114 protein-coding genes and 3 pseudogenes (2 of these 117 running past the window's edge) are annotated in these 115,343 nt (G+C 41.1%); 60 read left to right on the top strand and 57 right to left on the bottom strand.

The features are described from left to right. Window positions 1–14 carry the 3' end of a helix-turn-helix domain-containing protein gene (locus tag I6N90_RS16745; RefSeq protein ID WP_197936774.1) on the top strand. Its footprint begins 202 nt before the window's first position, so 14 of the gene's 216 nt are visible here — the last part of the coding sequence; its start codon lies off the left edge, out of view; the stop codon is at window positions 12–14. A 117-nt stretch (window positions 15–131) separates the two neighbouring features. On the opposite strand, the gene I6N90_RS16750 is transcribed toward I6N90_RS16745, so the two are convergent. From I6N90_RS16750 to I6N90_RS16760, 3 genes are all read right to left on the bottom strand, one after another. Beyond that, on the bottom strand, window positions 132–533 hold the full coding sequence (locus tag I6N90_RS16750; RefSeq protein WP_197936775.1) for a RidA family protein: 402 nt from the start codon (window positions 531–533) through the stop codon (window positions 132–134). A gap of 279 nt (window positions 534–812) precedes the next feature. Further along, complete coding sequence (locus I6N90_RS16755; protein WP_197936776.1) at window positions 813–1,631, bottom strand: CPBP family intramembrane glutamic endopeptidase; 819 nt, start codon at window positions 1,629–1,631, stop codon at window positions 813–815. A gap of 18 nt (window positions 1,632–1,649) precedes the next feature. After that, window positions 1,650–3,557 (bottom strand): serine hydrolase domain-containing protein, encoded by a 1,908-nt coding sequence (locus I6N90_RS16760; RefSeq protein WP_232243067.1) that lies wholly within the window; start codon window positions 3,555–3,557, stop codon window positions 1,650–1,652. 138 nt (window positions 3,558–3,695) lie between these two features. On the opposite strand from I6N90_RS16760, the gene I6N90_RS16765 reads away from it, so the two are divergent. The 7 genes and pseudogenes from I6N90_RS16765 to I6N90_RS25475 all read left to right on the top strand — a co-directional run bounded on the left by I6N90_RS16765 (window position 3,696) and on the right by I6N90_RS25475 (window position 11,177). Next, entirely contained in the window at window positions 3,696–5,552 is a 1,857-nt protein-coding gene (locus tag I6N90_RS16765) for a helix-turn-helix transcriptional regulator (RefSeq protein WP_197936777.1), read from the top strand. A 116-nt stretch (window positions 5,553–5,668) separates the two neighbouring features. Then, on the top strand, window positions 5,669–6,409 hold the full coding sequence (locus I6N90_RS16770) for a LytR/AlgR family response regulator transcription factor (protein ID WP_197936778.1): 741 nt from the start codon (window positions 5,669–5,671) through the stop codon (window positions 6,407–6,409). Between the two features lies 1 nt (window position 6,410). Next, a complete protein-coding gene (locus tag I6N90_RS16775; RefSeq protein ID WP_197936779.1) occupies window positions 6,411–7,700 on the top strand; it encodes a sensor histidine kinase in 1,290 nt (429 codons plus the stop codon). Window positions 7,701–7,825: 125 nt separating this feature from the next. Continuing rightward, complete coding sequence (locus I6N90_RS16780; RefSeq protein WP_197936780.1) at window positions 7,826–9,877, top strand: serine hydrolase domain-containing protein; 2,052 nt, start codon at window positions 7,826–7,828, stop codon at window positions 9,875–9,877. Between the two features lie 145 nt (window positions 9,878–10,022). Further along, window positions 10,023–10,604 carry a hypothetical protein gene (locus I6N90_RS16785; RefSeq protein ID WP_197936781.1) on the top strand — a complete coding sequence of 194 codons (582 nt, stop codon included), beginning with the start codon at window positions 10,023–10,025 and terminating at the stop codon, window positions 10,602–10,604. A 96-nt stretch (window positions 10,605–10,700) separates the two neighbouring features. After that, a pseudogene (locus I6N90_RS25470) lies at window positions 10,701–10,883 on the top strand (YiaA/YiaB family inner membrane protein); the annotation flags it as partial. Between the two features lie 57 nt (window positions 10,884–10,940). After that, window positions 10,941–11,177, top strand: coding sequence for a YiaA/YiaB family inner membrane protein (locus tag I6N90_RS25475; protein ID WP_442950968.1), 237 nt, complete (start codon window positions 10,941–10,943; stop codon window positions 11,175–11,177). Between the two features lie 378 nt (window positions 11,178–11,555). On the opposite strand, the gene gnd is transcribed toward I6N90_RS25475, so the two are convergent. The 4 genes from gnd to I6N90_RS16810 all read right to left on the bottom strand — a co-directional run bounded on the left by gnd (window position 11,556) and on the right by I6N90_RS16810 (window position 16,699). Continuing rightward, entirely contained in the window at window positions 11,556–12,959 is a 1,404-nt protein-coding gene (gene gnd / locus I6N90_RS16795) for a decarboxylating NADP(+)-dependent phosphogluconate dehydrogenase (RefSeq protein WP_197936783.1), read from the bottom strand. A 103-nt stretch (window positions 12,960–13,062) separates the two neighbouring features. After that, window positions 13,063–14,409 carry a GntP family permease gene (locus I6N90_RS16800; protein ID WP_197936784.1) on the bottom strand — a complete coding sequence of 449 codons (1,347 nt, stop codon included), beginning with the start codon at window positions 14,407–14,409 and terminating at the stop codon, window positions 13,063–13,065. A gap of 27 nt (window positions 14,410–14,436) precedes the next feature. After that, window positions 14,437–15,975 carry a gluconokinase gene (gene gntK, locus I6N90_RS16805; RefSeq protein ID WP_197936785.1) on the bottom strand — a complete coding sequence of 513 codons (1,539 nt, stop codon included), beginning with the start codon at window positions 15,973–15,975 and terminating at the stop codon, window positions 14,437–14,439. Beyond that, window positions 15,968–16,699: a GntR family transcriptional regulator gene (locus I6N90_RS16810; RefSeq protein WP_197936786.1), complete on the bottom strand. Its 732-nt coding sequence runs from the start codon at window positions 16,697–16,699 to the stop codon at window positions 15,968–15,970. Before I6N90_RS16810 ends, gntK begins: the two co-directional genes overlap by 8 nt. A gap of 377 nt (window positions 16,700–17,076) precedes the next feature. Between I6N90_RS16810 and I6N90_RS16815 the strand changes: the two genes are divergently transcribed. From I6N90_RS16815 to I6N90_RS16825, 3 genes are read left to right on the top strand one after another with little or no spacing between them, the layout of a single operon-like run. Beyond that, entirely contained in the window at window positions 17,077–20,754 is a 3,678-nt protein-coding gene (locus I6N90_RS16815) for an AAA family ATPase (protein WP_197936787.1), read from the top strand. A gap of 14 nt (window positions 20,755–20,768) precedes the next feature. Continuing rightward, entirely contained in the window at window positions 20,769–21,209 is a 441-nt protein-coding gene (locus I6N90_RS16820) for a hypothetical protein (protein ID WP_197936788.1), read from the top strand. 26 nt (window positions 21,210–21,235) lie between these two features. Next, window positions 21,236–21,868 (top strand): hypothetical protein, encoded by a 633-nt coding sequence (locus tag I6N90_RS16825; RefSeq protein ID WP_197936789.1) that lies wholly within the window; start codon window positions 21,236–21,238, stop codon window positions 21,866–21,868. A gap of 117 nt (window positions 21,869–21,985) precedes the next feature. On the opposite strand, the gene I6N90_RS16830 is transcribed toward I6N90_RS16825, so the two are convergent. Both I6N90_RS16830 and I6N90_RS16835 read right to left on the bottom strand, forming a co-directional pair. Next, complete coding sequence (locus tag I6N90_RS16830; protein ID WP_197936790.1) at window positions 21,986–22,726, bottom strand: YggS family pyridoxal phosphate-dependent enzyme; 741 nt, start codon at window positions 22,724–22,726, stop codon at window positions 21,986–21,988. Window positions 22,727–22,758: 32 nt separating this feature from the next. Beyond that, the gene (locus I6N90_RS16835; protein WP_197936791.1) at window positions 22,759–23,478 is read right to left on the bottom strand and encodes a glutamine amidotransferase-related protein; all 720 of its coding nucleotides are present in this window, start codon (window positions 23,476–23,478) and stop codon (window positions 22,759–22,761) included. A 256-nt stretch (window positions 23,479–23,734) separates the two neighbouring features. On the opposite strand from I6N90_RS16835, the gene I6N90_RS16840 reads away from it, so the two are divergent. Continuing rightward, complete coding sequence (locus tag I6N90_RS16840; protein WP_197936792.1) at window positions 23,735–24,619, top strand: LysR family transcriptional regulator; 885 nt, start codon at window positions 23,735–23,737, stop codon at window positions 24,617–24,619. A gap of 555 nt (window positions 24,620–25,174) precedes the next feature. Further along, window positions 25,175–26,260 (top strand): ribosome small subunit-dependent GTPase A, encoded by a 1,086-nt coding sequence (rsgA, locus tag I6N90_RS16845; RefSeq protein ID WP_197936793.1) that lies wholly within the window; start codon window positions 25,175–25,177, stop codon window positions 26,258–26,260. A gap of 76 nt (window positions 26,261–26,336) precedes the next feature. Here the strand turns inward: rsgA and I6N90_RS16850 are convergent, their stop codons facing one another. Beyond that, window positions 26,337–26,975 carry an NADPH-dependent F420 reductase gene (locus I6N90_RS16850; RefSeq protein WP_197936794.1) on the bottom strand — a complete coding sequence of 213 codons (639 nt, stop codon included), beginning with the start codon at window positions 26,973–26,975 and terminating at the stop codon, window positions 26,337–26,339. Window positions 26,976–27,103: 128 nt separating this feature from the next. Between I6N90_RS16850 and I6N90_RS16855 the strand changes: the two genes are divergently transcribed. Then, complete coding sequence (locus I6N90_RS16855; protein WP_197936795.1) at window positions 27,104–27,433, top strand: winged helix-turn-helix transcriptional regulator; 330 nt, start codon at window positions 27,104–27,106, stop codon at window positions 27,431–27,433. On the opposite strand, the gene I6N90_RS16860 is transcribed toward I6N90_RS16855, so the two are convergent. Beyond that, a complete protein-coding gene (locus tag I6N90_RS16860; RefSeq protein ID WP_197936796.1) occupies window positions 27,428–28,186 on the bottom strand; it encodes an alpha/beta fold hydrolase in 759 nt (252 codons plus the stop codon). The genes I6N90_RS16855 and I6N90_RS16860 overlap by 6 nt on opposite strands. A gap of 212 nt (window positions 28,187–28,398) precedes the next feature. Between I6N90_RS16860 and I6N90_RS16865 the strand changes: the two genes are divergently transcribed. Together I6N90_RS16865 and I6N90_RS16870 are read left to right on the top strand one after the other, a co-directional pair. Beyond that, window positions 28,399–29,124 (top strand): response regulator transcription factor, encoded by a 726-nt coding sequence (locus I6N90_RS16865; RefSeq protein WP_197936797.1) that lies wholly within the window; start codon window positions 28,399–28,401, stop codon window positions 29,122–29,124. Further along, window positions 29,114–30,829, top strand: a complete 1,716-nt coding sequence (locus I6N90_RS16870) for a sensor histidine kinase (RefSeq protein WP_197936798.1) — start codon at window positions 29,114–29,116, stop codon at window positions 30,827–30,829. Before I6N90_RS16865 ends, I6N90_RS16870 begins: the two co-directional genes overlap by 11 nt. A 211-nt stretch (window positions 30,830–31,040) precedes the next feature. Here I6N90_RS16870 and I6N90_RS16875 read toward each other — a convergent pair whose 3' ends face one another. After that, a complete protein-coding gene (locus tag I6N90_RS16875; protein WP_232243068.1) occupies window positions 31,041–31,427 on the bottom strand; it encodes a hypothetical protein in 387 nt (128 codons plus the stop codon). A 193-nt stretch (window positions 31,428–31,620) separates the two neighbouring features. Between I6N90_RS16875 and I6N90_RS16880 the strand changes: the two genes are divergently transcribed. Then, window positions 31,621–32,205, top strand: a complete 585-nt coding sequence (locus I6N90_RS16880) for a Crp/Fnr family transcriptional regulator (protein WP_197936799.1) — start codon at window positions 31,621–31,623, stop codon at window positions 32,203–32,205. A gap of 22 nt (window positions 32,206–32,227) precedes the next feature. Here the strand turns inward: I6N90_RS16880 and I6N90_RS16885 are convergent, their stop codons facing one another. Continuing rightward, on the bottom strand, window positions 32,228–32,947 hold the full coding sequence (locus I6N90_RS16885) for a DUF4386 domain-containing protein (protein ID WP_197936800.1): 720 nt from the start codon (window positions 32,945–32,947) through the stop codon (window positions 32,228–32,230). A 225-nt stretch (window positions 32,948–33,172) separates the two neighbouring features. On the opposite strand from I6N90_RS16885, the gene I6N90_RS16890 reads away from it, so the two are divergent. The 4 genes from I6N90_RS16890 (at window position 33,173) to I6N90_RS16905 (ending at window position 35,432) form a co-directional block, all read left to right on the top strand. Beyond that, window positions 33,173–33,571, top strand: coding sequence for a VOC family protein (locus tag I6N90_RS16890; RefSeq protein WP_197936801.1), 399 nt, complete (start codon window positions 33,173–33,175; stop codon window positions 33,569–33,571). Between the two features lie 244 nt (window positions 33,572–33,815). Beyond that, complete coding sequence (locus tag I6N90_RS16895; protein ID WP_197936802.1) at window positions 33,816–34,241, top strand: DMT family transporter; 426 nt, start codon at window positions 33,816–33,818, stop codon at window positions 34,239–34,241. A 34-nt stretch (window positions 34,242–34,275) separates the two neighbouring features. After that, complete coding sequence (locus I6N90_RS16900; protein ID WP_197936803.1) at window positions 34,276–34,992, top strand: Crp/Fnr family transcriptional regulator; 717 nt, start codon at window positions 34,276–34,278, stop codon at window positions 34,990–34,992. Beyond that, window positions 34,989–35,432 (top strand): DMT family transporter, encoded by a 444-nt coding sequence (locus tag I6N90_RS16905; RefSeq protein WP_197936804.1) that lies wholly within the window; start codon window positions 34,989–34,991, stop codon window positions 35,430–35,432. Before I6N90_RS16900 ends, I6N90_RS16905 begins: the two co-directional genes overlap by 4 nt. A gap of 97 nt (window positions 35,433–35,529) precedes the next feature. On the opposite strand, the gene I6N90_RS16910 is transcribed toward I6N90_RS16905, so the two are convergent. Next, window positions 35,530–36,075 (bottom strand): guanylate kinase, encoded by a 546-nt coding sequence (locus tag I6N90_RS16910; RefSeq protein ID WP_197936805.1) that lies wholly within the window; start codon window positions 36,073–36,075, stop codon window positions 35,530–35,532. Between the two features lie 115 nt (window positions 36,076–36,190). Here I6N90_RS16910 and I6N90_RS16915 point away from each other — a divergent pair, with 115 nt between their 5' ends. Further along, on the top strand, window positions 36,191–37,495 hold the full coding sequence (locus I6N90_RS16915; protein WP_197936806.1) for an anti-phage deoxyguanosine triphosphatase: 1,305 nt from the start codon (window positions 36,191–36,193) through the stop codon (window positions 37,493–37,495). A gap of 116 nt (window positions 37,496–37,611) precedes the next feature. Here I6N90_RS16915 and I6N90_RS16920 read toward each other — a convergent pair whose 3' ends face one another. Next, a complete protein-coding gene (locus tag I6N90_RS16920; RefSeq protein WP_197936807.1) occupies window positions 37,612–38,625 on the bottom strand; it encodes a hypothetical protein in 1,014 nt (337 codons plus the stop codon). A 254-nt stretch (window positions 38,626–38,879) separates the two neighbouring features. Between I6N90_RS16920 and I6N90_RS16925 the strand changes: the two genes are divergently transcribed. Then, complete coding sequence (locus I6N90_RS16925; RefSeq protein WP_232243120.1) at window positions 38,880–39,707, top strand: alpha/beta fold hydrolase; 828 nt, start codon at window positions 38,880–38,882, stop codon at window positions 39,705–39,707. Between the two features lie 90 nt (window positions 39,708–39,797). Here the strand turns inward: I6N90_RS16925 and I6N90_RS16930 are convergent, their stop codons facing one another. Beyond that, a complete protein-coding gene (locus tag I6N90_RS16930; protein ID WP_197936809.1) occupies window positions 39,798–40,142 on the bottom strand; it encodes a hypothetical protein in 345 nt (114 codons plus the stop codon). A gap of 323 nt (window positions 40,143–40,465) precedes the next feature. On the opposite strand from I6N90_RS16930, the gene I6N90_RS16935 reads away from it, so the two are divergent. After that, window positions 40,466–41,281: a GNAT family N-acetyltransferase gene (locus tag I6N90_RS16935; RefSeq protein WP_197936810.1), complete on the top strand. Its 816-nt coding sequence runs from the start codon at window positions 40,466–40,468 to the stop codon at window positions 41,279–41,281. Between the two features lie 17 nt (window positions 41,282–41,298). Here the strand turns inward: I6N90_RS16935 and I6N90_RS16940 are convergent, their stop codons facing one another. From I6N90_RS16940 to I6N90_RS25115, 3 genes are all read right to left on the bottom strand, one after another. After that, window positions 41,299–41,772, bottom strand: coding sequence for a GNAT family N-acetyltransferase (locus I6N90_RS16940; RefSeq protein ID WP_232243069.1), 474 nt, complete (start codon window positions 41,770–41,772; stop codon window positions 41,299–41,301). Between the two features lie 32 nt (window positions 41,773–41,804). After that, entirely contained in the window at window positions 41,805–44,933 is a 3,129-nt protein-coding gene (locus tag I6N90_RS16945; protein WP_197937182.1) for an ATP-binding protein, read from the bottom strand. Between the two features lie 303 nt (window positions 44,934–45,236). Next, the gene (locus I6N90_RS25115; RefSeq protein WP_269669517.1) at window positions 45,237–45,371 is read right to left on the bottom strand and encodes a hypothetical protein; all 135 of its coding nucleotides are present in this window, start codon (window positions 45,369–45,371) and stop codon (window positions 45,237–45,239) included. Window positions 45,372–45,632: 261 nt separating this feature from the next. Here I6N90_RS25115 and I6N90_RS16955 point away from each other — a divergent pair, with 261 nt between their 5' ends. From I6N90_RS16955 to I6N90_RS16965, 3 genes are read left to right on the top strand one after another with little or no spacing between them, the layout of a single operon-like run. Continuing rightward, entirely contained in the window at window positions 45,633–47,594 is a 1,962-nt protein-coding gene (locus I6N90_RS16955; RefSeq protein WP_197936812.1) for a putative thiazole-containing bacteriocin maturation protein, read from the top strand. Then, the gene (locus I6N90_RS16960; RefSeq protein WP_197936813.1) at window positions 47,591–49,534 is read left to right on the top strand and encodes a TOMM precursor leader peptide-binding protein; all 1,944 of its coding nucleotides are present in this window, start codon (window positions 47,591–47,593) and stop codon (window positions 49,532–49,534) included. The genes I6N90_RS16955 and I6N90_RS16960 overlap by 4 nt, the downstream gene beginning before the upstream one ends. Before the next feature lie 22 nt (window positions 49,535–49,556). Further along, on the top strand, window positions 49,557–51,128 hold the full coding sequence (locus I6N90_RS16965) for a SagB family peptide dehydrogenase (protein ID WP_197936814.1): 1,572 nt from the start codon (window positions 49,557–49,559) through the stop codon (window positions 51,126–51,128). A 232-nt stretch (window positions 51,129–51,360) separates the two neighbouring features. Here the strand turns inward: I6N90_RS16965 and I6N90_RS16970 are convergent, their stop codons facing one another. The 4 genes from I6N90_RS16970 to ku are packed head-to-tail and all read right to left on the bottom strand — an operon-like array spanning window position 51,361 to window position 53,457. Next, on the bottom strand, window positions 51,361–51,564 hold the full coding sequence (locus I6N90_RS16970; protein ID WP_197936815.1) for a hypothetical protein: 204 nt from the start codon (window positions 51,562–51,564) through the stop codon (window positions 51,361–51,363). A 2-nt stretch (window positions 51,565–51,566) separates the two neighbouring features. Continuing rightward, window positions 51,567–51,734: a hypothetical protein gene (locus tag I6N90_RS16975; protein ID WP_197936816.1), complete on the bottom strand. Its 168-nt coding sequence runs from the start codon at window positions 51,732–51,734 to the stop codon at window positions 51,567–51,569. Beyond that, entirely contained in the window at window positions 51,731–52,606 is an 876-nt protein-coding gene (locus tag I6N90_RS16980) for an ATP-dependent DNA ligase (RefSeq protein ID WP_232243122.1), read from the bottom strand. The genes I6N90_RS16975 and I6N90_RS16980 overlap by 4 nt, the downstream gene beginning before the upstream one ends. Further along, complete coding sequence (gene ku, locus I6N90_RS16985) at window positions 52,606–53,457, bottom strand: non-homologous end joining protein Ku (protein ID WP_197936818.1); 852 nt, start codon at window positions 53,455–53,457, stop codon at window positions 52,606–52,608. Before ku ends, I6N90_RS16980 begins: the two co-directional genes overlap by 1 nt. A 114-nt stretch (window positions 53,458–53,571) precedes the next feature. Between ku and I6N90_RS16990 the strand changes: the two are divergent. Beyond that, a pseudogene (locus tag I6N90_RS16990) lies at window positions 53,572–53,913 on the top strand (SDR family NAD(P)-dependent oxidoreductase); the annotation flags it as partial. Next, window positions 53,888–54,343 (top strand): SRPBCC family protein, encoded by a 456-nt coding sequence (locus I6N90_RS16995; protein ID WP_197936819.1) that lies wholly within the window; start codon window positions 53,888–53,890, stop codon window positions 54,341–54,343. The pseudogene I6N90_RS16990 and the gene I6N90_RS16995, both read left to right, overlap by 26 nt. A gap of 80 nt (window positions 54,344–54,423) precedes the next feature. Here the strand turns inward: I6N90_RS16995 and I6N90_RS17000 are convergent, their stop codons facing one another. Genes I6N90_RS17000 through I6N90_RS17015 form a run of 4 tightly spaced genes read right to left on the bottom strand, consistent with a single transcriptional unit; the run spans window position 54,424 to window position 57,537 of the window. Continuing rightward, window positions 54,424–54,990, bottom strand: a complete 567-nt coding sequence (locus I6N90_RS17000; protein ID WP_197936820.1) for an NADPH-dependent FMN reductase — start codon at window positions 54,988–54,990, stop codon at window positions 54,424–54,426. Between the two features lie 12 nt (window positions 54,991–55,002). Next, window positions 55,003–56,061: an LLM class flavin-dependent oxidoreductase gene (locus tag I6N90_RS17005; protein ID WP_197936821.1), complete on the bottom strand. Its 1,059-nt coding sequence runs from the start codon at window positions 56,059–56,061 to the stop codon at window positions 55,003–55,005. A gap of 38 nt (window positions 56,062–56,099) precedes the next feature. After that, window positions 56,100–57,041: a ring-cleaving dioxygenase gene (locus I6N90_RS17010; protein ID WP_197936822.1), complete on the bottom strand. Its 942-nt coding sequence runs from the start codon at window positions 57,039–57,041 to the stop codon at window positions 56,100–56,102. A 52-nt stretch (window positions 57,042–57,093) separates the two neighbouring features. Beyond that, complete coding sequence (locus I6N90_RS17015) at window positions 57,094–57,537, bottom strand: MarR family winged helix-turn-helix transcriptional regulator (protein WP_197936823.1); 444 nt, start codon at window positions 57,535–57,537, stop codon at window positions 57,094–57,096. Window positions 57,538–57,807: 270 nt separating this feature from the next. On the opposite strand from I6N90_RS17015, the gene I6N90_RS17020 reads away from it, so the two are divergent. Next, on the top strand, window positions 57,808–58,536 hold the full coding sequence (locus tag I6N90_RS17020) for a YceI family protein (RefSeq protein ID WP_232243072.1): 729 nt from the start codon (window positions 57,808–57,810) through the stop codon (window positions 58,534–58,536). A 108-nt stretch (window positions 58,537–58,644) separates the two neighbouring features. Here the strand turns inward: I6N90_RS17020 and I6N90_RS17025 are convergent, their stop codons facing one another. Beyond that, the gene (locus tag I6N90_RS17025; RefSeq protein WP_197936825.1) at window positions 58,645–59,352 is read right to left on the bottom strand and encodes a diphthine--ammonia ligase; all 708 of its coding nucleotides are present in this window, start codon (window positions 59,350–59,352) and stop codon (window positions 58,645–58,647) included. 103 nt (window positions 59,353–59,455) lie between these two features. On the opposite strand from I6N90_RS17025, the gene I6N90_RS17030 reads away from it, so the two are divergent. Further along, window positions 59,456–59,977, top strand: coding sequence for a hypothetical protein (locus tag I6N90_RS17030; protein WP_197936826.1), 522 nt, complete (start codon window positions 59,456–59,458; stop codon window positions 59,975–59,977). A gap of 67 nt (window positions 59,978–60,044) precedes the next feature. Here the strand turns inward: I6N90_RS17030 and I6N90_RS17035 are convergent, their stop codons facing one another. Next, on the bottom strand, window positions 60,045–60,596 hold the full coding sequence (locus I6N90_RS17035; RefSeq protein WP_197936827.1) for a helix-turn-helix domain-containing protein: 552 nt from the start codon (window positions 60,594–60,596) through the stop codon (window positions 60,045–60,047). A gap of 149 nt (window positions 60,597–60,745) precedes the next feature. On the opposite strand from I6N90_RS17035, the gene I6N90_RS17040 reads away from it, so the two are divergent. Genes I6N90_RS17040 through I6N90_RS17050 form a run of 3 tightly spaced genes read left to right on the top strand, consistent with a single transcriptional unit; the run spans window position 60,746 to window position 62,609 of the window. After that, the gene (locus tag I6N90_RS17040; protein WP_197936828.1) at window positions 60,746–61,150 is read left to right on the top strand and encodes a DoxX family protein; all 405 of its coding nucleotides are present in this window, start codon (window positions 60,746–60,748) and stop codon (window positions 61,148–61,150) included. 20 nt (window positions 61,151–61,170) lie between these two features. Next, window positions 61,171–61,830 (top strand): alpha/beta hydrolase, encoded by a 660-nt coding sequence (locus tag I6N90_RS17045; RefSeq protein WP_197936829.1) that lies wholly within the window; start codon window positions 61,171–61,173, stop codon window positions 61,828–61,830. 8 nt (window positions 61,831–61,838) lie between these two features. Further along, a complete protein-coding gene (locus tag I6N90_RS17050) occupies window positions 61,839–62,609 on the top strand; it encodes a DODA-type extradiol aromatic ring-opening family dioxygenase (protein ID WP_197936830.1) in 771 nt (256 codons plus the stop codon). An 85-nt stretch (window positions 62,610–62,694) separates the two neighbouring features. Here I6N90_RS17050 and I6N90_RS17055 read toward each other — a convergent pair whose 3' ends face one another. Beyond that, window positions 62,695–63,375: an HTH domain-containing protein gene (locus tag I6N90_RS17055; protein WP_332262468.1), complete on the bottom strand. Its 681-nt coding sequence runs from the start codon at window positions 63,373–63,375 to the stop codon at window positions 62,695–62,697. A gap of 91 nt (window positions 63,376–63,466) precedes the next feature. On the opposite strand from I6N90_RS17055, the gene I6N90_RS17060 reads away from it, so the two are divergent. Together I6N90_RS17060 and I6N90_RS17065 are read left to right on the top strand one after the other, a co-directional pair. Continuing rightward, window positions 63,467–63,943: a GyrI-like domain-containing protein gene (locus I6N90_RS17060; protein WP_197936831.1), complete on the top strand. Its 477-nt coding sequence runs from the start codon at window positions 63,467–63,469 to the stop codon at window positions 63,941–63,943. Between the two features lie 93 nt (window positions 63,944–64,036). Next, the gene (locus I6N90_RS17065; protein WP_197936832.1) at window positions 64,037–65,257 is read left to right on the top strand and encodes a GNAT family N-acetyltransferase; all 1,221 of its coding nucleotides are present in this window, start codon (window positions 64,037–64,039) and stop codon (window positions 65,255–65,257) included. A gap of 105 nt (window positions 65,258–65,362) precedes the next feature. Here the strand turns inward: I6N90_RS17065 and I6N90_RS17070 are convergent, their stop codons facing one another. Beyond that, window positions 65,363–66,382: a hypothetical protein gene (locus tag I6N90_RS17070; RefSeq protein ID WP_197936833.1), complete on the bottom strand. Its 1,020-nt coding sequence runs from the start codon at window positions 66,380–66,382 to the stop codon at window positions 65,363–65,365. 61 nt (window positions 66,383–66,443) lie between these two features. Then, window positions 66,444–66,827 (bottom strand): hypothetical protein, encoded by a 384-nt coding sequence (locus I6N90_RS17075; RefSeq protein WP_232243073.1) that lies wholly within the window; start codon window positions 66,825–66,827, stop codon window positions 66,444–66,446. Window positions 66,828–67,093: 266 nt separating this feature from the next. On the opposite strand from I6N90_RS17075, the gene I6N90_RS17080 reads away from it, so the two are divergent. The 3 genes from I6N90_RS17080 to I6N90_RS17090 are packed head-to-tail and all read left to right on the top strand — an operon-like array spanning window position 67,094 to window position 70,002. Continuing rightward, window positions 67,094–68,242, top strand: a complete 1,149-nt coding sequence (locus tag I6N90_RS17080; protein ID WP_197936835.1) for a DUF418 domain-containing protein — start codon at window positions 67,094–67,096, stop codon at window positions 68,240–68,242. Window positions 68,243–68,276: 34 nt separating this feature from the next. After that, window positions 68,277–69,389, top strand: a complete 1,113-nt coding sequence (locus tag I6N90_RS17085) for a sensor histidine kinase (RefSeq protein WP_197936836.1) — start codon at window positions 68,277–68,279, stop codon at window positions 69,387–69,389. 4 nt (window positions 69,390–69,393) lie between these two features. Continuing rightward, entirely contained in the window at window positions 69,394–70,002 is a 609-nt protein-coding gene (locus I6N90_RS17090; RefSeq protein ID WP_197936837.1) for a response regulator, read from the top strand. Window positions 70,003–70,265: 263 nt separating this feature from the next. Here the strand turns inward: I6N90_RS17090 and I6N90_RS17095 are convergent, their stop codons facing one another. The 6 genes from I6N90_RS17095 to I6N90_RS17120 all read right to left on the bottom strand — a co-directional run bounded on the left by I6N90_RS17095 (window position 70,266) and on the right by I6N90_RS17120 (window position 75,416). Next, the gene (locus I6N90_RS17095; RefSeq protein ID WP_197936838.1) at window positions 70,266–71,081 is read right to left on the bottom strand and encodes a class I SAM-dependent methyltransferase; all 816 of its coding nucleotides are present in this window, start codon (window positions 71,079–71,081) and stop codon (window positions 70,266–70,268) included. Window position 71,082: 1 nt separating this feature from the next. Continuing rightward, complete coding sequence (locus I6N90_RS17100; protein WP_197936839.1) at window positions 71,083–71,931, bottom strand: polysaccharide deacetylase family protein; 849 nt, start codon at window positions 71,929–71,931, stop codon at window positions 71,083–71,085. An 89-nt stretch (window positions 71,932–72,020) separates the two neighbouring features. Beyond that, window positions 72,021–72,836: a sensor histidine kinase gene (locus I6N90_RS17105; protein WP_232243074.1), complete on the bottom strand. Its 816-nt coding sequence runs from the start codon at window positions 72,834–72,836 to the stop codon at window positions 72,021–72,023. Between the two features lie 94 nt (window positions 72,837–72,930). Continuing rightward, the gene (locus I6N90_RS17110; RefSeq protein ID WP_197936840.1) at window positions 72,931–73,728 is read right to left on the bottom strand and encodes an ABC transporter permease; all 798 of its coding nucleotides are present in this window, start codon (window positions 73,726–73,728) and stop codon (window positions 72,931–72,933) included. Further along, a complete protein-coding gene (locus I6N90_RS17115) occupies window positions 73,721–74,644 on the bottom strand; it encodes an ABC transporter ATP-binding protein (RefSeq protein WP_197936841.1) in 924 nt (307 codons plus the stop codon). The genes I6N90_RS17110 and I6N90_RS17115 overlap by 8 nt, the downstream gene beginning before the upstream one ends. Window positions 74,645–74,735: 91 nt before the next feature. Further along, the gene (locus I6N90_RS17120) at window positions 74,736–75,416 is read right to left on the bottom strand and encodes a response regulator transcription factor (protein WP_197936842.1); all 681 of its coding nucleotides are present in this window, start codon (window positions 75,414–75,416) and stop codon (window positions 74,736–74,738) included. Between the two features lie 192 nt (window positions 75,417–75,608). On the opposite strand from I6N90_RS17120, the gene I6N90_RS17125 reads away from it, so the two are divergent. The 5 genes from I6N90_RS17125 to I6N90_RS17145 all read left to right on the top strand — a co-directional run bounded on the left by I6N90_RS17125 (window position 75,609) and on the right by I6N90_RS17145 (window position 80,468). Continuing rightward, window positions 75,609–76,220 (top strand): RNA polymerase sigma factor, encoded by a 612-nt coding sequence (locus tag I6N90_RS17125; protein ID WP_197936843.1) that lies wholly within the window; start codon window positions 75,609–75,611, stop codon window positions 76,218–76,220. Beyond that, a complete protein-coding gene (locus tag I6N90_RS17130) occupies window positions 76,177–77,115 on the top strand; it encodes a hypothetical protein (protein ID WP_197936844.1) in 939 nt (312 codons plus the stop codon). The genes I6N90_RS17125 and I6N90_RS17130 overlap by 44 nt, the downstream gene beginning before the upstream one ends. Window positions 77,116–77,133: 18 nt before the next feature. Further along, window positions 77,134–77,961, top strand: coding sequence for a hypothetical protein (locus tag I6N90_RS17135; RefSeq protein ID WP_197936845.1), 828 nt, complete (start codon window positions 77,134–77,136; stop codon window positions 77,959–77,961). A 149-nt stretch (window positions 77,962–78,110) separates the two neighbouring features. Continuing rightward, the gene (locus I6N90_RS17140) at window positions 78,111–79,439 is read left to right on the top strand and encodes a cytochrome ubiquinol oxidase subunit I (RefSeq protein ID WP_197936846.1); all 1,329 of its coding nucleotides are present in this window, start codon (window positions 78,111–78,113) and stop codon (window positions 79,437–79,439) included. Window positions 79,440–79,451: 12 nt separating this feature from the next. After that, a complete protein-coding gene (locus tag I6N90_RS17145; RefSeq protein ID WP_197936847.1) occupies window positions 79,452–80,468 on the top strand; it encodes a cytochrome d ubiquinol oxidase subunit II in 1,017 nt (338 codons plus the stop codon). Between the two features lie 202 nt (window positions 80,469–80,670). On the opposite strand, the gene I6N90_RS17150 is transcribed toward I6N90_RS17145, so the two are convergent. After that, window positions 80,671–82,791 carry a hypothetical protein gene (locus I6N90_RS17150; protein ID WP_197936848.1) on the bottom strand — a complete coding sequence of 707 codons (2,121 nt, stop codon included), beginning with the start codon at window positions 82,789–82,791 and terminating at the stop codon, window positions 80,671–80,673. 227 nt (window positions 82,792–83,018) lie between these two features. On the opposite strand from I6N90_RS17150, the gene I6N90_RS17155 reads away from it, so the two are divergent. Beyond that, complete coding sequence (locus I6N90_RS17155) at window positions 83,019–84,431, top strand: alanine/glycine:cation symporter family protein (RefSeq protein ID WP_197936849.1); 1,413 nt, start codon at window positions 83,019–83,021, stop codon at window positions 84,429–84,431. A gap of 164 nt (window positions 84,432–84,595) precedes the next feature. On the opposite strand, the gene I6N90_RS17160 is transcribed toward I6N90_RS17155, so the two are convergent. Continuing rightward, a complete protein-coding gene (locus I6N90_RS17160) occupies window positions 84,596–85,480 on the bottom strand; it encodes a pirin family protein (RefSeq protein WP_197936850.1) in 885 nt (294 codons plus the stop codon). Window positions 85,481–85,641: 161 nt separating this feature from the next. Further along, window positions 85,642–86,658, bottom strand: a pseudogene (locus I6N90_RS17165) (serine hydrolase domain-containing protein); the annotation flags it as partial. Window positions 86,659–87,137: 479 nt separating this feature from the next. Between I6N90_RS17165 and I6N90_RS17170 the strand changes: the two are divergent. Next, on the top strand, window positions 87,138–88,922 hold the full coding sequence (locus I6N90_RS17170; protein ID WP_197936852.1) for a helix-turn-helix transcriptional regulator: 1,785 nt from the start codon (window positions 87,138–87,140) through the stop codon (window positions 88,920–88,922). 125 nt (window positions 88,923–89,047) lie between these two features. Here the strand turns inward: I6N90_RS17170 and I6N90_RS17175 are convergent, their stop codons facing one another. Both I6N90_RS17175 and I6N90_RS17180 read right to left on the bottom strand, forming a co-directional pair. Next, a complete protein-coding gene (locus tag I6N90_RS17175; RefSeq protein WP_197936853.1) occupies window positions 89,048–89,674 on the bottom strand; it encodes a TetR/AcrR family transcriptional regulator in 627 nt (208 codons plus the stop codon). 189 nt (window positions 89,675–89,863) lie between these two features. Beyond that, window positions 89,864–90,439: a metal-dependent hydrolase gene (locus I6N90_RS17180; RefSeq protein WP_197936854.1), complete on the bottom strand. Its 576-nt coding sequence runs from the start codon at window positions 90,437–90,439 to the stop codon at window positions 89,864–89,866. Window positions 90,440–90,691: 252 nt separating this feature from the next. On the opposite strand from I6N90_RS17180, the gene I6N90_RS17185 reads away from it, so the two are divergent. After that, window positions 90,692–91,480 (top strand): VOC family protein, encoded by a 789-nt coding sequence (locus I6N90_RS17185; RefSeq protein ID WP_197936855.1) that lies wholly within the window; start codon window positions 90,692–90,694, stop codon window positions 91,478–91,480. Between the two features lie 3 nt (window positions 91,481–91,483). On the opposite strand, the gene I6N90_RS17190 is transcribed toward I6N90_RS17185, so the two are convergent. Continuing rightward, complete coding sequence (locus tag I6N90_RS17190) at window positions 91,484–92,554, bottom strand: bifunctional transcriptional activator/DNA repair enzyme AdaA (protein WP_197936856.1); 1,071 nt, start codon at window positions 92,552–92,554, stop codon at window positions 91,484–91,486. A 181-nt stretch (window positions 92,555–92,735) separates the two neighbouring features. Between I6N90_RS17190 and I6N90_RS17195 the strand changes: the two genes are divergently transcribed. Further along, entirely contained in the window at window positions 92,736–94,196 is a 1,461-nt protein-coding gene (locus I6N90_RS17195; protein ID WP_197936857.1) for an amino acid permease, read from the top strand. Between the two features lie 203 nt (window positions 94,197–94,399). Here the strand turns inward: I6N90_RS17195 and I6N90_RS17200 are convergent, their stop codons facing one another. The 5 genes from I6N90_RS17200 to I6N90_RS17220 all read right to left on the bottom strand — a co-directional run bounded on the left by I6N90_RS17200 (window position 94,400) and on the right by I6N90_RS17220 (window position 97,612). Then, window positions 94,400–95,134, bottom strand: coding sequence for an adenosine deaminase (locus tag I6N90_RS17200; RefSeq protein WP_197936858.1), 735 nt, complete (start codon window positions 95,132–95,134; stop codon window positions 94,400–94,402). Between the two features lie 30 nt (window positions 95,135–95,164). Continuing rightward, on the bottom strand, window positions 95,165–95,374 hold the full coding sequence (locus I6N90_RS17205) for a hypothetical protein (RefSeq protein WP_197936859.1): 210 nt from the start codon (window positions 95,372–95,374) through the stop codon (window positions 95,165–95,167). A gap of 173 nt (window positions 95,375–95,547) precedes the next feature. Then, a complete protein-coding gene (locus I6N90_RS17210) occupies window positions 95,548–95,766 on the bottom strand; it encodes a hypothetical protein (RefSeq protein ID WP_197936860.1) in 219 nt (72 codons plus the stop codon). Further along, window positions 95,730–95,942, bottom strand: coding sequence for a hypothetical protein (locus I6N90_RS17215; RefSeq protein ID WP_197936861.1), 213 nt, complete (start codon window positions 95,940–95,942; stop codon window positions 95,730–95,732). Before I6N90_RS17215 ends, I6N90_RS17210 begins: the two co-directional genes overlap by 37 nt. A gap of 221 nt (window positions 95,943–96,163) precedes the next feature. Beyond that, window positions 96,164–97,612, bottom strand: a complete 1,449-nt coding sequence (locus I6N90_RS17220) for a DEAD/DEAH box helicase (protein WP_197936862.1) — start codon at window positions 97,610–97,612, stop codon at window positions 96,164–96,166. 260 nt (window positions 97,613–97,872) lie between these two features. Between I6N90_RS17220 and I6N90_RS17225 the strand changes: the two genes are divergently transcribed. After that, a complete protein-coding gene (locus tag I6N90_RS17225) occupies window positions 97,873–99,579 on the top strand; it encodes a stalk domain-containing protein (protein WP_332262474.1) in 1,707 nt (568 codons plus the stop codon). A 168-nt stretch (window positions 99,580–99,747) separates the two neighbouring features. Here I6N90_RS17225 and I6N90_RS17230 read toward each other — a convergent pair whose 3' ends face one another. Next, on the bottom strand, window positions 99,748–100,215 hold the full coding sequence (locus I6N90_RS17230; RefSeq protein ID WP_197936864.1) for a MarR family winged helix-turn-helix transcriptional regulator: 468 nt from the start codon (window positions 100,213–100,215) through the stop codon (window positions 99,748–99,750). 158 nt (window positions 100,216–100,373) lie between these two features. On the opposite strand from I6N90_RS17230, the gene I6N90_RS17235 reads away from it, so the two are divergent. The 7 genes from I6N90_RS17235 to I6N90_RS17265 all read left to right on the top strand — a co-directional run bounded on the left by I6N90_RS17235 (window position 100,374) and on the right by I6N90_RS17265 (window position 106,523). Further along, window positions 100,374–100,727, top strand: a complete 354-nt coding sequence (locus I6N90_RS17235; protein ID WP_197936865.1) for a DoxX family protein — start codon at window positions 100,374–100,376, stop codon at window positions 100,725–100,727. A 19-nt stretch (window positions 100,728–100,746) separates the two neighbouring features. Continuing rightward, window positions 100,747–102,123 (top strand): MFS transporter, encoded by a 1,377-nt coding sequence (locus I6N90_RS17240; RefSeq protein WP_197936866.1) that lies wholly within the window; start codon window positions 100,747–100,749, stop codon window positions 102,121–102,123. 301 nt (window positions 102,124–102,424) lie between these two features. Continuing rightward, complete coding sequence (locus tag I6N90_RS17245) at window positions 102,425–103,075, top strand: chitinase N-terminal domain-containing protein (RefSeq protein WP_197936867.1); 651 nt, start codon at window positions 102,425–102,427, stop codon at window positions 103,073–103,075. 188 nt (window positions 103,076–103,263) lie between these two features. Continuing rightward, window positions 103,264–103,647 (top strand): GntR family transcriptional regulator, encoded by a 384-nt coding sequence (locus I6N90_RS17250; protein ID WP_197936868.1) that lies wholly within the window; start codon window positions 103,264–103,266, stop codon window positions 103,645–103,647. Continuing rightward, window positions 103,644–104,522: an ABC transporter ATP-binding protein gene (locus I6N90_RS17255; RefSeq protein WP_197936869.1), complete on the top strand. Its 879-nt coding sequence runs from the start codon at window positions 103,644–103,646 to the stop codon at window positions 104,520–104,522. Before I6N90_RS17250 ends, I6N90_RS17255 begins: the two co-directional genes overlap by 4 nt. Next, window positions 104,503–105,129: an ABC-2 transporter permease gene (locus tag I6N90_RS17260; RefSeq protein ID WP_197936870.1), complete on the top strand. Its 627-nt coding sequence runs from the start codon at window positions 104,503–104,505 to the stop codon at window positions 105,127–105,129. The genes I6N90_RS17255 and I6N90_RS17260 overlap by 20 nt, the downstream gene beginning before the upstream one ends. A 2-nt stretch (window positions 105,130–105,131) precedes the next feature. After that, complete coding sequence (locus tag I6N90_RS17265; RefSeq protein ID WP_197936871.1) at window positions 105,132–106,523, top strand: erythromycin esterase family protein; 1,392 nt, start codon at window positions 105,132–105,134, stop codon at window positions 106,521–106,523. Between the two features lie 58 nt (window positions 106,524–106,581). Here I6N90_RS17265 and I6N90_RS17270 read toward each other — a convergent pair whose 3' ends face one another. Beyond that, on the bottom strand, window positions 106,582–107,139 hold the full coding sequence (locus I6N90_RS17270) for a Crp/Fnr family transcriptional regulator (protein ID WP_442950965.1): 558 nt from the start codon (window positions 107,137–107,139) through the stop codon (window positions 106,582–106,584). A gap of 273 nt (window positions 107,140–107,412) precedes the next feature. Here I6N90_RS17270 and I6N90_RS17275 point away from each other — a divergent pair, with 273 nt between their 5' ends. Beyond that, the gene (locus I6N90_RS17275) at window positions 107,413–107,766 is read left to right on the top strand and encodes a DoxX family protein (RefSeq protein ID WP_269669518.1); all 354 of its coding nucleotides are present in this window, start codon (window positions 107,413–107,415) and stop codon (window positions 107,764–107,766) included. Window positions 107,767–107,854: 88 nt separating this feature from the next. Here I6N90_RS17275 and I6N90_RS17280 read toward each other — a convergent pair whose 3' ends face one another. Further along, complete coding sequence (locus tag I6N90_RS17280; protein ID WP_197936872.1) at window positions 107,855–108,289, bottom strand: hypothetical protein; 435 nt, start codon at window positions 108,287–108,289, stop codon at window positions 107,855–107,857. 188 nt (window positions 108,290–108,477) lie between these two features. On the opposite strand from I6N90_RS17280, the gene I6N90_RS17285 reads away from it, so the two are divergent. The 3 genes from I6N90_RS17285 (at window position 108,478) to I6N90_RS17295 (ending at window position 109,832) form a co-directional block, all read left to right on the top strand. After that, entirely contained in the window at window positions 108,478–109,161 is a 684-nt protein-coding gene (locus I6N90_RS17285; RefSeq protein ID WP_197936873.1) for a Crp/Fnr family transcriptional regulator, read from the top strand. 82 nt (window positions 109,162–109,243) lie between these two features. After that, the gene (locus I6N90_RS17290) at window positions 109,244–109,438 is read left to right on the top strand and encodes a YgaP family membrane protein (protein WP_197936874.1); all 195 of its coding nucleotides are present in this window, start codon (window positions 109,244–109,246) and stop codon (window positions 109,436–109,438) included. Between the two features lie 13 nt (window positions 109,439–109,451). Beyond that, the gene (locus tag I6N90_RS17295) at window positions 109,452–109,832 is read left to right on the top strand and encodes a carboxymuconolactone decarboxylase family protein (RefSeq protein ID WP_197936875.1); all 381 of its coding nucleotides are present in this window, start codon (window positions 109,452–109,454) and stop codon (window positions 109,830–109,832) included. Window positions 109,833–109,901: 69 nt separating this feature from the next. Here I6N90_RS17295 and I6N90_RS17300 read toward each other — a convergent pair whose 3' ends face one another. The 5 genes from I6N90_RS17300 to I6N90_RS17320 all read right to left on the bottom strand — a co-directional run. Next, window positions 109,902–110,444 carry a glycerol-3-phosphate responsive antiterminator gene (locus I6N90_RS17300; protein ID WP_197936876.1) on the bottom strand — a complete coding sequence of 181 codons (543 nt, stop codon included), beginning with the start codon at window positions 110,442–110,444 and terminating at the stop codon, window positions 109,902–109,904. A gap of 37 nt (window positions 110,445–110,481) precedes the next feature. After that, window positions 110,482–112,146, bottom strand: coding sequence for a glycerol-3-phosphate dehydrogenase/oxidase (locus I6N90_RS17305; RefSeq protein ID WP_197936877.1), 1,665 nt, complete (start codon window positions 112,144–112,146; stop codon window positions 110,482–110,484). Window positions 112,147–112,351: 205 nt separating this feature from the next. Next, on the bottom strand, window positions 112,352–113,854 hold the full coding sequence (glpK, locus tag I6N90_RS17310) for a glycerol kinase GlpK (RefSeq protein ID WP_197936878.1): 1,503 nt from the start codon (window positions 113,852–113,854) through the stop codon (window positions 112,352–112,354). Window positions 113,855–113,886: 32 nt separating this feature from the next. Continuing rightward, entirely contained in the window at window positions 113,887–114,597 is a 711-nt protein-coding gene (locus I6N90_RS17315; protein ID WP_197936879.1) for an MIP/aquaporin family protein, read from the bottom strand. A 471-nt stretch (window positions 114,598–115,068) separates the two neighbouring features. Next, window positions 115,069–115,343 carry the 3' end of an SDR family oxidoreductase gene (locus I6N90_RS17320; RefSeq protein ID WP_197936880.1) on the bottom strand. It continues 583 nt past the right edge of the window, so 275 of the gene's 858 nt are visible here — the last part of the coding sequence; its start codon lies beyond the right edge, outside the window — the gene reads right to left on this strand; the stop codon is at window positions 115,069–115,071.

Below are 115,343 nucleotides of genomic sequence, written 5' to 3' on the forward strand. Positions count from 1 at the left end.
ACGAAGATGCTTAATGATTTCTGATATGCAAAATTAATTTCAACACAGAAAAAAACGAGCCTTAGAAGCGATTCTAAGACTCGTTTTTCGTAGCGGCTATCAAACAAACTTTAGATACTTTCTTTAAAGTGTTAACCTGCCGCCCAAACATCTAATTCAATCTTTAATTCCGGTAGACCTAATGCTGTAATATATGCAACCGTCATGGAAGGTGGTGTGGGACCGAATACGTTATCCCAAATAGCATAGAAATGATCCCAATCGATTTCTTCTGTTGCCCATATATTGATTTTGATGACATGGTCAGGTGTCAGCTGTTGAGATGCTAGGATATCAACGATATTGTTCATTGTATTTGTTACTTGTTCATTAAAGGCTGTCGGAATATTATTGTTTTGATCGATCCCAATTTGACCGGAGAAAACATACATTTCAGCATTTCTACTTATCTTCGTCACATGGCTGTAGCTTCCAACTGGTTTTGCTATATTTTCCGGGTTATATCTCTGAATAACATTATTGTTTAAGTTCATTGTTTACGTCTCCTTATAAATAGAAAATATATACCTATCGATAGGTTACATACTTTCGCTGTTTTTTTTGATTCTTCTTGATAGTTGACAGACTGATCCCGTCACTTTTCATTTTAGAAAAAAACAGCAGTAGAATACCCTATACCACAAGACAACGATTTAAGAGATCTTTTCTTCATCGGGTATTCCTCCTTCTTATTTATAAGTAAATTAACGTACCTTCCAATAATAGCATTTATTCAGGAAGAATAAAAGTCGAGCTAAATTGACTAGTAGTGTTCAGGAAACGTTGTTCATGCTATTCGCAGCCATCGTTCCCATTCGTTTAATCAGATACATAAAGATCCCGCCCATTATTAGTATAACTGTGATAATCCAAGTATAGTACAGGGCAGCGCTCCCTTTATAGTCGGTTAAGAGGAATGAGAAATCAAAGAGAACATTTGTAATTCCATGAGCCACGGCAGCAGGCCATACGGAGCCGGACTTCAGAGTCAACCATGCAAACATAAATGACATACCGATACATGCCAGTGGCATCAATACAAGTGCCGATAGTAGTGGCGCACCTTGAAAGGTAGGTCCAGTAAGGGTAACCCCGACATGCCAATACCCCCATACGATACCCAAAATGACAATCCCTTTCACTGTACCGAAAGAAGTCATCATCCTACTTTGTGCATATCCTCTCCAGCCAAGCTCCTCGCCAAGCGCGGCAAGGCAAGCTTTAGCTACGACTACTATGACGGTGATGAGGAGATTCAGCTCAAAGCTGTCCGTCATAGTCATAAGGCCGTAATCCCCCCATCGGATGCTACCCTCGAACAATAGTGCTGAGCCCCCAGCTGTAATGGCAAACGTTAAGGCGGGTATTGCAACTGCCATAACTAAATAGAAGGGGCGACGAAGCCGCAAACCAAGCGTTCCGAAACGCTTCTCCTTATCAAGCAGGGTGAATGCTATGGCAACTAAGCCTGGTAGCCACATCATCAAGAGAATATTCGTGGAAGTGTAATCCGAACCTATATACGCTTGCATGATAAAAGTAATACCTAGCGTTATACCCAGATAATAAGTAATCTTTTGTTTAAGAGACATTGTCGCAACCTCCTATTTCTAAGAAAAATGTATCGAAAGAAAGTTCCAATAAAATAAGTAAGCCGTATAAAAGATCGTAAGCACGGCGATAACCATGTTCACGGCCTTCCATCGATCCTGCTCTTTGCCATTAAATATTCGGATCAATAAATAAATAGCTAATGCCGACGAAATAAGAGGCATTGAAGTTGCAACTAGCCTATAAAACAGTGAGTATCCATATAGAATCTCTCCATTCCCGTAGGTAAATTGAGCGATAAAGAATATAACCTGAAGGAGAGTGGCAATGGGAACAATACCAGATATGTGATTTGATTGCTTACGCCATTTCTGTATCGCATACCTTATAATCCATAAGAGTAGAATTAGCATGAACAAAATGACAGGTGCGATATACAGCGCCATTAGGACAGTTCCTGATTCAAACGAAGCCTTACGTTCAAGCGAGAAATTCATCGGCCCTGTCATCGTCCATGTACCTTGTTCTTTATGGAAGTATAGCTGTTCTTCTCCGCCGACTTCTTGGAAAAATCGTTCATCTATTTGGGTAAATTCTTTCTTTAGCATCTGTTGGCCGTCATTTTGGAATAATCCAGTCACTACTAATGTTTGATCATCTTTGGCCTCTACCGTGTAGGGTATGCTGCCTAGCAAACGAAGTCCCTTGGCCCAGCCATGCTTTGCAGCCAAATACAACTCGTATCGTCCTTCTAGTTCCTTAATCATGCTCCCTGAATCTTTAAAGGGTGCAAGAGTCTTGGGAGCCGTATTCAAATCAAGCTTCTGGAATATGGCGTCAACAACTTTACCATGCATCTCCATTCCACCCTGCCCGGAGTTGACAGTAATGAAGATGCCGATGGACTTCGAAGGAATGAGCACCATTTTCGAATTAAATCCGTCAATTCCTCCATTCGCCCACAAGTAGGGAACCCCATTTACTGTCTCCGACCGAAAAAAACCATATCCGATTCCATACATGCGTTCATGAGAAGAGAACTGCTTCGCATGCATCATCTTTATTGTCTCTGGTTTAAGCAAGGGCTTGCCGTTAACATTACCACTCGATAAATGTGCAATCATATAAGGGGCGAAGTCATTCGGCGTCAGATTAGCGGCTCCTCCTCCGGGGAAATGGATGCCCGCATAAGGAAACTCCTGATGTCCGTTGTCCGTATAGACATAGCTCTTAGCTAGCTTGGCCCTATCCTGTGGTAGATTCAAGGTTGCACTACTCATGCCGAGCGGTTGAAACAAGTGTTGCTGCATGTAATCATTTAATGGAAGTCCAGAGACTTGTTCAACTACACTTCCCACAAGTCCTGACCCAGCATTACTGTATTGAAATTTACTACCAGGCGTAAATATCGTCGGTTGTCTTTTCAAATATGTTCTAACTGCATCGGTCGACCATTCTGGAATTAACCCCTCGCGATTATCTCTTTCATACGACAGTTCATCCAGACCTGCCGTATGCGTGAGCAGATGATGCAGTGAGATTGGACCTTGTTTGCCATTAACCTGATAATCTTTTAGTGCTGTATTGATATCATCATGGAGCGAAAGCTTTCCTTCCTCAACCAGTTGCATAGCAGCCGTAGCGGTGAATGATTTGGTTAGGGAGCCTATGCGAAACAACGTACTTTCTGGTTTAACGGGAACTTGTTGTTCCAGATCAGCAAAGCCATATCCTTGGCTATATATGATGTGTTCTCCTTGGGTAATCACAACCGCTGCTCCGGGAATATGAAGCTTGCTCATCTCCTCTTTCATAATTGGATCAATCAATTGTTCTAGAACTTCTGTAGAGACTGGCGAGGTCTCATTTGTATTCGCATTTACTTGCGGCATGCACATGATGAATAACAAGCAAGAAGCGAGCAGACCAGCGAACCATTTGTGTGTAAAAGACATCTTCAACATCATCTTCACCTTTCATTTAAGAGCGATTTATTTCGCCAGGTTATAGCGATAAGGCCCAGTATGAGGCCCAAACTGTCATATTGGGAAGTTGTAATCTATCATGATTATTCGTGATATCGCTTCATGGAGGCACATGCTATAATGGTCGCAGTTAAATGTGGAAATGAGGTTTTATTCCTGATGTTGTTTACTAAACAGTGGACATGGTTCGATTGGACGATCTTCACTCTCCGCTTTATGTGGTGGATAACAATTGTCTTTGGTCTTGTTCAACATTATGACCGTTTGCCGTATCCTATTTGGGCAGCAATAGCTATTTCGGTATTTGCATTTGCACTTCCTTACTGGTTTAACCGTTATTCACGGAGTGCTTATTTAATTGCTGAACTTTTGCTGAATGGGAGCTTATACATTGCATTAAATTATTATTTTGAAGAGACCCAATGGCAGTTTGTAATCATTGCTTTTGTCATTGGTTTCCATAGTATAGAACGAACATACCGTTGGACGGGACCTATTACGATTCTTCTTATCCCTTTTCTAGCTTGGAATACCGCTCGTCTGGATTTCGATAGTGTCGCCTTTCAAGCGGTTTTGTACCACTTAGGGATGTATGGTTTCGGTTTGGCGTTTCAACTATTGAGTCGGACACAAAAACAGAGCTTGATTATAAAGGAACAGAATCAGGTGTTGGAGCAGTATGTGAGTCAAGTGGAGCAAATAACGTTGCTAGAAGAAAGAGACAAAATATACAGGGAGTTGCATGACACGATCGGGTTCACGATGACAACGATCATTATGGGATTGGAGACACTTCGACCTCATGTGTCTACTACTGAAATAAATCGATTAGACACCTTGCTTCATATGGCGCGTGGTGGATTGAATGAAACCAGGGGAATCGTTCACAACTGGGCACAAACCAATCAGGATGCGTCCGCGACTGTCGAATCCTCTTTCCATCAATTAATAGAACAATTTCATCAGTCGACAGGGGCAAAGGTTAAGTTACGAATTTACGGTAAAGAGTGTGAATTAAGCCGTTCCCGGAAGTTGACCCTATATCGTTGCTTACAGGAATCGTTAACCAATGCTGTACGCCATGGCGGTGCTTCATTTATACAGGTAGGATTGTACTTTGAAGAAGGCCAAATTAGAATGCAGGTTGAAGATAACGGGAATGGAAACAAGGACATTGCATTCGGATTCGGTCTAAAGTCGATGAGGGATCGGCTTGAAGCCCTTCATGGACAGTTAGTCCTTCATCGTCTAGATGATGGAGGTGTAGCAGTTATTTGCTGTCTGCCCCATCAGACGGTCCTGCCGCAAGAAACAAGCATTCGGGTACTTGTTGTTGATGATCAGCCAATCTTTAGAGAAAGCTTGCAGTTGATCTTACAACAACATAAGGATATGAACGTCGTCGGGCTTGCAGCAAACGGACAAGAAGCACTCGACATGATTCCAACCGAGAATCCTGACGTGGTGCTTCTGGACGTTCGAATGCCTATATTAGACGGGCCTAGTACGCTGCAAGTCATACGAGAGCGATGGCCAACTATACGTATTATTATGGTGACGACGATAGAGGAGGCTTCGCAAGCAGCCAATACACTGGGGAGCGGAGCCAGTGGTTATTTACTCAAATCTGTTTCTCCTATTGAGTTAGTAGAGGCGATAAGAATCGTTCATCAAGGGGAGACGCTAATTACTCAGTCTATCGCAGATGTCCTCTTCCGTGAGATGAAGGATCAGCAGAAGGAACTGGATGGGTTGCGTAAATTACAAGTGCGTGTTTGCCCTTATGGATTGACGGAGCGTGAAAGAGGAATTTTGGCGTCCCTCGTGCAGGGGCTTCGTATAAAAGCGATTGCCGACAAAATATTTCTTTCAGAAGGTACCGTTCGTAACTGTACGACGATGATTTATGCTAAACTCGGCGTGAATAATCGGGATGACGCGGTGAAGAAAGCGCAGGAGGAAGGGCTTGTTGTTTAGGTGAGCGCTACTATATGCAAGACAAAGTGTGCTGAAGTACATGAAAGTTACATTGTTGCATTATTATTACATTTGGTTCTAGAATAAGTGTAATGAATATGTGAGGTGTATCGTCTATGTACAGAGTCGCGATTTGTGATGATGAGGATAAACAAAGGGAGCTTGTAAAAAGTAGCTTAATTGCGTTGTCAATTAAAACAAATATAGAGTTTGAAATTCAATTATTCAGCTCGGGAGAGCAGTTAGTAGCTCATTATGAGCGCCATGAAACGCCATTCCATCTATTCATTTTGGACATTGAAATGGGTGGAATGAACGGCATTCAAACAGCTCGGAAAATAAGAGGGTTAAACAAACTAGACGAACAGATTATATTTCTGACCAGTTACCCCCACTATATGGTAGAGAGTTTTGACGTCATGACGTTTCAATATTTAATAAAACCGATTGCTCCTGCGACCTTGGAGGAGAAAGTCATCAAAGTATGCCAATACTTTAAGGCGCTTGATAAAAAGTTCATGATCATTAAATCAGGCTACGAGGAAATTATTTTAAAACATGATGACCTCATTAGTATTGAAGCTGCCAAAAGTTTTACGATAAAAAGCAAACTCCACTTAATAACCTCTACTGGAACCTATGAAAGCAAAGGCATCATTTCAGATTATGCTGTCACGTTAAAAGACTGTAACTTCTTGCAAATCCATCGTTCTATTATTATTAATCTATTACATGTAAAAAAATTTGCTAGCGGAGTTGTCCTAATGTCGAATGGAATGGAACTGCCAATTGGCCGCTCAAAAGTAAAAGAGGTAAAAGATATCTACACTAAATTTATGATTATGAAGATTAATTGATATGATTTTAATCCATGTTATTCAAATTAGTATGGTTATTATATTGGTAGTCCAAACTAATTTTTACTTCAACTCGTTTTTTGATAAAGCAACTAAAAAACCTAACCGATTTATCTACTTTATTATCGTTGGTTTGCTAGGTTACCTATATTACATTAATTCACAAACCTCATTCATTCTGCAATGGATATTAGGCTTGCTTGTTATATTTAGTTTTGCACAATCTTATAAAGTAGAAATGAAAACAAAGATCATTTTCACAACTCTTTATGGTGTTTTAGTGTCTACTACAAGTTTTATATCCAATTTTTTATTATACAGATTAGATCCGGTTGGCTATAGTAGCTCTGATTCTTTAGATTTGAGAGATCATATATTGGATATGAAGGTTGGTTTATTTTCGTATTTTCTTATGTTTGTTATCATTCAGCTCATTAGACTATTTGCCAAACGTAGAAGGTTGTCTTTGCACTATCGTTATTATGTTCTGTTTTTGATTACGCCTATTGCAAGTATAGTGCAATTGAATATTCTCAATTATAAAGACGTTGCTTCTTTCCTTTCAGCCATTGGAATTCTCTTCATAAACGTGATCACTTTTTATATTATTGATAATATTATTGATAAATTTCAATTTATGAATAAGAACAATCAGTTGCAACAACAGATGGATTATCAAGATGCAAACTATGAAAAAGTCGTCCATAGCTTCAAATCAGTTAAAAGAATTATTCATGATACAAATCAACAGTTTCTATATATAGAAGAATGTATTAAGCGAAATGAGCTGGCAACAGCACTGGAACATATTAAGACGACATTAAATAAGGTTGAAGGCGCCTATCAACGAGTTAATACGGGTAATTTAGTTATAGATGCACTCGTAACAAATACACTTAACATTGGGCAAGCGAATGGAATACGAATAGATACAAAACTTAACTTAAATTCAGAAGTCGTCCAAATTGACCGATACGACTTGTGTGTTGTGGTTGGCAATATGTTGGATAACGCAATCGAAGCTTCAAAAAAGGTGAAGATCGCAGAAGATCGGTATATTTTAGTTAAGATATATGCTACAGAGTCTACGCTTCTCATTCACATTCTAAATCATATGGAAAACGAAGTTGTTCATTTACAAAGCCAAAAACAAAACCCCGAACTTCATGGAATTGGATTAACAAATGTAGCAAGAATATGTGACAAATACGGCGGACATATGACCATTGAAGTGAAAAATAAAGCTTTTAATAATATGGTCCTGCTACCATTTCTAATAAACAATCCTTAGACAACTATGTTGTTTAGGGATTGTTTTTTGCGTTTCAAGGTTCTTTTTTATATAACGACGAACTTCCTTTTATGCTGGATGTAGCGCAAAAAACATTTGAATGTAGCTATAAGGAGGAAGTAACAGTGAAGAAGACAGTTTCTATATTAATTGCCACAATGCTCATTACAATAACGGTAACACCTGCTTTTGCTAAAACGAATCTTGATCCTGTAAAAGAAAAGGCACACCAATTGGCGTCTACGATGGTATCCAATTATGGGGTAAGCGGAATACAGTATGCCATTATGGATAAAGGCTCTATCGTTTTATCGAGCAGTGCGGGTGTATTCGATAAAGCTACCAATGAACCGATAACAAAAGATACGATGTTTGCGATAGCCTCAATAAGTAAAGTGTACACTGCTGCTGCAACGATGATGTTAGCTGACTCTAAGAAGATTGATATTGATAAACCGCTCGTCACCTATTTGAAAGAGTTTAAAATGAACGATGAACGATATATGTTAATTACGCCTCGTATGTTAATGAACCACTCATCAGGACTTTATGGTTCACATTACGGAAATAGCTCGTTGTTTGATGATAATGATACAAGAAATCAAGATGGATTATTATTAAGTTTACAATCACAACGTTTAAAGTCGAGCCCAGGCGAATATTCAGTATATTGTAATGATGGATTTCAGTTACTTGAATTATTGATTGAACGAGTTAGTGGTTTAAGTTATAGCAAATTTATTGAGACCTATATTAGTAAGCCTCTTCAGTTGACCTCTACCAAAACCCCACTTGATTCATTTGATAGAGGTAAGCTCGCAAAAACGTATTATCCTACAATAGATCAGGCTTTACCAGTAGAAAACTCAGTTACAATTGGTACGGGTGGCTTATATTCAACCGCAGAAGAAGTTGCTAAGTTCGCTGAAGTAGTAATAGGAAACCGAACAGATATATTATCTGAAAAGTCGGCAACAGCGATGCAAGCTCATGAGTATAGAAAAGGGATGTGGGTTTCTGAAGAGTTTAATTACATTAATTTTGGCCTTGGCTGGGATGCAGTTAGTCTAGCCCCATTTAGTAATTATGGTATAACGGCATTGTCTAAAGGTGGAGATTTGCAATTGTATCACTCAGCGTTGATTACTCTTCCAGAACATAATATTTCTATGGCTGTACTTTCATCAGGAGGGACTTCAGTTTTTAATACGGCATATGCCTCTTCCATTTTATTGGAATATGTGAAAGCGAAAGGTATCATTAAAGAGATCCTTCCTCCAAAAACATTTGAACCTGCCTTAAAAGTTGATATGCCATCAGATCTGTTATCTTACTCTGGAGTATACGGATTGGTAGGTGAAACGTTTAATTTCGAAATAAAAAATGGAGAGATTAATTTACCTGCTCTAATAGGGGGCATGATTCCATCTCAAACATATGTGTATACCGGCAATGGACAGTTTAAAAACAAAGATGGAGATGTAGCGATAAGCTTTGACAAACAGAAGAATGGAAAGATTTATATAAAGCTTAATGCTCAGTTGAATTTCCCGGGATTAGGATATGGGGTTGCCGCACTGTATGAATATCAAAAATTAGATCCCAATCCTCTAAGTCAAGCAACAAAATCAGTATGGGAAAGTAGAGACGGGAAAAGTTACTACACTGTAGATGAGAAAATAACTTCATTAGCGTATCTACAATCAAGTTTGACCCAATATATATCCGTTGATATCGATCATGGCTATGCATCGGGTGCTAAAATTGTCGACAACAATCTTGCAGTAAACGTCGTTGAAATTCCTGTATTATTTGGAAGGGATACATTTGATTTGAACTTTTATAACGAGAACGATAGGGAGTATTTAAAAGCTGCTGGACGAACCTATGTGAGCGAAGACGCTATTCATTCGATTTATAACGGTAACTCATCAACTGCCACCATTCCATCAAATGGTCACACGGTTTGGTATAAACTTGATAAAAAATTATCAAATCGAGTTATGAGTGTGGATGCTCCGACAAGTGGAGGATTTGCCGTTTATGACGCAAAGGGAATGGTTGTGAATTTCTCAAAGGCTACAAACAATTATTCAGTAGTTCTGCCTGAAGGTGGAATGATTGTATTTGGCGGTAATGCGGGGGATGTATTCAAAATTAAGTTGAAGAATAAATAGGCTCGTCCAATAGAGAAGATAAAGTGAAGCAGGCGAATTATATTCGCCTGTTTTTTACGGATAGATATTGATCAGCTTTGTAACAATATAGAAGAGAGATAGTATGATTTATTAACACAAGTTCAGTCAGAAGAAGGGAACTACTATGCAAAATAGGGTTAGAAATCATAGGTTTATTCATGCCTTTGAAATTGTTTTGTACGTCATATGCGGATTATCCATTATTTATTTTGGCACGATCGGAGCATATGGAAAATGTTTTCAAGCTGCTCTCATCATTACCGTTCTTTTGCTCTTTAGAGGATTAATCATTTGGACGAAGAGTGAATTGCCTCCCGCACTGCGATTGTCGGTACTGATCTTTATCGTAATCACGATGATGCTTGCCAACTTATTTAATATGTATGCTGTCATTCCCTATCTAGATAAAATTGAACATCTGATGTCTGGTGTTATTTTATTTTTTGTAGGACAATTCATCGTGAACAAAATGGCTAAGCGTAAAGGATTAAACAAATTGCCTGCAACGATCATCATTTGGTTCGCCTTCTACTTCTCAATTGCAATGGCTGGAGTTTGGGAAATCTATGAGTTCACAGTGGACCAGCTATTCGGACTTGTTTCGCAAAATGGCAGTTTAACGGATACGATGATTGATATCATTTGCGGGACGGTGGGGGCGGTCTGTGCAGTCATATATCAACTTTTAAATCCTGATTTTTCCTAAAACAATCCAAAACATGGTAGAATTATTCACTTTTCCACGGTATAGTGGAGAAGGATATAGTGCTATTTAATTCTGTATTGGGAGAGGAATTGTCAGATGAACCAGAGATATCGCAAACGGAATACGTCTGCTTTTACAGCGGCATCGTATTTTGCACTCGCTTCAGGTCTTTTTCTATACTGTTTAGGTGTGTATAACGCTGATTGGGAATTAAATGTAAAAGGGTATTATTTGCTTTGTATGGTGTTAATAACGATTACCTGTATCGTTGTGCAAAAGGTCGTAAGGGACAATACGGAAGATAAAGAAATTCGTTTGGAAAATCCGAAACATCGAATGAGAAATACAGGAGCTTTTTCTGCGATGGCTATTGCAGGTTTAGTTATCGGGTACGTGATGTTTTTAATTGGCCTTTATAACGCTCCATTTGAGTTAAATGTTAAAGGATATTACATAGCTGTTATTTTGTTGATATCATATAGCGCCATTGGCGTCCAGAAAGTAACAAGAGATAACGCAGAAGACAAAGAAATTATTGCCGAAGAAGATGCGAAAAGGACTTTTCAGGGGTAACCTTCGATCTTTAAATTAATCTGAGTCTACTTTTCAGTAGAATACTGATTCGTTAACGAATCGTATTGTGCTTATATTGAAGGAAATGACTTGTAATTAGGTCTAACGAACTCCAGTAACGTTATCGAGTAGTTTTTGAGTGAAATAAAGTCACTTTGCTCGGAATAAGCATTCTGGGGTTCGTTAAAAGTTTTAAACGATACAATTTATTCAAATAAGATTTACTGGGTTCGTTAGCCAAAAGCTCGGGAACGTGCGCTAATACTAATAACGATTTGAAAGCCCCAATGAAGAAGAAGCTTATCTTCATTGGGGCTTTGGTTATTTATTGGTCATTTTGCGGAATGACGAAGTTACGAAATGACTTCAACTAATCGATTACTGCCAGTTTGTATGGAAAGAACCTGTTACATCAGTCCGTTCATACGTATGGGCGCCGAAATAATCCCGTTGTGCTTGCAAAAGGTTAGCATTTGACATGCCTGTCCGATAAGAATCGTAATAAGTTACGGATGAACTTAAACATGGAAGCCCGATACCGTTAGTGACGCCGTCACAAACAACCTTTCGTAGTCCAGCTTGATACTCTTTGACCTTTTCAGCAAAGTAAGGAGCGATTAATAGATTCGCAAGACCCGGCTGTGCTTCATGCGCATCGCTGATTACGTTCAAAAATTGTGCACGAATAATACAACCACCGCGGAAAATGCGAGCAATATCCTTTAAAGGTAAACCCCATCCGTAAAGCTCAGAACTCTTTTTATATTGTGTAAATCCTTGTGTGTAAGCACAAACTTTGCCCATATATAAGGCTTGTCTAACGTGCTCTATCCACAAATCTTTATCTAAACTTGGCTGATCCGAATCCGGGCCGGATAGAATTTCTGCTGCAATAACCCTCTCTTCTTTCAAAGAGGAGATATAACGCGCAAACAGAGACTCTGTAATGATTGATGAAGCAATACCGTTATCGATTGCTTGCATGCTTGTCCATTTGCCTGTGCCTTTTTGTCCTGTTTTATCAAGAATGACATCAATCAGCGGCAGACCTGTTAAGTCATCCTTTTTTCGTAAAATTTGGGCTGTAATTTCGATCAAATAACTTTTCAGCTCACCCTGATTCCATGTTTCAAAAATAGCAGCAATTTCATTAACCGCTAAGTTCAACCGTTTTCTCAAAAAAGTATAGGCTTCTGCGATTAATTGCATATCAGCATATTCGATGCCGTTATGAACCATCTTTACAAAGTGGCCCGAACCTTTTGGACCAAGATAAGCACAACAAGGTTCTCCGTCCACTTGGGCTGCTATCTTTGTAAGAATAGGAGCTACTTTTTCATAAACGTCTCTATCTCCACCAGGCATGATCGAAGGTCCCTCTAAAGCACCAACCTCGCCTCCAGAAATACCGATTCCTAAATAACCGATTCCTTGTGCTTTCAACTCATCATATCTACGTTCTGTATCTTCGTAATGGGAGTTTCCACCGTCCATAATGACATCGCCAGCTTCAAGGAAAGGCACTAGTGCAGCTATTACCGAATCAATCGGTTTGCCTGCTGTGACCATAAGGAAAATTTTCCGTGGTACTTCTAAAGATTGAACAAAATCTTGAACTTCGTAGTAGGGCTGAATGGATTGACCTTCAAGTTTAATAATAAGTTTATCAGTTAAATCTCTCGTATAATTATAGACAGCGACACGCTCACCTTTATTAGCCATGTTCAAAGCGATATTACTGCCCATAACTCCTAATCCAATGACGCCGATTGTATTCAACATATCTGTCTGCACCTCTTTGCAAGATTAATAGACAGTAAGCCCTCACTTATACACCTAGAAAATACTAAGTCTATAAGCAGGGCCACTGCCTGGAAATGATGGTTTATACGACTAGACTTAGCAATAGAACAAATCCTAATCCACATACAGAAACGATTGTTTCAAGCACTGTCCATGTTGCAAATGTTTCTTTCATCGTTAGACCAAAGTACTCTTTGAACATCCAGAAGCCAGCATCGTTAACATGGGAAGCGATCAAGCTGCCCGCGCCTGTTGCAAGCACGACCAAAGCAAGATTAACGTCCGTTTGTCCAAGAAGTGGAATAACTAGACCAGCAGTTGTAAGAGCTGCAACTGTAGCAGAACCTAATGAAATACGTAAGATTGCAGCGATCATCCAAGCAAGCAAGATTGGTGATAATGATGTTCCGTTGAATATTTCAGCTACATAGTCACCTACGCCGCCATTAATCAATACTTGTTTGAAGGCTCCGCCACCCCCGATAATCAAAAGCATCATACCAATATGAGTAATCGCAGTTGTACAAGATTCCATAATTGTTTTAATTGGAATTTTTCTTGCTAATCCCATCGTGTAGATAGCCACTAGCAAGGAAATCAACATAGAAGTTGATGCATCACCGATGAAACGGATAGCTGCAAGCAAACTATTATCTGCGAAGCCCATCGTTTTTTGAAGCAAAGTAATAGTAGTACCAATCGCCATTAGAATAACAGGAAGCATTGCAGTAAATACACTGATACCAAACCCAGGTGTATCTTCTAATTTAAATACTTTTTGTTCACCTAAAGAGGCGATGTTGCCCGTTTTCGTAAATGATGCAGGTACGAATTTTTTTGCAAGCTTAGTAAATAGAGGTCCAGCAATAAGAACGGTTGGAATGGAAATAATGAAACCGTAAAGTAAAACTTCACCAATGTCCGCACCATATTCACCTGAAATAACAGTAGGACCTGGATGAGGAGGCAAGAAACCATGAGTTACGGACAAAGCCGCAGCCATCGGAATACCAAGATAAAGGATAGAAATTTTAAGTTCTCTTGAAATCGCGAATACGATTGGAATCAACAACACTAGTCCTACTTCGAAAAATAACGCAACACCGATAATGAATGAAGCAGCTACGACTGCCCATTGAATATTTTTTTCGCCAAACTTATGAACGAGGGTCATCGCGATACGTTGAGCACCGCCAGAGTCAGCGATGAGCTTACCCAACATTGCTCCAAGACCAAAGACTAACGCTAAGTGACCAAGTGTTCCGCCTATTCCGGTTTCAATGGTTTTGACAATTTCGTTTACAGGCATTCCAAGTGCTAAAGCGACACCAATTGATACGATAATTAATGAAATAAAGGTGTTTAATTTGAATCCCATTATTAAAATTAATAATGCTAAAACCCCAATGGCTACAATAACTAATGGCATTGTCGTTTCCCCCTGATGTTTATCTAGTTAGTTCTTGATTAAACTTCTTTGGTAATTAGCAATCTTTGTGTAGTCCTCTTCTAGTACTCTGGATAGACTAATGAAAATCGCAAGCAGCTGCCTATATTCCTTTGTTGCTTCTTCATTTGGTGTATGTTTGACGGTAGTGCCCACCATTTCAGAAACGACTTCGAACGAATCGATTTTCCCTGTCGCATACAGACCTAAAATACAAGCACCTAGGCAAGAGCTTTCGTAGCTTTCTGGAACAACAACTTCAGATGCGAATATGTCGGACATCATTTGCCGCCACACATCAGATCTTGCGAAACCTCCAGTAGCTTGAATGCGAGTTACAGGTGAGTCCATACATTCGATTAATGCTAAAAAGACGGTGTATAGATTGTATATAACCCCTTCTAGCGCTGCACGAATCATATGTTCTTTCTTATGTGACATCGTCAAACCGAAGAATGAGCCGCGTACGTCCGGATTCCATAATGGAGCACGTTCACCAGCAAGGTATGGATGGAATAACAATCCATCAGAACCTGGTCTGACACGTTCTGCAATCTTCGTTAATACCTCATAAGGATCAATTCCTAGTCTTTTTGCTGTTTCTACTTCCGAAGAAGCAAATTCATCACGAATCCAGCGAAGGACCATACCGCCATTGTTTACCGGTCCGCCAATTACCCAATGATTTTCTGTTAAGGCATAACAGAAAGTTCTGCCCTTATCATTTGTTTTTGGCTTGTCGATAATGGTACGAATGGCACCGCTTGTCCCGATAGTGACAGCAATTTCTCCTTTACGTATCGCATTGACACCCAAATTAGAAAGAACGCCATCGCTTGCGCCAATAACAAATGGTGTTTGCGGATCGATGCCAATCTGTTTAGCTAAGCTTGCATCACAACCTGTAAATATTTTGGTTGTTGGTACGAGCTGGGATAATTGGTCAGGTGTTACGCCAGCAATCGTTAAAGCTTCTTCATCCCAATCCAGTGTATGGAGATTCATCATACCCATAGCTGAAGCAAGGGAATGATCCACCACATATTGATCAAAGAACTTTTTGAAAATGTATTCTTTAATTCCAATATACTTTTTGGTCTTAGCTGCGATCTCTGGCAAATCATTCACAATCCATGTGATTTTACTTAATGGCGACATGGGGTGAATCGGTGTTCCCGTACGCTTATAGACCTCATGACCATTTAATTCTTTTTTAATTTTATGTGCCCATGCTTCACTTCGGTTGTCTGCCCAAGTAATACAAGGTGTTAGTGGTTGATCATCTTCATCCATTGCAATGACACTATGCATTGCACTGCTGAATGAAATAAACAACAACTTTTTCTGGGAATGATTTTTCATAATATTTGAAACGGCTTGCAAGGCTGCTTGGAAAATTTCTTCTGGGTCTTGCTCAGCTGTCGACATATCCGGTGTATAAAGCGGGTATCCAATATTTTCGTTTTGAATGACATCGCCTTTTTCACTAAATAAAACGGCTTTTGTACTTGTTGTGCCGATATCTACAGCTAACATATAGTTAGTCAATTTTTTGCCCAACTCCTTTTGAAAGCATTTGTTGTGATGTCCACAGATCTTCTACCTTCCCCTGAACATCATCAAAGTTTTCATGTAATGACTGAATCATGAGGTCTCTATCTTTTGTTTTGATTGCTTCTATATAAAGTTCATGATTTTTTATAATTCGGTTAAAGTCTTCTTGCTTTTCTTTTAAGCGCTTACGCATGGACAAAAGAATCATACTTTCCATAACAGGCTTCAAATTGTTCCAGATCATCACGATGTGTGAATGATTTACTGAACGAATAATCGTTTCATGGAACAAGACATCTTGGTATGAAAACTCATCAGCGTCACTATATTTGATCGAGACTTTCATCATTTCTAGTATTTTACTAAGTTCCTTTACTAATTCATGAATGTCCATCTTTACAATTCGTTCAAATACAAATGATTCTATGAGCAAGCGGACATCATATATTTCTTCTATTTCTTTTTCTGATAAACCAACAACAACCGCACCCATTCTTTCTAAACGGATCATATTTTCAGTTGCCAGTATTTTTAACGCTTCACGAATCGGTGAGCGACTGACAGCAAAATCGGCAGCTAATTTATTTTCTGAAAGAATGGTTCCGCTTTCAATCTCGCCGGAAATAATGCGCATTCTTAATTCGCAAGCTACACGATCACCAGAAGAAGCTTTCGAAAGCCATTTGGTGGGATATAGAAACTCCCGTGATTGGGTCATCTGTTCACCTTCTCAATCGAATTAGTATACTTGTATACAAGTATTATAACTAATAATAAAAATATTGCAAGCGCTTTAATTTGGTTGCTGTTAAAGCCTAATATTTCAGATTATGCTCTAGCATTATTCGCTTGCTATCACAGGTAAATTACACGAAGTAAATGATTTATTAGCTATTTCAGGAGTCTTGATTATCAAGTGCTCCTTTTTACAGTCTATTGTGATATGTATTCTGTGTAGATAGGTATAAGAGTATCCTATTAGAAATAAGGCGTTTCTTTTATCATTAACGTAGTCAAATAATGACATTCGTATAGTATAATATAGTAATTGTGAACTAGGATTGTCATGCATCTTTAGGAGGGGTAACAGGTAGTATGGGAATCAAACGGAAAAAGCTCGTGAATGTGCTAAAATTTCTTTTTCCTGAAACTCAGATGGTGAGTTTAGTTAGAGAAAAGGGGTTTTTCACTAAAAAGGAAACCCCTCCGGCTCCATCAGGAGCGGGGCAGTACTCGCAACCAATGCAGTATAGTGGAAATGTTGGTCATCCAAGTACAGGTCATGGTTATGCAAATGCAGGATATCCCGCACCACATGCAGCAAATCAGGGTCAGCAGCCACAACATTCTCAATCTAAGCAAATGCCAATGAATCCTTCTTCTGAGATATCTCAAGGAAAAACGGATAAAGCTGTAGCTCCAAAGCAGTTGGATCAGCTTTTTCAGGAAGTGGAGAAAAACGTTAATAGTAAAGTAATCGGGCAGCAATTATTCACTCAAGACTTGGTAGCTGGGTATAAACAGGGGTACATAAATAACAATTTAAATAGAGTGAAGAATGTTATTTTGCTCGCCGGTGCAGCCGGGACGGGTAAAAAAACAGCTTTGGAAAAAATAGTGAGGGAGCTACATACGAACGAGTTAACCACCAGTCCACGCATTTCGGATATCAATCTGAAACGTTATGAAGCTGATGAAATAACAGGAAACTTCATTAAAGATATGGCTGAAGCCTTTCAGCATCCAGCAGGTACAGTAATATTTAGAGGAATTAAGGAAGCTGACCCTACTATTATTAACTTGGTCGCACAGCTGGCTAAGGAAGACAGCTTCCGAACCAAAGAAGGCGTTCGGATAAGCGCAGCGGGCTATTTCATCATTTTCTATATCGATGAGCCTGTAGAAAGAACGGGTCAGTATGGTCAGCTTCCCTCTGAGCTTACAAGGCATCTACCCGCAAATATCTTACAAACGATTCAAGCAACTGCTATTGCCTCTCCACTAGATCGGGTGACGATGCGGCGGATTGCTGAGATATTATTAGGGGCAGCGGTAAATGATTTGTCACGGCAGTTGCAAATGACGATTACAATCCATCCTTCTACGTATGATGCTTTGGCCGATATAGCAGCCATGAATAAAACGTTTGGAGAGGCAGTAAAGGACTGGATTGAAGGCGAACTTACGGTCGTATTGTCAGGTTTACGGGCACGGAATGAAATTGAGCGCAATGCTTATGTTAATATCCAATATAAAAATGCCACTTTTGTTGTAGAGTCGAACACACTTGAAATTCCTATAAGAGCTGTATCGTTCGTTCAACAAGAGTCTATTGAAGATGTTTTGAAAGAATTAAACGCGCTAACTGGTCTAGAATCTGTGAAAAAGTTTGTGTATGAGCTTATGGAAACGGTTCAGATCAACAAGTTAAGAGCTAGAGAAGGTGATAGAGCTATTGCGATGTCGCTTCACATGGTATTCACAGGGAACCCCGGAACGGGAAAAACGACGGTTGCCCGCTTGATTGGTAGAATTCTAAAGTCGCTAGGGCTGCTTCCACAAGGCCAGTTAATTGAAGTGACCAGACAAGATCTAGTTGGCCAGTATGTAGGCTCTACCGCTCCGAAGACGATGGCTCGGGTTAATGAGGCACTCGGAGGTGTATTGTTCATCGACGAAGCATATACGCTCGCGCGTCATGATAATGATACATTCGGGATAGAAGCAATCGACACAGTAGTTAAAGCAATGGAAGACAATAGAAATAATTTGGTTGTAGTGCTGGCAGGGTACACGCAAGAGATGGAGACGTTTCTACGTTCTAACCCTGGTCTGCGTTCAAGGTTCCCATTCATTGTAGAATTCCCAGATTACAAGGCAGAAGATATGCTTGAAATCATGACACAAATGGTGGGCAGAAATGGTTTTAGGATTGAGCCTAGCATTAATGAAGGTTTAGTAGAATTGTTTGATCAAAAGCAAATTCCGGGCCGCAATGACAGTGGTAATGGGCGACTCGTTCGTAACTTATTTGAAGAGGCTGTTCGTAAGCAAGCAACTCGTATTGGTGGGATGTTGGCGGACAAAATAACAGATACGGACTTGCAATTATTGATCGAGGCTGACTTTGGAATTGGAGAAAAGGAAGCCTTTAATATCGAAAATGAGCTTGCTGGAATCGTTGGCTTGGATTCCGTCAAAATGTTCGTCCGAACGCTAGAGAAGCAACTTATCGTGGATCGGATGCGGAAAGAAGCAGGCGTTTTAGTAAATACGGGACAAACGCTCAATATGATTTTCTCAGGTAACCCTGGAACTGGAAAAACAACAATGGCTCGTTTACTTGCAGGTATGCTTCGGTCAATGGGGTATTTGAAAAAAGGACAATTAATTGAGGTAGACCGCTCTGATCTAGTCGGTCAATATGTCGGTCAGACTGCTAATAAAACGAAGCTTGTTGTTGAATCAGCTCTTGGTGGGGTGCTGTTCATCGATGAAGCCTATGCGCTGGCGCAAGATGGTGTGCAAGGCGGGGGCTTCGGCAAGGAAGCAATTGATACGTTGGTTCGATTAATTGAGCTCCATAAAGACAATTTAGTTGTTATTTTGGCTGGTTATACCGAAGATATGCAGCGGTTTGTCCAAATCAACCCGGGGTTGTCCTCACGTTTCCCACTACATATAGAGTTTCCTGATTATACGGCAGAGGAAATGCAACAGATTGCCTCAATTATGATTAAGGCACGTGGTTTTGTTCTGGCTCCTTTCGAAGCGGGATTGCTTACTTCATATTTCAATGAGAAGCAGATTCCAGGTAAAAAGGACGGCGGAAACGGTCGTCTTGTTCGCAACATGTTAGAGAATGCTATACGCAAGCAAGCTGAACGTCTTACAGAACACTCAGATGTTCCGAAAGATAAATTGAATGAGCTTTCAGCAATAGACTTCGGACTAGTGGATAAAGCAGGTTTATCCGATCAACCGGGTAATGCGTTAGGAGCACTAGATGCCGTTGTTGGTCTGCCGTCTGTGAAAGATTTTGTGAGAAGTTTATCAGCACAAATTGAGGTAGCTAAGCGTCGTTCAGAAATGGGTCTGCCTAAAGCCTCTGCCCAAGCTCTCCATATGGTGTTCAAAGGAAATCCGGGAACGGGTAAAACGACGATTGCGCGAATTTTGGCTAAGAGACTTAAGGAGCTTGGTGTAGTCAGAGCAGAAACACTAGTAGAAACGGATCGTTCAGGCTTGGTTGCTGGATATGTCGGACAAACTGCGCTTAAAACAAAGGAAGTCATTGAGCGAGCGCTAGGCGGGATATTATTTGTTGATGAAGCTTACGCATTAGCGGAGGGAGATCAATTCGGTCAGGAAGCAATTGATACACTCGTCAAAGCGATGGATGATTACAGAGATAGGCTCATCGTTATACTTGCAGGTTATGACAAAGATATGGATCATTTCTTAAGCAGTAATGCAGGACTTAGATCTAGATTTCCTAATATTATTACTTTCTCTGATTACACAGCGGAGGAAATGTTGCAAATTGCGCATTTGATCGTTAAGGGGCAAGGATATGCGTTAGCTAATGAAGCTGAAGCAACGCTTCTCGCTATTCTTAAGACTTATGAGGGAGATATTACAGCAGGAAACGGTCGACTAGTCCGAAACTTGGTGGAAAAAGCGATAAGAATTCATGCTATGCGTATAAGTGCAAATACAAATGCTACGGCCGAGGAATTATCGACACTCGTATCGGGAGATTTTGAAGGATAGACGGAGGTGATGATATGAATGTAATTAAGTGGTTTTTTGCAATAATCTTCTTTCATACTGTAATGATACCATTTGTTATTGTGCTTACATTATTGTTGCCTATAATAACATTTTTTGAACTACGGGATGCTCTACAATACGAAATTCCAGCGCAAACCAACAGCATTTTCGTATTTTGTTATGTTAGTCTTTATGTTTATTTAGCGATGAGGTTCAAATTTTTGGGTATTCCTTATCGTAAGGTTACGATCCTGTTGCCACTGCTTCAATTCTGTTTATTTACCTACGTAGCAATTTCTGCAGGATTTATTTTTATTAATAAATGGGCTGATGAGGGGGCGTATTCTAAAGGAGAGGCTATTGCATATGCAATTATCGCCTTTATTGTCATTCGTTTACTAATGTCTTTGTTGTATTGGAAGTATCCTCTTGTTCAGCGGAAAGCAAATGAATAGAATACGATTTCTCAAGGAGAATAAAAGTGGATAACGAACACAAGAATATGAATCAGCCGAAATCAAACCAGCAAAGTGAATATTCGACAAATCATAATGTAAATGTTGGCGATCATTTAAGGCAGCAGATGGGAGCTGTAGGCCACCAATCACCCCCTAAGGTGAAAACAAAGAACAAGCAACGATTATGGGTTGGACTATCTGGACTTATTGTATTTATAGTTGTCTTGTATATGAGCGGATCTTCAACAGCTACTCTAAAGGATGTTCAAGCTAATGGAATAGGCAAAGGAATGGCTGCTGGCACAACATTAACAACAACAGATGAAACAGCGGATTTAGAGCCGAGAGATTACGAAATTGCGATGAAAAAGGATACGACCACTAGCCGCATGTTGATATGGGATTTTGCCGCGGAAGATGGCGATTTTGTAACAGTGAAGGTGGATGGGGTTGTACTTGCAACAAATATAGGCATACTGCATAAACCTATGGCATTTAATATCCCTGTTCCAAGTAAAGTTGAAATTATAGGTGTTAAAGATGGAGGCGGCGGTATTACATACGGGGTCAAATTTCCTGGGGCAGCTCAAAACAGCGTTTATTTCAACGCAACTCCGGTAGGTTCTGCTAATGTGTATACGGTAACTGGTCAATAATTGTTAATGATGAATAGTAGCGTGCCCCTTGGGATTTATTGCTCTACAATGCACAGGGGGCGAGCTGTTCATTCCAGATGATCCAGTTTACATTAGACTGCATGAATAGTTAGCTTTCTAATAAATAGGTTTATTTTCATTCCAATAATACTCATCAGGAAGATAACGTGGACCAAATACGTTTGTTCCCACTCTAATGAGGGTTGCTCCTTCTTCGATAGCGACTTTAAAATCCCCTGACATTCCCATTGAGAGGATGCCCATTTCTACACGAGGCAACTTCATTTCAATTATTTGTGCCTGTACTTGTCGTAATAGTCGGAAGCAACCTCTAGTTTCGTCATTTGTAGCATGTAATTTGCCGATCGTCATTAATCCCTTTATGGTTAACGTTTCAAATTGTGATAATTGACGAACCAACTCTAAGGCTTCCTCCGGTGGAACACCAAATTTGCTCTCTTCGTAGGAAGTGTTGACTTGTACCAATATGTCCATCGTTTTATTTTCTTTGAGGAGTTGATTGTGCAACGCCTGCCCTAGCTTTAAGCGATCAACCGAATGGATCAGCGTCACATGATGAATAACATCTTTTACTTTATTCGTCTGCAAATGACCGATGAAATGCCATTCGACTTGTTTGTACTGCTCCATGAGTGGGAGTTTGCCGCAAAGTTCTTGGGCTTTATTTTCGCCAAATAAGGTTGCGCCCTCTTGAATGGCTACTTGCAGCTTCTCAAGGGGAACTGTTTTTGTTGCGAGAAGCAACGTAACGTCATCTATATTTCTTCCTGAAATTTGGCATGCTAGTAGCATCTCTTGTCTAATCGCTTCGAGATTTGTTTTAACGATATGCGTCATATGATACCCTCTTTCTTTATACAAACTACGGTTTATTTCCTCACTATTTCTTCTACCAACTCGTCTAAAAATATAAATAGATGTCGATTCATTAACGTATAATCGTATTGCTTAAGCTGATCTGGTTGCTGAACGAATCGGTTATTGTTCTGCTCAGACAGTTGCGCTTCTGAATGAGCGATTAACAGCTCGATTAGCTCTTTTGTAAATTCCATATGACATTGAAAGCCGTACACACGTTCATTATATTGTATAATTTGACGGGGACAAGCTTCGCTATAAGCGATTATTGTGCAATCATCTGTTAATCCAGGCATATCATTATGCCAATGACCTACCGTACAAGTTTCACCGAAGTGTATGAATTTTGGATTGTTTTTGCTGTCCTCTGTAAAGAATATGGGGAAGTTTCCTATTTCCTTTTCTGGACTTCGCTCGCATCTTGCTCCCAAAGCTTCACCTATAAGCTGTGCCCCCAAGCAAACGCCTATTACCGCTTTATTCGCCTGGATGAAACGATTAATTAGTGCGATTTCCGCTGCAGCATCAAAGTGGGGACACTCTTCCAAAGTTGTAGTTGTACTCTGAGGGCCTCCTAATACTAGTAATAGATCAATTTCTTCAGGAGATGTTGGGAGTGCTTCCCCGGCATATAATCTGGAATATTCGATATGATGTCCTCTTTCCTCAGCCCAAATCTGAAATGCGCCAGGCCCTTCGAAAAGCTCGTGAATAATAAAATGAATACGCATAAGTTCACTCCTTTATATAAGTGATAAGTGATAAGTGGATGTTAAATCCGGCCATAAGGGAATCCGTTAATTTTTCATTATCATATCTAGTTCGATCTATTCGTTCAATCCTAGATCTTTACTCATAACGATAGGTATAGCCTATGAAATGGCTTTCACTATTCGCTAATACTGCTTTAACGATATAATTTACCTATGATTAGCTATAAGACGATTCGTATTACCTATTAAAATAGAAAGTAACAGGAGGGTGCTTGTGGAACTGAAGCAACTGGAATACTTTATGGCTGTATGTAAGGAACTGCACTTTACTCGTTCGGCTGAAAAACTAGGCATTGCGCAGCCTTCATTAAGCCAGCAAATACGTCTATTGGAGCATGAAATAGGTACCCCTTTGTTTGATCGCATAGGGAAAAAAACTGTGATTACAGAAGCAGGAAAAATACTGCAAAACCATTGCTATTCCATATTTGAGGAGCTATCCCAGGCGCAATTTGCGATTAATGAGCTACAGGGGTTACAGAGAGGAACGCTAAAAATTGGCGCGCTACTCACTGTCGTCAATTACTTGCTTCCAGAAGCGGTAATCGAGTTTCATCGCAGTTATCCTAATATCGAGCTGTCCGTACTTGGCCTTCGAACGGGAGACATATATAGTAGGCTTTTGCAAAATGAGCTTGATTTGGGTATTGTGATGCTGCCAATGGAGCACGATGAGTTGGAAGTTACTCCGTTATACAAAGATAATCTTGCCTTTGCAGTTCCTATCGATCATCCGATAGCTAAGCACGACGAAGCAAAAATTGATCTGTTACAACAGACATCTTCGATTCTTTTGCCCAACAGTTATTTTATGAGGGAGATCATTAATGAGCATTGTCGTTTAGCTCAATTTACACCTCGTCCGATACTTGAAATGACAACGATGGAGTCGATCATAACGATGGTCGAAAAAGGTGCAGGGATTACTATTTTGCCAAAAGCGTATCTGGAGCATATTGATAATAAGCTTATTCAAATCGTCCCCATTCATGAACCGGTTATTGGGATCGAAATTGGTGTCGTCTACCGAAAAAACAAACGTTTGGGCAGAGCAAGTGGGATCTTTTTGGAACAATTACTTGCTGCAGTAAAGAGATAATGACATAGGGACAAATCGTATTATCATTAATGGGATTACGCGAAAATAGGGAGACTTCTGATATGAGTTGTTTAGCTCATTTAGTAGTTTTCCTTATTTGCGTACAAACGGAGTAATAAAATAACTTGTTTATGGTTCTTACTTTTCACTTCGAATAGATGCAGAATATGTAAAGTTCTTTTATAACAGTACTCTCTGTCTATTAGCTGATAAAATTATTATCGAAGATGTGCAAATATACGAAAGAAGGACAACGAGGGTATGTTGCTTGAAAGCATGTAGCCTCTATTAATAGAGCAGGTTAGGACAAATCAACTTGCAAAGTCCCAGTTTCATGCTACAATAATTTGGAATAAAAGTACTAAGTTAGACAAATTAGCTTTGAGGGAGAGATGTTTAATGAAAAATGTATCGATTGTTGAAGGTGTCGTAGTCGGGGTCGCAGAAATCCTCCTTTAAAGCGAACAATGTTTTCGTTTCCCAAATGAGGATTTAACTGTGACTGGTCTTGGCGTTATAGCCAAATGTATTAGCCAATTACAGGGGGAATCCACAGTGAATCAACAAACAACTAATTCTGTATTACAATCGTTAGGCTGGAATGAGTATTTTTCTAAGTCATTTGCAACTTACGCTGAACAAGGCTACCAAGCTGGAAGAATCACATTGGAGCATAAACGGATATATCGTCTGCTTAGTGAACATGGTGAGCTTTTAGCTGAAGTAACAGGTAAACTACGGTTTGAAGCGACGGGTCGAGAGGATTTTCCTGCTGTTGGAGACTGGGTGGTCATAAAACCTCGTCCAGAGGAACAAAAAGCTTCGATTCACGCCATACTTCCACGGAAGAGCAAGTTTTCTCGCAAATTGGCGGGAGACACGGTGGAAGAGCAAATTGTTGCAGCGAATGTAGATACTGTATTTTTAGTGAATGCCTTAAATAATGACTTTAATATACGCAGGATGGAACGATATTTGATTCTTGCATGGGAAAGTGGCGCTACGCCGGTAATTGTGCTCAGCAAAGCTGACTTATGCGACGATTTGGAAGCACGTATGGCAGAGGTAGAATCAATTGCAATCGGTGTCCCTATTCATGTAGTCAGTGCCGCACAAGGAGAAGGGTTAGATCAGCTCGAACATTACTTGGGTGTAGGCAATACTATCGCGCTTATAGGATCATCGGGCGTAGGAAAATCTACTTTAATTAACACCTTAAGCGGAACTGACATGCTGCGAGTTAATGCTGCACGTGATGGAGATGATCGTGGTCGTCATACGACGACGCATCGTGAGCTCGTTCAATTACCGAGTGGTGCTCTCATGATCGATACACCTGGTATGAGAGAATTGCAATTATTGGATGCCGATGAAGGTTTTCATGGTGCATTCGACGATGTGGACTCGATTGTGGAGTCATGCCGATTCAATGACTGTAAGCACCAGAAAGAGCCTGGTTGTGCCGTTCGTACAGCATTAGCCGACGGCTCATTGGAACAGGCTCGTTTTGACAGTTATCTCAAGCTCCAACGTGAGATGGCCTATGTAGCTCGCAAAGAGAATGAAAGACTGGCGGCCAATGAAAAAGCAAAGTGGAAAAAGATTAGTATGGAGTTAAGACAACGAAAACCGAAAAGATAAGTGAGTGCGAAGAGAGCCTAAGAAGCGATTCTAGGGCTCTTTTTTTGATTTTTCATTAGGAGAGCGTTCCTTTAAACTAGATTGTTAAAAGGGAAAATGATGAAGCGGTTACCTTACGCTGTATTTCGCTGATAACACATGCAACCATAATTGATTCTTGTAGACGGCTCTGACGGATGTCCCCTAAGTCAATAATATCGCTCCATCCAAGATGGTTAAGCACCATTTCAACCTGCTTTTTTGAGTGATTGTCATTGCCTGACACAAACATAGTTGGTGTACCATCTTCGAAGCTAGGGCGAACCATTACCTTGTCGCTAACCGTATTGAGAGTTTTCACAACGTGACTAAGCGGTAATAATTGCTGAACAGTTTCGCCCGCAGACGTGGTTTCGTATAGTAAACGGGGACCGTTGCTAAACGTAACAGCATTAGTTACATCAATGACGATTTTGTTCTTCATGTACTGGTGATCGATCGTTTCGAGAACGTCTTCCACACATGACCATGGAAGCGCCAAGATGATGATATCACCAAACCGAATAACCTTGTTAAATGAAACGATGTCACCATTAGAATCGACCTCTTGTTTCCACGTATAATGCTTCGAATGAAGCGGGTCACGGCTACTTATTAAAGTAGGATAACCAGCTTGAATCAAACCTTTCCCTAACGTTTTTCCAACATTACCTGATCCGATAATGCCAATATTCATAACTTCCTCTCCCTTCTTAGAGAGATTTTATGTGCTATTCGCAAAATCAACAAGAAGGCACTTATTAGTATCCAACATGAACAATGTGATTAGTCGTATAATGTTGTTAAAAACGCTGAGGTGAGTGAATGACTGTCAAAGCAAACGATTGTCCTGTAGAGCTAGTGTTTTCTCTCTTAAGTGGAAAATGGAAAATTTCAATCTATCGGCATCTCTACAATAATGAATCTGTTCGATATGGAGGGCTGAAACGTCATATTCCTTCCATCACCAAAAAAATGCTGACCGAACAGCTTCGAGAGCTTGAATCGGACGGCATAATCCAGAGAAAAATATATGATGAAATTCCGCCCAAAGTGGAATATTCGTTAACGGAGCATGGCCGTTCCATGATTGTATTTCTAGATATGATGAGTGAGTGGGGCATCAAGCACATCTATTCAGAAACATCGCTATGAATAATGCACCATTTGAATACATTCTTGAACCGCTTGGACTACTATCGCTGGTTCTGTTAATTGCGGAAAGTGCCCGCTGTTATAAGCTATAATGTGTTTGCTTTTACTGCTAAGTCTCACGAAATCGAGCTGGTTGTCTTTGCGAATTCGAAAGATTGGGTCGGGCATCATTGGCGGCTTCTTGCCCCCAGAGACAACAAACAATGGGATATTAGGGAATGGTCCAGCCTCTGCAATTTGATGTACGGTGTCTTCTACAAAGCCCGTTTCATTCCATTTACGACTAGGAAATAAAGAGTCAAATAGCTTAAAACCTCGATTGATACTGCGAACGAATAAACCTTGTGTCTTATTGATAGCAACGTCTAATGGATGGCTGGCATCAAGAAGCACGACACCCGAAATTTCGTTTCTGTATTGCCTTGCATATAAATTGGCATATAGTCCTCCGAGAGAGTGCCCTACGAGAATATAAGGAGGTTTGATGTTCAGTTCCTTCAATAATTGTCTTAGTGAGCCGAGTATAGCATCTCCGTGTTGTGGTCTTGTCGGTTTATCACTTCTACCTATACCTAATCGGTTATAAGCTATAACAGTCGTGTGTTCTGCAATCTCATTAAACACTTTGAACCAACCTTCAATAGGACCGCTACCTCCATTAATAAGGACAACAGCGGGTGTACCTTTTCCTGATAAGGCATACTCAACATTACCGCTATCCGTTCGGATGATTTGCTTAGCAATAGGTTTCATAATTGCACCTCTTTATGAGTGGATTTTTCCTTCGATCATCGGATAAATCCATTATATCGATCTAGTATTACGAAGCATCCAACTAAAGATTAATTCCATATAAATTATTCCCTATGCAGGAGGAGAAAGTTAATCTTCCTGTAATGTTCAATTACTGTCGTCCAAATCCTTCCATGATATAATAGACCCATCTTTTACTGAGGTGATCAGGAATGAATGATGCCAACATCTTAATTGTTGACGATGAACGTGCTATTGTGAAGATGATGATCATTATGCTTCGCAAAGAACATTTTTCTAATATAGATACTGTATTCAATGGAGAAGAAGCACTAGTGGCATGCGAGCGCAAAAGGTATGATCTGATACTGCTTGACGTCACGATGCCCGGTTTAAGCGGCTTTGACATTTGCCCGTTAATCCGTAGGACTACAGATGCCCCGATTATGTTTATAACGGCGCGGGATTCAGACTTCGATAAACTATCGGGATTTGCCGTGGGTGGAGACGATTACATAACAAAACCATTTAATCCTCTTGAGGTCGTTGCACGTATGAAGGCACAACTGCGTCGTTATATGCGTGTAAAAGTGATAGATCAGCATACTGCGCGCAGCTATGATTTTGGTCGCTTCCAAGTAGACGAATCGGAAGCAACGCTGACTGTGGAAGGGCGCATCTCGCATTGTCCGGCGTTAGTTTTTCAATTGCTCTTATTTTTTTGTAAACATCCCAATCGAGTATTTAGTAAGGGCGAGTTGTATCAACGGGTTTGGAGTGAAGAGGCATATTATGAAGATAATACTGTCGTTGTTCATATCCATCGTATTCGAGAAAGAATTGAAGCCGACCCTTCGAGACCTAAGTATCTAGTCAATGTAAGAGGAATAGGGTATAAGTTGATTCTTCCGAAGACGGAGGATAGAGATGATTCGTAAACGGCTGACAGTACGATTTGTATGGCAACTGGTCATGTCTGGAGCCATTCTCGCTGTTGTTGCGATCGCCATTGTGACTTGGATGCTCGGGAAGTTTGCAGAGATAGAAATGAATAGGAATTTTGCCCCGCTGGGGATATCACAACTAATCGCTGAAGCGACAATTGATGCGCAAGGGTTAATCGTTGATCCGAAGTTGCTGCAACGGCTGCAGGAAGACGGCGGCTGGTTACAAAGTCTCGATGGGAACGGGAGTGTACTACAATCTTTTAATGCTCCGGACGATTTGCCCACACATTATATTCCGGGGAAGCTAATGGATTATTGGATAGGCAGCGAGCCGTTTCCTTATAAGCTTGGGATGTGGATACAAGAGAAGGACGGACATTTATATACACTACTTTATGGCGCTCGGTCGCAGACAGAAGATTTGTTAAGGGACGTTATGGCTGATGGCCAAATACAAAACGACATGATTTCATTTTCCGCTCATGTATTGTCCCAGATAGACAAAGCAGGCAGCTCGATTCAGGTGTTAGATTCCAAAGGGGTAGAAATAGCTGCTTGGAGAAAGCCTATCGATGCTCCAAAATCTTATTCGTTGCAGGAACTCGCGATGGGCTCTAATGACCAAGTGAAAAATGGTATGAGGATGGACACACGATATGATGATTCTACTGGGCTAACATGGGTGTATCACTATAGAGTAAACGACGGATCGGAGACACAATTAGTTGGTGTTCCGATCATCAACACTGAAGCAGAGGTAATTATTATCGGAATTGCAACGTTCTTAATTTTGGCTTTCCTTGTTTTTGTATCATTGTCTTTATGGTACGCCAACTGGTTCGTAGCTCCGATTATTCATATTCTCGGATGGATTCAAAGACTAGGGAAAGGTGATTATACTAAAGGTACAGAGAAGCGCAATCACCGTATATTTATCGAAGTGATGGAATCGATACATACTCTAGCAGCAACACTTCAAGCGGCAAGGGATGCCGAAGCACTCGCTCAGAAAAATCGTGCAGCGTGGATCGCTGGAGTTACTCATGACATGAAGACACCGTTATCTTCTATTAAGGGGTACGCACATATGTTGGAAGCAGAGAACTACAGTTGGTCAGAAGACGAGGTACGGGAGTTTGCGTCAACGATACTTGAAAAGTCAGCGTACATCGATAAACTAAACAGTGATCTGGCATTAACGTTCAGACTTAAGAGCGGGGATATTCCTGTCAAAATGGAGCTTAAAGATATCGGGATGTTATTACCCGAATCGATAAGAAGTGCCACTTCTCATCCGATGTATGAAAGTGAACGAGTTCGATATTCGATTCCGTCCACTCCTATTATGGCGATGGTCTATTCGCCTTGGTTTGACCGTATTGTTGATAATCTTATAGCCAACGCGTTTATTCATAATTCGGAAGGGACTAGAATAGATATTGAATTGTCCAAGCTTCCGGAGAATGGATGGCGCATTGATTTCAGCGATGATGGGCGAGGGATGAACGAACAGACAATCAAACAATTGTTCGAACGTTATTATCGGGGAACGGACACCGAAAGCGCAGTGGAAGGCAGTGGTCTTGGAATGGCTGTCACTAAGGAGTTGGTTCAAGCAATGGGAGGCCGCATTAAGGTCAATTCGAGGCTAGGTAAAGGAACGATGATTAGTATCATCTGGGATGCTTCACGCTGATTGGCTCGTCGGATATAAGCAACGAAAATCGAAGACATAAGAAATATGAAAGAGCCCTAGTGAACGGGGCTCTTTTTGTTAGTGGGATTCAGTCGGTGTGACTTAACATTAGAGGTGCAACAATAGTTCTATGGACTTCTGTTTGATTTAATATAAGCCCCGTACTTGTCCAGATTTAAGGATCAATTAGTGCTAATTGTTATACAATTAGCTATTTGTGTTTTTCCAAGTTTAGTTTTTCATCTTCAGTTGTTTCTTCATGTGCTGAAGCTGATTTTAGGATACTGTTTATCACTTCGCTGTCTCTTACCTTTATCCCTTGTTGCCCGCCTAATTCATCATTCTCTTTTCCCGCTATTCCACTTCTTCCATTTCCATCTGCAAATTGCGACTTATTATTTGCCGTTTCACTATGATTATTAGCGTTTTGTCCCCCTTGATTGGCATTCATGCCAACATTTCTATTGATCTGTCCTCCGCCCTCTGCTCTTTGTTCAATCTGGACATGTGTACCTCCGATCGTGATGTTGTAGACAAAATTAAAGTTAATACTAATAGTAAAATTCTCTTTATTGTCAGCATTTGAATGTGACGACATAGGACTCTCCTCCTTTCCTTTGAATACAATACATATATTCACAACGATTAGGAATTGATTAGACAAGCTAATAAATAGCAGCCAATTTATTGCGCATCGTTATCATGCAAAGAAAAATGTTGACGTTGGTGATGCTGTAATACACCATTAATGTTGTATTGATTTCAACGGAGTTAGTCGAATGGGGTGACCTATGAAAAGTATATTGTTTAAATACATGACTGCATTTACATCACTTAATGACGAGGAAAAACAGGCTATCGTTGACGATATCCTTGTTGAAGAATACAAAAAGGGAATGGTACTCCTTAGACAAGGAGACATCCCCACGACTTGTTATTTTGTGCTAAAGGGTTGCATAAGGCAGTATTCGATTGATGAAGCGGGGAAAGAAGTTACAACGGGTTTCATTACAGAAGAACAAGCGGTATCGATCTATAATCGTCATGGTCAAAATAAGCCATCGGGATACACGTTAACGTGTATAGAAGACTGCACGTTAGTTGTTGGTGACTTTAATGCCGAAGAGGGCATGTTTCGCAAACATTCAGAGCTAGAGACGATGATTCGCAAGATGGTTGAAGAAAATTTAGGTGAGATACAAGATGAATGGACTGCGTTTATCGCATCAACACCTACAGAACGGTACAAGTCGCTTTTGCGAAAGAGGCCTCATCTTATTCATCGTGTACCTCAACATCAATTGGCAAGTTATCTTGGGATGACGCCGGAGTCATTAAGTAGAATTAAGAAGCGGGTCAATATCAGTGATCTTTAACGTTTTTTTAAAAATAGAGCGCTCATGTACGTTTAGGCCGTTTTCCTCCCCTTAGTAGCAACCAGATCCCAAATCCAAGTTCCCCCGCAATCATCGGGATCGTAAATATATAATTAACAATACCAATTACCTCGGCGTAGTGTGAAAGAAATGTTTTGCCCAAGTGAACGGTGACATAGCCGAAGGAAGCAAGCAACAATAAGATGCTGATCACTTTAGGAATGTAGTCTGACTTGAAAGCCACATAGCCCACAATGAACAGATGTCCACCGAAAACAACCAAACCAATTGACCAAATCGATTCGAATGCTGTAAGGAATAACATTATAAGGGACTGCGTTTGTTCTACAGTAAATGAAGATAAACCAGCTGTGTCTCGTGTGAGCAGCAATACAATTAATAAATTCAAAATGGCAATTGCCAATATAGCAGAGTAGACTAGTCGAAGCCATGCACCAAGTACGGAAAGGTTTTTATGAATGGGTGCTAGAAATACATAAAACGCCCACGCGACAACAATGTCAGCAATCAAAATGATGACCCAACCGAAGATAGCACCTTTGAAAAGAGTGTTTGATGAGACAATGTTATTAAATGTGGCGCTGGCATCGCCTTGGACAACAAGGCTTTCATGAACAAATCCATAACAAAAAAACGCAGCAAGTGTCATGATAATAAGTGAAATGCCTGCAGCTAGAGCAGACTTTCGCTCTATTGATCTTTCTTTTACTGAAGTAGCCATAACTATAGTAGCCTCCTGCATGAAGTAGTTTCTTTTCATTGTAAAGAGGAGGAGCAGGCTGGTCATTGACTTAAATCAAGAAAGGCTTTCGTAATTATTTTTTAATTTTTATTTGAGCGTGTCGATTTTGTTGTCTTGCATTCGTTGTCATTATATAAGCCGGATTACGGAGCGGATCAATCGCCTGCAATGCTGGCACAATCCAACCTTGAGAGGAAGATTTTAATGAATGCAAAATTAACACCGTACATTATTTCGACAGACGCTAAGAGGCAAGCCGAGTTTTACATCCAAGCTTTGGGTGGTGAAGTTAAATCTTTGATGACACATGGACAATTGCCTGGCGCAGCAGAGGAAATCAAAGACAAAGTGATGCATATGGTGCTGTCAGTAGCTGGAGGAAACGTGTTATTCCTGTCCGATGCCTTTACTCCCGTTGGCAAAGAGGGAAGTCTTGCGTTTGGGCTGGCTTTCGATGATGTAGAAACAGCACGCCAAGCGTACGCTAACCTTGCGGAAGGTGGCACGCAAATTTATCCGCTTGATCTTCAGCCATGGGGGGCTCATTACGGTGAAGTAGTGGACATATTCGGGATCAAATGGATGATTGTGCAACAAGGATAATCGTATATGGAATAGCGTCAAGAGAAGAAGGTCATCCCAAAGAGGATGGCCTTTTTGTTTTGCCGCGTGCGAAGAGTTACTTAACGGGTAGACTATAATGTACCAATGGTCTACAGTTTACCGTTAACATGCTATATTAGCTCTTCTACAATTGATCATATAAAATGGGACATATGTCCTTTCCTCATTCATTGAATAGGTGTTAACTAAAAGAATGAGTTCTAGATGAGGGGGAAAGCAAAAGATGAAAGGCTTTATTTACGCAGTTTTGGGAGGGTTATTCCTGACATTGCAGAGTGTAGCAAATGCGGCCATCGGAGAGAGTATCGGATCGTGGCAAGCAGCTACGCTTACCCAAGGTACTGGATTTATTGCAGCACTAATGATCGTTTTGGTCGTACGAGATAAGTCTTGGCGGGAGCTCAAGCAGGTAAAGCTAGTGTATAAGTTTGGCGGTGCTTTTGCTGCTGTCATCTTGTTTAGCAATATAACAGCCTTTCATATAAATGGTGCTGCTCTGACTGTATCGGCTCTTCTCATTGCTCAAATTACTGTTACCTTAGCTATGGAGAAGCTCGGCTGGTTCGGCACGGACAAGCTTCAGCTCCGTCCTTCGCAATGGGCAGGTCTTGGGTTAATGGTTGTTGGCATCCTATGTTTAACTTTCTAAAAGTTGCAGCTCCGTATGGGAGGAAACGTTAGTTATGAAAGAAATAATGGATATCGAACGGGTCAATGGCTACTTACGACAGTTTGATTTGGAACATTTATTTTCGGAGCCGCTACGAAAGCATCTGGCTTTATATCAGTTTGAACCGGATGAGACGCTTTGTTTGCAAGGTGAGGAACCGCAGTTTCTGTTCTTTCTTGTTAGTGGCAAGGTGAAGGTGTTTACGACATCAACAGAAGGAAGGACACTTCTAATTAACTTTACAACTCCACTTGGCATTATTGGAGAAATCGAATGTTTGCGTGACAGGGTTAATTTAAATACGGTAAAGGCGGTATCCCCTGTAGAGACGATTGGCATTCATAAACGTTGGCTTAGCCAGTATGGAGTAGAAGCGCCATTTCTACGGTTTTTGCTTGATATGGTGACGGATAAGTTTTATACAAAATCGCTTGCTCTTAGCTCTAACCTTCTCAATTCAGTAGAGGTAAGGCTTGCTAGTTATCTACTTTCCGTCTCATTCGATGATGAAAAAGAATCGTATTCAAGTGTGCGTATATCGAGTATTAAAGATACGGCGAATTTGATCGGAACGAGTTATCGGCATTTGAATAGGGTGCTTCGAAGCTTTAGTTCGGCAGGACTTGTAGAGCGAAGAAAAGGAATACTCGTTGTCATAGACAGGAAAGGGCTAACTGAAGTGGCTGGCCGGAATATTTATGAAAGTAGCGAAAGGAGGAAAGGGTTATGATTATGGGCATCATGATGGCGCTCTTAGCAGGTGCTCTTATAAGTGTTCAAACGATGTTTAATAATAAAGTGAAAGAGGTTGTTAGTTCTGAGACTACAACTGCGCTCGTATTAGGTATGGGGTTTATAGCTTCTTTCGGTATGGGTGTACTGTTTGAAGGAGCGGGCTTCTTTTCGTTTGGACCTATGGAGCCTTGGTTCTGGTTTAGCGGCTTGATCGGGATTGGTGTTGTAACCTGCGTTGTAAATGGAGTGAAGATTATGGGACCAAGCAATGCGATATTAATCGTTATGGCATCGCAGCTTCTTATATCGCTGTGGTGGGATTCCTTAGGCTGGTTCGGGCTAGAGACAGTTCCACTTACATTTCAAAAGGTTCTAGGTGTCGTTGCGCTGCTTGGTGGATTGATTTTATTCAAGAGGGCGCCGAAAAAGGCATAATAGTTTGAAGAAGAACCCGCTCATGGAGCGGGTTCTTTCTCATTCATGAACGACATAATAGATGCAATGTGGATATCCGATTGGATGATGAAACCTTTTACAATATCTCGTATATTTTATTTAAGGTGTCTTTAATATTGGTGTCATCGTTATTCCAAATAACATAGTCAGCATGAGCTTGATAGCTGGGCGATAACTCATCCGTTAATGCTTTATTGAGTCTCCAGTTCATTTCGGACTCGGGGCTATTTCTATCGTGCAATCTTCTGGTAATACTTTCAATGTTTGCCCCAATATAAACGGATACGATATTAGTGAATTGTTCTTTTAATGATTGAACTCCTCTAAGATCCATAATGATATGACCAGCAGAGTTGCCTCTAATTATTTCTTCAACACTACTTTTTAGCGTGCCGTACCATTCATTATTGTACTCCGTCCATTCTACAAACATTTGTTGCTCCATATAGGTTTCAAATGTTTTTCGATCTAGAAAGTGATAATGTACACCATCTTTTTCATATTCCCTTGGTTGTCTTGTAGTAGCCGTAATGATTTTCGGGAAATTCATTGCTGACAGATTTTTTTGAATTTCTGATTTCCCAGCAGCGGAGGGACCGAAAAGAACGATTATTTTCCCCATAAACATCTTCCTTACTATTTTTTTCTGTATTTACAAATGGAACTTTGAAGGTATTATACTAAAACTTTTACAAGTAGTATAATATTGCCAACAAGAAAAAGAGGGGCTGTTTGACTTGTATTTAATTAATTCTACTAATCCATTTTACTCAGAATTCGATACGCTTAGGAAGGAAAATCTATCAAGTGCAAAAGAAAGAGTATCTATTCGAGACAATTTCGAAAGAGACTTTGGCAGAATTGTTCATTCATCGGCATTCAGACGATTACAATCAAAAACACAGGTAATCGGAACGGGAGAAGGAGACTTCCATAGGACTCGATTAACACATTCTTTAGAAGTGTCCCAAATAGCAAGGGGAATAGCCACTACATTAAATTTTACTGACAACATACTTAAAGAGGAAAACAAAATAGATATTTCTTTAATTGAAGCAGCGGCACTAGCACATGATCTAGGTCATCCTCCTTTCGGGCATCAAGGTGAGAAGGCGTTGCATAAAAGTATGAGCAAATTTAACTTAGGATTTGAAGGGAATGCACATACATTTAGGTTGTTAACAAATCTAGAAGGGTCAAAAGGCAGTGGCCTCGATTTAACACGCGCAACGTTGTTATCTATATTAAAATATCCAGCCACTATTGATAGGCTCAATAACGAGATGATTGTGACTAAACCTCCCAAAACGAGTGTGTTTAAGGAAGATGAAGTTGCTTTCGAGTGGCTTCTAGATCCATTTTCTCTGGAAGAAAAAGAGTATATCACAAGTATTTCTGAAGGTATTGAAAATAAACATAAAAAAACACTAACGAAAACATTAGAGTGTTCCATAATCGAATTAGCTGATGATATTGCTTATGCAACTCATGATTTTCAAGACGCTGTAAAACTTAATTTAATTCGGTTTGATGATGTAATGGACATATTGCGGTGCTATAAGGACACTGTTTCTAGCAGAATAGTAGTCGCCTATACAAAGGTTTTGAGTGATACGTTAAATGATGAAAGATCAAAAATAAAAGATTTGTTTGCAGATTTAATATCAGCATTTATAGCGGACATTAGACTTAGCGAACGTAACGATTTCCCTTCAAATCGGTTGAGGTATGTTGCTCAATTATCTGAAGGAAATTTAGCTTTATTAAACGGATTAAAAAAGTTAGTTGAAGAAAAGGTAATATTAACACAAAGAGTCCAAACCATTGAATGGAGAGGAGGATTTGTAATTAGCAATTTATTTAATGCAATGTTTCATAATGAGTTGTTATTGCCAGAAGACGATAGGAAAAATTGGAGTAACAATGATGAAAAAAACGCACGAATAGTCTGTGACTACTTAGCAGGCATGACAGACTCTTTTGCGTTAAAAATGTATTCAAGATTGTTTGAATCATCAAATGGTCGCTTATTCGACATATAGTTACAATAAGATTTAACATTTAGGGAGTAAAAAGATGATCCAACCAAAAAGGAACCGATAACCGTATGTAGTAAATCGGTTCCTCGCTCAGATGGTATTAAAAGCTAAAGAAACGGTCACCTACTGCTATCAACTTGCTCAATAGTAACCCCGAAATCTTTAAATCGTTGGATGGCTGCATGGGGTGAGACAAGCGTCTCAGGCAGATATAAACCACCTTTAGCAGCAGGTTGACCGTCCAAACCTAAAATTCGTTCAATAGAAACTAATACTCCAAGCCCCGTAAGATGTGCCTGACCATGTGGATCAGAGATGATGACTCTTCGTTGTACCGCCTCGCCACTTTTTAGAACACCTTCAATGTCGATGTAAACATCATGGGATGAAATGCCAACAGCTTTTGTGCCGATAGACTCGCCTTGAACGTAATCCCAACGTACGTTACTCGCTTGCGTAATCCCTGCCAAACTAGGTATATCAAGCAGAGGTACCGGATAACCATCCAAAAGATCATCCCCAATTGTAACTTTACGAAGGTTCTTATTCGATTCAAACCACTTCCATTTCCCATCTGACCGTAGTAGTACACGATCCAGCAATCCACCAGAGTTATCGAAATCACTTGCATTCATAGGACCAATAGGGTCAAGAGGATCATAAAGAGCAGCGATTGCAATCGAATGAATGGACTGAAAATCTTGGGATGCTTTCTTAGAGACGATTGTATTAACCCCACCATCCGAATGTCCGAGTAGCACAATTGGCTGTTTCGGAGGTGACTGGAGAGCAGCGAATGTGATAGCTCCTACGTCATCAGCTAATTTTGTAATACCGATATGTGCACTATTATGTGCGATAGCCGCATGGAGGAGGTTATCCGCAGGATCTTGAAGTGCTGCGACGATGAGATCTATCTTTCCAACATCACTAAGCGTAGGAGAGACGTCATTGATATCAAGAAAGACCGATCGGGAATTACTGAGCTCTTGCGCCAACTCCGCACCCTTTTCCGGGTTTCTTCCAGCGACAATAATTTCGACTTCCTTGTTTATCGCTCTAACATGTCTAGCTATATTGCTCCCTATAAGCCCATATCCGCCTGCAATAAGAATGCGTGAATGTGATTTCATGTCTAATGCCTCCTCTTGTTCTCGTGAGAACCGTTAAAGTATTTATAGGTGTAGTATGTAGCATGAATTGTAAAAAAGTAAGAACGCACTTTTTTGTACTATAAGCACCTAAAAGTACCGTAGATACCAAAAGGGGCCTGTAACTTCCAAATAGTTATCATTTTTTGATAAAATAAATGAAAAGATAAATAGCGAAATGAGGGTGTCTTGTGGGATCTATCTTTAAGAGCAAAATAGCCGAAGAACATTACTATATGTGCTACGAAAAAAGTTTAGATAAATTTGGGGTAAAAGGGACATCGTGTTATATAGCGACCTCGCTTGGGGATACGCATATACTACGCTTCGGTGATCCCAACAAGAAACCGTTGATCCTTTTTCATGGCATGACAATGAGTAGCACGATGTGGTTTCCCAATATGAAAGAACTGGTTCAGGAACGCTGTGTTTACGCAGTTGATGTAATGGGGGATTTCGGTAAAAGCAAACCTACCGTTGCTATAAAAAATCGGAAGATGGCTAACCAGTGGATGATTGAGGTTTTGGACGGACTGGAACTCGGCAAGGTGGATCTTGGTGGTCACTCGATGGGCGGTTTCTTATCTTTGAATTTTGCACTTGGTTATCCAGAACGAGTGTCATCATTAGTTCTTTATGCACCAGCTGGCACTTTTCATAAAATCAGCTATAAGTTTTTCATAAAGATATATCCGGCATTATTATTTCATACAGAGTCGTGGATCGATAGGGCTTTTATGTGGTTCTCAGGCAAGGGGGAGCCGCTCGATCCCATATTCCGCACACAAGTTATAGCGGGTTATCAACATGCGAAGCCGCTATTACAGTTGATGCCATCGGTATTTCAAGATGAGGAATTCCGACAGTTTCAAGTTCCTACCTTGCTCTTAATCGGAGATAAAGAAGTCATATACCCTGCCGAAAAGGCAATAGCTAATGCTAAACGAATCATTCCAAATATTGAATCCCATTTAATCGCAGGGGCAAGCCACTCCCTAACAATGGAGAATGCTGATGAGGTGAATGCTTTAACCATTCCTTTTTTGAAAAGGGTACAAATCTAAGCAGGAATGGATCATACATATTCATCGGGTCAGCAAACGAATCCCTTTTCACATAAGAGGGCTTCGTTATTGCTTGTCATCTATATCCGTTTAACTAGAAATAATTTTGTAAGGGTAGTCCCCCAGTATAAGTTCTCCTTTTATTATATCCCCTTCAATTTCAACTTCCGTCTTGTAGATAGCGCCTTTTAAATTGGATCCAAACCAAGTTCTGTTATAAACAGACAATATAAATAAGCCATCTTCGTCCCCGATTGCAGCGAATGTTTCATAACTATCTTTGTATTCATCAATTGCGAAGTGTGAGGTAATTCGTTTCTGTGCAGCAGGAACATCATGGACAACAAGGCCTATTTCACTAATGTTAATCAGGTTTTCACTGCTGAATGGGGCATTAGTTGAATGGTTTAAGTTGTGTCTAGCTATAAACTCCAAAATATTTCCATCGGGGTCATCGAAATAGATTGAGGTGGAGTTCCACGATTTTGAATAGGTTTGATAGCTATTATCTGGGAGTTCGTTTATTGAAACTCCCTTTTTATTTACAGAGTATTCAGATTATTGTATAGTTTAATCTAATTTCATACTTTCATTTGTGAGAAAGAGGACAAGTAGCTCGTGATTAGGGCATCATTGTTCGATGATGGCAGAGAGGGTGTATGTTTGTACACTAATCAGGGTGGTAACACGGAGTTTACTTCGTCCCTAATGGGTCGGAGTTTTTTTTGCATTCAAAACATGAGTCGAGGAGGAGTAATATGTTGCAAAAGGTTGATGTGAACGACACCGCGTTAAATCAGAGTAAGTTTATGACAGATGAGGTTCAATACAATTTGATTCATCTTATTTGTGGATCGGGTACTTCAAGATGCTTAAAAACAGTAGATGACAAGTTAATATTCGCCCAATCAGAGGGCCATAATGGTTGGCTTTGGCTAAATCATGATATAGCCGAGGATAGGAAGGACATTCTCTTGCACGAACTCGTAGACGCCATCGAAGGAACTGGGTTACCTGGCGTATCTGGCGATCCTAGTGTAGTAGAGCGTTTTGTAAAGATATATGCTGAGAAATATAATTTTCACTCCCATCCTCACATGGCGATGGAATCCTATTATTGCCCTGAAGTAAAGAAGCCATTGGATGTACGGGGAACAATGCGTCAAGCAACAAGAGGTGATGTAGCGATTGTAGCTGATTTTCTAGCTGGTTTCTCAGAAGGAGCATACGGGGTGACGGTTGATCCAGCTAGTCAAATTCCGGCATCTGAGTGGTATATCGATAATGGTGGTTTATATTTATGGATCGTAAATGAGGAGCCTGTATCCATGGCGAATATCGCTCACCGCTCACCAAGACATGCAAGAATCAATGCAGTATATACTCCGTCAGCATTCCGCAAAAGAGGTTATGCCAGTGCAGTCGTGGCAGAACTATGTTGGATACTACAATTTGAGGGTTTAGTAGCGATGTTGTATGCAGATTTGAAAAATCCAGACTCCAATAAAGTCTATCAAAACATTGGGTTTGTAAAGAGCGGAAAAATTGCTGATATTAAGTTTAAGGCACAATGATATATACTCTATTTTATTTATATTTCCAAAGCGAGATTCATTGACACAAACTGAATCTCTTGATCGTCTACCTTACTCATAAAATAGACGTTTTTCCTAAACCCGACCCGCTCATATACTTTAATAGCCCTTTCATTAAAAGCGGCAACTACTAACTGTAAATGTCGAATCTTTAAGTTTGTATCCAAGAACCGAATGGCATGCGTCAAAAATGCTAGCCCGTTACCCCTGCCAGTACGATCAGGGCTCAGTCCTAATCCGATATCTATCTGCTCGTTGTTTGTGTAAATATCAGCTACATACCCGCCTGGAACGCGTGCTGTGTTACCGATACATATGTAACCAATAAGTACATTCTCCTTGTCCAAAGCGTAATAGTACGTTTCTTCCATTAATTCTTGAATACTTTCATCACTGCTATCCATACTGTACATGGAATAGGGATGATCATATTTCCAAGAGCAAATAATTGTGGCATATTTTTTGGTCATTGGTTGAAAAGAATAAGTAGACATAGCTATCATCACAACCCTTCAGCTTTATTGGGAATAACAAATGAAACGGTGGTTCCTTCATCAGGCGTACTAGCGATAGATAGGCCTTGTCCGTAGAGCTGAATCAATCGTCGGTTCGTATTAGAGATGCCGATGCCGCCTTTACTTGGCATTCCTCGGCCGAGCAGCTCAAGGGCTGTATTTTGATCCATACCTTTTCCATTGTCTTTGACTTCAACGAGCGCGGAACTATCGTTACGTGTAATCCGAATATGAACTGTGCCGCCTTTATATTGGCTAAGAAGGCCATGTTTAACCGCATTTTCGACTAGCGGCTGAATCGAAAGCGGAGGGAGAAAGAGATTGAAGCCGCGATCAACTTCCCATACGATAGACAGCCTTTCCTCGAATCGCTCTTTTTCAATATACAAGTAGGCTTCAACAAGTTTTAGTTCATGAGACAGCTCCACAAGTTCCCCTGTATTCAGAAAATCAAAGCTGATTCGTAAATATGAGGCAAAAGCTTCGCCCAGCTTAAGCATCTTATCCGTATCAATATCGCTAAGCGCCATAATAGAGTTAAGCGTATTAAATAAGAAGTGTGGATGAATTTGCGCCTGTAAGTAAGCAGCCTCAATCCGCAACCGTTCACTTACAGATTGTTTAAGTGAGATTAGTGCCCTAATTCGATATTTTAGCTCAAGAGCGTCTACTGGTTTCGTTACATAATCGTTTGCTCCAGATGAAAATCCGGTGTAAATATCAGCAGGTTGACTACGCGCGGTTAACAGCAGTACGGGTAGCTCTGATACGGAATAATGCTCTCGTATGTTCTGTGTTAATTCATACCCTGATATGGATGGCATCATGACATCGGCAATGAGCAAATCCCACTGTTTTATACGGAGTAACTCGAGCACCTCGCCAGCGGAAGTGACAGTAGTGATGTTGTATGGCTCTGTCGAAAGAATCCCAACAAGTACAGATAAATTGACAGGATCATCATCCACAGCAAGGATATTCATCTTCACAGTTTTCAAAAGCGGAGGGATAGGCTCGGAAGTAGTGACGTCATCCATATTGGTAACCGGAGAGCTACTTTCATTATGTGCAAATTTAATCTCGTCCGCTAGCTGGAGCTGCGGATATTGGTTTTGTGGTGATAGGATATTCGACTTATTTGCTAACGAAAGCTCAAAGCTAAAGACGGAGCCTTCGCCTTCTTTGGAGCGTACAGTTAACGTACCGCCATGCAATTCGACTAACTGCTTGCAAATACTTAAACCAAGCCCGATCCCTCTTCCATCACTTATTCCATAAGAACCTTGTTCATAAGGAAAAAACACTCTCGCCTGTGTTTTCTCATCCATGCCTACGCCAGTGTCGGTAACATGAATAATGGCCGTTCCATTCCTAGTTTCAGCAGAAACGGTTATGGTACCTTGAGCCGTATACTTGAGCGCATTATGCAATAAATTGTACAGAACTTGCACGAGCCTCTTTTCATCAGCCATTACGGGAGGCATCGACTCCGCAATAGTCATCGTAAGTTTAATCGGTTTACCTTCAATCATAAACTTCAGCATGCTGATTACGCCGGGAACAATCGATTGAATGTGCAAAGGTTCTGGCTGCAGCACAATGCGGTGTTCCTGTAGACGGGCAACATCGAGAAGATCGCCAAGCATATGAGACATGCGGCGACTTATTGTAATAAGCAACTCCATTTCCTTGAGACTGCTTGGGCTTAGCTTTCCTTGTTCTTTGGTAACAACGGTTTGAGCGATATTCATAATGCCATGTAGCGGTGTTCTTAACTCATGTGACGTATTGGCTAGAAACTGATCTTTTAGTTTGTCAGCTTTTTTGAGCTGCGCGCTAAGTCGTGTGTTTTCTAGGGCATTGCGGAAGTACTTTTTGAACCAATAAGTAGAGAAGCCGATAATGGCTGCAATAATATCGATTGGATAATAAACGGTCGTAATACTATAGGCAGACTCCGCAATGCTCCATAGCAAGTTTGATATAATACCTGCTGCTGTAAGTAGTAAGAAAGTGACGTCTTTATCGGTTTGTTTCTTGAAGATCATCGTTCCAACGATATAAATAAACCAGATAAACGGAATGAAGTAGATGATAAGGAAGATCCTCAAATCGACAAAAACATTTACCCATGCAGGTGGTACCACTACTAAAAATCCAGACAAGCATACAAGTGCAGCGATATACACTCCGAGCCATGCGTTCTTTCTAGGAGCCGAAGAAAACCTTCTGAATAATAAAAGAATTAAAAGGTTTTGCCAAAGGAGAGAGATTAATCGTATTTTAATTGCCCACTCATAGTTGATTGGTAGCCACAATAAAAGCAAGTTATCATGGCCAATCAGAATTGCAATTCCGATAGTCAACGTTAACAAACTCATTATTAATAATGATCGTTCTTGGCGATTGAAAAGGTAGAGTATATAAGCGTACAAGCCGTGAAGCAACAAAATAATAAACGTAACGAGCTGAAACCCAATAGAGTACCATCGTACATCGTCAATGGAGGCTAAAGAACCAAAACGAATGGAGCGGGTAATCCCGCCGTTTAAAGGTTCATCGAAGTTAGTCACACGAATAAGTATCTCCATCTCTGTTGTTCCTGCTACAGAGTAGGTCGCTGTGTAAGACGTATTTTTAGGTGTGTAGTCACTAGCGGTTGTAGCAAGTTTCCCTATTTTGCTCAGTATCATTCCATTCACTTCTACTTCGGATGCAGCTTGCAAGCCCTGAAGCCACAACGCCACAGGCTGTTTCAGTGGATCGACTAGAATGCGTAGTCTATACGTTCCGTATCCGTACGAAGTACCGGATTCCGCATCGAGCACATTTCCCCAATCTCCTGGAACGTTAATCGGATGGGGAGTGTTTTTCTCTGTTTGTAAATCGCTATATGAAATGAACTGCTTAGGGTAAAATCCCCACTGTCCGTCCAAATAAAAAGAGGGCGATGACTCCAAATCAATACCGCGCATGTCGAGTAAACCATTAACAGGACGATGGTTATCAGATGTAGAAAAAAGTTCAGACCATGTCCATCTCAGGCCAAGAAGAATACTAAAAAACACGATCATTATGGCTATATTTCTTAGGGTGGGTTTATTCATTATTCGCATCATACGATGAAGTTCGACAATAATAGCGCACATACCTTCTAACCATTAGTAACAAGAGCGGAGATAATTCCATATGTTGTCATGGGGCACTCGTTTGAATGGGCGAATTTCACAAAGGGGCTATTTGATCACCTTAGACCTGTTCATCATGTCGACGGCAGAGTCTTCAGTCGTCACAACTATCTATTAAGCGGAGGTTGGACAATGAATGATTTTAAAAAAGATTTAAACAAGTTGAATGTTTCTGAATTTCAGGCAAGCGAGGTAACACCTTGGAACGCTCAAAATCAGAACGATGGTCGATTATGTTTCGTATGTTTCAATTGTATTAATTGCTTCAACTGTATCAACTGTTTTAACTGTCAAAACTGCCATCGTTGCCACAACTGTCAAAACTGCCACAACTGCCATAATTGTCACAACTGCCACAACTGTCATGGAGGAGGCGGACATGGAGGAGGACATGGAGGAGGACACGGAGGAGGGCATGGAGGACGTTGAGGTAATATTTGCTCATAAACCAACGTTCTAGGTTTCAGACTTAAACAGTGGCTACTTAATGAGATGAGGAATGCCCCTGCCGGCACAATGCCCAGGGGCTTTTCCATGCCTATTTCCTTAAAGAATAAGACATGAGGGACAAATAGCAGTACATAAGATTACTTGTGAAGAGTTCGGTAGATCGGGAGGAGGAATCGAATGACAAATGTAGACCCTTCGATGCGACTGAAGGTGAATAGAGATACATTTTTTCTCCCTAATCCAAATGGGAGTGTGTACTTTCGAAATAATGTAAGTTCATTCCGTATGGAAGGAGCAACGATTGATAAGTGGATTGAGAATCTGATACCGATATTTAACGGGGAGCATAGTTTGGAGGATGTGGCAGAAGGATTATCGAACGAACAGCGGAACCAGGTGTATAGAATTGCAGAAATGTTGTATCGTAATGGGTTTGTAAAAGATGTGAGCCAAGACACTCCGCATCAATTGCCAGAAGAAATAATTAATAAGTATGCTTCGCAAATTGAATTTTTAAACCATTTTGGTCATTCTGGCGCGCACCGATTTCAGTCCTATCGTCAGACTAAAGTATTAGTAGTAGGTTCAGGCTCATTTTTGATTTCGGCAATATCTTCGCTACTTGTATCCGGATTGCCTACGTTTTCCGTGCTACTATCGGGCACTAAGCCGACAGATCGCAAGCGAATACTGGAACTTGCGGAGCATGCCCGTAAGACGGATCCCGAGGTGGCAGTAGAGGAGATTACGCTGCAAAAGGAAGGGGTTAGCCGCTTACGGGATGCTGTAGTGCCATTTGATTCGATATTGTTTGTATCGCAGGATGGGGATATCGAGGAGTTACAACTGCTTCATGAAGTTTGCAAGGAAGAGAAAAAAATGTTTCTGCCCGCTGTTTGTTTGCAACAGGTGGGTTTAGCGGGTCCATTAGTACATCCAGACGTTGAGGGATGCTGGCAATCGGCGTGGCGCAGTATACATGAATCCGCGATTTCTAAAGACCCTCAGCTGCATACCTTTTCTTCCACAGCGGGGGCGATGTTAGCGAATGTGATCGTGTTTGAATTGTTTAAGAAGATTACTGGCGCGAATGATTCGGAGCGGAGTAATCAATTGTTCCTGCTCAATCTGGAGACTTTGGAAGGGAGATGGCATGAGTTCATGCCCCACCCGCTTGTGACTAGACGTGCTGCAACGGAATGGAGCAACGAGTTGGAACTTCAGCTCAAAAGGGAATCAAAAAAAAGTGAGAATGGCTTGCTTCCTTACTTTAACCGTTTGACATCAGCAGTATCGGGTATTTTCCATAGTTGGGAGGAGGGGGACTTGAATCAGCTACCACTCTCTCAGTGCTTTGTACAGGTAGTTGACCCTTTATCTGAAGGGCCTGCAAGACTATTGCCGGGTATTGTTTGTAATGCAATGACGCATGAGCAAGCTAGGCGGGAAGCGGGGTTGGTCGGAATTGAGACCTATGTCTCGCGAATAGCGGATACACTCGTTTCGTCTCTTCCGCTGGATCAGGAGACAGTGGGTAATAGAATAGAACCGCAGGAATTTATAGGAGTCGGAGCGGGAGAAACCTTTCAGGAAGGCATTAGCCGAGGGCTAAAGAGGTGTTTGGCCGATTTGCTAGGTAAGCAACAGGCACTTCTGTTACCTCCTGTCTTTCGAGTCCAGTTGTCTGAAATAGAAGATAAACAGTGTCAGTTTTATGTACAGACGTTAACGACAATGAAAGGAACACCACGCATTGGCTTGGGGGAAAACGTGTGCGGATTCCCTGTCATGTGGGTCGGTACGAATGAGCGCTGGTATAGTAGTGTAGGTTTGAATGTGACTCTAGCATTGCGGGAGGCTTTGCAACAGGCTCTATTGGAGGCACAAAATCAACCAGAAAGCCTCATATCTCAAGTGTCGGAGGTTTCATCCGTACGTCTGTCAGAACAATTGCCGCTAAGTCTCGTTATCCCTTCATGTGAAGTGACGGCAACACGGGAAGTGTTGCAATCCGCCTTGCAGATCTTGGAACATAACCATAAGCGGCTATTGGTCTTTGATCTAGCAGTGGAACCATTCTTGAAAGAGGAAATAGCAGGGGTGTTTGGCGTGTTGCTGCGAGAGGAGGTGCCTAGGTGAGCGCTATCGTTATGATTGTGGGAGATGGGGTGCTCGCGGACTGCGTGTACGAGGAACTTTCAGCCCAATTCGAGGTTATACGTCAGCCCGATTTCGAGGCAGGGGTACCGGATTCGGTGAGTTTGGCGCTCGTGCTGCATGATGCTTGGTATCCTGGCGTTCATCAAAAGGCTGAAGAGCTGCTGCAGCCAGCCGGCATCCCTTGGCTGCGCGGCTTTGTTTCTTTTGGCGAGGGTGTAATCGGCCCTCTAGTTCGTCCGGGTACACGGGGGTGCTCTCAATGTGCAGACACGCGGCGCATTATGGCGGGACGCGAACGTAGAGAGATGCGGGAGTTACAGTGGAGACTGACAGCGCTCGAGAGAATACCGAGTGATGCTTGGGGGTCTCAAACGGGACTTTTACAGGTAGCTCGCCTTCTGGTAGTTGAGGCAGAGAGGATGTTGCAAGGCAAACGGGTTCATTCATCTGGGAATGTGTATTTAATCAACTTGAAATCACTTGAGAGCACACTTCACTTCTTTCTCCCTGACCCGCTATGTTCGGTTTGTAGTCGTTTGTCTGACGATTCATCGACAGGAGCCAACATTACGCTGCAACCGAGTCTGAAGATTAGCTCAGGCAGTTATCGTTCCCGCTCAATGGATGATCTGAAAAAAGTGCTGAACAAAGACTATTTGGATTACCGGACAGGCTTTTTGAATGGAAAGATGGTTGATCTAGATTCGCCATTTGCTGACGCTAGTGTGAATCTACCGTTGCTCTCAGAGGATGTAGGAGCGGCGGGTCGGACTCATTCCTATGCGGTGAGTGAGTTGACCGCCATTATGGAGGGATTGGAGCGGTACTGCGGTCTGGCACCCCGAGGTAAACGGACGGTAGTCCATGGCAGCTTCCGTGATCTGGAGGATCATGCGCTCGACCCCGTCACGCTAGGGGTGCACACGAAGGAACAGTATGCTCAGCCGTGGTTTCCGTTCAGAACATTTGATCCCGACGAGCCCATTCAATGGGTATGGGGCTATTCGTTTTTGAAAGAGCGCCCTATTCTAGTTCCGGAGCAGACCGCCTATTACAGCATGGGCCACGGACATGGATTCATGTTTGAGTCTTCTAACGGTTGCGCGTTAGGAGGAAGTTTGGAGGAGGCTATTTTTTACGGCATTTTGGAAGTGGTAGAGCGGGATTCATTCCTGATGACTTGGTATGCGCAGTTGCCTCTCCCACGACTTGACCCTTATTCCGCTAACGACCAAGAATTACGATTGATGCTCGATCGTTTGCGAGCTGTGGCGGGTTTTGATGTACATTTCTTTAATTCTACAATGGAGCACGGGATTCCAAGTATTTGGGCGGTAGCGAAAAATAGGAAACAAACGGGAGTGAATCTCATCTGTGCGGCTGGGGCTCATCCTGATCCTCTGCGGGCGATGAAAGGCGCGGTTCACGAGTTGGCGGGGATGGTACTGAATCTGGACAAAAAATATGAGACAAACCGGGAAGAGTATGTTCGGATGTTTCATGATTCCTCTTTGGTGCATCAGATGGAGGATCATTCATTGTTATACGGTTTGCCGCAGGCGCAGGATCGCTTGCAATTTCTGCTGGATGACAATCGTCCGCTCCGAACGTTTGAAGAGGAGTTCAAACAGGTGGCAAGGCATGCTGATCTCACGGATGATCTAAAAGATATTTTGAAAGAGCTCCGCAGATTGAATCTTGATGTGATCGTGGTGGATCTGACAGCGCCGGAAATTTCTAGAAATGGGCTCCATTGCGTGAAAGTACTGATCCCAGGGATGCTGCCGATGACATTCGGACATGACTTTACTCGCGTGGCAGGGTTGGAACGGGTATTTAGGGTGCCGGTTGAACTCGGGTATGCGAAGCAAGCACTGAGTCCAGATCATCTCAATCCATACCCGCACCCGTTTCCATAGGTACAAACCAGGAGGGAGAAGCATGAGGCTGGAAACATTTCTGCACAACTTACATTATGACATTGAGAAGACCAAACCACCGGATGTGGTAGTGGATTGGGAGGATGGGCCGCTTGCATATAAGCTCTACCGCGGTTTGCCAGTCGTTCCGTTATCTCCGGTAGTACCGCTGACGCTCATAGAGAATGAAGTACAAGTGTTGCCAGACCTTCATCGAATGGGTCATATTCTCTGGTATATATTCGGGCTCACACAATTGTGCCAGTCCATTCCTGCCTCGAATCCCATGGCACTAAACGTTGGCCCTCTCCAATTGTATCGGCGGTTTGTTCCCTCCGGGGGAGCATTATATCCGAATGAATTATACGTGTATCTGAAGCTAGATGATTTGCCTGCGGGGGTCTATCATTATGATGTGGCTCACCACCGCTTGGTGTTGCTGCGCGAAGGAAACTTCGATTCTTATTTGGCTCAGGCCTTAGGCAATCGCTGTGACGTATCGGCTTGCTTTGGTGCTGTGTTTGTATCGACTATGTTCTGGAAAAACTTTTTTAAATACAATAACTTTTCTTACCGCCTTCAAGGACTGGATGCAGGTGCATTGATGGGGCAGCTTTTGGAAGTGACGAAACGATGCGGCTTTGCGTCGGGCGTGCATTTCCAGTTTCTTGATCGAGCTATAAATCATCTCCTCGGATTATCTGATCAAGAGGAGAGTGTGTATGCAGTGATTCCGCTGTCAGTGGAGTCTGTGACTCCATGGTTTCCTGAGGGAGAGGGGGGCATCTCCGCCACTGAATTAGGCGGGAAGCTGACTACGATTCAACATGAACACTACGTCCGATCTCGAAGGGTCAAGGAATTTCCGATGCTAATCAAGATGAACGAAGCTTCCCAGTTGGAATCGATTGGGCAGTTACCGCGAATTTGGAGAGAGAAGATCGTTTACTCCGAGCTTCAAGCGATGGTTCTGCCCCGCGTGAAGCAGTTGTCGTATGACCTCGCGTCAGTAAGCCGAAACCGATTTTCACCGGATGGTGATTTTGTTATGGGTAAGGTAAGCCTTGAGCAGTTGGCCCAACTACTGCAGGAGGCAACGGCTTCTTTTAGGTATCGGAATGATTTGGATGGAGCACAAGAAAAAAACGTTTCTCGCGTTTCTTTGTACGTATGTTTGCATAACGTTGATGGCATTCCCGACGGTGCTTATCGCTATGACAGCGCTGTTCATATGTTGCGGCGGGTACGTCAAGGAGATCATCGGCTCAGGCTGCAAGAAGGGATGTCTTCCGACAATGTGAACCTCTTTCAAGTGCCGCTATGCTTTCATGTGGCAGGAGATAGGGATTATCTCACAACAGCATTAGGGTTTAGAGGATATCGTATTCAACAGATGGAAGCGGGTATGCTTGTGCAACGTCTACTATTGGCAGCATCTGCTATGGGGATGGGGGGGCATCCGCTCCTCGGATTTGATGCTAGCGTGTGTGATGATATCTATAAGATGACTTCGCAAGGCATAGCCACCCTGATCCAAATTCCAGTTGGACCGTATCGTGATTGCCCCCGACTGGTAGGAGGTTTGCATAGCTAGAAAAGGTAGGAGTTAGGGTTTGGTTCAGATTGTTTCGGAATGAGCTGGAACAAAGATAAAACAAAGATATCGTAAACGCGGGCTTGTGGGCATCTTTTGCTCCACAGGCTCTTTTAATTAAGCAACCCAACTAAATTCTAAATTGTAAACCTGTAAGATGGCTCCTGATGAATTCAGAAGCCATCTCATAACTGCATAAGACGAAAGGAATTTTTTAAACGCCCATATATTTTCAGTTTCTTTCTTCAATAAAAGCTTTCGCCTTATCTAACGTTTCTACGACCTCGCCAGCTTCGTACTCCAACCATTCAGTAGCGTCATCGGGTCCCATCTTACCGTTCATAACACTCCCGACAACAAGGTCTAATTCTTGAGATGTCTTATTGATTTCCGCTATAAGAGCCTCTTGCTCAGTCGGTTTATCATGTTTTGACATGTCTAAACTCCTTCTAAATCATCTATTTCATATTCTGAAATATGTTTAAACATTCCTTGGCTCATAAGTTTATTGAGAGTCCATTCAACTTCCACACTTCTGTTTTTAATTCTGTGGACTCTTCCAACTTTTTTATCACCGCGCAAGCGCACTAAGTCGCCTTCTCTCATTCTGCACCAAATCCAATCAATTTAGGTTGACGTAAAACTCCACCATCGGTAAACTCAAGTGCTGTAACACGGCAAGGGAATGAAACACCAAGCCAAGCAATTTCAGCTTTTTTCATCCCAGCCGAAAGGTTGGGGAAGGGACATTTTCCTGGATGATCCACCATAAATTGTGCCAGCACCTTTTTGGATTTAGCATCTATCCCTGCTACATGACCTATGTACTTGCCCTCATTACTTAAAACAAGGCTAGATACAAGCCCAGCTTTAAGTTTAATCCCTACAACGTCAGCGGTAATACGAACTTCTTTACGCTTTTTAAACCAGTACATGTGCTTTTTTGCCTCGACATAGGGGCTGTCTAAGCGCTTGGATATAATGCCCTCCCATTCACGCGTGTTAACCCAGTCCCATAAAGCAGGACCATCATACATAAGGTCAGTCACAAATAATCGAGGCATTTTAACAGGCAGTCTATTAGCAAGCCTTTCGAAGCGATCCTGAAAGGGAAGAGAGCGGATATCATCTCCATCGTCGTAAAGCATGTCAAACGCAACAAATATGAGGTTGTCATCAAACTTTTTACGGTTAACGCCAACTAAGACTCGTTTGAAGTTTGGTCGTATGCCATCAAAATAGGCTATTTCACCATCAAGGACACAAGCCCCAATTCGTAAAGGACTCAAAAGTTCAACAATTTCAGGGAAGCGGTCATTTCGTGGTTCTACACGTTTTGAAAAAATTTCTACACCGCCATTGCCATCCAACCTAACTAACGTCCTAACACCATCCCATTTGATTTGATATCCCCATTCTGGGCCTGTCGGGATATCGGTTGATGTGATTGGAGCCATTGGAATAGAAGGGAGCTGCATCACGATGCAGTATCCTTTGCCTTAGATGTAGGTTTCCGCTTTTTCTTTTTCGGTGCATCCGTTACCGTTGGCGCTTTTGTAGCATCGAGACTTGCTTGCAAAGCAGTCATTAGGTCTATCACATTTGATCGCCCTTCTGAGGCAGGAGCTGCAACAATATCGGTACTCTCATTAGCAATTTTTTGCTCAATTAACTGTGTTAATGCGATGCGATAGTCATCAGTGTATTTAGTAGGATCAAACTGCTCGCTAAGTTGTTCTACAAGTGCTTTTGCCATTAGCAGTTCTTTTTCGTTTACCAAAACGGTTTCAGAAGGAAGATTAGGGACTTGGGTAAGTGAGCGGATCTCATCGGGAAAGTGCATAGTCTCCAAACAAATGCAGTTCTCAACTACCCTTATTGCAGCAAGGCTGCTCTTGCTGCGAATGGATACTTTAGCTATGCCTATCTTGCCCGTTTGCTTAATTGCCTCAAGCAACAAGCTATATGCGCCAGCTCCTGCCATATCGGGGGAGAGATAATATGCCTTTTGAAAGTAGAGTGGATCTATTTCCTGCAGGTCCACAAAATCAAGGATTTTGATAGTTTTAGCTGACTCATCTTTAATCTCTTCTAATTCATCATTATTGACGATTACGAATTTGTCTTTTTCATACTCAAACCCTTTTACTATTTCGTCCGGACTAATTTCTTTATCACAATGCCGACAGGTCTTTGCGTAATTTATAGGCATGCCACAATCTTTATGTAAGCTGCGGAAACTGATGTCTTTATCTTCAACTGCCGTAAACATTTTGACCGGTACATGTACTAATCCAAAGCTAATTGCGCCTTTCCATACGGTATGCATAGCTCACACCTCATTCATTTCTTTTTATTAAGATGTTTCTTGGTTAGTTGTTTTATCCATTGATACAATAAAACGATTCATTGGATATTAATTTAACTAAAAGGTGCTTCAAACTCCTCCTTATATGGTGCAAGCAAAGGAGCCGTTCGCATTATGACGAAGGATGTTGCAATGGAAGTTGCACAAGATCAAATTCGTGTTAACTCCATTCATCCCGGCGTCATCGAAACGTCGATGGGAAATCAAGTAGCTTCTGGTTTTAATGCAACTACTGATCAAATAGCAAGCAGCATTCCATTGAAGCGTTTAGGTACGCCTGAAGATGTAGCCTATCTTGTCGTGTTCCTTGCTTCAGATGAATCGTGGATCGTATTACAAATAGTAAAAAGGGTAGATTATATAAAAGCAATTTCAACGGGGGGTAAGTATCGTGAAACAATGGTCAAGAGCAATTGAGATAAATGCTCCAATTGAACAGGTATGGTCATACTTAGATGGTTCGTTAGAACAGATGCAAAAGATTATGCCTCAAGTGATAGAGAATGAACCGATCAAAATAACGAAAGACTTTGTCGGCAGTGTATATCGTCAAAAGTATAAAGAAGGCAAACGAATCGAGGAATATGACGTCCATACGCTAGAATATTCAAATAATCTGGATGATAAGAAAGTGAAGATCGGATTCACACTGGCAAACACCTTTGAGATTACAGCTTTATATGAATTGCATCGGATTAATGGTCAGCAAACAAAGCTTACATACACAGCAACCAATAAACCTTTAAAGTGGTATGTGAAGCTGTTTATGATATTTGCGACGGAGAAGGTTGTTGTTGAATTTCTAGAGAAGGTAAAAAAGGTTGCTGAATCAGAGTCTCAATTATAAATCTCCGAAATACATAAGTTAAAATGAAGAGCGCTTGCCTACTAGGCAGCGCTCTAATTCTGTTTCTTAGCAAATAATGATTAAAAGTCGTATTCCGCATCTTTTGCTTCACGAATCTTGACATATGCATCGACGAGCATGACGGTATCTTCTACTAAACGCTCTATACGGAAGAGAACATCATCATTTACAATTTCTTTTCGCAGGAAATCTTTTTCTTCGATAAATACGAAAGTTTGTACAATATGCGCCTTCATATATGCGAGGATCGGCTTTAATTGCTGCTCTACCATCAAATAATGTTTAGCGGTGCCAGCAGTAACTAGCATACTGACCACTTTGTCGCGGAAAGCATTCACGGGCAATAAGTCAAAAATATTTTTTAAAGTCGCTGGAATAGACGCCTGAAATACTGGTGTTCCGATAATGATAGCATCCGCTGACATGATTGTTTCTGTGACGAATTTTGTATCGCCCTCATAGTCCGAATAGTTTCGACCGTCACTAAAAACCATGTTATATTCAGCTAGGTCAAGTAATGTAATTTCTGCATCGGGATATTTTTTACGTGTCGCACTCAGTGTATAATTCATTGCTGTACGCGTTTTAGAGCCTACGTTAGAACCGGAGATACCAACAATTTTCACCCTAATCACTCCTTATTTATTGGCAGTATGTTTCTTAATGGCAGGCATAATTTGTGTTGCAATCAACTCAATATTTTTAGCGATTTTATCGAAGGGAACTCCGCCAAAGTCGATCTGTGCCATAAAGCGCTGATGACCATACAACTCGTATTGGTAAAGCATCTTTTCAATGAGTTGTTGCGGGCTGCCAATCATTAACGCATCACGGTAATCGACAGATTGTGCGAATTGTTGCTTCGGATAGCCGCCACCGCGTAGAGCTTGCATACCCGAATTAGCGTGTGGATAATATTCACGAAGCGCATCCTGTGAATTTTCTGCTGTATAGAGCAAGCTTGTAGTTGCGATTGGCAATTCATTGGGATCAAATCCAGTTAGTGCTGCTGCTTCTCTGTACGCATCAACTGAAGCTTTGAAGCTAATTGCAGGCCCCCCAAGTGTTGTGAGCATCATTGGTACTCCAGCGTATCCAGCCTTAATCGCGCTAGCTGGAGGTCCACCAACCGCACGCCATATAGGCATGTGGCCGTTTTGAGGCTGCGGCAAAATTTCTGCTTGACTCAGCGGTGCACGGAATTGACCTTCCCACGTCACCTTGTCTTCGTTGTTTAGCTTCATCAGAAGCTCCAATTTTTCTTCAAATAATTCCTCATAATCACGTACATCATAGCCGAGCAAGCTATAAGCTCCAACACGTGAACCACGACCAGCGACAATTTCAGCACGTCCTTTAGAAATTAAATCAATGGTAGAGAAGTCCTCATAGACGCGAACGGGATCGGATGTGCTTAACACCGTTGCAGAGCTGGCGATTTTAATTTTTTTTGTAGCTTGAGCAATAGCCCCTAATATGACCGTATGCGCCTGGGTTGTAAAATGAGTTTGATGACTTTCACCAACTGCGAATACATCAAGTCCTGCTTCTTCGGCTAGCTTGCTAGCCTCAATTAATTCTTGAATACGCTGTTCAGCACTAATCATCGATCCTGTATGCGGATTAGGCAAATGATCGCCAATCGAATATAAGCCGAATTCGAGACCTTTTTCTTTTTGAATACGATACTTTTCCATGTTCACTCTCTCCTTCTTATCATGATGAGATTTATAAATTAATCGAGCGGTACGAGATTCGCTTCAATCTCTGCACGTTGTTTCTCCAAAAATGGCGGCAAGTCCAATGCTTTACCTAGTTCGTCGACTGTTGAATCAGCTGTGAATCCAGGACCATCTGTCGCTATTTCAAATAAAATACCGTTTGACTCACGGAAGTATAAGCTTTGGAAGTAATAACGATCTATAATGCCAGATGTGTGGTAGCCGCGTTTCTTCACTGCCTCATCCCAATAGCGAAGCTCGTCAATATCTTTAACGCGGATTGCCAAATGATGAACGCTTCCTTTACCGGGTTTCTCACTCGGTCCATCTTCTTGTTTGATGACAATTTCACCAAATGATTGCCCAGCAACCGATTGAAAGATCGCTTCTTTATCAGAGCGAGAAACTTCTGCATATCCGAAAACATCCTTCAGCGTTCCCGCTAATCGATCCAGGTTCTGCACCGTTATTTCAACTGTGCCGATTCCTAATATACGATGTTTTTGCCGGACTTCAGAATCTTCCCATGCTGACCAGTTATCAGGAATATCTTCGCCGTTATTATTTAGCAAAATCATTCGTAGCCCTTCCTGATCTTCAAAATGTAAAGCGTCTCGTCCCGCGTAGGTTGTCATTTCACCGTGCAAGACATCTAATAACTGAAACCGGTTTTTCCAATACACCAAGCTATCAAATGAGGGGACAAGTAAACCAATTCCAGTAATAGCATTTGTGCCACGAACAGTACTGCCTGCACGAGGCATTTCAAAAAAGGAAAGCTCCGTTCCAGCGCTGCCTGTTAAATCTCCGTAAAACAAGTGGTACATACTTGGGTTGTCTTGGTTAACCGTCTTTTTCACTCTGCGAAGCCCTAATACTTTTTTGTAAAAATGATTATTGAGTTGAGCATTTTTTGTAAGCATTGAGATATGGTGATGTCCTGGTATGGTATACATTGTTGTTCCTCCCTTTATAAGTTGACTAGTCAAGTGATAGTGTAAAAAAATACTACTGGGGCGGTATTTCTTTTTTCTGGCTATGTTTATGCAGTCGTGTCATTAGTGTATATAGTATCTTTTGTTCTTCTTCATTTAATACATCATCAAAAAATGATGTTTGAAATGCCATCTGTTCAGGCAGTGCTTGTTCTAAAATAGATTCAGCTTTCTCTGTAAGGCTGATCGTTTTCGTTTTCCAATCTTGCTTTCGTACAATATAACGTTCTTTTTCAAGACGTGCGAGCATACGCGAAATACCGCCTTGCGTAACCGTCACTTTTTTGGCTAATTCCATTTGTGTGAGCGGTTGATGAACGTGAATTTGCAGCAATACTTCAAATTGAGCAGTCGTTAAGTCAAAACGTTTTAGAAAGGTATCAGACATTCCATTGCTTTGGCTCGTAAAACGCATTAAACGTAACCAGATTAACGATCCTAATGTATTGTTACGCATTGCGTTTTCCTCCCCCGTGTTTAAGTATATTATCACTTTACTACTCAATTGATAAAAAAGCAAGTAGCATTGCCCATGTAAAATTTACAATCAGCAATGACCGCCGAATCAGAGGTTAAAATATAGAAGTTTACAATTATAAGAAAAAAATTGAAAAAGCATACAATTTTTAAGGTTCCTTAAAGGTTTCTATTTTATGATACTAATATGAAACGGCAATAACGCGCCTAGTAGTTGCAAAGGGACGCTAGCCGTAAGAATGGGAGGATTATGATGAAAAGAAATCAAGTTGTTGTGGGAGCAGCCCTTTTAGTCATACTGATTGGAATTGGCTCTTATCTATTTATTAGTAATAGCTTAGGCAACAAGGTTGAGATTGAGTCAGTTATGGCGACAGAAGAAGGTGGAACGGCAACCGAGGGAGCAAGCGCTTCTCCAAACGCAGAATCTCAAGTAAACGAAGCATTGTCAGCCGATCAAATGAATGGTGTATGGAACATTGCTGACGAATCTAAAGTATATTGGTCGGTAACGACTTCAAAAGAAACGGTTAACTTTGTCAATGAAGAAGTAACAGGCCAGTGGACGGTGGATATTAATGAAGAGGCGGCGATGACCGGAAAAGGGGCTGTCGATATGAATGGACTCAGTTCTGGCAATGAACAACGCGATAGCCATGTGAAGGAACGCCCCGACCTTCTGGAAACAAGCCAATATCCGGAAGCGACATTTGTGGCAAAATCATTTTCGCCACTACCTGAGACATGGACGGAAGGAACATCTGTACCTCTTACGATGACAGGTACGCTCTCTGTAAAAGGTCTAGAGAAGGAAGTCATATTTGAATCAGAAGCTATGTATAAAGGGGGACAACTCCTCTTATCCGGCAAGACAACGGTCGCTTTCAGCGATTTTGGTATGAAGAGTCCTCATACTATCGTTCTAGAAGCTGAAAATGACCTTTCGGTTCAGTTGGAACTCGTACTTAACAAAACATAATTATTTGATAGTGTAGAAAAGGGCAAACTATTTGCCCTTTTTTGTTATGTGAGAGCAGCTTCAGACGACAAAAAACTGCCTTGAAGGAGTGAACCTTTCACGTTATGATCATGTACCAGAAGAAGCCGCCATATCTAACTCTAGTGGCAAGAAGGAATAGTCCCCATTCCTAAGGATTTCACATTTACGAACTGGAATCGGATTTGCGAAAATAGGCCCATCGATAACCGTCGTATGAAACTCACCGCCTTCTCCGCAGGGGTCAATACCACGGTCTTCAAGCTCCTTCACATAGTCAAGGGTTAACGTACGACCTAAATCTTTTTCCTTCATCCCGAGTGAGCGATTTACAGTGACAAGTATCGTTGTGAATCCTAGCTGGATAAACTCCTCGACAGCTTCACGATGATCCATCTCCCATAGCGGCATTCCAAGCGTGAGCCCAGCTTTTTTCGTTACTTCATCATGCCAGCACCCATGAGCAGGCATATCCAAGTCTCCTGTAACTAATACTTCAGCCCCTTGGTTTTTAGCGTTTTTCAACAGGCCAACGAAGTTTTCCTCGTAATCCGCCCAGCTCGAAGCAGCCGAATATAACGGCAAACCGATGGATTCCGCTTGAGCTTGTATCAACTCTGGAGGCATGCCATGTGATCGAGATCGTTTGCCTTCCTCTTCGAGCATGACGATGAGTCCAAGGGGTTCTCCAACTTGCATTGCTTTATATAAGGCTAGAGTACTGTCCTTCCCTCCGCTGAATGAGGCAATAAACTTGTGCCCGCTCGCACCATTTTTCCAATTTGGACTATCTGTCATTTCAATCGATCTCCCTTATTGATTCTCGTGATCATTGTATCATTCTTCTCAATTATTTGGCATTATAGAAGAACTAAAACAGTATCAAGACAGGGGAATTGTTATGGATACGATATATGTTCATGTTCGACATTGGTTATTTTGGTATGGTGTTTATGGCTTTACTGATAAGAGCTGCAATGATGAAATAACCCTTTATTCTGATAAGGAGAAAAATAATTTTGTGGCGTATTTTGAACTATCAACCAAGCTATCGCTTATTAATCTATTAAAATATGATCTCGATATAATAGGAGATGAGCAAGAATATATTAATGAAATCGAAAACTTCTTGAATAGTAAGAAAGAATTTGATTTCAGTTATATTTACCCTAGAGATGAAGAGGATTTATCTGATCAGGTAGAACATTTTGCTCCAACTAATGAAAAAGGACATAAACCTACTTATATTGATATGTGGACAAAACTTTCCGAACGTTGGGATGTGGCTGAGATTGAGAAAACTGTGAAATTACTTGCAAATCACTTTTTACAAGTAGATGTAAAAAATGTTGAGTTCTTAGAAATCCCAACGTACGAAGAGACAAAGTTATGTTACGAAGAATATTACGCACCTTACATATAAACGATTATGCATAGCAACAGCACAACAAACAACACCTTCTACTAGGGGGTGTTGTTTGTTTATTTGTCTACAGAAAATCCTGTGTCTGTTCGCTTTCCGTGTAGATAGAAATAAGAACGATCGCAGTTTCTTCCCCTATATTTCTGACCAAATGGGGGGTGCAGGCATTCCAGCTGAAGGAATCACCCTCTCCAAATTCAGCATTATCTTCCCCTTGCTCTGCGTAGATTCTTCCTTTCATGACGAAATGAACTTCTTCACCTTCATGGGCGTGCGGAACATTGCCTGTTGAACCGCCAGGGGGAAGCTCGACGATCATCATCCTTACGTTTTTTGTAGAGCTTAGATGCTCCACCTTCAAATCTTCCGTACCACTTTTCGTGATTCGTCGTTCATCTTTGCGGACAATATTCATGCGTTCTTCTTGTTGCAGCAGCAAGTAAGCTAAAGGAACCTTTAGAGATTTAGCAATACTTTCAAGTGTGGCTATGGATGGCGAAGTTTTATTGGTTTCGACCTGGCTCATAAAACCTTGGGATAAGCCCGTTTCTTCGCAGATTTGGGCGATAGTAATGTTTTTGCGTTTACGAATTGCCCGTATTGTAGAGCCAATATTCATTCCGTCTTCACCTCACAAAATATTTGTAATACGAATGATTAATTAATAATAACAATATTTTTGTTGACATGCTACATCGTTGGGATTTATATTAGTAATACGAAATAAACATTTCTATAACTTATAAATAGAGAGGGAGAGAAAAGGAAATGACTAAAGTATCAGTAGTAACAACGATAATGCGTGTGGTGTTGGGGGTATTATTTTTAGCCCATGGTATTAGTAAATTGCAGATGGGTCTAGGGAATGTAGAGGGTTGGTTCAGCTCGATAGGTGTTCCAGGCGTATTGGCTTATGTTGTAGCAGTTCTTGAACTGGTTGGAGGAATTATGCTGATTATCGGTTTCTTAACTCGTTATGTATCGGCGGCATTTGTTGTGATGCTCATTGGTGCGGTCTTTACAGCAAAGCTTTCAGCAGGGTTGCTTGGAAGCAACGGATCGGCTGGGTATGAGATGGATTTAACTTTTATGCTAATAGCACTTTACCTCATTGTTGCTGATCGTTCGCCAGTATCACTTGATCACATTTTATTTAAAAAACGCAGCGCATAATGTAATGGAGGGCTATTCCTATGAACCCAAATTATCACTATGACATTCAACTGCCGGCTCATATGGACCCAGGCAAACGATACAGAGCAATCTTTACCCTTCACGGAAAAGGATCTAACGAAAAAAATATGTTTAGTTTAGTTGCGCCTGTCTCCGATGAGTTTATTATTGTCGGCATTCGCGGTGATCTTACATTAGGTGCAGGTTATCAATATTATGAATTGAAAAGCTTAGGCAATCCTATTCGAGAAATGTTCGATCAAGCGGTTAAGCAACTGGAAGCATTTATTCATTATGCGACAGAGAAGTATCCCATTGATGAGACAAAACGTTATTTGCTCGGATTCAGCCAAGGTGCAATCTTGTCCATGACGCTTGCCCTTACGATGGGGGATCAATTGAAAGGTATTGTTGCGTTGAACGGGTATGTACCTGCGTTTGTGAAAACAGAGTATGCCTTGAAGAGTGTACAAGAGGTTTCGGTGTTTATTTCACATGGACAATTCGACTCTGTTTTTCCGATTGAGATCGGGCAAGAGACGGCGGCTTATTTTGAAAATCTAACAGATCGCTTAACTTTCAAGTCTTATCCAACAGATCATGGCGTCTCCGAGCAGAATCAACAAGATTTCGTGAGTTTTCTTACCAAGGATGCCGATGTGCATTCATATAAGGAGTGAATGAGGATATGATGCCATCTTATTTTTTCGCGCATGGTGCACCATCCATTGTTTTGGAACATAATAAATACACCGATTTTGTCAAAAACTTTGCTGCGAGTACACCTAAGCCTAAAGCAATCGTACTATTTTCGGCACACTGGGAACAAACTTCGCAGTCCATCAGTGCAGTTGATACGTATGAGACGATTTACGATTTCTCAGGTTTCCAAGATGAATTATATCAGTTGACCTATCCGGCAAAAGGGGAACGTTCGATTACCGACCACATACATTCATTGTTTTCTAAGCATGGTATAGAGAGTGTATTGGACGAACAAAGGGGACTCGACCACGGTGCATGGGCAGTTCTCAAATTGCTCTACCCTGATGCAGATATTCCGGTAGTAGCTTTATCCGTAAACCGATACTTATCGAATGAGCAGCAGTATCAAATAGGGAAAGCGTTGGCCGAGCTCAGGGAACAAGATGTTCTTATTATTGGGAGTGGCGGGACCGTTCATAACTTGCGGAGATTGAATTGGCAGGGAGAAGGTAACGATGAGTGGGCAGAATCGTTCGACAACTGGCTGCAAAACAAGTTAAAAACATGGGATGTTGAAGCGCTGTTCAACTATAGAGAGTTAGCTCCTTATGCAGCGGAAGCTGTCCCTACGAATGAACACTTTATTCCTTTGTTGCTTGCAATGGGGGCGGGAGATAAAAACCGCCAAGCGGAATTGCTTCATCAAAGTTATCAATTCGGCAACTTAAGTTTAAGCTGCTGGCAATTTAACTAAAATAGAAATAGGGAAGATGTCCCCAGAGCAGACGTGACGATCTATGCTGGGGATATCTTTTTTGACTACATAGCCCACTCTCGCATTACTTTAACGGAATATGCATCGATAACTCGTTTAGATGATTACCTTTGAATACTTCGAGTGTGTAGGCTGTAGGATCGTGATCCAGCCCCTGTTTACGCAATTTGTCGAGGAGGAAAAAATAAGTATCATCTATTTCGGCCCGACTCGTCTCACCTGAATGATTGTAAACGACATATTCACGTGGTGGTAACGTTATATTCACCATATCTTGTGGAAGCAACTTTGGAGTTGTAACTTCGATTCCAGCGATATAGTGGTATATATGACTTCTGCTCAAAGAAACACCAATACGATATTCTGTATTTACTGGATTAATAATTTCATTTGCTCTGCTAGTTAACTCTTCCCACAATAATGGAATACGAACTTTAGCCATATAGACCGCGGTAAAGGGGGCTTTAAATTCAAACCCAACTACAGTTGTCATAGGTTTGATGACTCTTTTGAAGGAGCCGGTGCCTTTATTTTGAGAGAAGCTTTTTAATATACTGTATCCCCCGTGCTTTCCAACCTCCGCATATAAAGGAACACCCATACCACTTAGTTCTTGCACGTATCTAAGCATCGTTCGATAAGACACATGAAATTCTTCTGCAAGTTCATTAACAGTAAACGTCTTTTTTTCGTATATTCGAGCCATCACTTCATGCAGCCGCTGCGTCTTAGTCAACTTTTTCACCTGCTTCAATTATACTCTGACAGATTCTGTCACATTTCTATTGTAAAATAGAAAATATAAACGTAGCCATACTTATTTCGGAGGCGATTCTATGGAACAGAGGAATGAATCTGTACTAGTCACTAAAGAGTCATTTAGAGCAGTTGGCCTGAAATGGTCGGGAACTTTCGCCGAGGCAGGCGCTGGACGTATTCGAGTTGTACAGGAGGAAATGCAGGCTCGGTTTAACGAGATTAAGCATGTTCTGAACCCAGAGATACTGTTAGGGTTGTCTTATCAAGACGATGAGGTTGGGTTTACCCATTATTCGGTTGTTGAAGTTGCTGAAATTGAGGATGTACCAAAAGGAATGAAGTCAATTACAGTTCCAGCACTAACCTATGCGAAATGTGAACACACTAAAGGGCAGACCATTGATATTTCCTACAACAATATTTATGCGTGGATCGAAAGCCAAGATTATCGGCCTTGTGATGATGATGTCACTCATGTTGAACGATATCCGATGCATCAGGACCCGTATACAAAAGATCCTGAATTTACAATTATGATACCTGTAAAAAAGTGATGTGACTCTATACGTTCTGATTGCTCTCATTTGTTTGCTCCACTATAGAGTGATAAAATACCAGTTATGTTTGAATAATTGGAGGTCATACTTATGAGTCGACGGAAATTGCATGACAGACTCAAACTAAAAAAGATCGAACCTGAACATGGTGAGCAATTCAATAACTTGTTGCGGTATGTGTTTCAAGTCACTAATCGTGACCTACAAACCTTTGGCTGGGAAAATCGTGAGATTACATTGTCCAAGCTACCGATTCTTCAATATGCCGATGTGCAGGGATGGTTTGATGGTGATAAGCTTATTTCTCAGCTCGCTGTATACCCGTTTCAAGTAAACATTTATGGTCGTATTTATGAGATGGGGGGACTGACAGGGGTCGGAACCTATCCCGAATATGCTAATTTGGGGCTAATGAACAGATTGATGCTTTTTGCACTAAGCAAAATGCGAGAGCGGAAACAATCGATTTCTTATTTATATCCGTATTCGATTCCTTATTACAGACGCAAGGGCTGGGAAATTATTTCGAATAAAATATCTTTCGAAGTACCAGATACGCAGCTGCCGAAGCTGAAAAATGTATCTGGTCATGTCGAGCGAGTAACGATAGAGCATCCAGATATTAAATCGATATATGAGCAATTTGCCAAACTACATCATGGGGCGATGCTGCGTAATGAACTCGCTTGGGAAGAGTATTTGCGGTGGGACTTAGATGATATGACTGTAGCGATTTATTATGATAATAACGATGTTCCTACGGGATATTTGCTATATTGGATTGCGGAAGAAATTTTTCAAATGAAAGAAATGATTTTCATTAATGAAGAAGCTCGGACGGGGCTATGGAACTTCGTTAGCGCGCATTTCTCAATGGTTACGATGGTCAAAGGGGATATTTACAAGGATGAACCTCTTGCCTTCATCATAGACGATGGCGATATTAAAGAAACAATCGCTCCGTACTATATGGCACGAATTGTGGATATCGTATTATTTATTGAGCAATATCCGTTTCTAAATCAGGAGAAGGAGATTCGTCTCGTCCTCAACGTGCATGATCCAATGCTAGAATGGAATCAAGGAACCTTCACCCTAACAGTAGATGCAGACGGAAAAGGAACGATAAAGCACGGAGGGGCAGCGCCCTCAGTAACAATAGATATTCCTACACTAACGACGATGTTAATGGGATACAAACGACCAACCTACTTGGCGAAAATAGGACGTATGCAGGCGGATGAAGCTTCTATTCGTATACTAGAACAGTTAATCCATCAGGAGCGTCCATACTTCTCTGATTATTTCTGAGAATAAAAGGATCAGGTAAATGTATCAACACATGATCACTTCAGTCGCCAAATAAGAGGCCCCATAAAAAACCTCCTCGCCCCCACTTAGAAGCGAGGAGGTTTATTATGGGGTTGTCTTCATTTTAGGGGAGTTAACAGCAACAGGGAGTTGCCCATCAAGCGGAATAGTGATCGAATAGAGCTGGATTGGTTCCAAGCTGTTTCCGGTTTGTAAAGTGACAGGTAACTCTAGCATTTCTTTCTCTTTGATTTCCCAAAATATTTCTGGTTCGTTTTCACTTAGAAAAACAGGTTGATGATTTTGAAACAGAACTGTAGCATACCGCCCCGGAAGCCCGGCACCTCGGAGTATGAAGGGAGATGTTTGGTCAGCTGGTAAAGAGATTAACGCTTGTTGGCTAAATGTAAGTTCTTCCGTCTCTGGAGTCAGTGCGATACTTACTTTTTTAGCATTATAGAATCCCGTGAATGAGTCTGGAATCGGTTTAGTTTTCGTAAAATGAAATAATGTCTGCACGTTCTTGTCTGCTTCGGGAAAAATGATGGGCTTTCTCAGGGATAGGGTGAAAAAGTCTATATGCGGCGTTCGATCTCCGGGGAGCTCATTCATCTTGTGAATCATAACAATAAACAGAGTTCGCTCTGGGGCTGAAGAATCTTTGGCTTCGAAGGAGATCGGAACATTGCGGACTGATTTGGCAGGCATCTTATCCGAGTATACATACATGGTATCTCCGGCATCGTCTACCTGATATGGCTGCAGTTTACCGTCCACAAACAGATAAAATCCAACTCGATCCGATTCATCCGTAGCGTTTGTCATTGAAACAACCATCTTAACTTTGTCATCCTTTGCTATAATTGGCTCAGCTTCGACGAACTTTCCATTCCAATCATATAGACGCAATCCATATCCTTGCAGCATCTTTGGATCTTGTGGCACATTCCGTTTAGTCGTATCAGAGATTTTATGCTGGAAATCACTTATGTCTGTCAACCCAGCTGGAGCAGTGGTAGTTGATGTTGTTTTCACTTGTCTATCTTGCGTCAGCAGAACATACACAAGAAGGACACAGCCGATAACGATGGCATAACCTGCTAATTTAATTACGTATGTTTTCATAGGCCTCCTAAAGGGCAGTCCCTGTAGGCTCATCAGGGACAGGGACTGCAATCATGAATGGTTAAAACGATGTAAAAGCGCTAGCTGTCCAAGTGCCATAGCCTACAGGAGAATAATAGTGGTAACTATATGCATTAGTGCCGAGACTAACATTGATACTTGCTTGTGCTACTCCATTAAATGGTTCATAATCGGAAACAGTCGTCACGGTCTGTTGCCAACCAGTTGACGTCCATATAGAGTGATAAACGGTAAGATCGACGCCAATCGGTCCAACGTCATTAACACCTGTTTGAGCAAAAGCATCACCGCCGAAAGCAGATAAGGATGCATACACCCTCTCGTTATTGCTTGCAAAACCGCCTACATCTTGATAACCGGCTGTTGCCACGGAAGCAAAGAATGTTGAAAGAAGAACTAATACCGCTATTTTCATTTTCATCATTAATCCATCCTTTCTATTTTAAAAATAAACAAGCCCAACCAGATGATACTATATTATTATAATATTTGTAAGTGCTTACAACCCCTTTTGTATAACTTTTTGTAAATTTGGCAACCAGCAGTTCAGACTGCAATAGCATGAGGAGGAGCTTGATAGTTGTATCATGTGACACTGTCATACCAAATCTCTGACTGCTGTGAATATCGATCGTTTTCAATTTCCTTTATTATGAAGTTATGAACAAAATGAAGGGAATGGTGTGAAGGATGAAAGGGAATAGCAGCAGATTGCGATTGCTCGATATTTTAAGAGGCTTTGCCGTTATGGGAACGCTCGGGACGAATATTTGGATATTTGCTCATATGGGCGATATAAATGAGATGTTCTCCTCTAACGGGATACAGTGGTGGGAGTCCATTCAACAATTTATTAAAGTGTTTGTCCTATTTTTGATCAATGGAAAAATGCTCGGTTTGCTCACCATTATGTTCGGCGTCGGGCTTGAGATGAAGTACCAACAGACGTTAAGGAAGGGTAATACATGGCCAGGTATTTATATATGGACATCTATTATTCTAATGACGGAAGGCCTAATTCATTTCATCATAGTGATGGAGTACGATATTTTGATGAGTTATGGTGTGACGGCAATTATTGTTGCTTTTATTATAAGAGGCGGAGATCGTGCAATTAAAAGAACAATGAAAATTGTCGGTGGACTGCATGGTGCTGTGATGTTGCTTCTTTTATCGTTTGGTGTTTATCTTGCTGTGACGGGTGGACAGTTAACCTTAGGCGATATGAAAGAATCAATATTGCTATACAAGGAAGGCAGTTGGCTACAGCAGGTACAATATCGTTTAGATAACTTTATATTTTTGCGGTCGGAAGCGATCTTCGTCATCCCAATGAATATTTTTCTGTTTTTACTAGGTGTGCGTTTAATGAGATCAGGATACTTTTCTCCGGATGCTGATGGTCGGCAGAAACGGAAGAAATTGTTGAACCTCGGGCTAGGTATAGGTATTCCTCTAAATTTACTTATTTTCATACCTGGTGGAGGTTTTGATTTGCCGATGCGCTATTTATTTGCGCCGATACTTGCTCTTGGCTATATTGGATTAATAGCTAAGCTAGTTGAATCAAGTGAAAAACTTTCGTTGTGGAACAGATTCGAACAGGTTGGTAAAATGTCATTAAGCTCTTATGTTATACAAAATGTACTTTGTTCCGTTATTTTCTATGGATGGGGCGTTGGCATAGGAGGTCACCTTAATCCGCTTACGATCATAGCTGTTTGGTTACTATTATGTTGTTTCCAAATGATGTTTGCTTTCATATGGTTGAAACGATTCAGGTTTGGACCAATGGAGTCAGCGAGAAGGTTTACTTCGAATCTTTTCAGTAGAACTTAAATTCATTCATTATCGGCTAAGGTGTGTATATGCGATGCTAAAGAAATTATATCCTGCAGACCAAATTGAAAGATATCTTCTCATAGATATTTTTATTATTATTTCGTTTGTATATTTATTGTTATTTGTAGAAGACGCTGTCCATTTTGGAGTTAGAATTTCATTCGTTCTGTTGTTTCTTGTGATGTTTTACCTTGGACTTTGGTATCGAGATTGGCGTTTGCTTGTATCTAGCCTTACTAGCAGTTTACTGCTGGTGGGGCTTGCTGTTTTTGCTGGTAACTGGGTGCTCCTGTACGGATTTGTGTTTGCTGATATGCTTGGCAGAGCTAATCGGAGGGCAACGATAATCACTGGAATAATTGGCATATGTGGCATGTTCCTTTTATACAGTTGGCTAGATGAAGGGAACCCGTTCGCGATTTTTTCTACTTGGGGTTTTCCGATAATGGTCGCGCAACTGGCAATGCCAATCGTTGTGTATGCAAGAGAAAGAGCTACTCTCTTGAAAGAAAAGCTTGCTATCGCTAATGCACAGCTTGAACGCTATATTCAAGAAGAGGAACGGAGTCGAATCGCAAGGGATCTGCATGATACGCTTGGACAGACGCTTACAATGATCAAATTAAAAAGTGAACTGACACTCCGCCTAGTAGAGAAAAATCCAGAGAAGGCGAAGCATGAGCTACATGATATTTTGAACACATCGAGGCAAGCATTGAAACAAGTAAGAGAGCTCGTCTCCGACATGAAATTTGTTTCCCTTAAGAAGGAAATAGAATTGTCACATCACATTTTGCATAAGGCTGGCATTTCATTAGGTGTGACAGATAGCGGATTAATGATTCCATTATCTAATGTTGCTGAGACGATGGCGGCACTTTCCGTTAGAGAAGCTGTTACCAACATTATTAAACATAGTGAAGCTAGTAGGTGTTCGATAACACATGAAATAGAATTTGATTATTATTGTATCCGAGTGAGCGATAACGGAAATGGTAACCTGGGTCAAGGTGTGGGGAATGGCCTACAGTCTATAAAAGAAAGAATGACGATGTTGCAAGGTGAAGTGGATTTGTCGGGGGAGCCTGATAAAGGAACGGTTATTACACTAAAGGTTCCATTGCAAAGTAAAGGGAGGGTGTAATCAAGTGATACGAATCATCATCGCAGAAGATCAAAAATTGCTTCGTGGAACGTTATCGTCCCTGTTATCAATGGAGGATGATATAGAAGTTGTAGCAGAAGCGGAGAATGGGAAAGTGGCGTGGGAAGTTATTCGGCAACATCAGCCTGATGTTTGTTTGCTCGATATTGAGATTCCGTTTATTTCGGGTCTTGAAATTGCTGAGAAGCTCAGGCAGGAAGGGTGTTCCGCAAAAATCATCATCGTAACTACGTTCGCTCGTCCCGGCTATTTGCAGAAAGCAATGGCACTGAAAGTGGATGGATACTTATTAAAGGATGAGCCGATTGATTTTCTAATCAATGCAATACGCAAAGTAATGGCAGGCGAACGAGTGATTAGTACGGACTTAGCGGCGGTACTGTTTCTAAAGGAAGAAAACCCACTAACGGAGCGGGAAACGGAAGTATTGCGCTTGTCGAGGCTCGGACTGTCGACGATGGAAATTGCTAAACAATTATTTTTAACCAATGGAACAGTCCGAAACTACTTGTCTCTAGCCATTCAAAAGCTGGGAGTAGAGACAAGGCAGCAAGCTACGGAAAAAGCGTATGAACAGGGATGGATTTCATGAAAATAAGAATAATAAGAAAAATAATATAGGAAAATAACCTACCATCACAATCACGTTTAGAAAACACAGAATGTTGCTATTAGCTCTGTAGGCAAATAAGAAGCCCACATAACCAAATGGAATTGACCACATAAAACTTTGCAAATCATGCCCAATTAGAACATTTCTAATAATGACAGACATACCTAATAACAAAAATAGTAGGGATAAAATACGAAGTTTTTTCATAGTTGCTCCTTCTATACTGTTGTGTGTGTTGTGCTTTAGCGCTTAGCCGTAACAGCAAAATAGATGGGCAGTATTCCTGCAAATAGCCACTGACTGCTTTCTGTATATTCAATCGAGTGAAAGCCTGCTTTTTTAAGTTGCTTTTTCAGTGAGCTAAAGGTAACCATGTCTAACGCACGTAAGCCGCGTCTGCTTTTTGAACTGCCCGTTTTTTTGAACAATTGTTTTCGAGTTACGAAGTAGTCAGGAAGATATCCTAATCCATGTACAACTAGAAATACACTGCCACCATGCTCAAGTAATCGATACATCTCGGCAAGCGTATTTGGTATATGCAAGTATTGAAGTGCAGTTCTACAAATGATGAAATCTAGCGATTGATCCTCCAGTTCGATATGGTGAGCATCATTAGCCTGTATCTGCACTTGTCCATCAAATAGATTACGTGAAGAAAGCGTGCTACAAAGTAGGGATAAATAGAAAGGATTATGATCGACAGCATAGACTATGCGCTCAGCATCACTTCTTAACAATGCATGAACGGTTGCACCAGGACCGCAGCATAAGTCTAATATCCGTTGTTTCCCTTCAGCATTTCGCAAAAGTAAGGTATCAAACTCATCTGGTGATATGGTTTGCCTATAGTACTCGTAACACGCATATCCAAATTCCGGTTGCACAATCTCATTAGATGAGCTGCTTAAAATTCCCTCTTGTTGTAACAGTTGAACAGCTTCTGGATTAGGTTCAGCAATCCCATATCGTTTGCTTAATCCAGCTCCCTCGCAGAAATAATAGGCAACGCAGGATAGCAGTTGCTCATCAAGGAGTATCCGTGAATGCTTGTCCATATCACGTTCCCCAATTCTTATTTTCTATTTGATGTAGGAAAGGATAATATTCTGCAATCGACTTACATTGGAACTGGCTAACTAATTGTTCAAGTTTGTGACGAGAAGATTGTAAGCCATAATAACGCCTTATTTTGTTTAGTAAGGAGAAGTTAGCTTGTCTAGGTTGATTCGGATCTAAGTCGTATGGATGGATATAAAAGACGTATGGATTCCCTTCAGAAATCCATTTTTGAATGCCATATTGAAACAGGAGGTAAGGGTATAAACGAAAAAAACCTCCACCTCCCCATGGTAGCTGAATGTTTCCAATCGAAAGGGCGGGCAGAGATAGTTCCCAAAATTGTTCCTTCACTTTGAAGAAGGGCTGTTCTAATTTGTTGTAGAGCTTGGAATAGAGATCATGAAAGCTTCCAGGGACTACGCTTGAATCATAAACAAATCCCTCTTCCTTCAAAATATCAAGTCCCCAATGCGTCATAGAAAAGCAGGGTGCTCGGTAGCCGATTACTTCTGCACCAATGATGTCCTCTAACGAATGTTTTGATTTTCTGATGTCATTTCTAAACGTCTCTTTGGATAAGGAATATACGAGTTCGTGGGCGAATCCATGTGATGCAATCTCATGTCCCATAGCAAATATCTCTTGAATGAGATGAGGTTTTTTGCAAGCAATCCAGCCCAAAACAAAAAAAGTCGCTTTGGCATTATGTTTCGTCAACAGTTCTAATATGGCATAAACCGTCGACTCCACTCTCGATTCATAGTTATCCCAGCTAGCCATCTGGATCTCTCGCCCATCCGTAAACCACTCTTCAAGATCGACAGTAAACATGATTGATTGAGCCAATAGCTCGCCTCCTTCTAATCTATGAACAAGAAAATATTTACAATTTTAGTATAAATGTTGTTTCGTTTAGCGTCCATCAGTATTTATATTTATTCGGACAACGGCAATTCCACACGTATCTCAAGGAAACTGCCTTCTAAGGATGCGCTTGTACTTCCGTCTAGCTGTTCCGCTAATAGCTTAACGATAGACAAACCTAGCCCCGTACTGCTCTTTCGAGCTTTGTCAGCGGTATAAAAACGATCAAAAAGCTGCTTAACGTCAATGGATGAAGCACTTTTCACAGCATTTTTAAAGGATAAAACGGCTTTGTCCGTAGTTTGCAAACGCACCTCAATAGGTCCATGAGCATGTTGAACACAGTTGTGGACTAAATTTTGGACAATTCTTGTAACTAATTCTTTATCGGCAAGGATATAGACAGGTGGGCTTTCTTCAAAGTGTACGGGTAAATGGTTTTGTTCCAATACAGTAATGGAGGATGCGAGGCACTCTATCACTAGATTGGTAAGATTGATGCGTTCGATGTTTAATTCTGGTACGGCATTCATGAGATAGGAATATTCAAAGAAATGTTCGATTAATCGTCCTAATTCATTGGCGTGTTTTTGAGCAATATGCAGTTTTTTCTGCTGATCGGACGTTAAGTCACTGATTGCAAGGAGTTGTTGGTAGCCTTTAATCGCCGTAAGAGGTGTACGCAAATCATGAGAAATATTTGAGATGAGCTCTTTAAAGCTCCTTTCCTCACGAATGCCCTTAAGACGGAGGGTTTCCTCCGCCTTTAGGCATTTGTTAATATGGATAGCTAACGTATTAAGCTCTCTACTCATCAACTCCAAATGAATAGGTTGGCGCGTATGTTCCGTCAGCCGTTTGTTTAACTGGCGGTTGATACTACGCAATTGTCGTTTATGAAAGGCGATATATAAGAGAAGTACAATAATGAGAATGATCAAACTGCAATCACAATGTGCAATACGCTCACCAACCGTTCAGTTACTTAATTTCCGACTTTCTAAAAAGGCTATATGCAATAACGAGCATGAAGATTATAAATAGTAGACTCATACCGACTGCTTTCATGATGTCTCCTATACGTGTATCAAGTGTCAAAAAGGCGTAATGACCACCATACGGTGTAAAGGAAAATATACGATCAAACAGCGGATAACTTTCTCCTAATCCTTTTGACTGTGCACTGATAATGGAAAATCCATAGAAAATAGCTATGACAAGAATAGGTTTCTTTAGAGCGATAGCAAGAGGGACACATAGGCTCAGTTGTGCAATATATACGATCATTAAAGTGAACATGATAGATAATAGCTTCATGATCTCTGATGCGGAAAAAGCTGCGCCATGCTCTGTCGTTAGTAGGTGCAGAAAGCCAACGGCTAAGGAACCCATACTAAACGCAGAGTCGGTACTAAGAGAAATTCCAGTTATGATCGCATATGGTAGCAGGACAAACACGATAGCTATGAAAAAAACAGTTGCCTTGCTAATGATGATAGAAGTTCTGCTGTTGCCATTAGAAATTGTGTCATGAATCGTTTTATTTTCGAAGTCACCGCAAATGTAGACAGCCGCTAGAAAAGCACCAATAATGCTGATCACGTGTACATCTGAGAACATGAACCCAAGTCCAGTTATACCTGCTTCGATTTTATTTAGTGGAATCAAATAGGCAATTATAGCCGTGATGAAGGCACTTAATGTAGTGATAGCGAACAATACCTTTATTGCTACCGATTTTCTTAATTTATATAAATCTGCTCCTATCAAATTAAGCATCTTGATCACCACCAATAACAGAAATAAAGTAGTTCTCAAGCGTGTCTCCCTCGATGGAGAGGTTCGTTACGACAATTCCGTTGTCATAGAGTACTTTCGATACGCGTTCTTTTTCGTTTAGGTAGTCATAAAGTTTAACGTTTCTGTCAGGCATTACTTTGTAATTGGTCGTATACAATTCCATCTCTAGCACACTTACTAGCTTTTCCGTCTCATTACAGCGAATAAGGATGTGATGTTTGCATCGTTCATCAAGCTGTTCGAGAGTGAGTGCTTGCATGACTTTACCTTTGTGGACGATGATATAATCTGTCGCTGTCTGATAGAGTTCTGGTAAGTTATGACTAGAAATTAAGATCGTCATTTGTCTCTCTTCGCATAATTTCCGTAGCAAATTACGAATTTCTACTACACCGAGAGGGTCAAGCCCATTGATTGGCTCATCCAAAATAAGTAATTCTGGGTTGCCAATGAGAGCAATTGCAATACCTAGACGCTGCTTCATGCCAAGTGAAAAGTTTTTTGCTTTTTTGTTGCCCGTATCAGCGAGTCCAACAAGCTCCAGCAACTCTCCCTCGATTTCAACGTTTGGAACACCACGCATCATTCTACGAAACCTGAGATTTTCTTTTGCCGTCATATTTGGGATAAAGCCCGGATTTTCAATCATGCAGCCTAGTCGCTTTCGTTCGTTTTGCAAATCTCGTTCGCTACTATGACCAAATAGCTCAATGGTGCCCTCAGTGGGGAAAGAAAGCCCGACAAGTAGTCGCATAAGAGTTGTTTTTCCTGCGCCATTTTGCCCAATTAAACCATATATTTTACCGGGTTTCATTGTAATTGACACATCACGCAGCGCAAAAGAGCCGTTGTAACTTTTCGTAAGGTTGTTTGTTTTTAAGACATATGGATTCATGTTGCTCACCTATCCTTTCTAACGTTAGTTTAATTTCGATAGGTTTAGAAAAGGTTAAGGGGAGCTAGCAAATAGTTAAGAAAGGGATAATTTATTCTTTATAAAGACGATAGCCGAGTCCCCATACGGTTTCGATATATTCCTCAGTGGGGCTTGCTTTCTTAAGTTTATTACGCAGATTGCTCATATGAGTCTTAACGGCATTGTCATCGCCGAGATATTCGTCCTTCCAAACGGATTCGTAGAGATTTGATTTGGTAAACACTTTGCCATTGTGCTTTAGTAGCAGCTCCAAGATCATATATTCTTTTGCAGTCAGCTCTATTTCAGTATCTGCTATAGTGACGCGTTTGGTACTGTCGTCCAGTTTTACATCTTTATATTGAAAAACTTTATTTTCTTGTATTTGTTTGCGGGAACGTCGTAGATTAGATGCTACTCTGGCTACAACTTCACCTAAATCGAAAGGTTTCGTTATATAGTCATCCGCGCCTAGTTTCAAGAGATCAATTTTTGTGCCAACCCTATCTTTTGCGGAAATGATGATAACAGGTGTATCAGAGAAACTGCGCATCTCTTTAAGAATCTCATCCCCGCTTTTGTAAGGAAGCATAATGTCCAGCAAGACTAAATCGTAGTGATTGTTTTTGATTTCCTCTATTCCATCCATACCTGTAAGAGAGAGTTTTACTTGATAGTCTGCACGTGTCAAGGCCTCTGAGAGCATTAAACCGACGTCTTCTTGATCTTCAATAATGAGAATAGTCTCCATTAAAATAACCTGATCCTTTCTGGTTCGATTCTGATTACATCTTTCGACAAAAGGTTTTAATTCCCTTTTTTGGTATGTAACGTTTGCGTGAGTAGCCGATATATAGAAGAGATTATAGGGTAAAAAAATTGAACGTAATGTCACATTTCACTATAGATGATTCGTTGTACTGATTGAAAGGGGATGAAGGATATGGATGATTTGGTAGATTTAAATGATGAGCAGCTGCATCAGATTATTGCTGAAGTGCTAGACGGCGATACAGAGAAATTCGAAATCATTATACGAAAATATCAAAAAGCTATTTATCGCTATTGTTTTCATCTGCTAGGCAGTCCTACTGAGGCTGAAGACAACGCTCAGGAAGTGTTTTTGAAAGCTTTTCGTTATTTGGATAAGGTGAATCCGGTCATACCTTTCGGAGCTTGGCTGTACAAGATTGCCTACAATCAATGTATAGATACGATTCGGAAACGGAAGCTCGTTAAGTACTTACCATTTTTCTATCGAGATGAGAAAGAAAATACACAAGTAGATTTGCAGATTGAAGCCACTTACTTTAATGAATTTGTGTATCAAGCAATGTTGAGATTATCAGCAGACGAGAGGAATGTACTCATTTTACGCTGTGTTGAAGATAAGACCTTTGGTGAAATTAGTTTGATTCTTAGTCAAAATAGCGCCAGTCTGCGAAAAAAGTATGAGCGCGCAGCAACAAAGTTTCGTAAGTATTATGCTGAGGTGAAGGGAGCTAATGAACATGACATTGAACAAAAATCACGACTTGAAAAAACTTTTTCATGAAGCACATATTCCTACTGTGGATTTAACGGAGAAAGTGATGAAGAAGCTATACGCGGAGCAGAACAGCAAACCGAAATTTATGATCAAATACAAAGTAAGTCTATTGGTAGCGGTAGCTATGCTTATGACGGCATCAACGGCTTTTGCGATGATTCAATATCAATCCATAAAAAATAAGCAGGGGGAAGTCGTCTTTGAAACTGGTCCATTAAATGAGGCTCCGAGGTTAACTGAAGATGAGAGACAACGGTGGATTAAAACTCGTATTTTAGGGGACGCAATATTAAAGGACGGTTCAGCTGCGTTTTTCTACATCGTCCCACATAATCCAAATATGGAGATTGATCTTAGAAATAAGCCATTTCTGTTTACGGATGTGTCGGCACTTCGGGAGAAAGTAACGGATAAGTCGGTTACGATCAGAGACAGCTTGGGTGAAAATTACACATTTAAAAGTGCGAAGGTCTTCTTTGAACCGGTTGCTTTACTCAATCCACAAACACCAGAAGAAAAAGCGGCAATAGCAGAAAAACTTAAGAAGCAGGCTGAGCAATCGAAAAAAGATTATGCGATGTTGCCGCTGGAACTATCTGATCGTTTCTTTCATTTAAACACTACCTACCAAAAACAGAAGAATGAAATAAACGTTACGATCAATTATAGTCGTGGTGTACCAACGGCACATTATGATGAACAAATGAACATTAAACAAGAAAAGATTCAAGTTAACGGAGTAGATATGCTTTATTCCGTATCTAATGAAGGTTTTAAGGATTTAACATGGATTGTTGAGATTCCGGGCAGCAAACTTAATTATTTGTACAATATCGTAACGAGTGCAGATGATATTACGAAAGAAGACATGAAGAAGATAGCCGAATCTTATATGAATTAGTAATAGGAGTGATCTATTTTGAAAAAGATAGTAGGTCTGTTAATTGTAGCTGGTATGTTGCTCACATCATCAACAGGTTTTGCAACAAATAAATACCATAATTTAGAAAACGAGAAGGGTGAAGTCGTTTATCAGACAAAGTCGCTGAAAGAAATGCCTGTGGTAAAGTATAGCAAAGATGAAACGAAACGTATGAGTAAAAGCCACGATTTGGCTGATCAATTATTGAAGAATGGTTCGGCAGCACTTTTTTATGTTGTGAACAACAATCCAAAAGGAGAAACAGACCTAAGATTTAAGCCATTTGTGTTTACTGATGTAGCCGCTCTTCGTAAGAAAATGAAAGGACAGCCACTTATCATTAGTGACAAATTGATAGGGAAATACACATTCAAAAGTGCAACGGTCTTTTTTGATCCTATTACAGTGTTGAATCCTCCTACGGTTAAAGAACAAGCGAATATAGCGGATAAGTTGCGGAAGGAAGCGAAGAAGTCAAAAAAGGAATATGCGATGATGCCGGTGGAATTATCAGATCGCTTTGCTCATCTCACTATCCAATATGCACATGGAGACGAACAAATATCGGTTTCTATTATGAATCATATAACCACGTCTATTCCTACAACTTACGTGGATGATCAAATGAAGATTGAGCAGGAGAAAATAGATGGAAAGAAAACAGATTTTCTATACACGGAATACAAGGAAAACGAATTAAAGGATATCGTATGGGTTGCCCAACTACCAGATAAAAAAGCTAAATATGTATACAGTGTAAGATCAAGCGCACCAAAAATAACGAAAAAAAACTTGGTTAAAATAGCCGAATCGTACATGAAATAATCCCTGGTACTGCCTCAGGTCGCATAAATGCGGCCTTTTCTGTTTTTAACATATGGCTATTCTCGGTGAATACTTATTGGCAATGAAAGCCATAATACCCAAATAAATAATCAGACGTTAACGGAGGTCTGTAAGTAGGAGGGGTTAAGGTGGATACGTTAGATTGGAGTCGCGGTTTAACAGAAATGACGTTAGCATTTCATATTTTGTTTGCCACTATTGGAGTTGGTATACCGGTCTTTATCTCAATCGCTGAATTTATTGGGATAAGGAAAAAGGATCAACATTATTTGCTAATGGCGAGACGTTGGACACGCGGTTTTGTCATTACTGTAGCTGTAGGTGTCGTTACTGGTACGTGCATTGGCTTACTTCTCAGCCTGTTGTGGCCCCAGTTTATGCGATTTGCAGGGAACGTAATTAGTTTGCCGTTATTTCTGGAAACCTTTGCATTTTTCTTCGAAGCGATTTTTCTAGGTATCTATCTGTATACATGGAACCGATTTTCCAATCCGTACATCCACTGGTTGATCACGCTGCCAATCGTTATCGGTGCATCGGCTTCTGCCCTGTTTATTACGATGGTTAATGCTTTTATGAATACGCCACAAGGGTTTACGCTCGAAAATGGCAGGCTGACGCATCTTGATCCGCTCGCTGCTATGTTTAATCCAGCGACACCGTCGAAGGTCGCTCATGTCTTATCATCAGCGTACTTAACGTCAGCTTTCGTACTCGCTATGATCGCTGCTTTTGCCATGCTGAGAGGAAGAGATAATGAATATAACCGAAAATCGATTCGTCTTACTATGGTGACGGGTTTAATTCTTGCAGCTGCTACGATTTGGATAGGAGATAGTTCAGCCGTGTTTCTAGCGAAGGCACAGCCGGAGAAGCTTGCTGCCGCAGAATGGCATTTCGAGACTAGCAGTAAGGCCCCGCTAGTTATTGGAGGGCGAATAGATCCAGAAACAAATGAGGTTTCTGGGGCAATTACTATCCCATGGGCACTTAGTATTCTTGCAACTCATGATCCAAATGGGACGGTTATCGGTCTTAATGATATTCCGAGGGATGAGTGGCCACCACTTTATGTCCATTATTTGTTCGATTCTATGGTAGGGATCGGATTTTATTTGCTCGGGATCTCGTTTTTGTTCCTTATTATGACTTGGGTGAAGCGTTGGAACGCATATAATCGTTGGATTCTTATAGGGATTCTTGCAGGGGGGCCATTGTCGCTGCTTGCGATCGAGCTTGGTTGGTTTTACGCGGAAGTAGGCAGACAGCCATGGATTCTTAGAGGTTACATGCGTGTGTCCGATGCAGCTACTACTAATCCGCATGTAGGAACGACATTTTGGATGTTTGCTGCTTTGTACCTCTTGCTGGGTGTTTTGTGTCTGTTCGTACTCAGTCGTTTGTTCCGCAACAAACCAGCAGAGCTTGAGCTGGAAGAGCGTCGCATAATATTGTAGGAGGCTAACAGAATGTCGCTCGAACAAATTGGCATTACGGTGCTTTGGGTATTCCTTTACGGTTACTTAATTGTTGCGTCCATCGATTTTGGTGCTGGATTTTATTCTTATTATGGGAGGGTAATCGGGATTGAATCGGTTATAGGCCCTATAATATCCAGATATTTATCGCCTGTTTGGGAAGTAACGAATGTTTTTCTTGTGTTCTTTTTCGTTGGAATCGTCGGTTTCTTTCCGGAAACGGCTTATTACTACGGAACGGCATTGCTTGTCCCAGGAAGCATTGCGCTTATCTTGCTCGCTATACGGGGATCTTTCTACGCCTTTGCTAACTATGGTGCACGGAAAAGTAACTTGTATTTACTGGCCTACGGGGCGACGGGGCTGCTCATACCAGCCGCTTTATCAACTGTGTTTACGATCTCAGAAGGCGGCTATATGTCGGTTGACGGGGGAACGGTTACGTTGCATATGGACGAGCTGTTTTTTAGCTCCTATTCGTGGGCTGTCGTTCTTCTAGCTATGTCTAGTGTGCTGTTTATTAGCTCAACGTTTTTGACGTATTACGCAGGGCATGCGGAGGATAAGAGGGCACTTGAATGGCTTCGCTCATTCGCCTTATGGGGGGGAGTACCGACGATAATATCCAGCCTATTTGTTTTTATCGCGCTTCGCAATCACAATCTGGAGCATTTCGAAAATGCGCTTAACATATGGTGGATGTTTGCCCTGTCCTTAGTTAGTTTTATTATTGCTTATTGGCTCATTTGGCGCAGAAGAAACTATGGGACAGCATTTATTATGGTGATGTTGCAATTCGCCTTTGCCTTCTTTGGTTATGGCATTTCGCATCTTCCGTATTTGCTATACCCGTATTTACTCCTTTCAACGAGTGTTACGAATGTGATTATGGGTCGAGCATTAGTCATTACTTTCCTCCTAGGGCTCGTTCTGCTTATCCCAGCGCTTGTTCTGCTGCTTAGATTGTTTTTATTTAATGCGAAGTATGTGAAGGGGGAAACGTCATGAATACATTTGAACGGCAAGATAAATGGTTAATGCGACTTTGCTTTGGTATTGCGATCTTGCTTTTGTTGTCGGGGTTGCGGTTTATTTTTTAAAATATCTAAGCGCAAATATATGTTTATTCTTTTGTGCATTCAAATAATCGAAAGGCCATCCCGTAAAGGATGGCCCTATTTACATATGAAGTTATCGCTCGTTAAGACTATTATTTGGTCGGTGTCCCGATCAACATTGTCCCATTATCTCCAGCAACTATAAATTTTTTCCCATCCCAGATAACGTCGGTGTTCAGAGAGTTTACCGTCACCTGCGCTGATTTCGTATAATTTAAACCATCATAGGAATAGTGCATAATACCGCCACCACCCCAATCACTAATGGATGAAGCTACATATAGTTTGCCACTCCATACGGAGTTTAGTAAACGAATATTTGTTGGTTTCTGCTTCCACTTCAATCCGTTAGCGGAGGTTGCTACAGTTGAATTATTGCTTAATATGGAAAATTGCTTACCATTCCAGAGTATGTCAGAGGCTCTTTGGGAAGACAACCAATAATCATTGTTTAATGTTAAATCAACATTTTTCCAGGTTACCCCGTCAGTTGATCGGTATATGTTCCCCATGTTATCCGTTTGATTTTTTGATTGTCCTAAGGCTAGATAAATATTTCCGCCCTTAACGACCTTGGACGTTATAACAGGCGAGGTTTTTACTTTACTCCACGTAATTCCATCCTTAGAAGTTGTGTAGCCTCCGTTTACAACAGCATAGAACTGATTATTTAGCCATGAAACAGAGTCTATCGTAGTTACGCTGGATGGAAACTTGCTTTTTGTCCATACACCTGGAGCTGTAGAGTAGTAACTTTGGATACCCATTATAGGATAGCCAAATCGGTCTGTACCACTCCCAAAAGCGAGGATCGTGCCTTTACCAGCCACGAGTTTACTCCAGTCTATATAAGACGGTAAGGACTTAATCTCTGATCTGCTCCAATCATATCCATTCGAAGATTCCCATAAGGACCCGATGTCATCATATACAAAAGGGATGTTATAATGGCCTGTTGCAACGTATCGATTTTTACCATCGAACAAAAGATGGGTAAAGTCCAACTGTGTCTTTTCCCTTACAACCGTCCAGTACGTTGCAGTGGGTGAGTCGCTGTTGTCAACCTCATTAATAAGAATAGTCCCGTAATTGGTAATTGCGATTTGTTTCGTTCCATCATGGAATATGGCATTAATCATTGAATCGTCCAAAATTTTTTCAAAGCCATGAGTGGTAATGTCATTTGTATAGTAATTGCCCTTCGTTTTCCACGTTATTAGATCGGTTGAATGGATTGTGCTATTAAATGCTTGTAGCCCAATGAATTGATTGCCATCCCATACTAAATTTAATATGTCGATATCAGTGGTAGATATATTACTTTTGACTATTTTCCAAGTCAGACCATCAGTTGATGTATAAAGGGCCGGTTTTTCTGTTTTTGGATCCGAACTGATTGCGATAAATTGTTTATCACGGTTAATAATATCTTGAATGGTATAACCATTACTTGGGAGACGTGCATCCCAAGTAACCAGATTAGACGAACTTAGCGTTAGTGGCCCAGCTTTTATTACATATTTGGTGCCGTTATAAGCAATTTTTCCTGGAACAGGATCGATCTCAAATGATACATTCAGTTTTTTTAAGTCATATTTAAGAGGAACTACGGTCCAATCGATTCCATTAACAGAAGTAGAAATAATGCCTTGCGTGTGGCTTAGTGCTCTATCTGGCCGAGAATATATTCTCCATATTCCAACAGATATATAACGTTTTCCATCCCATACGACATTAAAAAAATTCAAGTCCTCTTTATTAACTTTCTGTCCCCATTTAACAAGTGGATATTCTTTGGGATGAGTAGTTTTATAATACTTATACATATCCTTCTGAGTAGGAGGATTTATCAGCTTGCCCGCTGACCAAGAAATACCGTCTTTAGATGATAGGAGACTACCTTTTTCTCCAACAGTTACAAAATTTTTGCCATTAGATACAATAGAATTCAAATCACCTATTGTGGGCGACTTTACATTCGTCCATTGTTTACCGTCTTTCGAGTGTAAAATGGTTTGATCAGAACCTACTACTACGTAATTACTTTCATCGTCCATTGCAATATCGTTCAAGTCATTTGATTCCGTAGCAGTCAATGTAGACCATTCGATTCCACTGGCATCCTTGCTTGCCGCTTGTGATATTGGATTTAGAAATTCGAAACATAAAACAAAAATCGTGAAGATGAACATGATGCGTACTTTCTTTCTCATACAATTTCCTCCAAGATGATGTGATAGCAATAAAATTCGACATAATACCAGAAATATCCTCTAGCTTCACAGTTTTTGGGATTCTGAGTTACTCAAAAAACAAAGAACAGCATAAATTTGCTGTTTTTTTTTTTCATCTGATATAATGGCAGTTACGTTTGAAGATATTAAGGAAGAGAATGTTTTGCATCTAGGTATCGACAGAATGGCAAGAGAGGTGGAGTTACATGCAACAAGTAGTACAAGATATGATTAGTGTAATAAACGATTTTCTTTGGGCGAAGGTGTTAATTGCCCTCCTAATTGTTTGTGGTCTTTATTTCACCATTGGGTCGAAATTCGTACAGTTCGGCATGTTCAAAGAAATGTTTGTTGTACTTAGAGGGTCTAATGTAAAGTCGAAAGACGGTATTTCGGCGTTCCAAGCTTTCTGTATCAGTATGGCGGCCAGGGTTGGAACAGGCAATATAACAGGTGTCGCTATTGCGATTTCATTAGGCGGACCTGGAGCAGTGTTCTGGATGTGGCTTATTGCCGTTATTGGATCAGCGTCAAGTTTTATTGAAAGTACGTTAGCTCAGATTTACAAAATTAAAGATAAAAACGGATTCCGCGGTGGACCGGCCTATTATATGCAGCAGGGTCTAAAGAGTCGTTGGATGGGATCGCTATTCGCCGTTTTGATTACGTTATCGTTCGGACTTGTATTTAACGCAGTTCAGTCTAACACGATTACAGCTGCATTTGAGAATTCATTTGGCACTGATCGTTTAGTTCTAGGGATTGTTATGGCTCTTGCATTTGCTGGTATTATATTTGGTGGTGTCAAACGTATTGCGAAGATGTCCGAATACATTGTCATCGTAATGGCAGTTGTTTATATCGGGGCTGCTGTCGTTATTGTGTTATTCAACATCACTAAATTGCCCGAAGTGATGAGCATTATTTTGAAAAATGCATTCGGAATAGAACAGTTTGCTGGCGGTACGTTCGGAGCAATGATTATGCAAGGTGTGAAGCGCGGTTTGTTCTCGAATGAAGCGGGTATGGGTAGCTCGCCGAATGCGGCAGCAACGGCAACAACAAGTCATCCCGTCAAGCAAGGGCTGATGCAAGCACTTGGTGTTCTTGTTGATACGCTACTTGTTTGTACAAGTACGGCTTTTATTATATTGTTTTCAGATGCATACAAACAATCAGGACTTGATGGCATTGCGCTGACGCAAGCTGCATTAAGTGAACATATCGGTTCGTGGGCATCAGGGTCGCTCGCTGTTATGATTTTCTTGTTTGCGTTTAGTACACTAATCGGAAATTATTATTATGGTGAGACGAATATCGAGTTTTTGAAATCAAGAAAATCAGTGCTGAATGTGTATAGATTTAGTGTTCTGGCGATGATTGTGTTCGGTTCTGTAGCAAAGGTTCAATTGGTATGGGATATGGCTGACTTATTTATGGGTCTTATGGTTATCGTCAACTTGACCGCTATTACGCTGTTATCTAAAGTAGCTTTTGCAGCATTAGCTGATTACAAAAAACAGAAACGAGCTGGACTCGATCCAGTCTTCTATAAAGACAGCATTAAAGGTGTCAGCGAAGTTGAATGTTGGGATAACACACCAAGTGCAGGAAAGTAGATAGAGATTGCATGTCGGTACATAATGTATATGAACGTGCATGACAAGACATGCTTGTACTGTTCTTACCGTGCATAGCCTATATACGTCAAAGAGCGCTCCCACACAGCGACAAAGTCGTCTGCATGAGAGAGCTCTTTGGATTTACACCTTATAGTTGCTTTTTAGAAATCAGTGTTGCCCATTTTTCCCGCTTGAAAGTCATTAAAAGCTTCTATTATTTCCGCTTCGCTGTTCATAACAAACGGACCGTGTTGAAAAATCGGTTCATTGATAGGTTCTCCGCTCAATATGATTACAACAGTATCATCAGTTTCGCCTTCCATTTGGATATAGCCTTGTTCGTTGCTAAAGAGAACAAAATCTCCTGTCGCAGCTGTTCTAGTCCCATTCACTTTGGCAGATCCTTTGAGTACTAACGCTGCTGTGTTAAAGGTTGAAGGTAGCTCGAATGTTGCCTTGCCATTTGCTTTAAATGAGATATCGAACATATGAATCGGCGTGAACGTTTGTGCAGGACCTTTAACGCTATTGTATTCACCCGCAATGATGCGAACCTCACCGCCGTCATCTGGCAACTTAACTCTTCCCATATTCCCATTCAGCAACTCTTGATATCTAGGTGCATGCATTTTGTTTGCGCGGGGAAGATTAACCCACAGTTGAATCATTTGGAATAAACCGCCGCGTTTAGAAAATTCCCGTTCATGATATTCTTTGTGCAATAATCCAGAACCAGCTGTCATCCACTGCACATCACCAGGTCCAATAATGCCGTGATTACCATGGTTATCGTTATGTTCAACGTAACCTTCGTAAGCAATCGTAACCGTTTCGAAACCTCGATGAGGATGTGCGCCTACTCCTTTTACTTGTTCACTTGGCGGGAAAACGAATGGTGCATTGTAATCCATTAAAATAAACGGGCTGAAACGTTGTCCAAAGTTTGTTCCAGACGGGAAGTAGTTCGATACTCGGAATCCATCGCCAACCATATGAAAGGGAGCACCTTGGAAAACACCTTCAATTGATCGTAAGTTGTTTGTCATGTGAGCAAGCTCCTTTAAAAGTTATTTTTAAATTAAATATCTTAAATTAAAGATATATTGAATTTAAGATCTTGTCAAGTACCTGGACAAGAGGATTACGTCTTACGATCAATGAAAAATGGCCTGTACCCATAAATGATGGGTACAGGCCGTTCTCTACATTAACGACTAAATTCTTTATCAAAGATTTTAAAATGGTTCGGATCCACTTCGGGCCCTACTGCATTGGTGTTAAGTACCATAATATGCTTTCCACCTAGAGGACCACCAGCTAGTGTTGAGAATCCATGAGTACCGCCCGCTGCTGCCCAGTAATATTCTCCGTTTGGAAGTTTTATTTGCAGAATGCCCAGTCCAAAATTTCCAAAAGGCGATGGATGACCTGTCGTCATCTCCTTCATCATCTCATCATTTAATAATTCCCCACCTAATAACGCACTCATAAAGGTAATAAGATCATCAGCGGTTGAAACCATATCGCCAGCCGCATTTCCCCATGAAGGGTTAAACTCTGTGAAATCATGCAGCTTCATCGTCCTATCTAAGTTATAACCTCTAGCATGATCGCCTGGGATAAGTGGATTACTACCGCGCACAGATGTACCTGTAAGTCTTAGTGGGTCGATAAACCGTTTCTTTATTTGCTCCGCATATGTTTCTCCAGTTACTTTCTCGATAATAAGACCAGCCAGTATCGTATTTGTATTAGAATAGTCAAAGTTTGTTCCCGGTGAGAAAACGGGTGGTTTTGCCAATCCTTTGTCTATAAGCTCTGTGGTTGTATAATACCGATATGGATTTTGAGGTATCGTAATGTCACGGAAATCGTTATCTGTATAGCTAGCGATACCACTGCGGTGATTTAGTAATTGTGAAATTAGAACCTTACTGCCGTCATACCCATTACCTTTAACGACACCTGGCAACCATTTTTCTACTGAGTCATCTAAGTTTAGCTTCTTTTCTTGAGCGAGTTGCAATACAACGGCAGCGACAAATGTCTTTGTGACGCTTCCAACTCGGAATGAAAAGTGAGGTTCCATCGGATAAGAATCCTCTATACTAGCTAGACCAGAAGCGTAAGTCCATCGTTCTCCATTCTGTAGTCCACCAGCTACTATCCCCGGTATATACTTGCTTTTTACCGACTCATCGATGAGGTTCTTGATTTTATTTCGGCTCGCTTCAGCGGAAGCGTATGCCAAGTTTTTATTATCCTTCTTAACTGTTACGATTGCACCTGATACATTATTAATGTTTGCGGCTGCATCGATCGATTGCCTTGTTTGTACTTCATTCGCCTTTACATAATTATGAGCAGGCAGTGCGAGGGTGCTAATTAGTAACGCGGATAAAGTAAGTCTCAGTCCTCTTTTACTAGTAATTCGTTTCATCATTCATCTCTCCTAAATTGTTGTAATGTATTTGCTTCACCCCCTCAATGTAAACCATCTGTTGTTAAAAAGAATATTGACTAAACCGCATCAGTTTTGGGTGACATCGCCCTTGAACCTGTCAACTTTCAAGTATGACTAATTGTCATATGGCAGGAATGACAGTGTTTCTCTCACTTGACTAAAGGGGAAAGTAGGGTGCATGATTAATCGGAATTACTTGATTTTTCTTATCTTTTAGCATAGGCAGGTGTACATCGTTTATGAAGTCTATTATGAAAACGTGGCTTTGGTATGATTGGATGACAGTTGGTTTACGAACACTGTGGCTGCTCATTGTCGGTATGACTGTTTGTATTAACTTGTCACTAGCAGCTCTGCTCGTTTGGGTAACCGTTATCTCTGCATTAGTGGTGTACTTCATACCGCTTATTGTGAAATATAGGGATGAAAACAAATATCTTGTTGTAGAAGTGTTGTCGGCGGGTACCTTTTACCTCTACATTGCCTACTTTAGTTCGGAATTGCTGTGGTCTTTTGCTATATTGGTCATTATTATCGGTTTAGCCAGTAATCCCAAAACGTATGTCTGGGCGGGAATCAGCTGTGGTTTTATTTTCCCGATTGTGAATGGTTGGATTTCTAATCAGCCCCCCCTCGAGCTTGTTGTTAGTTGCAGTGTTAGTTTCGCGATGGGATATGCCTTTAACGTACTAATTCAATCTCATAAGCAAGCTGGAATCATTCAAGAGCAGAAACAATTATTGGAGCAGCATCTTACGAAGATTGAGGAGCTTACTCTTAAGGAGGAGCGAAGCAGGCTGTCACATGAGCTGCATGACACGGTTGGCCACTCGCTAACCTCTCTAATTGTAGGTGTAGAGTCGCTTCGATCATATGTCCCTGTTACACAGATAGAACGAATTGATGCGCTTGTTTCGATCGGACAGCACAGTCTCGATGATATACGAAAGCATATGTATCAACTTACATCTACGCCGCTAAACGATTCACTAAGTGAATCGCTGCTCCAACTAACACAAGAGTTTATGAAGTCTACAGGTATTCATGTTAACTTCCGTGTAATCGGTAGAGAGACTCTTGTTATACAGAAGATGAGTTTCTGTTTATATCGCTGCCTTCAAGAATCGCTCACAAATGCAGTTCGTCACGGTCAGGCAAGCGAGGTATCTGTTCAATTGTATTTCGAAAGCCAGCAGATTCGATTGCAGATAGAGGATAATGGTGTAGGCATGGAGTCAAGTGAATTCGGCTTTGGTCTACATGGCATGCTGGAACGGCTGGAATTGCTTGATGGAACGTTATCCGTTCATTCGCAACTAGAACAAGGAACTATCGTCATATGTACGATTCCTTTGCAAGCTGAACGCATCCAAGGTACTATCCGCTTACTGATTGTAGATGATCAAGCTATTATTGCGGATAGTTTAAAACATATTATGAATCAGCATGCTGACTTTCTTGTCGTCGGTACAGCTTGCAATGGGCAAGGCGCATTAGAACTTTGCGAGCAATTCGAACCAGATATTGTGCTGATGGATGTTCATATGCAAGGGATGAATGGGCTTGAAGCTTTACGAGTGATGAAACAACGATGGCCTACTATGAAGGTCGTACTTATGACAACATTTGAGGATGCGATGGAGGCAACAACGGCACTTGAGAATGGTGCAGAAGGATATATGCTCAAGTCAACGCATTCTAAAGAGATAATGGAAGCTATGAAACTTATTTATCGGGGAGGTACGTGGATCGATCAGAGTGTGGCTGTGAGAGTATTCGAAGTGATGAAACGACAGCGTGAGGTGCTAGAGAAGATCGTTCCCAATGATCCGTATGGGTTAACGAAACGAGATAGGGAGATATTGGAGCAATTATCGAATGGCATGCGATACAAGTCGATTGCCGCAAAGCTCTTTTTAACAGAAGGAACGGTACGTAATTATTGTTCGACACTATATTCGAAGTTAGGTGTGAGCAATAGGGAAGAGGCAGTTGAGCTTGCGCGAACGAAGAGTATCTTGTAACGAGTGTATAATGAACTAGTTTGTGGTTGCCGTTATTTCTTATTGAAGATGGAAGCAAATAGCCCTTGCTACTAGTGGAGTAGTAAGGGCTATTTGTTTGGGCAGTAGTCGGTTATGTTCTTAAGCTAATATATAGCGATTTGATGCCTAAATCCGGCAAGTAGCACTTCTGATGACTGTTCGAAAGTTGGAGTAAGTCGGTTCATCAGCTCCTTGGCCGATTCCTCAGAGTCAGAATAAGTAGCGACAATTCCATTAAGGGTGAAAAAATAAATGCGCGAATACATGAGTGCCCGTTCATCATTGGCGTTTAATTGAAGACAGTTTTGTAACGCTATAACTAGCTTGCCAAACATCGTATTACGCAATTGGTTTAGCTCCATGTCTGGTGCTTCATCATCAACCCGCACAGATTTTACAGCGAAAAAGAGATTATACATATTGCGATTTGCTAAGCAGAACTCGATAAATGCCAAACTAATGGCTTTTAATTTGTCGTCGGCAGGAAGTTCTTGGCTTAGAAACGCTTCAAATGTAAGTAGGAGAGCTTGTAGCGGCGGCATGGAGAGTTGTGTAAGCAGAGCTTCTTTATCTTTGAAGTAAATATAGATCGTCGTATGAGAGCAGCCTGCTTCTTTGGCAATTTCACGCATCGTTACCGTGTCATATCCCTTACTTGCAAATAGCTTTTCCGATGCCTCAACAATATTTTTTCTCGTTTCATCCGACTTTTGCTTTTGTTTAGTCGTCACTGGCAGCTACACCCCCTCGATGCTAAGGACATTGTAACTACCGCTATTCAACCTGTCAAATGGCGTGTTATTTTGAAATACGGACATCAAGATACCCGCAGACAATAGTAAACAGCAACAGAAACACGATAAAACTCATGGAATATGCCTCCTCTAATTAAACAGCTTTGCCAATTACAGAATTACCGTTTAAAATAGCCCCAAAACATCTGTGACAAGTGCAAAGGCGAACAAGAGCCCCATTACTCCTGAAGCTAGGTAAGCAGCTTTTCTGTTCTTGCCTTCCGTTCTCTTTCTTGTAGAAAATAGATACATAATAAGTCCAATTGCAAGCAGAGTAATCTCCAAGGCGATTGAAATGCCCTTAAACTCCCATACGCCAAGTCCAATCAAAGGTAAATCACCAATATTGCCTGGCAGGAAAGGCATATCCGCACGATGCATCACAAGATCAAGAATCCAATGGCTGAAGACGACTCCTCCCAAAATATAACCTGCACGCTTGCCCCAGAAACGTTTGCCCAAGAGCCCAGCAACGATAGCTAGAATAATAGCTCCAAGTAATGAATGTGTATAATCGGCATGAATAATTAAACCGCCATAACCTCCACCGTGCGAGTGTTCGTCTATCGTTTCTACTCCTGAAAGCAATAAAGGTATAAACGCTACATCAAGTAGTTGTGTTCCAAGCATGAGTGCCCAAAGAGGAACCTCAGGCGCTTGTGCTTTTACCCCTGCCGCTAATCCGAAATGCCCTGCAAACATGGCTTCACCTTCTTCATTAAGTTTTGTTATCGACAATTAGTAACCATTGGTTAGTAACCGTTGGTTATATAATAACGATTCATTAGTTGTTAGTCAATATGCATTTATCCTTTATTTGGGTCTCGAAGAGAGATGAAGTAAAACGAATAATCCTTCTTATGCATACCTTCAACATCTTTCAACTATTCACAGAATGTGGTTAGCTTGAGTAATCGCAATAATTTGGAATATGATTTTTGGGAGGACGGGGACATGAGTAGGTTTGCGATAGGTCATATATTGATTAAAAGCAATCATTTACATCAAGCCGTAAAAGAATACGAAAAAGCAGGTTTCACCGTTACTTATCGTACAGATCCAGCCAAAGCTCATAACGCACTCATTTACATGAAGGACGGTTCTTTCCTTGAACTGTACAATCCAAACCCGGTTCGTATCCCGGATAAGCTAGTACTAGGTTTACTTAGATTGTTTCGTCCGCTCCACTCAGGTTTCATAAGCAGATACATGTCTTACATAAAGAGCGATGAAGGCCTCAATGACTACGCACTGGACAGTATCCCGCTAGAGCAAGCAGAGGAAAATCTAAGTGACCTCATACAAGCAGGAGTCGACATCGGCAAAAAGATTAATATGAGTAAACGATTGCTTGATGGAAGTAAGCAAAAGTGGTGGATGGCGATGCCACAAGAAGTTAAGCTGCCTTTTTTAATGAGCGCCTATAATCCCGCTGTCATATGTACTGAGTATGAAATAACCCATAACAATGGTGCGCTTGGCATAGATAAGTTAGTTATAGAGGTACCTGAGCTTGAGGAGTGGATCATGAAATATGCGGCTATTTTTAAGGGAGCGTCCCTATTAAGAGATGGCAATCAGTGCGAGTTCACTCTTGGTAAGACTCATAAGATTCTCCTCCGCCAAGCTGAACAGTATCGGATCTCCGAAATTCATATGTTAACTTCGAAAAGGGCAATACCAGAGCATCTGCTTAGGCTCGATTTGCCCCACAAGACTGCTATTATTTTGAAATCGATCTAGTGTTTAAAGGGGAGCGTTGCTCTGCATCTTACCCACATACGTCTCATGAGTTAACAGCCAATTTTTGCGGGAGATACCGCCACCGTAGCCGCCTAAGTCGCCATTTGTATTAATAACGCGGTGACAAGGAACCATGATGGCAAGTTGATTCGCCCCATTGGCCCCAGCTACAGCACGAAATGCGGTAGGTTTCCCAAGTGATTTGGCAATGTCCAGATAAGAACGAGTTTCTCCAGGCGGTATTTTCATTAATTGCTCCCACACACTTTTTTGAAACGGTGACCCTATTAAGCAGATAGGGGTCTTAAAGGTAGTCAGTGTACCGTCAAAGTATTGGGTCAATTCCGCTTCAATAGATCGAATTGGCTCCGTCATCCCTGGGATAATGGCCGCTTTTGTCCGTATTCTAAGTCGTTCTACTTCACGTTCCAAACCCCGCCGATCTACAAATTCCAGGAGCTGAAGTGCATGATCATCGCCAATAGCAATCATAGGACCTAGACGAGTATCGATCCACGAAGCATGTAGAACGTTGCCTTGCTCAAGCCGATTAGGTGCTGCCCCCATAATGCGAGAGAATGCATCCCTAAAGCCACTACTGGATTCATAACCAATGGAAAGCTGAGTATCTATGACCGTTTGACCGCCTCTAATGGTTTTGAGGGCAAGACCCATACGCCGTGCTCGTGCGTATTCTACAAAAGTCATACCGAATCTCTTTTTGAATTGGCGCCGAGCAGTTGATTCATCGACCGATAGTTGCTTGAAGTCTTGTTCCGTCCAACGTTTTTCAGGATTATTTTCTACTGCCTCAACAAGGACGCGAATAGTGTCTGAAACATGATTCGGATGAGATAACGGACGGCATCGCTGACATGGGCGGTAGGAGGCGAGTAGAGCTTGCTGCGCATTTCCATAGAACTCACAGTTTTCGAACTTTGGCTTACGTGCTGGACAAGTTGGGCGGCAAAATACACCTGTAGTCTTCACTCCGACATAGAAGATACCTTCATACTCCGTGTTTTTTTCTATTAGAGCTTTGTAATATTCCTCATTTTGTTTAGCCGGGATCATAGTAACACGTCCTAGTCTTAAGATTATATTTTTATTATAGAGCTTCCTTATATTTCGCGTCGCCGAAAATCGGGCATCAATTTTTTAGCAATTTAATTAGCATCCATGTTGTGATTTGCAGATTTTGGGGGAATTATAAAATAGATAATGTTAAGGTTTAGAGAGGAAGTAGCAGGACAAGATGAGCAACCAGACAGAGCAGAAGCAACAAGGAGATGGGCAATTAGTACGTGGATTAAAATCCCGCCATTTGACGATGATTTCGCTTGGCGGATCTATAGGAACAGGGTTATTCCTTGCTAGTGGCGGAGCGATACATACGGCAGGACCTGGAGGGGCGCTAGTCGCATATGCGGCAATTGGATTTATGGTTTATTTTCTAATGACTAGTCTTGGAGAGATGGCTGCCTACATGCCTGTATCAGGCTCATTCAGCACATACGCAGGAAAATTTGTTGATCCAGCACTTGGCTTCGCGCTTGGCTGGAACTATTGGTTTAACTGGGCGATTACAATTGCTGCTGAAATTTCGGCTGCGAGTCTAATCGTAAAATATTGGCTGCCCGAGTCGTCTTCGCTGCTTTGGAGCGCTTTGTTTCTCTGTATTATTGTGTTCATTAACTATTTATCCGTTCAGGCATTCGGCGAGTCAGAGTATTGGTTCTCCATGATCAAGGTGGCAACGGTTCTCATCTTTATTGTTGTCGGTATTATGATGATTCTAGGCATTATGGGCGATAACAACGCAGGTTTCAGCAATCTAACAGCAGGTGCTGCACCGTTTAATGGCGGCTTTATGGCGCTACTCGGTGTATTTATGACCGCAGGCTTCTCGTTCCAAGGAACTGAACTCATCGGCGTTACAGCGGGGGAAAGTGAAGACCCAGCAAAAAATGTACCTAAAGCAGTTAAACAAATTTTTTGGCGCATCTTGTTGTTCTATATTCTGTCTATCTTCGTAATCGGTACATTGATCTCATATTCGGACCCGTTGTTGCTGAATGCGGATATCACGAATATTGCGGTCAGTCCATTTACGATTGTTTTTGAAAAGGCGGGCTTCGCTTTCGCGGCTTCAGTAATGAACGCGATTATTTTAACATCGGTATTGTCAGCAGGTAGTTCTGGCCTGTATGCATCGACTCGTATGTTATGGGTGCTTGCTAAGGAGGGTAAAGCTCCACGCTGGCTCCAACTTCTCAATGGGCGCGGTATTCCAGTTGCAGCACTAGCCGTTACTGCCGCGATTGGAATGTTAGCTTTCTTCGCCTCCTTGTTTGGGGAAGGTGTAGTCTACATGTGGTTGCTTAACGCTTCAGGCATGTGCGGATTTATTACTTGGCTTGGCATTGCGATTAGTCATTACCGTTTCCGCAGAGCATTCATAGTTCAGGGCTACAGTTTGGACGAGCTTCCTTATCGGGCAAAATGGTTCCCGTTTGGACCGATCGTAGCTTTTATCGTTTGTATGATCGTCATCATCGGACAAGGTTACTCCATGTTCCGTGAAGGGAACGTCAATGTGTATGGGCTGATTGCCACATATATTGGACTTCCGTTATTTATAATGATCTTTATCGGGTACAAAGTGAAGTATCGGACACGCGTCGTTCCTCTTCATGAGTGCCGTATTAAGGACTAATCTGAAGAGGTAGAGAGAAGCGGGTCTTAACCCGAAAATAGCAAAGATTTCTACTAATCTATTAAGAAGGATAAGAAAAAGGAAGTCTAAGAAAAAGGTGATAGAATTTGAATCCGTTCTTATTGAGCCTTTAAATAGAAACAAAAAATACCGCCTATTGGCGGTATTTTTTGTTTCTACCAGATCATCAAATAGACAAAGATTTAATTAGTATATTCTTCTACTGCACCACAACCATAAGGTTGGCACATTTGAATTGTCGAAACAGTATTAATAAATTCAGTATAATCATGATATCGATAATAGTGGAAGTCTTTCCTAATGGTTAAAGTCGCAGAAAAATCACTGTGCTTTACTGTTTTAGTGTATGTTTTTTCTATCCAATAGGCTCTTGGTGCTTCAAGAGAAAGATAATAACCGCCAATGCTTACAAGTACTCCTAAAAATTTTCCAGTTGCAGGTCCGCCTATAAAGGAAGCAAGTATACCTGCTATTAAAGAAGCAGTGGCATATTGTATCTCAGTCGAATTTTTTTCCGCTCCTTTATATACAAAACCTTCTGATGATGCCTGTGCAGAGAGTTTGAGTTTTTCTTGCATGGGTTCAACTTCTTTAATTGCATAATTCACTTCACCAGTTTGCAGGTTTTCATACTTTACTTTATTATCATCTACTTTTGTGATTTTGAACTCTTCTCCATTTGAATCTGTTGCAATATAGTAATTGTCGTATTGATCTAATGTAGAACCATCTGTAAAAGTGACAGAATTACTGGTTGTGCTTTTAACTAAGTCTGAGAGACTTACAGCTTGACCCATTTGTGATACTGGCAAAGAAGATGGTGAATTTTCCCGATCCTGAGCGAAGGCTGGAATTGAAATAGATGTAGAGAGCAGAAGTGCTGCAATAAATGTGTTAGCAACTTTTAAGTTTATCATTGTTATCCTCCATTTATTCTTTCTTTTTTTCTATTTCTTTTTTTTGAAGAAATCGAACAAATCGAACTTGATCACATAATCAAAGAGAGAGGTAATTGCAATAGCTCCAAGTGGAATCATTGTGTATGCCCATAGCGGATTATTTGGAGCTTCACCAGGGGGGGAATCAGTTAAAATCTTAAAAAGGACAATACAATAAATTACGGCCAATACAATACCTGTTACGTTTCTATTTTTCATAGTTGTTTTTCACCTCAAATTCACTTTAGAAATGTAAAGTATTGTATGACTAAGAAAGTATAACACTGGGCAACTGGGGGTTCAAGGAAATTTAAGGTAATTTCTGGTGGTCGCCACTAAATTTTCGGTGGTTGTCAGGATAGTTGTCGCGATCTTCTGAAACAAGTAGCGGTTTAATGTATAGATTTTTGTCCAGTTTCACTAGATTTATCTTTACCAAATCTTAACGCCTCATCCAAAAACGCTATTTGATCAGCTACCACTTGCTCTCGTATGTCAGGGCGGTAGAAATCGAAGTGGGTAACCGGATAGCTTTTGAGAGTTACATTTGGAATGTTTTTTACGATTTCTTGTGTTAAGTTACCAACCGTTTCTTGATCGTATGCCGCCATAGAAACCAGTACAGGAAGTATGCCGCCATAGAAACCAGTACAGGAATTTTAATGAGGTGGGCGCTATTACTTGGTTTGTACCTCATCATCTCTAAGAGGGCACGAGGAGCAACGACGTTGTGCCAATGTTTGCTTGTCATGACATCAATCGTTTTTTTAGCATCTGAGCTAGCCATTACCGCTAAATCACCCCTGTTCCCTTCCCCCGGATTTAAAAGATATTTTCACAGGTTGAATGATGTCAGTCATAAACTAATCGCTCCTTTCAAACTTTGAGGATGAACAAGTTTCATGTTTATTTTTTTGAAAACCGCTTAATGACAGCTCTCTTTTTGATACGAATAAGAAAAAGGTTGGTCTCAGCAACAATGCCAAGTCCAACCTTCTGAAAGTTTTATTAGTTTTTATTACCTCTACGTACTTTTAACTGCTTGCCTTTTACCGTCGTATTTTTCATCAGTTCAAGTACAAGTGAACCTTTGCCATTTAGAATCTCGACATCTGTTACATGATCGAGAATCGTAATGATGCCAATATCGTCGGCGTTAACACCATCAAGCTTAGCAATCGTTCCGACAAAATCTACTGCCCTAAACTTCTTTTTCTTGCCGCCGTTAAAGTTAAGCTTCATAATTTGTTTGTTCAATTGCTCGCGCTTATCCTTTTTCAGTTCAGGACCAAGCTGTTGTTTCTGTTCAAATTCTTCTCTGCGACGATCTACAGCCTCATCAGAAGGAGCTTTTACTTTCGTAATTTCAAATCCGATATAAGATTCAATATCGGCTAGACGTCTGCCATCATTTTGCGTGACGAAAGTAATGGCTTTACCTGTCTTGCCTGCACGTCCAGTACGTCCAGTACGATGCACATAACTTTCCTTCTCAAGCGGAATATCATAGTTTATAACATGAGTAATATTGTTAATATCGATTCCTCTAGCGGCCACATCTGTTGCAATTAAGTAACGGAATTGTCCACGTCTGAATGCAGTCATAACCTCGAAACGCTCTTCCTGCTCCATGCCGCCGTGAATGCGATCACATGGGTAATCAAGATTAGCCATTTCTCTAAACAATTTATCAACATGCTCCTGTGTCCGGCAGAAAACGATACAGCTATCTGGATTTTCAACAATGAGTACATTTTGAAGCAATGCCAGCTTTTCCGTCTCTTTTGTCTGAATGAGAGAGTGTTCGATTGTCGCTGTCGTTAGACCGCTTGCTTTGATCTCAATTTGAGTAGGATTGTCCATATATTGACGTGACAACTTAGCTACATCTTCTGGGAACGTAGCAGAGAATAACATCGTAACTCTATTCTTAGGCAGCGCCTTAATGATCGATTGAACTTGCTCAATAAAGCCCATATTCAACATCTCATCTGCTTCGTCAATAACGAGATAAGCAATTCGCTCTAACGAAAGTGTACCGCGTTCAATGTGGTCGTGCACACGTCCAGGCGTACCAACAACCATATGTGTTCTTTGTTTTAACTCAGCTTTTTGCATATGAAAAGGATGTTTGCCATAAAGAGGCGTTGATTTGATGCGCTTAAAGCGACCGATATTGGTAAGATCTTCGTTAACTTGTACGGCAAGCTCACGAGTTGGTGTAAGAATTAAAGCTTGCGGTTTATTTTCATTCCAATCTACATTTTCGCATAGCGGAATACCATAAGCGGCTGTTTTGCCGCTTCCTGTTTGCGATTTCACGACAAGGTCCTTTTTCTCAAGTGCAACAGGAATGACCTGTGTCTGAACTTCAGTTGGCGTCTCATAACCCAAGCTAGTTAATGCTCTAACGATTTCTTCACTTAACCCATACTCTGCAAAATGATTCTTATTCATCTTTGACCTCTTCTACGCTTTATTCAAATATGTATACATACTGACTTCCACCGCGCGTTTATTGTATTCCTCTCTATTATACTCTGAATCCAAATTTTTTAGCGAAAATCCTGTAGGACTATTTACTCTCGGCAAAAAATACAATTGAAGTGGTGAATGAATGTATTTCATTCGAGAGGCCTATTGCCCTAAATTATGCGAATCGATAGCCTAAATGTAAGGATCTAAACACGATGGAAGGAGAGGTTTTTACATTGTTAGTGATCAGAGATAATAAAGGAATTATATCTATTGTGAGCTTTATTATGCTCGTGGTTTCGTCGCTACTTGTGGCGCAGTCCGCTGAAGGTGCGCAGAGCAAGCGTATTGAAGTGTACACGGACAAACAACTAGTCAAGTTTACGAATGATCCTATTTTGAAAAATGGTACGACACTCGTACAGTTGCGCCCATTGTTTGAATCACTTGGAATCGAGGTTTTGTGGGACGACAAAACGAAAACAGTAAGCGGCAAAAAAGAAGGACAAACCTTTTCACTGACACTTAACAGCAAAACAGCAAAAGTTAATGGAAAGTCAGTAACGTTAGCGAGCCCAGGAGTAAAAGTAAATGGTCACACGATGGTACCGCTTCGTTTTGTTGGAGAAGCTACAGGTGCAGTTGTCGGTTGGAACAAAGCGCAGCAGACAATAAGTATTTACAGTGAAGCGTTCATTAAGCTAACAGGTATTTCGAAAGCTACGGCACAAAAAGAAGTAAACAAAGGTGCTCCAATTGTTATTAAGGGGAAGCCTAATGGCTTTTATGCAAAATGGGAAGTCGACTTGATCGGTTTAACTTACTGCGGCACGTTGTGCTGGGATTATTATTACTTCGTCAATGATAAACAGGTAGCAACGGAATTCCCTGACGGCGGGATCGATGCGTTAGATTGTAGCAAACATAAATGTTTAACCTATGAAATCAAAGGTAATACGATCGTGTTGAGCAATGGGAAGACCTATTCTTATAAGCTTAACGCCGATTCAGTTGAGATTAACGGAGAGAAATATACGAAGTTTTTGCCATCGGCTACAAAGAGACTAGAGGGCAAATATGAATCGACCAGCTACATGTCTTCTCAGCAAGGCGCTACGCTTACAACCTCCACAACATACACATTCAAAAAAGACGGTACTTTCCATGATAGTAGTTTCAAAGGTGTTACAGCCGATGTCACAGACCAAGGAGACGATTCAGGCGTTTCTGTAATAGGAAGCTCTGATTCGAAGAAATCGGGTACGTATACGATAGTTAACTATTCCTTGTTACTGAAGTATTCGGAAGGAACATCGAAACAACAGCTCTTCTTTTTACCGGAGCAGCCTGACGTTAATATGTTGCGTATTGGTGGGCGTGACTATTTGCTTGAAGAAGCGGATGGTACAAATGGAAAACCTAGCAAGCCCGGAACAGAGCCAAAAGAAGAAAAACCATATGAAGATTTGCTAACGACAGAGAAGATCGCGAAGAAGGAAATTCTTTTCTCCCATCAGCCGAATGATAAGAAAGAGCTAGCGGGGATTGAATTTACATTAGAAGGTTATCAGTGGGCAAAGCTAACGATTGAGTCAGCCTATCAAAAGCTGTTCACTGGATATGGTGATAAAGGGATTATCGCTTTAACGGTTAAATACAGCGTGACGAATAAGTCAACAGAAACGATTAATGTGAATAGCTTGAATGTGTCACTCGAACTGAATGATCCTGAAGTCGGTATCCTTGCTTCTAATCAGCTTGCCCCGATAGTGAAAGATGAGTTAAAGCCGGGAGAAAGCGTAGAGAAGATGTCGGTGATATTGCTGTCTGCCGATTATTTTGAACGAAATAAAGATTTCGAACTTGGCCTTGGTCCACTGCACAATCTGGATGATAAAGATGTATTTGAAGGCAAGTGGCTTGGGTTTTATATTTGGAAGGATTTATAGGTGAGAGCTTCTTGCCGCACTTCATGTGCTGGCAGGAAGCTTTTTTTGTATCGATAAGGCTTTAGTTTGAAGGATTAAGTTAAGAAAGCCTTTCACTGATCAAAGGGGAAAAAAGATGAAAAGACTAGGGACAACTTTTAGAAAAAGTGGCTCCTTGTCTTTTTCATTTTAATCTTCTAAACATGCATTAGTCATATCATTATTTTTCATCAGTATTTGGAGAAGATCGTAAAACTGCTCACGTTGCTCAGGTGAAAAATGTCCAAGCAAATCTTCTGCAATTTGGGCTTGAAAGACGAGTGCTTGGTCTAAAGTGTTCTGTGCGAGCTCGGTAAGTTGTATAAGTGTTGCACGTCTATCTGTCGGATCAGGAATACGAACGAGGAGTTTATCCGCTTCAAGAGCATCGATAAAATCTGTAACGGTACGCGCTTTTACTCCTAAGCTAGCGGCTATTTCGTTCATACGCATAGGGCCTGATTCTGAAACGATGGATAAAAGGCGAAGCCTTGGACCTGACACTTGATAAGGTAAGTTATGAGCGGATAACCGTGATTGAAACTCCCGTTGAAGTGCGTGAGTCGACCTTACTAATACATGAATGACGTCTATTGCAGCAGTATTATTGGAATTCATTGACGTGAGCACCTCCTTGACATTGTGGACATAACTATATATTCTAAATTTAGTGAGCAACCTCACTATATATAAAACTCATAAAGAGTTCACTCTCTATATGTCGTGTTCATTATAAGCTTTATGGTCACATTTTAAAACAACAACGGAGGGATTACATGATTATAGTAACACTTATTCTTCAATGCTTATTGATTATTGCCTTTTTATTTGCGGGACTCAGTAAACTGGCAGGTGCCAAAATGCAAGTAGAGAGCTTTAAACATTTAGGACTTCCACAATGGTTCAGGGTTGTAACAGGAATTGTAGCTTTGATCGGGGTCGCTGGTCTTGTCATTGGTTTTTGGAATGAGGGAGCACTGTTTTTTGCGGGTTTATGGATTTCGTGCATGATGTTAGGTGCTGTTCTGTCCCATATTCGTGTAAAAGATTCTTTTAGCCAAATGGTCGGAGCCATATTGTTATTAACATTAGCTTTAGTTTTGACTTTCCTCATGTATTCCACAATGTAAATGAAAGGAGATACCGAGTATGACTGATTCGTCATCCAAAAACGCCGATAAGCTGCTGCGAGTACTTGTCGTTACTTTAATATTTTCAGTGATGAACGGCACTATGTTTAACGTCGCTCTTCCTGAGATCGGTAAAGAGTTTAATCTTGTACCTTCACAAGTAAGCTGGATAATGACCAGCTATATGGTCGTTTATGCAGTTGGTGCTATCGTGATGGGCAAGCTGGCAGATAAATATCGTTTAAAGGATCTATTGTCGTTTGGACTAATTATTTTTGCTATTGGCTCGTTGCTAGGTTTGGTTGCTTCTGATTATTGGCTCGTTATTGCAGGGCGTGTCGTTCAGGCTGCGGGTGCATCCGTACTTCCTGCAACGGCTATGATTATTCCAATCCGTTATTTTGCTCCCGAGAAGAGGGGGCGGGCGCTTGGCACTTCAGCTATTGGTTTAGCGCTAGGCAGCGCTCTGGGGCCAGTGGTTGCGGGATTAATTACAAGCGTGGGCAATTGGAGATGGATGTTTGTCATTTCATTGCTGCCATTACTGACACTTCCGTTCTTTAGAAAGTATTTAGACAACGCAAAAGGGAAGGTAGGAAGTATTGATATCCTTGGCGGCGGGTTGCTTGCTGGTACTGTTGCTCTCATATTGCTAGCGATTACGGGGGCTAATGGGTGGTTTGCACTCGGAGGAAGTGTTTTACTCGTACTGTTCATCATTCGAATTCGAACGGCTTCCGAACCATTTATAAAGCCAAGCCTATTTCGTAATAAAAACTTTGCCATCGGATTATCGCTTGCATTTCTTACAACTGCAATGAGTTTTAGTATGACTTTTATAACACCTCAATTTTTGTCATCATTAAATGGATTATCTTCTGGAAATATTGGCTTTATTTTAGTTCCGGCTGCTCTTGCTTCCGCAATTATGGGTCGTATTGGTGGTAAGCTAGCCGACAAACGAGGGAATTATCGTCTTGTTTTTATCTCTTCTCTTCTAATATTCTTGTGTTTTTCCCTTCTTTCTACATTTGTAGGGATATCCGTGTTTCTTATCGCAACTATCCTTATTTTGGGTAATGTAGGTCAAACGTTTATGCAGATCGCAATGTCGAATACTGTTTCGCGGACACTAGCCAAGGAAGAGACAGGAGTAGGCATGGGCATGTTATCGATGGTCAATTTCATTTCGGGTGCGATTGCGATGAGTCTAATTGGGAAAATGCTCGACGCAGGTTCAACTTCTGCGCGAATCAATCCGTTGATGATGAACGAAGCTGGAGAAGTATACAGCAATATCTTTGCCGTATTGTCCATGCTGGTCATTGTCGCGATTGTCGTTTACCGTTATCAGTTTGGAGGAAGTTCAGCAGTGCCAATAAAGGATAAACAATAAGATCATATTTCATATAAAGTATGGAACGACTCCATGTAGTAAGGCCACAACTGATCGAGAAGTAACGTAAATGGATTAGCCTACTGTATTATTTCGACAAATAACTTGTCATCTAATCTAGTGCTGCAATAGGGCATTACAGCGCAGATTTTGTATTATATTTAGTACGAGAGCACTACCTGTTTACTTTTGACATAAATTATAGTTATTGCTATTATGAGGTTGGACGTCCAATCTTATGTAACACGTACGGGAGTACTCCTATATCTAGTAACTATCACTATATTAGGAGAGAGAAACGATGAAACTTAGAAAGAAACTATTTACTGTAAGTCTGTCCGCTGCCATATTCTTATCCCTAGTAGGCGCTGCAAGCGCGGAGTCAACTTCGAGTACTTGTGAGAAACCAGGTGCCTTTACATTAACTGCGTCACCAGGCAATCATTCAATGGCGCTTAACTGGACGCCGTCCGCAGGAGCGGTCTCCTATGATGTTTTCTACTCGCCACGTGCTCCTTATGCTGTACAAGACCTCCAATCAACAAGCTATACAGTCACTAACTTACGAAATGGTTATATTGGGTATTCATTCGGCATTATTGCAAAAAACGCATGTGGTACAACATCGTCTAATTCCATTCAACAAGTATCTACCTCAGCAACAGGTGCACCTACTAAACCAACGGTAACGATTAACGATAACCAACTGTACAGCAAAGGTGAATTCACTGTTAACTGGAACATTTGGAGCGGTAATGCTGCTACTTCCGGTCGTATATTTGAAAATGGTACAGAAGTTATTCTGAGTATTTTCGAGGAAAATGGTACTGCACTGGGACAATCATGGGGATGGTTTTTCAAACGCCCATCTGGAACATACACTTACCAAGTGGAACTGATCAACCCATTCGGCACCGTTCTGAGTGATCCAATTACAGTCGTTGTTCCTTAAGTTATATGAGCAGAATGAAGTGAGCATAGTGAATTTCATTTAAAAGCAAACCGTTCTTTGTTTAGCCTAATTGGCTAGGTGGAGGGCGGTTTTTTGTTTTCTCCTAACTATTGACACGTCTGATCATAGTGTATATATTATACATATACAATATTTACTTTGGTGAATGGCTAAAAGGGAGTTGAAAGATGGATATTATCATTTCACACGCATCGGAAGATCCAATTTACACTCAGATTGTGAATCAGATCAGACATAACATATTAAACGGACAATTGAATGCAGGAGATACCCTTCCCTCTATTCGTCAGCTAGCTAAGGACTTGCAAGTTAGTGTTATTACAACGAAACGAGCGTATGAAGAGCTAGAGAAGGAAAAGCTTATCGATTCAGTTGTTGGTAAAGGTTCATTCGTATCAGGTGCCAATAAAACATTTATACGGGAGCAGCGCATGAAACTACTAGAGGAAAAAATAGTCGAGATCATCCGAGAAAGTAAAGATTTAGGTATGAGTGAAAGCGATTTGCTGAATCATCTACGTCTATTGTTCGAGGAGGAACAATTACGATGAATGTAATAGAAGTGAGGAATGTAAGTAAATCCTACCTGGAGTTTTCAATTAAGGATGTATCCCTTGATATTAAAAAAGGCTTTATTACCGGACTTATCGGGGCAAATGGTGCCGGTAAGAGTACGTTGATCAATATGATACTTGGCATCGTCCGTCCAAAATCAGGAAGCATTCAACTCTTTGGAATGGATATGCCAAAGCATGAAGTAGAGCTTAAGCAACGGATCGGTATTGTATCGGATGATTGCTACTATTATGAGCATCTAACGATTGAGGATACGAAGAGAATAATTGCGCCCTTCTACCGAAAGTGGGACGAAACGAAATTCAGGAATTGTCTCGATCAATTCGAGTTATCACCTAAGAAGAAGGTTGGAGATCTGTCCAAAGGGATGAAAGTGAAGTTTTCTCTCGCGATTGCACTGTCTCATGAAGCTGAGCTTCTGATTATGGATGAACCTACGTCGGGACTTGATCCTGTATTCCGTAGAGAACTATTAGATATATTAGCTGATATTATTCAAGACGAACAAAAATCTATTATATTCTCCACTCACATTACAACGGATTTGGATCGAATAGCAGACTATATTACATTCGTGAATCGAGGTCAAATTGTGTTTAGTGATGTAAAAGATGATGTGCTTGGGCGTTATTCCATCGTCAAAGGTGGCAAGGAATTGCTTGATCCAGATATTCGACGTCAATTTGTAGGGGTTCGTGAAACAGCAGTCGGTTTTGAAGGGTTAGTTGCTGATCGGAAGAAGGCAGCGGAGCTGTTCGGTGATTACGCTCTGCTCGAGAAACCATCGCTTGAGGACATTATGTATTTCACTGCGAAAGGTGGTCCGGAGCATGTTAAATTTACTTCGTAAAGACTTTATCGTTTTAAAAAGCACACAATGGTTATTTCTATTTTTTCTCGCGGTATTCAGTCTCGCATTTGTACCACAATCGGATTTTTCATTTTATTTTGTTGCAATCTATGCAGCTAATGGTTCCATTATGAGCGCTATGATGATCGATATCAAAAATAATAATCATAAATTTCTCGTCTCTTTGCCCGTTAATCGCAAACATATTGTGCAAGCCAAATATACAGTTGCGATCATTTATACATTGATTGGGGTTAGTGCATCTTATGGAATTCACAAGTTTATTGAATTATATGTGCCAGAAATCAACAAGCCAACTTATTCGATTGTATCTATATTGATAACAATTGTAATATTACTTGGTTTAATCTCTATCTTTATGCCACTCTTTTACGCGTTTAGTAAAAAGGGAGCCACCATTATTAATGCTGTATTCCTTATTGCCTTAATTATGTTTGCCAATCCCACAGCTTATTATATAAATCTGGCTAATGAGAATGGCAGCAATGGAGATTCAATCTTGCTAATTATTGCAGCCGGAGTTTTAACATTATTTATTGCTTCCTATTACTTGACAGTATATCTGTTTAATAGAAAGGACATATAACGATGAAACCTACACTAGGGAAACTAATTAAATTTAGCGCGGTATGCGCAATTGTCTCTTCGATTTGTCTCGCACCAGCACAAATCTATGCAACTAAACACACAACACCTACTGCTCCTGCAACTACACAACAAGTGAGCGTAAAGGCGACATCGATCAAATCGATTGATGTTAAGGCTAATGATAAGTTCGAGGATTTACAATTTCTCAAAAAAGTGCTGGCAGATAAAAGAGTCGTTATGCTAGGTGAAAGCTCACATGGTGCTGCGGAGTTTAATAAATCAAAAGTAAGATTGTCGCAATTTTTACATAAGGAAATGGGCTTTAACGTTATTGCCTTTGAGTCAGGGCTAGGAGATGCAAGTGGAACTTACGCTGAAATCTCAAAGTTAACACCTGAAGAATCATTGCGTAAATCGATTTATCCAGTATGGCATACAAAAGAAATGATTCCTTTGTACACTTACATTAAGCAACAATCAGAAGCAAAGAAGCCGCTGATTCTTACTGGATTTGATATGCAGCCAAATAACGGTTATGGTCGTTTTATGAAAACATGGTTTGAACCAATCGATACGAGTTTTGCAGAGAAAGCTCGTACTTTAGAGGGCAAGTTGACGGATATTTATTTCAACATGGACTGGGACAAAGCCAATTGGGATAAAGACTACGCAGATTTATTAGTTGGCTATACAGAAATTCAGACTTTCCTCAACAAACATCAAGTTGCGCTTCAAGCTGCATTCCCTGGTAATAAAACAATCATGCCGATAATGAACCGTGTAATCGAAGACCGCATTTATATGATCCAAAACGTTCTTAAGCACCAAGTTGCTTATAACAATCTTACAATGGAAAATTACGTAGTCTCAACTAACTTAAGAGAGAATATGGCTTACTTGCGTGATGAAATGATGGCAAGTACATTAACTTGGTTGATTGATAATATCTACAAAGACGAAAAAATCATTGTATGGGGCCACAACTACCATATTCGTAAAAATAATTCGTCAATCGAATCTCTTGTTCAGATTCATCCATATGCAGGTGGTTCTGTTCCGAACATGACGGAGCTTATGCCATCAAGAATTAAGAAACAGACTTATGTTATCGGTCAATTTATGTACGAAGGTGAAACGGCAGGAAATGATGGTACACCTATGCCAGTTAACTCAAAGCATAGTCCAACAAGCTTGGAAGCTATTTTGAAAAAATCAGGTTACCCGTATTCTTTCGTTGATTTAACTATTCAACATAATAAGAGCTGGAAAGATTCGATCCGAAACGGGATGTATTGGGGACTCATTGAGGAGCCATTCGTGCCAAGCGAGCAGTATGACGGTATCCTATTTATTCAGAAAACGTCTGCAGTTGAGTATTTGACATTTAAATAAGAATGCAAAAAAGATGAAGAGCGACTAAGCTCTTCATCTTTTTGTTGTTAGGTAGTAATTACACCTCTAACGCTCCTTTTAAACGAGCGGTATTGATTAAAAGAGGTTTGCGAGGTCCTGATTTTTCTAATATGCCCTCCGCGGTTAACACATTTAAAGTTTCGGTGATCGTTTCTCGAATATTGCCCGTCATGCTAGCCAATTCCTGATGTGTCAGTTCTATATTAAGCTGAACCCACTCGGACTTCTCTCGTGCGGCAGCTTCCCCCATTGGCGGTTCACCAAACTTTTCCGAGAGCTTGTATAGCAGGAAGAGAAGGCGCTTCCTAACACTGCTATAAGCCATATGCTCTAGAAATTGTTCAACTTCCTGCACTCTTTTTGACATTAATTCTATAAAAGCAATCGCTATCTCTGGGTTCTGACGAAGGATCAATTTGAACTGCTCGTATTCCATCGTACAAATGACCGAATCTTCCAATGTAACGGCATATATGTTGCTGTCTGTAACTAGTGAGCCTATTTCTCCAAAAAGATGACCGGCAGCAAGGATATCAAGTGTAAGCTCCTTGCCTTCAGCAGTAGTCGTATACAGACGGACAGCACCTGACTTCACGAGGTACAGCATTTGTTCCTCTTTATGCGGGGAGGCGATAATCGCACCTTTTCTAATAGGTTCTATCGGAATATGGTCTACGATACTTTGGAGGACAGAAGGATCTAATACGTGAAATATGTTAATTCTTGATAAGTATTTGATCTTATTCAGAGTAAATCACTCATTTCTTCAATAAGTGTAGTCTGGGCTACATCATGTGAATGATACATCGATCTATAATTGGTTTCAAGTATTGTTACCCTTATATAGAGATGAAGGAGATGACTAGTTTTGATTTACTTATTAATAGGTCAGATTGTATTGATCGTTATGTTCACGATATCAGCTACAATGAAATTTGCTCAAGCCAAATCGATGATTGAGCATTGGAAAGAGTATCGTTATCCGTTATGGTTAATGTTCGTGATCGCAACACTTGAGCTCTTAGGTGTAGTAGGTCTCGTTATAGCTATTTGGGTCCCAGCATTGCTGAAAGTGAGTGCACTTCTATTGGCAGTACTTATGATTGGAGCAATCCATGCCCATTTATTCCGTGCTAAGCATAAGCCTATTATGGCGATTAATGCTTTATTCATGCTTATCTTGTCTAGTATTCTAGTATATGATCAATGCACTTCATGGTAACAGATAGTTTATGTGGCTCTTAGGTATAAATCAAAGAAACCAGATCTTTAACAAAATTTATCTCGAAGTGAATAGGTCATGATACATATTACTTAATAGCACTTACTGTGTATGCATGACCGTTGAGTGGAAGATTGAATCCAATATAGTAGCCATTATGCACATCTAAAACTTCTGACGTTAAACTACTTACAAGTTTAACTTTTTTTGCAGTTTCATCTGCTGTTTTCCCTATAATTATAGGAAGTTTCTCTCCAGCTTCCGTTGTATGTTCAAACATTACATAAGAAGGTGTGCCTAAGTATAACGTTATTCTCTCCCACAAGTAACCTTTGCTATTTTTAATAACTTTCGCCAGAGCGAATGAGTCCGCTTTGTCTTTAACTAATACATAATGAGTATTTTGATACTCTTGTGTTAGGAGTAAGCTCACCTCTTCAATCTTCAAACCGTGTTCAATCGCTTCATTTAACGATGGTAGCCACACTTCATTAGTAACAGGTTGACTACAAGACGTAAACACAAATTATAAAGTTAGGCTGAAGGCTATTAATAATAATTTTTTCATAGATTAACCATCTTTCTCATAAAAAGCGTTTTCATATTATCTAACATATTTTATCTTATATTTTCATCAGGAGAAAGTGTACAGGGATATAAACACAGGTGAAAAATCGTTGTAACTTTTGAAATTATATCAATGGAGGCCATATGAATAACCAACTATCAAGTCGACTTGACGATATTGTACGCACTTTTCCCTGTTTTAAAAACGTTTCTACGTCCGATTGGGAGAATAGAGGCCTATCGATTGTAAGAGTCCCGCCGAGCATAGCAATTGCTGAAGGTCATCTATTTGAACATGCGGCATTCGTGCTAAGCGGTACGGTACGCATCTACAAAGTCGGAGCAACTGGCCGTGAACTAACGTTATACCGTGTACGCCAAGGTGAAGTGTGCGTAGTGATGATGGCAAGCATCTTAGGTGAGACACCTTATGAAGCGACGGCGGCAATTGAGGAAGATACCGTGTTATTGTTACTGCCAGTGGATTTGTTTAAACGATGGATGTCCAACTATCCCACGTTAAATCAATACATCTACAAGCTGTTTATAAAAAGAATGGTTGGTGTAACTGATTTAATTGATGATATTGCCTTTAAGCCGATGGAAGTTCGGGTGGCTGAGCTGGTGCTGCAAAGGCTATCAGCGGGCTGTGACGATAAGTTGAGCATAACGCATGAGCAACTGGCATCGGAGCTAGGCACAGCCCGTGAAGTGGTTAGCCGAACGCTGAAAGAGCTTGAACAGCGAGGGGTGTTGGAGATCGGCCGGGGTTCTATTCGTCATATTCGTACCGAGGAACTGAAGAGGATTGTTACCGTGCTTAAGTGATGAAGTCACTGTAGGCGGGCGCTTGCATTCGTACAATGGGAAGGCATTCATACACTACCATATACGATGGAGGCTGATACGTTTGAAAAATGTTGGAATGATGGAACGAGTCATTAGAGTTGTTGGAGGTTTAGCTCTCTTGTCTTTATTACCATTACTAGAAAGCGGTTGGAAATGGGTGGGGTTGCTTGGAATTCCGCTGGTATTAACGGGATCAATCGGAATCTGTATGATGTACCGCATGCTCGGCAAGTCAACATGCGGTGCAACTCGTTAAGGAGGCTGAACAGATGACGAAATCCTCCTACTATCAAGCATCGGATCTATCCCGTATTCCGCTGCTAGTAAAGCTTGCTCCCGAAGCGGCTACCGCATTTCTAGCATTTGAACATAAGTTGTATCAAGAAACAAATGCGATCCCTCTCAAGACTAAGGAGCTAATCGCAATCGCCGTCGCACATGTGACAGGCTGTCCGTATTGTATTGATGTACATGTACGTAGGTTTAAGGGACTTGGGGGCACGATGGAAGAAATCGTTGAAGCGATTATGGTTGCCGCATCTACTCGTTCAGGTGCTATCTTGAGCCACGGCGTACAGGCAATTGCGGCTTATGAAAGAGCAAGCGCTCCAGTGGCAGAGAACAATGCTGAGCCAGAATGCTTCTGCTAATTTACAAAAAAAGATGAGGAGCACATTTGCTCTTCATCTTTTTTCTGTCGCATGATCAAACCAATCTCTTTATCGCCACAACTCAACTCGGCTAGTTGAAATGGCGGAAGCGCCTGCTTCATATAGAGTGGGCAAATTTTCTTTCTTTTCGATAAACCCGCCGAGTATAATGTCTACACCCGTTTCCTTCTTCACCGTCTGCAGCTTAGGATGAGAATAGCTAGGCAATATTTCGATGTAGTCTGGCTTTATTTGCGCCGCCGAATTAATAATCGTTTGGAGCGAATGGGAATCAATTAGGAAACCCCGCTGAATAGCACCAAGCCCGTGCTTCTTCGCATTAATAAGCGAGGAAGTTCGTGTACTGATAATGCCATCAATCTTAATGACCTTCGATAAATAATGAATAGATGCTTCATCATCCTTAATCCCTTTTACCATATCGAGGTGCAGAAAGATCTTTTTGTTCGCCCGTTTGACACTATCCACAATGCTTTGTAAATGAATCAGCTCGCCTTCGAGCAGAAAGATTACTTCTTGTGGTGCCTCCAGTGCCTTCTCTAATTCCTTGAAACCTCTGATTGCCGGAATGACCAAATCTTTTATGATCACTTTTTGTCCTCCTCAATCGATATGTGCTTACTTACAATTATATCGACGGATTAACGGAATCCAAAAGCTGTTGGTCAAGCTCAGCTGAATATTTGCTTGTCGTCTCTTCATCCCAACTTAGCAAGTGTTTCATGCAGTTGATCACTTCGTCTTTAAATTCTTTAACAAGGTCAATATTAAATAATACTGCACCTGTACGGCGAATCAAGAAGTCAACTGGTTTAACAGCCATTTCATATTGGATAGAGTAAAGCAACATGAGATAGAGATCCAGTGGCAAGCCATATTTAGCAGCGTCTGCTTTATCTACCGTTTGAGCAATTTTGAAAATAGTATCGATATTGGAGCCATACATTTCAGCGAGCATCTCTCCGCTTGTTCGGTCAAGTCCAAATTGTTCAGCTTGAAGCGTCTTGTCTGCTACAAATTGTTTGAATTTCGTTGATCCGCCTACGTCACCGCCGGAAATCGGAATGTTGATCGATTGGCAAGCACGGAATTGAACATCATGTTGCGCTGTGATCTTCTTCGCCACTAGGTCAACAACTAGTTCAGCCATTTTACGGTATCCCGTAAGTTTACCGCCTGCAATTGTGATCAAACCAGAGTCGGATTGCCAAATTTCATCTTTACGAGAAATTTCGGACGGATCTTTACCTTCTTCAAAGATAAGTGGACGAAGTCCAGCCCAGCTTGATTCGATGTCCTTCTCGGTAATACGTGTTTCTGGGAACATGTCATTGATCGCCTTAATGATGTAGGTACGATCTTCATTAGACATTTTCGGATTAGCTGTATCCCCATCATAGAATGTGTCCGTCGTTCCGACATACGTTTTACCGTTACGCGGAATAGCAAACATCATACGCTTATCTGGCGTATCGAAATAAATCGCTTGTTTAAGCGGAAATCTGCTACCATCAATGACAAGGTGAACACCTTTAGTAAGGCGGAGCTGCTTCCCTTTTCTTGAGTTGTCTTTTCTGCGAATATCATCAACCCAAGGACCGGTTGCATTAACGATTTGTTTTGCAAATACGTCAACGGACTTACCAGTTAGCTGATCAACAATTGTTGCACCGACAACTTTCTGATTTTCGTAAATAAACCGTTCTACTTTTGCATAGTTGATTGCAGTCGCACCGAAGTCAACCGCACGTTTAAGAACTTCAATGGTTAGTCTTGCATCATCCGTACGATATTCAACGTAGTAACCGCTGCCTTTAAGATCATTTTTCTTTAGTAGAGGTTCTCGTTTCAACGTTTCCGACAAGTTAAGCATCTTACGACGCTCGACGCGTTTCACGCCTGCTAGGAAGTCGTATACACGTAGACCGATTGAAGTTGAGTAATAACCGAACGTTCCACCCTTATAGATAGGAAGAAGCATCCATTCTGGCTTCGTAACATGTGGTCCGTTTTCATAAACGATTGCACGCTCTTTACCAACCTCAGCTACTACTTTAACTTCAAAGTTTTTCAAATAACGAAGTCCACCATGAACAAGCTTTGTCGAACGGCTTGATGTTCCAGCTGCATAATCTTGCATCTCAACGAGTAAAACGTTCATGCCGCGATCAGCAGCATCTAGAGCGATACCACTTCCCGTAATTCCTCCGCCGATAACGAGCAGGTCAACCTGTTGTCCATTGCTTCTATCCAATACATCGTTTCTGTCGATGCTGGAAAATTGTTTAGTCATAATAAAATCCCTTCTTCCGTTGCTTATTTTCCCCATCCCAAAATTACTTATTCCTTGGTTTGGCGGTAACAGAACAACAAAAAATCCACACCCCTCAGTACCCCGTCTAAAAAAGGATACTAAATGGTGTGGATCTCACATTCTCCGTCACATTCTATTTACTTGTCATTAGTGTAACATGGTGTGCGGATGCAGTCTATAGGATCTACTCGTCATCTTTTTCCCATTCAAGCGTACGTTTCACAGCTTTCTTCCAACCCTTATAAAGCTTGTTGCGGGATTCTTCATCCATCTTAGGCTTAAAGGTTGTTGCGCTTGCTGCTTTCTTTGCAAGGTCTTCTTTCTTCCAGAAGCCAAGAGCAATACCCGCCATGTAAGCTGCACCAAGAGCAGTTGACTCAGCAGCCGCTGGACGTTGAACAGGTACATCTAAGATATCAGCTTGGAATTGCATAAGCAGGTTATTAGCCGTTGCTCCGCCATCAACGCGAAGTGCTTGCAGCGTAAGACCGGAATCGCTCTCCATTGCGCCAAGTACATCTTTTGTTTGGTAAGCAAGTGAGTTGAGCGTTGCACGTACAATATGCTCTTTTTTCGTACCGCGAGTCATACCGAACATCGCGCCGCGAGCGTACATATCCCAATAAGGAGCGCCTAGTCCTGCAAAAGCTGGAACAACATAAACGCCGTCAGTATCTTTTACTTTGCTTGCATAATATTCGGAATCCGAAGCCGAATCGATCAACTTAAGTCCGTCACGTAGCCATTGAATAGCTGCACCTGCGATGAAAATACTGCCTTCCAAAGCATACTCAACCTTGCCGTCCATTCCCCATGCAATCGTCGTAAGCAAGCCGGATTTTGAAGCAACAGCTTTCTCACCCGTGTTCATAAGCATGAAACAGCCAGTTCCGTATGTGTTTTTCGCCATACCGGATTCGAAGCACGTTTGTCCGAACAACGCTGCCTGCTGGTCACCAGCTACACCGGCAATCGGAATTTCAGCACCGCCGAATGTTTGTGGATCTGTAACGCCATAATGACCTACAGAAGGTTTAACCTCAGGCAACATGGAAGCCGGAATGCCCAATTCTTGAAGCATCTTTTCATCCCAACGAAGATCCATAATGTTGTAAAGCATTGTGCGTGAAGCATTGGAATAGTCAGTTGCATGGACTTGTCCACGCGTCATTTTCCAAATAAGCCATGTGTCTACAGTTCCGAACAATAGGTCTCCACGTTCTGCTCTTTCTCTTGCACCTTCGACGTTATCGAGAATCCATTTTACTTTCGTACCTGAGAAGTAAGCATCTACTACAAGACCACTGATTTCGCGGATATACGTTTCAAGACCTCTTGCTTTCAGATCATCACAAATTTCTGCTGTTCTTCTGTCTTGCCATACGATTGCATTGTGTACGGGTTTGCCTGTGTGCTTGTCCCATACAATGGTTGTTTCCCTTTGGTTCGTGATGCCGATTGCAACGATTTCTTGAGGACTAATGCTAGCTGTTTCTAGAACTTCACGAGCAACACCGCTTTGCGTACCCCAAATTTCCATTGCATCATGTTCAACCCAACCTGCTTTAGGATAGAACTGAGTGATTTCCTTTTGTGCTGAGCCAACAACATTGCCATCCCGATCATATAGAATAGCGCGTGAGCTAGTTGTTCCTTGGTCTAGTGAAAGTACATATTTTTTTTCCATGTGAATGACCTCCAAAGGTTAATATATCCCAATTATACGCCGAATACGTTTGTATAGAATAAAGCTGCAAGAATACCACCAATAATTGGTCCTACTACAGGAACAAATGCATAACCCCAATCGGAAGAACCTTTTCCATGAATCGGGAGCAAGAAATGTGCAATACGAGGACCCAAATCACGTGCTGGGTTGATTGCATAACCTGTAGTTCCACCAAGAGATAGACCGATAACAACAATTAAAGCACCTACGATAAGTGGGCCTAATCCGTCTGCAACTGTGTTAGCACCGATTGCCATAATTCCAAGTACTAGGACGAACGTTCCGATAATTTCACTCATCAAGTTAGCACCGACACTACGAATTGCTGGAGCAGTTGCGAATACTGCCAATTTCAAATCTTTGTCTTCCGTTGCTTTCCAATGCGGCAAGTAGTGCAACCATACAAGTACTGAACCAAGAATTGCACCAATCATTTGACCAGTAATATAAGTAGCTACTTGATTCCATTCGAATTGCCCTGCTACTGCAAGTCCTATCGTTAAGGCAGGATTTAAGTGAGCTCCGCTAAAGCCGCCGACAGCGTATGCCGATACAGCTACCGCAAGTCCCCATGCTAATGTAATGACGATCCAACCTGAATTTTCTGCTTTTGACTTCTTAAGCAAAACGCCTGCTACTACTCCGTTACCTAATAAAATCAGCATTGCTGTTCCTACAATCTCAGCTATAAATGGTGACATCGTTTGCAACCTCCAAGGTGTATGTGTTAGTTATCTTCTTCAACAATTAGGAAAAATAGCCGCTTCATCAAAATGATAGCGCTTTCTCACCACCCGTAACGAAAAATTGTTTGCGATTACTTTTTTTGATTAATTAGGATCCCTTCGCCGGAAATACAAAAAGCAGCCATCACGAATCGCTTACGAATCGTTCTCTTCACGAGGAAGGAGAAGATCGTAATCAATTAGAAATGGCTGCTCTCAATGTCTCACAGCGATAAGCTATTTACTTTTATAGTCCGTATATTAAATCATATATTTGGTTTTGTAAACCCTTTCACATCAAAAAGATGAAGACCATTTTCTCCCACATTCATCAAATCATCATCTATTCTTCATCATTAGAGTCACTTTTATATAAATTTACTCCCTCAGGTTGATAGGCAATATGCCTTACTTGATCCAAAGGGAGTACTGATTTTAATGTGATATTTATGCACTAAAGTAATGGGGATAAAGGTTTTTGTGCGCCCAAATCCATTCTTTCATCTCGATAATCATCTCTTCGTAACTTGGAACCTCGAAAGAAAAATCGGTGCGAGTATTCACTAACGTTTTGTCTGCGTTAACGGCATCACTAGGCAATATCGTTAATTCATCTGCCCTGCACGTTTTGTTGAATAGCTTTAATAAATCGTACTTATTGATGCTACTATTGTTAACAAGATTATAGAGTCCTGTCATATTTTCTGTTGCCGCTTTTTCCA

It is taken from the genome of Paenibacillus sp. GSMTC-2017 (assembly GCF_016019935.1).
Taxonomy (GTDB): Bacteria; Bacillota; Bacilli; order Paenibacillales; family Paenibacillaceae; genus Pristimantibacillus.

Coding starts and splice junctions, on each gene's coding strand:
- I6N90_RS16750 (WP_197936775.1), bottom strand. CDS start 533: ATGAACTTAAACAATAATGTTATTCAGAGATATAACCCGGAAAATATA.
- I6N90_RS16755 (WP_197936776.1), bottom strand. CDS start 1,631: ATGTCTCTTAAACAAAAGATTACTTATTATCTGGGTATAACGCTAGGT.
- I6N90_RS16760 (WP_232243067.1), bottom strand. CDS start 3,557: ATGATGTTGAAGATGTCTTTTACACACAAATGGTTCGCTGGTCTGCTC.
- I6N90_RS16765 (WP_197936777.1), top strand. CDS start 3,696: ATGGTCGCAGTTAAATGTGGAAATGAGGTTTTATTCCTGATGTTGTTT.
- I6N90_RS16770 (WP_197936778.1), top strand. CDS start 5,669: ATGTACAGAGTCGCGATTTGTGATGATGAGGATAAACAAAGGGAGCTT.
- I6N90_RS16775 (WP_197936779.1), top strand. CDS start 6,411: ATGATTTTAATCCATGTTATTCAAATTAGTATGGTTATTATATTGGTA.
- I6N90_RS16785 (WP_197936781.1), top strand. CDS start 10,023: ATGCAAAATAGGGTTAGAAATCATAGGTTTATTCATGCCTTTGAAATT.
- I6N90_RS25475 (WP_442950968.1), top strand. CDS start 10,941: ATGAGAAATACAGGAGCTTTTTCTGCGATGGCTATTGCAGGTTTAGTT.
- gnd (WP_197936783.1), bottom strand. CDS start 12,959: ATGTTGAATACAATCGGCGTCATTGGATTAGGAGTTATGGGCAGTAAT.
- I6N90_RS16800 (WP_197936784.1), bottom strand. CDS start 14,409: ATGCCATTAGTTATTGTAGCCATTGGGGTTTTAGCATTATTAATTTTA.
- I6N90_RS16810 (WP_197936786.1), bottom strand. CDS start 16,699: ATGACCCAATCACGGGAGTTTCTATATCCCACCAAATGGCTTTCGAAA.
- I6N90_RS16815 (WP_197936787.1), top strand. CDS start 17,077: ATGGGAATCAAACGGAAAAAGCTCGTGAATGTGCTAAAATTTCTTTTT.
- I6N90_RS16820 (WP_197936788.1), top strand. CDS start 20,769: ATGAATGTAATTAAGTGGTTTTTTGCAATAATCTTCTTTCATACTGTA.
- I6N90_RS16830 (WP_197936790.1), bottom strand. CDS start 22,726: ATGACGCATATCGTTAAAACAAATCTCGAAGCGATTAGACAAGAGATG.
- I6N90_RS16835 (WP_197936791.1), bottom strand. CDS start 23,478: ATGCGTATTCATTTTATTATTCACGAGCTTTTCGAAGGGCCTGGCGCA.
- I6N90_RS16850 (WP_197936794.1), bottom strand. CDS start 26,975: ATGAATATTGGCATTATCGGATCAGGTAATGTTGGAAAAACGTTAGGG.
- I6N90_RS16855 (WP_197936795.1), top strand. CDS start 27,104: ATGACTGTCAAAGCAAACGATTGTCCTGTAGAGCTAGTGTTTTCTCTC.
- I6N90_RS16860 (WP_197936796.1), bottom strand. CDS start 28,186: ATGAAACCTATTGCTAAGCAAATCATCCGAACGGATAGCGGTAATGTT.
- I6N90_RS16865 (WP_197936797.1), top strand. CDS start 28,399: ATGAATGATGCCAACATCTTAATTGTTGACGATGAACGTGCTATTGTG.
- I6N90_RS16870 (WP_197936798.1), top strand. CDS start 29,114: ATGATTCGTAAACGGCTGACAGTACGATTTGTATGGCAACTGGTCATG.
- I6N90_RS16875 (WP_232243068.1), bottom strand. CDS start 31,427: ATGTCGTCACATTCAAATGCTGACAATAAAGAGAATTTTACTATTAGT.
- I6N90_RS16880 (WP_197936799.1), top strand. CDS start 31,621: ATGAAAAGTATATTGTTTAAATACATGACTGCATTTACATCACTTAAT.
- I6N90_RS16885 (WP_197936800.1), bottom strand. CDS start 32,947: ATGGCTACTTCAGTAAAAGAAAGATCAATAGAGCGAAAGTCTGCTCTA.
- I6N90_RS16890 (WP_197936801.1), top strand. CDS start 33,173: ATGAATGCAAAATTAACACCGTACATTATTTCGACAGACGCTAAGAGG.
- I6N90_RS16895 (WP_197936802.1), top strand. CDS start 33,816: ATGAAAGGCTTTATTTACGCAGTTTTGGGAGGGTTATTCCTGACATTG.
- I6N90_RS16900 (WP_197936803.1), top strand. CDS start 34,276: ATGAAAGAAATAATGGATATCGAACGGGTCAATGGCTACTTACGACAG.
- I6N90_RS16905 (WP_197936804.1), top strand. CDS start 34,989: ATGATTATGGGCATCATGATGGCGCTCTTAGCAGGTGCTCTTATAAGT.
- I6N90_RS16910 (WP_197936805.1), bottom strand. CDS start 36,075: ATGGGGAAAATAATCGTTCTTTTCGGTCCCTCCGCTGCTGGGAAATCA.
- I6N90_RS16920 (WP_197936807.1), bottom strand. CDS start 38,625: ATGAAATCACATTCACGCATTCTTATTGCAGGCGGATATGGGCTTATA.
- I6N90_RS16925 (WP_232243120.1), top strand. CDS start 38,880: ATGTGCTACGAAAAAAGTTTAGATAAATTTGGGGTAAAAGGGACATCG.
- I6N90_RS16935 (WP_197936810.1), top strand. CDS start 40,466: ATGTTGCAAAAGGTTGATGTGAACGACACCGCGTTAAATCAGAGTAAG.
- I6N90_RS16940 (WP_232243069.1), bottom strand. CDS start 41,772: ATGACCAAAAAATATGCCACAATTATTTGCTCTTGGAAATATGATCAT.
- I6N90_RS16945 (WP_197937182.1), bottom strand. CDS start 44,933: ATGCGAATAATGAATAAACCCACCCTAAGAAATATAGCCATAATGATC.
- I6N90_RS25115 (WP_269669517.1), bottom strand. CDS start 45,371: ATGACAGTTGTGGCAGTTGTGACAATTATGGCAGTTGTGGCAGTTTTG.
- I6N90_RS16955 (WP_197936812.1), top strand. CDS start 45,633: ATGACAAATGTAGACCCTTCGATGCGACTGAAGGTGAATAGAGATACA.
- I6N90_RS16965 (WP_197936814.1), top strand. CDS start 49,557: ATGAGGCTGGAAACATTTCTGCACAACTTACATTATGACATTGAGAAG.
- I6N90_RS16970 (WP_197936815.1), bottom strand. CDS start 51,564: ATGTCAAAACATGATAAACCGACTGAGCAAGAGGCTCTTATAGCGGAA.
- I6N90_RS16975 (WP_197936816.1), bottom strand. CDS start 51,734: ATGAGAGAAGGCGACTTAGTGCGCTTGCGCGGTGATAAAAAAGTTGGA.
- I6N90_RS16980 (WP_232243122.1), bottom strand. CDS start 52,606: ATGCAGCTCCCTTCTATTCCAATGGCTCCAATCACATCAACCGATATC.
- ku (WP_197936818.1), bottom strand. CDS start 53,457: ATGCATACCGTATGGAAAGGCGCAATTAGCTTTGGATTAGTACATGTA.
- I6N90_RS17005 (WP_197936821.1), bottom strand. CDS start 56,061: ATGGAAAAGTATCGTATTCAAAAAGAAAAAGGTCTCGAATTCGGCTTA.
- I6N90_RS17010 (WP_197936822.1), bottom strand. CDS start 57,041: ATGTATACCATACCAGGACATCACCATATCTCAATGCTTACAAAAAAT.
- I6N90_RS17015 (WP_197936823.1), bottom strand. CDS start 57,537: ATGCGTAACAATACATTAGGATCGTTAATCTGGTTACGTTTAATGCGT.
- I6N90_RS17020 (WP_232243072.1), top strand. CDS start 57,808: ATGATGAAAAGAAATCAAGTTGTTGTGGGAGCAGCCCTTTTAGTCATA.
- I6N90_RS17025 (WP_197936825.1), bottom strand. CDS start 59,352: ATGACAGATAGTCCAAATTGGAAAAATGGTGCGAGCGGGCACAAGTTT.
- I6N90_RS17030 (WP_197936826.1), top strand. CDS start 59,456: ATGGATACGATATATGTTCATGTTCGACATTGGTTATTTTGGTATGGT.
- I6N90_RS17035 (WP_197936827.1), bottom strand. CDS start 60,596: ATGAATATTGGCTCTACAATACGGGCAATTCGTAAACGCAAAAACATT.
- I6N90_RS17040 (WP_197936828.1), top strand. CDS start 60,746: ATGACTAAAGTATCAGTAGTAACAACGATAATGCGTGTGGTGTTGGGG.
- I6N90_RS17045 (WP_197936829.1), top strand. CDS start 61,171: ATGAACCCAAATTATCACTATGACATTCAACTGCCGGCTCATATGGAC.
- I6N90_RS17050 (WP_197936830.1), top strand. CDS start 61,839: ATGATGCCATCTTATTTTTTCGCGCATGGTGCACCATCCATTGTTTTG.
- I6N90_RS17060 (WP_197936831.1), top strand. CDS start 63,467: ATGGAACAGAGGAATGAATCTGTACTAGTCACTAAAGAGTCATTTAGA.
- I6N90_RS17065 (WP_197936832.1), top strand. CDS start 64,037: ATGAGTCGACGGAAATTGCATGACAGACTCAAACTAAAAAAGATCGAA.
- I6N90_RS17070 (WP_197936833.1), bottom strand. CDS start 66,382: ATGAAAACATACGTAATTAAATTAGCAGGTTATGCCATCGTTATCGGC.
- I6N90_RS17075 (WP_232243073.1), bottom strand. CDS start 66,827: ATGATGAAAATGAAAATAGCGGTATTAGTTCTTCTTTCAACATTCTTT.
- I6N90_RS17080 (WP_197936835.1), top strand. CDS start 67,094: ATGAAAGGGAATAGCAGCAGATTGCGATTGCTCGATATTTTAAGAGGC.
- I6N90_RS17085 (WP_197936836.1), top strand. CDS start 68,277: ATGCTAAAGAAATTATATCCTGCAGACCAAATTGAAAGATATCTTCTC.
- I6N90_RS17095 (WP_197936838.1), bottom strand. CDS start 71,081: ATGGACAAGCATTCACGGATACTCCTTGATGAGCAACTGCTATCCTGC.
- I6N90_RS17110 (WP_197936840.1), bottom strand. CDS start 73,728: ATGCTTAATTTGATAGGAGCAGATTTATATAAATTAAGAAAATCGGTA.
- I6N90_RS17115 (WP_197936841.1), bottom strand. CDS start 74,644: ATGAATCCATATGTCTTAAAAACAAACAACCTTACGAAAAGTTACAAC.
- I6N90_RS17120 (WP_197936842.1), bottom strand. CDS start 75,416: ATGGAGACTATTCTCATTATTGAAGATCAAGAAGACGTCGGTTTAATG.
- I6N90_RS17125 (WP_197936843.1), top strand. CDS start 75,609: ATGGATGATTTGGTAGATTTAAATGATGAGCAGCTGCATCAGATTATT.
- I6N90_RS17130 (WP_197936844.1), top strand. CDS start 76,177: ATGACATTGAACAAAAATCACGACTTGAAAAAACTTTTTCATGAAGCA.
- I6N90_RS17145 (WP_197936847.1), top strand. CDS start 79,452: ATGTCGCTCGAACAAATTGGCATTACGGTGCTTTGGGTATTCCTTTAC.
- I6N90_RS17150 (WP_197936848.1), bottom strand. CDS start 82,791: ATGAGAAAGAAAGTACGCATCATGTTCATCTTCACGATTTTTGTTTTA.
- I6N90_RS17155 (WP_197936849.1), top strand. CDS start 83,019: ATGCAACAAGTAGTACAAGATATGATTAGTGTAATAAACGATTTTCTT.
- I6N90_RS17160 (WP_197936850.1), bottom strand. CDS start 85,480: ATGACAAACAACTTACGATCAATTGAAGGTGTTTTCCAAGGTGCTCCC.
- I6N90_RS17170 (WP_197936852.1), top strand. CDS start 87,138: ATGAAGTCTATTATGAAAACGTGGCTTTGGTATGATTGGATGACAGTT.
- I6N90_RS17180 (WP_197936854.1), bottom strand. CDS start 90,439: ATGTTTGCAGGGCATTTCGGATTAGCGGCAGGGGTAAAAGCACAAGCG.
- I6N90_RS17185 (WP_197936855.1), top strand. CDS start 90,692: ATGAGTAGGTTTGCGATAGGTCATATATTGATTAAAAGCAATCATTTA.
- I6N90_RS17190 (WP_197936856.1), bottom strand. CDS start 92,554: ATGATCCCGGCTAAACAAAATGAGGAATATTACAAAGCTCTAATAGAA.
- I6N90_RS17195 (WP_197936857.1), top strand. CDS start 92,736: ATGAGCAACCAGACAGAGCAGAAGCAACAAGGAGATGGGCAATTAGTA.
- I6N90_RS17200 (WP_197936858.1), bottom strand. CDS start 95,134: ATGATAAACTTAAAAGTTGCTAACACATTTATTGCAGCACTTCTGCTC.
- I6N90_RS17205 (WP_197936859.1), bottom strand. CDS start 95,374: ATGAAAAATAGAAACGTAACAGGTATTGTATTGGCCGTAATTTATTGT.
- I6N90_RS17210 (WP_197936860.1), bottom strand. CDS start 95,766: ATGGCGGCATACGATCAAGAAACGGTTGGTAACTTAACACAAGAAATC.
- I6N90_RS17215 (WP_197936861.1), bottom strand. CDS start 95,942: ATGGCTAGCTCAGATGCTAAAAAAACGATTGATGTCATGACAAGCAAA.
- I6N90_RS17220 (WP_197936862.1), bottom strand. CDS start 97,612: ATGAATAAGAATCATTTTGCAGAGTATGGGTTAAGTGAAGAAATCGTT.
- I6N90_RS17230 (WP_197936864.1), bottom strand. CDS start 100,215: ATGAATTCCAATAATACTGCTGCAATAGACGTCATTCATGTATTAGTA.
- I6N90_RS17235 (WP_197936865.1), top strand. CDS start 100,374: ATGATTATAGTAACACTTATTCTTCAATGCTTATTGATTATTGCCTTT.
- I6N90_RS17240 (WP_197936866.1), top strand. CDS start 100,747: ATGACTGATTCGTCATCCAAAAACGCCGATAAGCTGCTGCGAGTACTT.
- I6N90_RS17245 (WP_197936867.1), top strand. CDS start 102,425: ATGAAACTTAGAAAGAAACTATTTACTGTAAGTCTGTCCGCTGCCATA.
- I6N90_RS17250 (WP_197936868.1), top strand. CDS start 103,264: ATGGATATTATCATTTCACACGCATCGGAAGATCCAATTTACACTCAG.
- I6N90_RS17255 (WP_197936869.1), top strand. CDS start 103,644: ATGAATGTAATAGAAGTGAGGAATGTAAGTAAATCCTACCTGGAGTTT.
- I6N90_RS17260 (WP_197936870.1), top strand. CDS start 104,503: ATGTTAAATTTACTTCGTAAAGACTTTATCGTTTTAAAAAGCACACAA.
- I6N90_RS17265 (WP_197936871.1), top strand. CDS start 105,132: ATGAAACCTACACTAGGGAAACTAATTAAATTTAGCGCGGTATGCGCA.
- I6N90_RS17285 (WP_197936873.1), top strand. CDS start 108,478: ATGAATAACCAACTATCAAGTCGACTTGACGATATTGTACGCACTTTT.
- I6N90_RS17295 (WP_197936875.1), top strand. CDS start 109,452: ATGACGAAATCCTCCTACTATCAAGCATCGGATCTATCCCGTATTCCG.
- I6N90_RS17305 (WP_197936877.1), bottom strand. CDS start 112,146: ATGACTAAACAATTTTCCAGCATCGACAGAAACGATGTATTGGATAGA.
- glpK (WP_197936878.1), bottom strand. CDS start 113,854: ATGGAAAAAAAATATGTACTTTCACTAGACCAAGGAACAACTAGCTCA.
- I6N90_RS17315 (WP_197936879.1), bottom strand. CDS start 114,597: ATGTCACCATTTATAGCTGAGATTGTAGGAACAGCAATGCTGATTTTA.